Genomic DNA, 114357 nt, shown 5'->3' with positions numbered 1-114357 from the left:
CCCGTCGCACCGAGCCGAAGCCCGCCTCCTTCAGTACCTGCGTCAGCCGCCCTTCGCCCGCCTGGGCGCCCAGCGCCAGCCCCACTTCCTGCGCTTTCGACCCCGGCGTGCAGATCATCGTCGAGGCCGAGTAGTACATCCGGCCCACCGGGTTGAGATTCTCCGCCAGGCTGTCGTTGGCATAGGGCTCGACGATCATGAACGTGCCGTCGGGTTTCAGCATCTCGAGAACGCGCCGCGCCGCGCCGACGGGATCGCCCATGTCGTGCAATGCATCGAACACGCAGACGAGGTCATAATCGCTGCCCGGCGCATCCTTGGCGCTGGCAATCTCGAAGCTGATGTTTGACGGATCGCCTGCCTCCTTCGCGGCTTCGCGCGCGCGTGAAATCGACTTTTCGTGATAGTCGAAGCCGGTGAAGCGACTGTTCGGAAAGGCCTGGGCCATGATGATCGTCGAGGCGCCTGCGCCGCAGCCGATGTCGGCCACTTTCGCGCCTGCTTCCAGCTTGTCCGTCACCCCGTCGAGCGCCGGCAGCCAGTTGCTGACGAGATTGGCGCGATAGCCCGGACGGAAGAACCTTTCGGTCCCCCGGAACAGGCATTCATGGTGCTCGTGCCAGCCTACGCCCTTGCCGGTTCGGAACGCGTCGGTGATCTTTGGCTCGTCGATATAGGCAGAGGCGATCAGCTCGAACGCCGGCGCGACGTAAACGGGCGAATCCTCGTTCGCCAGCGCCATCTGCTGTTCGGCGTTGAGCGAGAACGTATCCTCGCCCGGATCGTAGTCGACGAAGCCGGAGGCAGCCTGTGCCGAGAGCCATTCACGCACGTAGCGCGTGTCGAGCCCGAGCCTTCCGGCAAGCTGCGCATCGGTGGCCGCGCCCATTTCGGCAAGCGCCTTGTAAAGGCCGAGTTTTGAGCCGGTGATCACGAGGCTGCCGCTCATGGCGGCGCCCATGTCGCCAACCATCTTGTGCATGAACTGTTCTAGCTTTTGCATGTCGGGGCCGCCGGCGGGGGCGGGTTGGGGCGGAGATGTCGTGGCCATGATTGCCGTCCTCCTGAGTCGCTGGCGCGGAATTTACCACGCCGGCTGCCCCGACGCCGACTTTTGCGGCCTTCCGGACGAAGTTTCGGTCAGTCCGATCACCCGACGCTCCGAACCGAAGCACGGGCGGCCATCACCCGAGAATTCCCGGCAGGTCCAGACCCTTCTCGCGCGCGCATGCGACGGCGACCTCATAGCCCGCGTCGGCGTGGCGCATGACGCCGCTCGCCGGATCGTTCCACAGCACGCGTTCAAGGCGCCTTGCCGCCGCATCGGTCCCGTCGGCGACGATCACCATGCCGGCGTGCTGCGAATAGCCCATGCCGACGCCGCCGCCGTGGTGCAGCGAGACCCACGTCGCGCCGCTCGCGGTATTGAGCAGCGCGTTGAGCAGCGGCCAGTCCGAGACCGCGTCGGAGCCATCGCGCATCGCCTCGGTCTCGCGGTTGGGGCTGGCGACCGAGCCGGAATCGAGGTGGTCGCGCCCGATCACGACCGGGGCCTTGAGTTCGCCTTTCGCCACCATCTCGTTGAAGGCGAGGCCGAGGTGGTGACGGTCGCCCAGCCCCACCCAGCAGATGCGCGCAGGCAGGCCCTGGAAGCGGATGCGCTGGCGCGCCATGTCGAGCCAGTTATGCAGGTGCGTATCGTCGGGCAGCAGTTCCTTCACCTTGGCGTCGGTCCGGTAGATGTCCTCCGGATCGCCCGAAAGCGCGGCCCAGCGGAACGGGCCTATGCCCCGGCAGAACAGCGGACGGATATAGGCCGGGACGAAGCCGGGAAAGGCGAATGCATTCCCTACGCCTTCGTCATGGGCCATCTGGCGGATGTTGTTGCCGTAATCGACGGTGGGCACGCCGGCCGCCTGGAAATCGAGCATGGCGCGCACGTGTACCGCCATCGAGGCGCGGGCGGCCCTCGCGACCGCGTCGGGCTCGCGTTCGCGGCGCTCGAACCATTCGGCAACGCTCCATCCGATTGGCAGGTAGCCGTTGACCGGATCGTGGGCCGAGGTCTGGTCGGTCAGCAGGTCGGGCCGGATGCCGCGTGAGAAGAGTTCGGGGAGCAGTTCGGCGGCATTGCCGAGCAGGCCGACCGAGACGGGTTCGCCCTTGGCCTTGGCGCGGTCGAGGATCGCCATGGCCTCTTCGATGGTTTCGGCGCCATGGTCGAGATAGCCGGTGCGCAGGCGCATTTCGATGCGGCTTTCCTGGCACTCGACGACAAGGCACGAGGCGCCGGCCATGACCGCCGCCAGCGGCTGCGCGCCGCCCATGCCGCCGAGCCCCGCCGTGAGTAACCAGCGACCCGTCAGGTCGCCGCCATAATGCTGACGCCCCATCTCGGCGAAAGTCTCGTAAGTCCCCTGAACGATGCCCTGGCTACCGATGTAGATCCACGATCCCGCCGTCATCTGGCCGTACATGGCAAGGCCCTTGCGATCGAGCTCGTTGAAGTGCTCCCAGGTTGCCCAGCGGGGCACGAGGTTCGAATTGGCGAGCAGCACGCGCGGCGCGTCGGCATGGGTGCGGAACACGCCCACCGGCTTGCCCGACTGGACCAGCAGCGTCTCGTCGTCCTTCAGGCGGCGCAGCGTTTCGACGATCCGGTCGAAGCTCTCCCAGTCGCGCGCGGCGCGGCCGATGCCGCCGTAGACGACCAGCTCTTCCGGTCGCTCGGCAACGTCGGGGTGGAGGTTGTTCATCAGCATCCGCAGCGGCGCTTCGGTGAGCCAGCTTTGCGCGGTGCGCTCAGGTCCGGTCGGGGGATAGATCCGGCGCGAGTTGTCGAGGCGGGTCATGGCGTGCCTTTCGCGAAGTCGAGACATGCGTCGATGACGCGGTGCAGGGCGGGCAGGACGGCGGGCTTGGGGGCGAGCGGGGCGGGCCAGTCTTCGGGGGAGGGTGAGGCCGGCTCTTCAAGGTAGCCGCGGATAGCCAGCTCCATCTGGATGGCGTGGATGCCGCTTGCCGGCGCGCCATGGTGCCGGGTCGTCCAGCCGCCCCGGAAACGGCCGTCGACGACATGGCTCATGCCGCTGTCGGCGCAAATTCCTGCCACGGCGTCGCGCAGCTCGGGAGTGCAGGTCGTGCCGCCATTGGTGCCGACGTTGAACTGCGGCAGCTCGCCTTCGAACAGGCGCGGGATGCGGCTGCGGATGGAGTGGGCGTCGTAGAGGACGATGCGTTCGTGCGCGGCGCGCAGGCGCGCGATCTCGGCGCGGATCGCGGCGTGGTATGGGTCGAACCAGAACTCGCGGCGGCGGGCGATCTCGGCCTCATCCGGCGGTTCGTCCGGGTACAGCGGTTCGCCGTCGAAAGTCTCTACCGGACACAGCCCAGTCGTCGCCTGTCCCGGATAGAGCGAGGCGCCGGAGGGATCGCGGTTGCAGTCGATCACCGAGCGCGAGACGGCGGTGCCGATCGTCGTCGCGCCCCGGTCGCGCACGAAGGCGTAAAGATCGGCGATGTGCCAGTCGGCGTCCTTGCGGGCGAGCCACGGGGAGGCGAGGAGTGCTTCGATGTCCTCGGGGATCGCCGTGCCGCCGTGCGGGAAGCAGACGATCAGCGGTGCATCGCCTCGCGTGATCTGGAGCCAGCCGGTCATGACACCCCCGGCAGGTAGAGCCCCGCCGCACGGACCACGGCGCCGGACCGGACGAGCGCATTGGCCGCTTCCAGGTCGGGATGGAAATGGCGGTCGGCGCCGAGCGGGGGCACTTTGTCGCGCACCAGCTTGCGGACCGCCTCCAGCGCGTCGCTCGAGGTGAGCGGGCCGTGGAAATCACACCCTTGTGCCGCCGCGAGCAGTTCGATGCCGATCACCGCCGTGGCATTGCGCGCCATGGCCACGAGCCGGCGGCTGCCGTGCGCGGCCATCGAGACGTGGTCTTCCTGGTTGGCGGAAGTGGGGATCGAATCGACCGAGGCGGGATAGGCCCGCTGCTTGTTCTCCGAGACGAGTGCGGCGGCGGTCACCTGCGGGATCATGAAGCCCGAGTTGAGCCCCGGCTCGGGGGTCAGGAAGGCCGGCAGCCCGGACAGCGCCGGATCGACCAGCATGGCAACGCGGCGCTCGGCGAGCGAGCCGATCTCGCAGATGGCGAGCGCAATCATGTCGGCGGCGAAGGCGACCGGCTCGGCGTGGAAATTGCCGCCGGAAAGCGCTTCGTCCGTCTCCGGGAAGATCAGCGGATTGTCCGAGACGCCGTTGGCCTCGATGGCAAGCGTGTTCGCCGCTTGCCGCAGCACGTCGAGCGCCGCGCCCATGACCTGCGGCTGGCAGCGCAGGCAATAGGGATCCTGCACGCGGATGTCATTCACGACATGCGAGGCGCGGATCGCGGAGCCGGCCATGAGTTCGCGCAGGACTTCGGCCGTGGCGATCTGCCCGGCGTGGCCGCGCAGCGCGTGGATGCGCGGATCGAACGGTGCGTCGGAACCCCTGGCCGCCTCGGTCGAGAGCGCGCCGGTGACGAGCGCGGCCTGCAGCAGCAGCTCCGCCTCGAACAGCCCCGCGAGCGCCCAGGCGCAAGAGAACTGCGTGCCGTTGAGCAGGGCCAGACCTTCCTTCGGGCCGAGTACGGCGGGCACGAGGCCGGCCTGTGCCAACCCCTCCGATGCCGGGACGCGCGCGTTCCCGACGAAGACCTCGCCCACGCCGATCATCGCGGCGGCCATATGCGCGAGCGGCGCGAGATCGCCGCTTGCGCCCACCGACCCCTGAACCGGGATCAGGGGGGTGACGCCTTTCGCCAGCATGGCTTCGATCAGCGCGGCGGTGGCGGGGGCGATGCCCGAGGCGCCTTGCGCGAGGCTGGCGAGCTTCAGCGCCATCATCAGGCGCACGACCTCCACGGGTGTCGCCTCGCCTGTCCCCGCCGCGTGGCTGAGGACGATGTTGCGTTGCAGCCGGGCAAGGTCGGCGTCCTCGATGCGGATGCTGGCGAGCTTACCGAAGCCGGTATTGATGCCGTAGACCGGCTCGCCATGGGCGAGGATCCGCGCCACGGCCTCGGCGCCGCGCCTGATGGCCGGGGCCGCGTCGGAATGGAGCCGAACCCCCGCCCCGCGATAGATCGCGCGCCAGTCGGCGAGCGGAACATCGCCGGGCCTGAGAGTGACAGTGTTCAATGGCCTCTCCGGACGCGCTGGTAAAGGGGGTTGAAGCCGATGCGGTAAACCAGCTCGGCGGGGGTCTCGATGTTCCAGATCGCCAGGTCGCAGGCCTTGCCAGCCTCCAGCGTGCCGATTTCGCCGGCCATGCCCAGCGCCCTGGCGGCATGGCGGGTGACGCCCAGCAGGCATTCTTCGACCGTCAGGCGAAACAGCGTCGCGCCCATGTTCATCGCCAGCAGCAGCGAGGTCATGGGGGAGGTGCCGGGGTTGCAATCCGTGGCAAGCGCGATCGGCACGTCGGCCGCGCGCAGAGCGGCGACGGGGGGAATGCGGGTCTCGCGCGTAAAGTAGAAGGCGCCGGGCAGCAGCGTCGCCACCGTCCCGACCCGCGCCATGGCGGCGACGCCGTCCGCGTCGAGCCATTCGAGATGATCGGCCGAGAGCGCGCCGAACCCGGCGGCAAGCGCGGCGCCGTGCTGATTGGAAAGCTGCTCGGCGTGGAGTTTGACCGGCAGGCCCGCTCCGGCCGCCGCTTCCAGCACGCGGCGAGTCTGGGCGGCGGTGAAGCCGATGGTCTCGCAATAGGCGTCGACGGCGTCGGCAAGCCCCTCCCTCGCGACGGCGGGGATCATCTCGCGCACCACGGCGTCGATGTAGCCGTCCGCGTCGCCGGCATGTTCTGGGGGCAGGGCGTGCGCGCCGAGGAATGTCGTCGTCACCGTGACCTCGCGCTGTTCCGCCAGCCTGCGCGCCGCGCGCAGCATCCGCCGTTCCGCGTCGAGCGAGAGGCCGTAGCCCGACTTGATCTCGATGGTGGTCACCCCTTCCGCGATCAGCGCGTCGAGGCGGGGGAGGGCGGTGGCGACCAGCTCGTCTTCCGATGCGGCGCGCGTGGCCGCGACGGTCGAGACGATGCCGCCCCCGGCGCGAGCGATCTGCTCATAGCTGGCGCCGGCCAGCCGCAGCTCGAACTCATGCGCGCGATCGCCGGCGTGGACGAGGTGGGTGTGGCAATCGATCAGTCCCGGCGTCATCCAGCGGCCTTCGCAGTCGTGTTCCCTGGCGCCCTCGAAACGGGGGGAACCGGCGGCCGGTCCAGCGTAAACGATGCGCCCCGCGCGCGCGGCGAGCACGCCGCGCTCCACCAAGCCGATCCCGCCGCCAGCCATGGTGGCGAGCCGAGCATTCGTCCAGATCGTGTCGCACCGCATCAGAATCGGAGGCTCCTCTGCAAACCGATCTTGGCATGCGCGGACAATAATGTATAGACATTATGGGTGAGAACGGAGAGCGTCGTGGACGCGACATTGCATTTCGAAAGCCTGCTCCTGCCGGAAGGTTGGGCCGACAATGCGCGCGTGACGATCCGCGACGGCCTCGTTTCGGCGATAGACCGCGATGTGCCGCGAGAGCCGCGCGACGAGGCCCACGCGATCGGCCTGCCGGGAATGCCGAACCTGCACAGCCACGCCTTCCAGCGCGGCATGGCCGGGCTGACCGAAATGCGCGGGCAGGGCGAGGAATCCTTCTGGAGCTGGCGCGCGGAGATGTACCGTTTCGTCGATGCGCTCGATCCCGAGGCCATGTACGCCATCGCGGCGCTCGCCTACATGGAGATGCTCGAGACCGGCTTCACCCGCGTCGGCGAGTTCCATTACCTCCACAACGACCTGCACGGGCGCCCCTATTCCCGGCCCGCGCAAATGGGCGAGGCGCTCGCCGGGGCGGCGGGGGAAACCGGGCTGGCGTTGACCCTGCTGCCGGTGCTTTACGCCCAGTCGGGCTTCGGAGGGCAGCCGCCCGTACCGGAACAGCGGCGCTTCGTTTCGGACATGGACGGCTACGCGCGCCTGCTCGATGCCTCGCGCGAATGCCTCGCCGCGCTTCCTGACGCGCGGCTCGGCATCGCCCCGCATTCGCTGCGCGCGGTCACGCCCGAAGTGCTGGCCGAAGTCGTGCGGCTCGTCCCGGGCGCCCCCGTGCATATCCACGTCGCCGAGCAGGAGCGCGAAGTTTCGGACTGCCTGGCGTGGAGCGGCGCGCGCCCGGTCGAATGGCTGTTGGCGAACGCCGAGGTCGACGAGCGCTGGTGTCTCGTCCACGCAACGCATGTCACCGGCGCGGAACTTGCCGCGATCGCGGCAAGCGGCGCCGTCGCCGGTCTCTGCCCGATCACCGAAGCAAACCTTGGTGACGGCCTGTTTCCCGCGGTCGAGGCATTGGAGAAGGGCGTCCGTTTCGGCATAGGCTCGGACTCGAACGTGAGGATCGACATGACCGAAGAACTGCGCCTTCTCGAATACGGCCAGCGCCTTGTCCACCGCCGGCGCAATTGCCAGACCCGTGGCGGCTCGACCGGGCGCTTCCTCTTCGACAGCGCCCTGAGCGGCGGCACGCAGGCGCTTGCCGCGCCGCCGCCGCTCGCGCCGGGATCGTCGGCCGATCTCGTGAGCCTCGCCGCCGATCACCCGGCGATCATCGGGCGGAGCGGCGACAGGGTGCTCGACAGCCTGATCTTCTCCGCCGGGCGCGGGGCCGTCGACTGCGTCTGGCGACGCGGCCGCAAGTGGGTCGAAGGCGGGCGGCACCGGGACAGGGACGCCATCATCGCCCGCTATGCCCGCGCGATCGGGCGGCCGGCCGGATGACCCTGACGCTGGGACAGCAGATCCGCTCGGAGATCGAGGCGCGCATCCTGTCGGGTGACCTCGCGCCCGGCGCACGTCTGCCGACCGAACTCGAACTGATGGAGCGGTTCGGCTGTTCGCGCATGACGGTGAGCAAGGCGCTTTCGGCGCTCGCGGCGGCAGGCCTGATCGAGCGCCGCAAGCGGGCCGGTTCCTTCGTTTCGCGCCCGCGCGTCCATTCGATGGTGCTCGACATCCCCGACCTTGCCGAGGAACTCGCCGCGCGCGGGCAGGTCCACCGCTACCGCCTTGTCCGGCGCGAGGTGCGTGAGGCACGGGCCGAGGTTTTCGGGCGAACCGGCAGACGGGTCCTTGCGCTGGACGGCGTGCACCTTGCGGACGGAAGCCCCTTTGCCGTCGAGCACCGCCAGGTCGACCTCGCGGCGGTGCCCGCCATGGAGACCGTAGAGTTCGACGACCTTGCGCCCGGCTCCTGGCTGCTGCGCCATGTTCCCTGGGACGAGGCCGAAACCCGCATCGCCGCCGAAGGCGCGGACGACGAAGTGGCCGGCCTGCTGGACGTTCCCGCCGGCAGCGCGACCCTGCTCGTCGAACGCCGCACCTGGCGCGGGGCGGACAGCATCACTTTCGTCCGCCAGCATTTCAGGGGCGATGTCTACGACCTCGTCGCCCGGTTCGGGCGTTCGGGCGCTGCTGCCGGGAGCGCCCCAGGGGGCTGACCTCTCGCGCGGAGGCGCAAGCGATCACTGCGTCCCGGCAGCCGCGATGCCGATGGAGTCGCCGATCGCGGCCAGCTTGTCCGGTTGCCCGCGCGCGGCCAACCGCGCGGCAAGAATGGCGTCGCGGGCGGTAAAGGCGCGCTGCAGCGACTGGTCGCGGCAATCGCGGATGTCGCTCATCAGGGATAGCAACCGGTTGTCGGCGCGGCCGCAGACCTCCCGAACCGCTCTGACGATCCGGGTATTCAGCCGGTCGATACCCTTCTGGTTATCGAGATTGAGGTCGTTGAAACGGACTTCGCGATAGGGCAGGTCCGCCAGGCTGGCGTCCTTCACCACGACATCACCGGACGAAGCCGTGCTCGTGGCAAGCACGGCCAGTGCGATTGCGGCGGCATGAATTCTGTTCACCGTCAGTCTCCCTTTTGCATGTGATGCGGAACCCTCTCCGTCAAGTCGTGTGACAAGCAGATTCAGGAAAATCCATGCGACCCAGTGAGATGTGGCAATACGAACCTGATGGTACAGGCGTTAGATACAGAACTATATATATAATACGATATTATGTCGTAGAAATAGAATAGCACTGCGATTCGTTGTGTTTGAAAGGTGTGAGTTGAGAAAATTTTTATATAACCGTGGTTTATCGAATGTGAATCATTAACCACGTTATATTTGTAATATTACGCCCCTTGCGTGGCGGTGGGAAGTGAATGGAAGCAAGATGGGACGGCCCGCGTCCTGCGCAAGGCAGGGCGCGCGCATGGATCATTCGCGGGAAGTGGGGGAGGTGGTGTGTACCGCCGTCAGCGGCGGCAATACTCGTAGTAACCGGCGCGGCAGGCGGCCACGTCGTCGCGCCATTCGGCCATGGCCTGCTCGTAGCGGCGGCGGTCCGCCTCATAGGCGCGAACCTGCTGCTGATGACGAGCCGAGTCCGAGCCGGACGAGTGCCGGGCACGATCATAGGCGCGCCATCCCTCGGCATATTGCGCGTCGCGCTGACGGACATATTCAAGCTGTTCGCGGTTCAGGCGGCGGATCGTCTCGCGATCACGGGCGAGTTCTTCCGGGGTGAGCTTCTCGTATGGGTCGTCCGCCCGCGCCGGAGCGCAGGTTACCGCGACGGCCAGCGCCGCAGCGCTCAAGAATGCCCCGTGCCTCATGACTGTTTCAACCCTTCCTGAACCTCGCGCCCGTGTTTGCCGCGTTCGCGCGCGTGATGCAAAGCCATTGCGACGAGCCGTTTTCATCCCATCTTTGGCGACAGGCGCGCTTGATTGGTGCGAACAAATCTGGAACATACCGCCCCCATGAGTCTCTCCCACATTACGGTGCGCGGTGCGCGCGAGCATAATCTCAAGGGCTTCGACATCGCGCTTCCGCGTGAGAAGCTGATCGTCATCACCGGCCTCTCGGGCTCGGGTAAGTCGAGCCTGGCGTTCGATACGATCTATGCCGAGGGGCAGCGGCGCTATGTCGAGAGCCTTTCCGCCTATGCGCGCCAGTTCCTCGAGATGATGCAGAAGCCCGATGTCGAGCATATCGACGGGCTCAGCCCCGCGATCTCGATCGAGCAGAAGACCACCAGCCGCAATCCGCGCTCCACGGTGGCGACGGTCACCGAGATCTGGGACTACATGCGCCTGCTCTGGGCGCGCGTGGGCGTGCCCTACTCGCCGGCGACCGGCCTGCCGATCGAGGCGCAGACGGTGTCCAACATGGTCGACCGGGTGATGGCGCTGCCCGAGGGTACGCGGCTCTACCTGCTCGCCCCGGTGGTGCGCGGACGCAAGGGGGAGTACCGCAAGGAACTCGCCGAGTGGCAGAAGGCGGGCTATACCCGCGTGCGTATCGACGGGGAGATGTACCAGATCGAGGACGCCCCCGCGCTCGACAAGAAGTACAAGCACGACATCGAGGTGGTGGTCGATCGCATCGCCGTGAAAGACGGCATCCAGACGCGCCTCGCCGACAGCTTCGAGCAGGCGCTGAAGCTGGCCGACGGGCTGGCCTATGTCGATCTTGCGGATGGCACTGTTGCCGAAGCCAGCGCCCAGCCCCCGTTCGTGTCGAGTGAAGTCGAGACACCTGCGCGCGGCGTCTCGACTTCGCTCGACGCGAACGGGAAGGGTGGGGCCATGAAAGGCACCGGCCTTCCGCCCAACCGCATCGTCTTCTCCGAAAAGTTCGCCTGCCCGGTCTCCGGCTTCACCATCGAGGAGATCGAGCCGCGGCTGTTCAGCTTCAACGCGCCGCAGGGTGCCTGCCCGGCCTGCGACGGGCTGGGCGAGAAGCTGCTGTTCGATCCGCAACTCGTCGTGCCGAACGAGAACCTGACGCTGAAGCAGGGCGCCGTGGTCCCCTGGGCCAAGTCCAACCCGCCGAGCCCCTACTACATGCAGGTGCTCTCCAGCCTCGCGGCGCATTTCGGGTTCGACCTGACCACCCCCTGGCACGACCTGCCGGGCGAGGTGAAGGTGGTGATCCTCTACGGCACCGCGGGCGCGCCGGTGCCGCTGACGTTCAGGGACGGGCGCAAGGAATATACGGTCACCAAGCCCTTCGAGGGCGTGATCGGCAATCTCAACCGCCGCATGGTGCAGACCGACAGCGCCTGGATGCGCGAGGAGCTGTCCAGGTTCCAGACCGCGCAGCCCTGCGAGAGCTGCGAGGGCAAGCGCCTCAAGCCCGAGGCGCTCAGCGTGAAGATCGCGGAGAGCGACATCGCCGATGCCGCGCGGCTGTCGGTGGCCGATGCGTACAAGTGGTTCGGCACGCTGGAAGGCAAGCTCACCAGCCAACAACGGCAGATCGCGCATGCCATCCTCAAGGAGATCAACGAGCGTCTGGGCTTCCTCAACAACGTGGGGCTGGACTACCTCAACCTCGACCGCACCTCCGGAACATTGTCGGGCGGGGAGAGCCAGCGCATCCGGCTCGCCAGCCAGATCGGCTCGGGGCTGTCGGGCGTGCTCTACGTGCTCGACGAGCCGAGCATCGGCCTGCACCAGCGCGACAACGACCGGCTGCTGGAGACGCTGAAACGCCTGCGCGACCTCGGCAACACCGTGATCGTGGTGGAACATGACGAGGACGCGATCCGTGCCGCCGATCATGTGGTGGACCTTGGCCCCGGCGCGGGCGTCCACGGGGGCGAGGTGGTGGCCGAAGGCACGCTGGCCGACGTGCTGGCGAACACGATGAGCCTCACCGCCCAGTACCTCACCGGCGCGCGCCGGATCGAGGTCCCGAAGCAGCGCCGCAAGGGCAACGGCCACTTCGTCACCGTGGAGAACGCGCGGGCGAACAACCTGCGCGGGGTGACGGCGCGCTTCCCGCTCGGCACTTTCACGTGCGTCACCGGGGTTTCCGGCTCGGGCAAGTCCAGCCTCACGCTCGACACGCTCCACGCCGCCGCCGCGCGCACATTGAACGGCGCGCGGATGATCGCCGGGCCGCATGACCGGGTGACGGGTCTGGAGATGTGCGACAAGGTGATCGAGATCGACCAGTCCCCCATCGGCCGCACCCCGCGCTCCAACCCGGCCACCTACACCGGCGCCTTCACCCAGATCCGCGACTGGTTCGCCGGCCTGCCGGAAAGCGCGGCGCGCGGCTACAAGCCGGGGCGCTTCAGCTTCAACGTCAAGGGCGGCCGGTGCGAGGCGTGCCACGGCGACGGCCTCATCAAGATCGAGATGCACTTCCTGCCCGACGTCTACGTGACGTGCGAGGAATGCCACGGCAAGCGCTACAACCGCGAGACGCTGGAAGTGAAGTTCAAGGGCCACTCCATCGCCGACGTGCTCGACATGACGATCGAGGACGCGGAGGAGTTCTTCAAGGCCGTCCCGCCGATCCGCGACAAGATGCACATGCTGAACGAAGTGGGCCTCGGCTACGTCAAGGTCGGCCAGCAGGCGACCACGCTGTCAGGCGGAGAGGCGCAGCGCGTGAAACTCGCCAAGGAACTCGCCCGCCGTTCCACCGGGCAGACGCTCTACATCCTCGACGAGCCGACCACCGGCCTCCACTTCGAGGACGTGCGCAAACTGCTCGAAGTGCTGCAGCGCCTTGTCGACCAGGGCAATTCGGTGGTGGTGATCGAACACAACCTCGACGTCATCAAGGTGGCGGACTGGATCATCGACCTTGGGCCGGAGGGCGGTGTTAGGGGCGGGGAGATTGTGGCCGAGGGGACGCCGGAGCAGGTGGTGGAGAACCCGAGGAGCTTCACGGGTCACTATCTCAAGCCATTGTTGGAGCGCTGAAAATTCCTCCCCGAGCTTGCTCGGGGAGGGGGACCATCCGAAGGATGGTGGAGGGGGAGCGGCCGAGTGATCAGGACCACGCGCTACTTTACCGAGCAGGTGCTGCGCAAGCGGCCTTACCTGACGCAGGAGATGTGCGAAGCCGTCGTTGCCGATCCTATCCGCACAATGGTGCAGGACGATGGGCGTATCCGCCACTGGGGCGCCGTGCGCTTGCCAAATCTGGAGGGCGAGCGCATCTTGCGGGTTGTGACACTGGCGGACGGCGAAACCATCCATAACGCCTTTCCCGATCGCGATTTCGTCAGGGATGAACCATGAAGCTGCATTACTACCCCGAAACCGACAGTCTCTACATCGAACTTTCCGCCGGCACCGGCGTGGAAGTGCGGGTGATCGCCGATGGCCTCAATGCCGACCTCGACGCAGAAGGCCGCGTCGTCGGCCTGGACATCGAACACGCTTCCACCCAGCTCGATCTCAGCAAGCTGGAAACGGTGTCATTGCCGCAGATGCGGCTGCGGGCGGCGTAGGTGCATAGCCACGATATCAGCTTGCGCCCGTCGGAGCGCGCGGACGCGGCGCTCGACGCCGTGCTCAAGGCCAGCGTTGACGAAGCGCTGGCCGATCCTGCACCTTCGCTTGCGCAGGAGGATGTCTTCGCACAGTTGGGTGCCCGGCGTGACTATTTAGGGATTAGTAAATTGCCTCGGTGATTCAATCTATTGAATTTTAGAATTCATTGAAAAATTTTCGTCTATGGCTAGCGAGTCGTCTGTGAACAAAGCGATGTTCGTATGGGGCCGGTTAGCCCGCGCCCTTCAGCCGTACGGATGGCATTGCCAGGTTCAGGCAGCGGCCATTTTCCGCTGTGCGGCAGGTAGCCAAGCTACGAGCAGGGCGCGCAAAAGCGCGCTCAGCCATGCGACGAGCAACCTGAGATTGTGGCCTGCGGCGACCAGGATGGCGTTGATGGCATCGCCAGTGGCGCCGGCGAGGTGGTTCCGCTCGAGCAGGCCATCGGACTTGGTGTGGCCGATGATCGGCTCGATGGCATTTCGTCGCCGCAGTTCCCGCTTTATCGTGGGCGACGTGATGCCCCGGGTGTGGGCGATATAGACCTTGGCCTTTCCGCCATGCTTGTGGCCCTTGTAGCCGCGATCGACATAGGCCCGCTCAACGGCGATGCCGGTCAGCCGCTCGACCTGTTCGATTTGCCCGGTGAGGGTGTGGCCATCGTAGGGATTGTCGGGCAGCGCCTGCATGCCGACGATGAACTGGCCGCCGGCGGTGCGGGCGTTGGTGACCGCAATCGACGTCTTCACGCCGAACTCGTAGCGCGACCTCGCCTTGCCCTTGGCGATGCATTCCACCTCGGGGGCATGCAGGGCATAGAGCTTGTCGGTGTCGCCAGCCTTCTGGGTGAGGATCTTCGCCACCCGCTCGCGGGCGACGGCGAATGCGGCCTCGAGATCTTCATTCCCGGCGATCTTGCGGCCGATATCGCGGTCGAGCCGGCCCAGCCAGGTGCGCAGTTTGCGCACCCAGCGCATGGCCTGCTTGTGACCGCGCCCGTGGATCAACCGCGCGACATCGCGGCGCGCCCGGCGGCCCACGCGCAGGAATGACTGGCGCAGCTTGATGCCGTGCTTTTTCGCCAACCGGTTGAGCCATTCGATACCGCGCATCAACAGGTGACTGTCGGTGGGATGGGCAACCGCCTTGGTCTGCACGGTCGTGTCCAGCGTCACCCGCTCGCAGGCCTGGGGCGTCACCGCATCGGTGCGCAGCGCCACGCTGAGCGTCTCGGCCAGCAAAAGCTCGAGCTTGTCAGGGCCGATCCGCCCCCGCCAGCGCGTCATCGACGAACGGTCGAGCGGCAGCTTGTGCCGGAAGTACTGCTCGCCGCAGAAATACTGGTAGTACGGGTTCTCCACCCAGCGCTTGCACACCGCCTCGTCCGATAGGCCCTCCATGTGCTTGAGCAAATGCAGCCCCGCCATCAGCCGCGTTGGAAGGCCGGGACGCCCCTACTGGTGATAGAAGCGCCGTACGCCTCATCGAACCGCGACCAGTCGATCAACCCTGCCAGCTTCACCAGCGCGTGTTCCATGTCGATCATGTTGTCGAGCTGGCTGCGGAACAGCTCATCGCTGCGCGGGGCGGGCTTCCTGGGCGGCATCGGCAAACCTCATCGTGTGTCGTCCAGCGCACTGAATCACAGCCCGATTTCCGAGGAAAGCCCTCGCGTGCATGGGCGCGGAAAAATCGCAAGCTTTTCGCCTGATTTCCCCAAAACCTTGCAAATCCGATTACTTCAATTCCTCAAAAGCCAACGCTTTCCTGCGGGCTTCAGCATTCTTCACGGGCGACTCGATACTCCCTGCGGTGGCGGCGTGCAGCGGGGCGTCCGGGCCGGACACGCCCAGATGTGCGGCAAAGCGCCATCCCGGAGCTAGCGCGCCGTCCACCGGGCCAGCGCCTCCTCCACGTCCCGCCCGAGCGCCGGGTTGAGATCCCCGAGCCGGCCCGGCGTCTCCGACAAGCGCGGGGCGGGCGCGGCAATGGCGAGATCGCCCAGCGCCGCGTCAACGACATGCGCCAGGCTCGCGCGATCCCGCACATGCGGATCGGCGAGCAGATGTTCTATACTGTTGACGGGGGCGACCGGGATGCGGCGCTCGACCAGCGTCGCAACCACCTCCGCTTGCGACCGGATCGCGATCCATGCCGCTACCCGCGCGTCGTCGCTGCCTTCATTGCCGCCGGCCAGCTCGACGAGATCGCGCTGATGTCGCGGTGTACTCGCGGAAATGGCCACATGGCGGCCGTCCGCGGTCGTATAGACGTTGCGGAGCACGCCGGGCAGGTCCGATCCGCAGCGTTCGGGAGCATGGCCGGGCGCCCAGCGCTGGGCAGCGTGGGCGACGATCTGGAGGACAGGCTCGAAAAGGCTGGCGTCAACCTGTTGCCCCCGCCCATTGCGGTCGCGCCAATAGAGCGCGGTCAGCGTGCCTATCACTGCGCTCATCGCGCCCACCGCATCGCCCAGCGCGACGGAGGGCAGCATCGGCGGACCGTCCGCCTCCCCCGTCAACCAGGTGAGGCCGCCAAACCCCTCGCCAATGGTGCCGGAGCCCGGACGGTCGCGATAGGGACCGGTCGCACCGAAACAGGAGACGCTCAGCATGACGAGGCGCGGATTGATCGCGGAAAGGCCGTCCCAGCCGATGCCGCGCTTCCGAAGAACTGCGGCCGGGTAATTTTCCACGAGGCGCAGCACACGATGCCGAACCCAGGAGTACTGGACGGGTCGGCGGGTGACATCGCCGACCGGGACATGCGGCTCCGCGCCGCCGATCTGCTAGGATGGCCGGACGACTTCCGGCTCTGGATGCGCTTCCTCCACTACATCGACGGACGGCTGGAGGCGACGCCGCACAGGCTGCTCCCTCATCTCCTGACTCTGTTCGAGGTCTGGCAGAACGCAATCGCCGACACGCCCAACCCGATCTCGACGATGATCGTGGGGCATGCGGGGCGCTGGCTGCAGGAGCTCGAGGTGCGTCACCAGCGCATGGGGCGCTTTCGGCGTCGCGATGAGGAGGAGGCGCCGAACCCCTGGGACGAGGGCGTCGGCGAGTTCGAGGGTGCCATCCGCCGTCTGCTGCTGCGGGCGGGCAGGACGGAACCCGGGCGCGTGTCGGCCTACCTCAGCCAGTTCGGGCCCGAACGTCCCGCCTCGTCGAAGGCGTTCGAGGACATCATGACGTTCTCGCCGCTGCTGTCGCAGACCCATCTCGCCGGCCTTGCCGACTTCGCGCTGAACCACTTCCGACGCGAGCTGCCGGAGGACCACCGGCGCCGGCGAATGGAGGAGGACCGACGGTCGGCGGCTTATCGCGAGGAGCTGCGCAATCGGCCGGAGGAGAGCCTCGACTGGTCCGAGCAGATGAGCCTCTCGAGCCCCAACCTTGGATACCGGGGTCCCGACCGGATGGACTGGGAGTCGCTATCGCTGGAACGCGATCCGACGACCTACTTCTCGGCGTCGCCGCTCCACCAGCCTTTCCAGNCCTCATCGAACCGCGACCAGTCGATCAACCCTGCCAGCTTCACCAGCGCGTGTTCCATGTCGATCATGTTGTCGAGCTGGCTGCGGAACAGCTCATCGCTGCGCGGAGCGGGCTTCCTGGGCGGCATCGGCAAACCTCATCGTGTGTCGTCCAGCACACTGAATCACAGCCCGATTTCCGAGGAAAGCCCTCGCGTGCATGGGCGCGCAAAATCGCAAGCTTTTCGCCTGATTTCCCCAAAACCTTGCAAATCCGATTACTTCAATTCCTCAAAAGCCAACGCTTTCCTGCGGGCTTCAGCATTCTTCACGGGCGACTAGCGATTTTAGTGTAGTCGAGGCAAAATGATGTAATTATAGGCTCGGGGAGGAACTGGTCGCTCGAACTCCCGGCGGATTTTCGTACTGGGCCGTGTAAACCTCAGCCGAGAGCGGCTTCCTTCTCGGCGTAGAGGCGTTCCAGCTCGGCGCGGCTCTTCCTTTCGGCGGCGGTCTTGAGCTGGCCGCAGGCGGCGTCGATGTCCCGGCCGCGGGGGGTGCGGACCGGGGCGGAAATGCCGGCTTCGAACACGATGTCGGAGAATGCCCGGATGCGCTCGGGCGTCGAGCATTCGTAGGGCGCGCCGGGCCAAGGGTTGAACGGAATGAGGTTGACCTTGGCCGGCAGCCGGTAGTGCTTGAGGAGGCGCACCAGCTCGCGCGCGTCATCGTCGCTGTCGTTCTTGTCCTTCAGCATCACGTATTCGAAGGTGATGCGCCGGGCATTGCTGGCGCCGGGATAGTCGGCGCAGGCCTGGAGCAGTTCCTCGATGCCGTACTTGCGGTTGATCGGTACGATCTCGTCGCGCACGTCCTTGGTCACCGCGTGGAGCGAGACCGCGAGGTTGACGCCGATCTCCTCGCCGCACTGGGCCATCTTCGGCACGACGCCGCTGGTGGACAGGGTGATGCGGCGCTTGGAGAGGGCCAGGCCGTCACCGTCCATGACGAGCTTGAGCGCGTCGCGCACGTTGTCGAAGTTATAGAGCGGCTCGCCCATGCCCATCATCACGATGTTGGTGAGCAGGCGCCCGTCGGCGGAGTAGGAGCCCCCATCCTCGTCCCAGTCGTCATCCCGGGCCTGACCCGGGACCGCTGGCGAACCTTCGGCGGGGTTTGTCGAAAGGGCGTTCGCAAGCACCTCCGCCGGTCCCGGCGTTTGCCGGGACGACACGTTCGCGTTCGGCCATTCGCCCAGCGCGTCGCGCGCGAGCATGACCTGGCCGACGATCTCGCCCACCGTCAGGTTGCGCACCAGCCGCATGGTGCCGGTGTGGCAGAAGCGGCAGTTGAGCGTGCAGCCGACCTGGCTCGATACGCACAGCGTGCCCCGGTCCGCGTCGGGGATGAAGACCATCTCGAAATCGTGCCCGTCCGCCGTGCGCAGCAGCCACTTGCGCGTGCCGTCGCTGGAATGCTGGGCCTCGACGATCTCCGGGCGGCCGATGACGAAGCGCTCCGCCAGCCAGGGGCGCATGGCCTTGGCGATGTCGGTCATGTCCGCGAAGTCCGTCACGCCGCGATGGTAGAGCCAGTGGAACACCTGCTTGGCGCGCAGCTTCGCGGCTTTGGCGTCCAGCCCGGCGGCCTCGAACAGTTCGGCGATGCGCTTTTTCGGCAGGCCGATCAGGTCGACGCGGCCATCCTCGCGCGGGGTCACCCCCTCGACGAGGTTCGCTCGCGGGACGGGCATGGGGTCGATGTGCCCCGGGATCGGCATGAGTGTCGTGTCTGGCATGATCGGCGCGCATATAATGCAAGTGGCGCGATTTCGGAAGAGCGCGGGTTTCGGGCGTGCTCGCGAACACCGAAAGGGGGCATCCGGTTCCCGCGAACCGGCGCCCGCCGCTTCCGCTCCATCGCATGAGTGTTGCCGAAAAACATCAAGGATTTCGTTGTTTCAGGTTAATGAAACCCGCTCCGATCCCCGCGCATTCCACCGGTCCCAGACGGGTGTTGCCCCGTTCATGGAATAAGATTGGAGTTACACATGAAGAAGATTCTTGTCAGCCTCGCCGCCGGCGGCACCCTCGTCGCGGTCCCGGCCATGGCGCAGAACGCAGAGCCCTTCACCGGTTTCCACGTCGAAGGCATTGCCGGCTACGACGTCACCAAGGCCGGCAGCAGCGTCGACGACGATGAAAACGTCGACAACGACCAGTCGATCGACGGTGCCGTCTTCGGCGTCGGTGCCGGTTATGACTTCAGGATGGGCAACGTGGTTGTCGGGCCTGAAGCGGAAGTGACCTGGTCGACCGCCAAGACCGAGTTCGACGATGGCGACTTCGAAGGTTTCGGCGTCGGCAACGTCAAGGCCAACCGCGATCTCTATCTCGGCGCCCGCGTGGGCTATGCCATGACGCCGAGCACGATGGTCTACGCCAAGGGCGGTTATACCAACGCCAAGTTCGACGTGCGCAACGGCGACGGCACGGTAGAACTGAACGAGGACATCGACGCGGACGGCTGGAGGGTCGGCGCCGGTGTGGAGCAGGCACTGAGCAGCAACATGTTCGCCAAGGTGGAGTATCGCTATTCGAACTATGAGAAGGGCGAACTCGACTACACCGGCGATATAGCGGATGGCCAGCGCTTTGACCTCGACCTCGATCGCCATCAGGTCGTGGCCGGCGTCGGCTTGCGGTTCTGACGTGAGGGCAGGGCGGGAGCGCGGCGCTTCCGCCCTTGCTCAGCGCAGGCGGGCGCAGCCGATCAGCGCCGCGTCCATCGCCGAGGCGGCTCCCGCCAGAGGCCAGGTGTTGACGAAGCGTCCCCCCTTCGCGCCTTGCGCGCGCACAGTCATGCGCGGGGCGGAGCGCATGGCGGCGATAATCGCGGCATTGTCCCGATCGTCCTGCGGCCAGGCATCGCCGCCGCCGCCGGTCAGGTCATAGCGCTTGCCGCCGACGCTGAGGGTTATGCGCGAGCCCTCGGCCATCTTGCGCGAAAGGCGGAGGTGAACCCGGTTGCGCGCCCCGCGCCGCGGCCAGGTTCCGACCGTGGCGAAAGGCTGATAGTCGCGCCACGCGGTACTCGGCTCGGCCATGGCGATGGCATAGCAGCGCGGCACCACCGGATCGCGGAACGCGCCCCAACGGCCGTAGAGGCCGAGGCTCTCGCGGCCCGAGGCCGGGACGGCGGCAAATGCCGCGAGAAAGGCGATCAGCGTAACAAGGCTTCGGATACGGGCGCGCGGCATTGTCCCTGCCTATAGGCCGCCGAACTGGCGGAAGGGAAGTCTTCAGGCGGCCGGTTCAGGGATATGCGATTCCCATCACTTCCCACTCTTTCTCACCCGAAGGCAGGCGCACCGTGCGCAAGTCGCCCATCGCGGCGCCGCGCAGCGCCCGGGCCAGCGGCGCGCTCCAGCCGATGCGCCCCGTCGTGGCGTCCTGCTCGTCGTCGCCGACCACGGTGACGGTCATGCGGTTGTCGTCCTCGTCGGCGAGTTCGACGGTGGCGCCGAAGAAGACCTTGTCGCGCTCCGCTTGAGCCGCCGGATCGACGACGCGCAGAGCCTTCATGCGCCGAGCGAGGTGCGCAAGTTCCCGGTCGATCTCGCGCATGCGCTTGCGGCCGTAAAGGTAGTCGCCGTTCTCCGAGCGGTCGCCGTTGCCGGCGGCCCAGGAGACGATCTCGACGATCTCCGGCCGCTCGGTGCCGAGCAGGTGGTCGTAGCGGGCGCGCAGCGCGGCCATTCCGGCAGGCGTGATGGGCGGTCCGGCGGGTTTCATCGCGATTAGCCCGGTGTGCGCTTGCCGATCAGGTGACTGAGCGGGGTCTTGCCCTTGTATGGCGACTTTTCCGGATACGTCATCTCGTAGACCACGGCGTTTTCCAGCACGCGCTGGATATAGTTCTTGGTCTCGTAGATCGGTATCCGCTCCAGCCAGTCGATCCAGTCGACCGCGCCGGTGCGCGGGTCGCCGTTGGCGCGCAGCCATTTGTTCACGTTGCCGGGTCCGGCATTGTAGGCGCCAACGGCGAGCGGCGTGGCGCCGCCGTAGTAGTCCATCATCCGCCCGAAATAGCCGTCGCCGAGACGGATGTTGTAGCTGGCGTCGGTCATGAGCGCTTCGGGCTGATAGCTCAGGCCCATCTTGCCCGCCTGCTCGCGCGCTGTGCCGGGCATGAGCTGCATGAGCCCGCGCGCGCCGGCGTGGCTGACGGCGTTCTGGGCAAACTGGCTCTCCTGCCGGGTGATGGCATGGACCATGGTCCAGTTGGTGCCCGGCGGATTGGGAACCAGCGGGAAGGCGATGGTGCCGAAGTCGCCATAGCCGTCCGCGTGGGCGCTCTGGCCAAGGATTACCGCAAGGTCGCGCCGGCCGATCTGCTGTGCGAGTTCCGCCACGAGGACATGGTCGGCCTCGGTCTTCGCGGCATCGGATATCTCGCGGAAGAACAGTACGGTGGTGCGCCAGTCGCCGTCGCGCGCGACGTCGCGCACCGCCTTGGTAATGGGCAGCGCCATGAAGGCTTCGCGTTCGGCCTTGGTCGGTACGACCTGCGGCATCGTGTCGACATTGGGCAGGGGGCGCCCCAGCCGCTCAAGCGAGAGCTGGCCGTAGAAGTAGTGCGGATAGGCGGCGGCCATCTCGAAGTAACGGTTCGCGCCTGCCGTATCGCCTGCCTTCGCGAGCGCCCGGCCCGCCCAGTAGAAACCCTTGGAGCGCGTGCCCGGCGTCTGCGCCGCGGCGCCGTAGCGGTAGAACAGCGGCGCGGCGCGGCGGGGGGCGCCGAGGTTCCAGAGTGCCTGCGTTCCGCCCAGCCAGACGAGCGAGGTATAGTCGTCGCGCAGGCGGAAGGAGAGCTGGCTGATGTCGGTGCCGGGCGCAAAGGCGTCGTCGATCGATTCGGCGATTTTCACCGCGCTTTCGGAACCCGCGCCGCGCGCGGCGGTGAGCAGTTCCTTCACCCACTTTTCCGGCTCGGGAACGGGGGCGGAAAGCGGCGGGCGGTTGGCCAGCAGGCTGATCGCCGAGGGCAGGTTGCCCGACGTGCGCGCTAGTACCGCGCGGTTGTAGACATAGCCGGGATCGCGCCCGATTCCTGAGGGCAGCGTGATCCCGAGGGTTCCCGGCGGCGAGCCCTGGAGCATGGTGAGCCGCTCCATGAAGGCGTTGCGGTTGGCGGCGGAGACGAACGAGATCTGCCGCTCGGCCTGCGTTCTGGCGCCCTGCCAGAGCAGTTCGTTCATACGCGCGTCGTGATCGGCCGGGGTCAGCTCGCCGCGGTAGAGCGTCAGCAGCGTGGTCTCGTCCATCGGATTGAGGCTGCCGCCGCGCCACGCGGCGATGGCCCGCGCTTTCGCCTCCGGCTGGCGCAGCGCCGCAAGCGAGACCGCATAGCGACCCGCGGCTTCGTTGGACAGCGGTGGGAAGCGTTCGAAGAAAGCGACCACGGACTTGGCATCGGGCGATTCGCGCAGCGCCGCCTGCTCGGCGAACCGGCGAATCTTTTCTTCCTGCGGATAGCCGGGATAGGTCAGCAGGAAACCGGCATAGGCCGAAAAGCCAAGGCGATCACTGGCGACGAGCTGTTTCCAGCGGTCGATCGATTGATGCACCGTCATATCATGACTCTGCATCAGCCGGGCCCGCGCCTGGTCCCACTCGCGGCCGTCATCGCCCCGACTCTGGCCCATGGCCGGCGTGCTCAGAAGCGCGACCGACGCCATCAGGATCAGGGGAGATATTCGCTGCATGCTGGACATTTTGGGAAAAGGCTCCTTATCAGGCGCTGAACGCTTTGGTCCGTGCGAGGTGTCCTGAAAGGAGGGACACCGTCACGGGCCGATCAATGAACGTCAGTCGGGGTAAAGTCCATGTTCTCGGGGTCCATTCCTGCTCTTGTCACACCGTTTCGCGACGGAGCGTTCGACGAGCAGGCCTTTCGTCGTCTGGTCGACTGGCAGATCGAATGCGGCTCCTCGGCGCTGGTTCCCTGCGGCACCACGGGTGAGAATTCCACGCTTTCGAACGCCGAACACCACCGTGTGATCGAGGTCTGTATCGAGCAGGCGGCGGGCCGTGTGCCGATCATCGCGGGTTGCGGCAGCAACGACACGATGAACGCGCTTCTCCACATGAATTTCTCCAAGAAGTGCGGCGCGGCCGCCGCGCTGGTCGTGGCGCCCTACTATAACCGGCCGAGCCAGGAAGGCCTGCTCGCGCATTTCAGCTACCTTGCTGAAAACGCGGAGCTTCCGATCGTGCTGTACAACGTGCCGGGTCGCACCGTCACCGACCTCAGGCCCGAGACGGTGTGCGAACTGGCGCGCCGCTATCCTGACACCTTCGTCGGCATCAAGGATGCCAGCGGTGACCTCAGCCGCGTGACCGATCACCGCCGGGGCATCGGTAAGGACTTCGCGCAGTTGTGCGGCGATGACGAACTGGCGCTGCCGTTCAACGCAGCGGGCGGCGTCGGCTGCATCTCGGTGACGGCGAACGTGGCGCCCCGGCTCTGCGCCGAGTTCCAGGCCGCCTGCGCCGCCAACGACCTCGAGGAATCGCGCAGGCTCAACGACCTGCTCTATCCGCTGCACTACGCGATGTTCGAGGACAGCTCGCCGGGGCCCTGCAAGTACGCGCTGGCCCAGGTCCACGACTGGATCGAGAACGAACTCCGCCTGCCGCTCGTTCCCTGCAACGACAAGGCACGCGCCGCCGTCGACAAGGCACTGGTTCACGCCGGGCTGCTCTGATCGGGCCGTTGACGCCCGGATGACGGCCTGCCTTTGTTCAGTCCGTCGGATTGTACTTTTGAACGAATCGCATTGCCGCGCGCAGCATCTGCTTGCGGGTTTCGCCGCGTGAAAGCCAGTGGTCCTCGCCCTCGAGTTCGATCAGTTCATAAGGTTTGCCGGCGTCCTTGAGGGCATCGGCCATGACGTGGCTTTGCTTGAAGGGCACGACTGTGTCGTCCTTGCCGTGGATCAGCATGACCGGGGCGTCGGCCTGCCTGGCGAATCGGCGCGGCGATATCTCGTCATAGCTCTTGGGATCGCCTAGCTCTTCGCGCAGCGCCCGCCCTGTCATCCGTGACTGGCCGCTTTCCAGGAGGTCGGTCTTGTACATCAGCTCGATGTCCGAAACGCCCGCGACGGATACGGCGCAGCGGTAGTAGCCCTGCTGCAGCGTCACGCCTGCAAGGGCTGCGTATCCACCATAGCTGGCGCCGACGATACAGGCGCGCTTTGGATCGACGATGCCGCGTTTGGCCAGTTCGGCGAGGCCGTCGGTGATGTCGGTCTGCATCTTGCGTCCCCATTGGCCGTAGCCGGCGCGACGGAAGGCATCGTCGCGATTGGTCGAGCCGCGGAAGTTGGGCTGAAAGACCGCGTATCCGTGCGAGGAGAAGGCTTGTGACCACCAGTAGAAGTCCGCTTCGTCATGCGACGAGGGGCCGCCGTGGGGAAGCAGGATTACCGGCAGATTTTTCGCCTCGCGTCCGGGCGGCAAGGTGAGGATGCCGTCCATTTCCAGTCCATCGCCGGCGACGTAGTCGACCGTCGATATAGGGCCGACGTCTTCGGGCAGAATATTCGAGCGTTCGTCACCGATCGGGTCTGCCCTGCGCGTGGCAAGGTTGACCATGTACCAAGTGCCGCTGTCGTTATTCCCGCTGGTACGCACGAGCACTTTCGAAAAGTCGGGAGTCCAATCCATCAGGCGGGGGCTACGGCCGTCGAATGCCTCGAAGATGCGCCCGACCGCCGAATCAACCTTGGGGTCGTACATTACGGTTTTCGGCGTACTGCCGCGTTCACGATAGCCGAAGATGCGGCCCGTGGCCCGGTCGACATAGGTGCGTTCGATTCGAACGTCGGCAAGAAACTCGTCCGGCGAACCGCCGGCCAGCGGAATTTCAAACCAGCGCCGGTTTCCGTCCTGATCCTCGATGGCGTAGACAATCGTCGATCCATCCTTACCGAAACACAGCAGGCTGACGTTGCCGGTCTTGTCCACGCCCCGCGCGATTTCGCGGCCCTTGACGTTCCTGATCCGCCAGAGCCCGTCTCCCTCGGCGACGTCCAGCGTGGCCGCGACGTTGCCTGCGGCATCGATCAGCCAGTCGCTGTAATGATTCTCTGCCGGTGGGCCGGCGGCGCGCTTCGCCCTGTTTCTGGCCAGGTCCACAGCGTATAGCGTCGCTCGCCCGTGGCGGAAGCGCGGGCCGCCCGAGCCGACGTCGAGCGCGATACCACCGAAATAACCCACAGTCGTGTCGTCGATCTTGCGAATGCCGTAGCTGCCGCGTGTGGTGTCAGCGATGCTCGAGGTTCTGGAGAACACGAGCTGCGCGTCGCGGTCCTTCGTCGAGACGATGATGGTCCCCGTCAATTCGTATTTGCTGGCGGTGAAGTAGGGGCCAAGCGATACGGTTGCACTGTTGGTGATGAGCAGGATGTCATCATCCGCCCAGACGAGGCCGCGTAGCTTGGCTTCCCCCGTCGGAGCGTTGATCAGCATGGCGCCGTCGTGGTCCATGGCAATGATCCGCCGCTCGCCCTGGAGCTCGACGATGGTGGCCAGTCTGCCGGTGGGCGAGATCGCCATGTCGGTGACTGCCGGAAGTTCACCATAGGCATCAAGCGGCGGCGGAGCTGCATTTGCGATCGCCGAGGTACCCATGATCGCCAACGCCGCACATCCCAGCAGCATCTTAATTTGCAACGCTTTTCCCCCTTAGGCCGAACGACTTTTCCGGTTATTTGCCGCTACGTGGCAATGGCAAGTGAAAATCTGTTGATCACCGCCAAACGGCGGTGCCGGCCCCGGGTCGGTAATCGCCGTGGCGCCTATTCGGGCCGGGATCTTGCCCGGGGTTCACGCCTGAGGAACACTGCGCTCAGACAAGAGCGACGGAGAGAGATCATGGCCACCACCGCAAGCCAGCAGGCGCCCGCCTCGGGCACATGGACCGACCGTGCGGCCGTTACGGGAGAATACGCGCTGAAGGTTCTGGCCTATACAGACTGCATCAAGCGCACCGTCGAGAAGGCGAAGGAGCCCGGCTTCAACGAATCGGGCTGGGACGAAGTGGCGGCGATGCTCGATACCGCCCGGTTCCGGCGCGTGGGCAACGACAAGGCGGACATGGGCTGGGAAGTCTATCGGGGGCTGCTCATGCAGTGGGGAACGACGACCGACTTCTGGGCCGAATTCCACCGTATCAGCCAGGTGGGAAGCCGCGTTTTCCTGGAGCTGACGGAGCATAACACGCCGCGCGGCGGGGCCGAATCGGTGGTCAACTCCTGCACCGTCTATCAGTTCGACGAGGGCGGAAAGCTGGTCCAGCTCGGCATCTACCTTCAGCACGACTGAAGCTGCCCGAAGCTGACCCACGGATCGTCCGTCAGGGGCGTTTCCTTTTCGTGCGCGAGTCCCTACATGGCGCTCTGACATGGCACGCCCGCAGCACAAGACTTTCGACAAGCAGAAGACCGTCGCGGAAAACCGCAAGGCGCGCTTCGACTATTATATCGAGGATACCTTCGAGGCCGGAATCGCGCTGACCGGCACGGAGGTGAAATCGTTGCGCTTCGGCGAAGGGTCGATCGGCGAGTCTTATGCCGAGATCAAGAACGGTGAGTGCTGGCTGGTGAACTCGAACGTGCCCGAGTTCAGCCACGGCAACCGCTTCAATCACCAGCCCAAACGACCGCGCAAGCTCTTGCTGCACGAGCGGGAGATCGACCGGCTGCAGGGCGCGGTGGAGCGTAAGGGCATGACCCTGGTGCCTCTCTCGGTCTATTTCAACAGCCGCGGCCGCGCCAAGGTGGAACTGGCGCTCGCCAAGGGCAAGAACGCGGCGGACAAGCGCCATACGATCAAGGAGCGCGACTGGAAGCGCGAACAGGGCAGGTTGCTGCGGGAACACGGATGAGCGCGTTGCTGTCCCGCCTGTCCGCCTGGTTACATCGCCAGATGCCGACGCATGCGCAGCTCGAGGCGAATCGCCTGACCGCGCCTTTCGCCCGGAGGCAGGAACTGTTCCGCTTCACCCGCCGCTCAGTGCCGCGCGGGGTCGCGGTGGGCATGTTCATCGGCATTTTTGCGCTGATCCCAGGCGTCCAGATCGTCGGTGCCGCGCTCATGTGCGTGCCGTTTCGCGGAAATATTCCGCTGGCGGCCGCCATGACCTTCATCAGCAATCCCTTCACGACGATCCTGATCATCCTGCCGCTGGCGGTTTCGATCGGCAACAGCTTCGGCTATCATGCGAATGTCGAGACCGTGGAACACCTGGTGAAATCCGGCGCGGGCATCCGGCAGTGGTCTGCCTGGCTGCTTACGGACACCGCACCGGCGATCGTTATAGGATTGTTCGTCCAATCGGTGGTAGCGGCCTTCGTCAGCTATTTCGCCGCCGTCTGGTTCTGGCGGTTCTGGATCGGCCGCAAGCACCGTGCGCGGGGCTTGCGATCGCAAGGGAGTAACGGTGCGTGACACATGCGGCGCACGATGATGGAGCAAAGCTTTGAGCGGAGAGTTCCGGCAAATCGCTGACGCTCTTGCGAGGCGCATGCCCAAGCGCGAGGACTTCGAGCGGAACCGCTGGATCGCGCCGATCGCCCATCGCGTTCTGAGCCCCGAGCTGTGGCGCTTCACGCGCCGCTCCGTGCCGCGCGGCGTGGCGCTGGGGCTGTTCGCGGGCTTCATCGTGCCCGTCGGCCAGATCTTCCTGGCCGCCTTCCTCGCAATGCCCGCGCGTGCCAACGTCTCGATCGCCGCGCTCGTGACTTTCGTGACCAACCCCTTCACCCTGCCGTTCTGGGTGGTTGTGGCGAATCGCGTGGGCCGGTTCATGCTTCACGTCGACCCCACCGGTGTCGCCTCGGCGGTAGGCGCCGGTTGGGGGGCGAGCGGATGGGAAACCTTCGTCTGGTTCGCCCGATCGGCGGCGCTCACGACCATCGGCTTCGTGGTTCTGTCGATCGTTACTTCGGCGCTGGGCTATGTCGTCTCCGGCGTTCTCTGGCGGAGCTGGATCGGGCGCAAACGCCGCGCGCGGCGTGAGCGCCATGCCGCGCGCACCCGGGCCATACGCGAATCGCAAGGCTGCGAGACCGCCGCATGAAGCTGTTGGACGAGGGGCTTCGCCAGTCCCGGCAGACGGACCTCCTGGTTGTCGGTCTTGCCCTGGCGTTCAGCGTCCTTCTCGTCGGACTGGTGGCGCGGGACGCGGTCGTGACTTCGGCTTTCGCCGGCGCGCTCGCCGCGTTTGCGGGACTCGCCTTCATGGTCTCGCGCAGCAGGCCGCAGAAGGCCGAGCCCGAGTTCGCCCTCCCCGACTGGTCCGTGACCGTCGCCGCCATTGACCGGCCCGACATGGCCATTGCCGTCACCGATCGCGCCGGCCGCCTCACGTGCGCCAATGCCAGCTACGAGGCGTGGTTCGGCGTCGGCCATGCCCCGCAGCGCCTGCCGCTCGACGATGCTTCGCTGGAGCGCCTCGCCGATGCGACGCGGGCTGCATGGCGCGACGGCGCCGCGACGGAGAAAGTCTCGGGCAACGACGGTTCCGAAAGCTGGAATATCGAAGTGCGCCGCTCCGGCCGGGGCGACGACTTCCTCGTCTGGTGCATCTCGCCGGTCCGCTCGGTGGACCTGGTTTCCGAACTCGTCGTCCAACTCGACGGCAAGCTCGGCAAGGGGCTTGCCCGCGCCGGGTTCGCCGCCGCGCTGGTCGATCCCGATGGTATGATCCGCGCCGCCAGCACCGGCCTTGCGCTGCACGCGGCCGGCGACGAACTGGCGGACATGACCGGACAGGACTTCGTCTCGCTGCTCAGCCAGGAGGAAGGCGAGCGCATCGGCTGGGCCAAGGATGGCGGCCGGGGCGCGCCGCTGGTGCTTTACCACATACCCGTCGCTGACCCTGATGCGCCGGGCGAACCTGATCCGCACACCACGCCCTCGCTGATGCTGGTGGTCGAGGCGGGGCAGGGCATCGGCGCCAGCGCCGCGGGGCGCGCGGCGGCCCCGCATCTGGAGGCGCTGCTCAGCCAGCTCCCGCTCGGCCTCGCCATGGCGGACCGCGACGGCCACCTGCTCTTCGCCAACCCCGCTTTCATGCGCGCCGCCGGACGCGAAGGGCAGGACCCGCCGACTTACCCGACCGATCTTGTCGTACGCGAGGACAAGCGCGCGCTTTCCGAGTCCATCCGCCGTTTCGCGCAAGGCCCCGCCGCCGCCGGCGACATCGCCGTCCGCCTTTCGACCCTGCCCGACGATCCGGTATCGCTCAGCCTCGCCGGCGTGCGCGGCCTCGGCGAAGCGGCGGTGCTGCTTGGCCTCACCGATACGTCCGAGGAAACCCGCCTCAAGCGCCAGGTCGCGCAGGCTACCAAGATGCAGGCCGTCGGCCAGCTCGCCGGCGGTGTCGCGCACGATTTCAACAATGTGCTGACCGCGATCCTGGGTACCTGCGACCTCATGCTGATGCGTCATACGCCGGGCGATTCGGACTATGACGACATCCAGCAGATCCGTGCCAATTCTAACCGCGCCGCCTCGCTGACCCGCCAGCTTCTCGCGTTCTCGCGCCAGCAGACGTTGCGCCCCGAAGTGCTGCAGCTCCCCGATATCGTCGCCGACGTTTCGCAGATGCTGCGCCGCCTGATCGGCGAGAAGATCCAGCTCGTGGTCACGCATGATCGCGACCTTGGCGCCGTGCGGGCGGACCCGACGCAGCTCGAGCAGGTCATCGTCAATCTCGCAGTGAACGCGCGCGATGCGATGCAGTCACGCGGCGATGGCTCGGGCAAGCTGACCCTCGCCACGCGCAAGGTCACGACCACCGATGTGCGCGCCATGCGCAGCGAGATCATCCCGGCGGGGGAATATACCGCGCTGATCGTCGAGGACACCGGCGGCGGCATCGCGCCCGAGCACCTCGGCAAGATCTTCGAACCTTTCTTCACTACCAAGGAGCAGGGCAAGGGCACCGGCCTGGGCCTCTCGACCGTCTACGGCATCGTCAAGCAGTCGGGCGGCTTCATCTTTGCCGAGAGCGAAGTGGGCAGGGGCACGCGCTTCGTCGTCTACCTGCCGGTTTACCATGTCGCGCCGGGCACGGCGCCAGCGCAGCCCCCGGCGCAGGAGGAAGCCCCGCTCAGCCAGTGGGCAGGCGGCGGACGCATCCTGCTCGTCGAGGACGAGGATCCTGTGCGTCTGGTCGCGGAACGCTCGCTGACCCGCCAGGGCTACGAAGTGACGGTCGCGCGCGACGGAGAGGAAGGACTGGCGATCGTCGAGGAGGGCGGTCAGTTCGACATCGTCGTCTCGGACGTGGTCATGCCTTCGCTCGACGGCCCGGCCATGGCCCGCGAAATCCGCAAGATCGCGCCGCACCTGCCGGTGCTGTTCATGTCGGGCTACGCCGAGGAGCAGTTGCGCAAGGAAATCGGCCTGCCCAACGCCTGGTTCATGCCCAAGCCCTTCTCGGTGCAGCAGCTTTCCGAGAAAGTGGGCGACGTGCTGGCTCGGACGGTAAAGCAGCCGCAGGATTAAATTTTGGGAAAACTCCCGTTGTTCCCCTCTTGTTCACTGGGAACAAACGAGATACACAGTCCCCTGCGACGTTGACCTTTCCGGTCAGGCCGGTAGCAAAGGGGAAGTGGTATGGCTGCTCAGCTCAAGCTGATCCAGGAAGGCAAGGATAAGGACTCCATGGACCGTCAGAAGGCGCTCGACGCAGCGCTCGCCCAGATAGACCGCGCGTTCGGCAAGGGTAGCGCGATGAAGCTCGGCTCGAAGGAGGCGATGCAGGTCGAGGCGATCTCGACAGGCTCGCTCGGGCTCGACATCGCGCTGGGCGTCGGCGGGTTGCCGCGCGGCCGCGTGATCGAGATCTACGGCCCGGAAAGCTCGGGCAAGACGACGCTGGCGCTCCACGTCATCGCCGAGGCGCAGAAGACCGGCGGCACCGCCGCGTTCATCGACGCCGAGCATGCGCTCGATCCGGTCTACGCGAAGAAGCTGGGCGTCGACATCGACGAACTGATCGTTTCGCAGCCCGATACCGGCGAACAGGCGCTGGAGATCGTCGACACGCTGGTCCGTTCCAACGCGATCGACGTGCTGGTGGTGGACTCGGTCGCCGCGCTGGTGCCCCGCGCCGAGATCGAGGGCGAAATGGGCGACAGCCATGTCGGACTTCAGGCCCGCCTGATGAGCCAGTCGCTGCGAAAGCTGACCGGCTCGATCAGCCGCTCGCGCTGCATGGTGATCTTCATCAACCAGCTGCGCATGAAGATCGGCGTGATGTACGGCAATCCGGAGACGACCACCGGCGGCAACGCGCTCAAGTTCTACGCCTCGGTGCGCCTCGACATCCGCCGCACCGGCCAGATCAAGGACCGTGACGAGATCGTCGGCAACGCCACCCGCGTGAAGGTCGTCAAGAACAAGGTCGCCCCGCCCTTCAAGCAGGTCGAGTTCGACATCATGTATGGCGAGGGCGTCTCCAAGATCGGCGAAATCCTCGATCTTGGCGTCAAGGCCGGGCTCGTCGAGAAGTCGGGCGCCTGGTTCAGCTACGATTCGATCCGCATCGGCCAGGGACGGGAGAACGCCAAGACCTACCTGAAGCAGAACCCCGAAGTCTGCGACCGGCTCGAAAAGGCGATCCGTGCGCAGACCGAAGGTTTGGCCGAGGAAATGATGGTCGGCCCTTCGGACGATGACGGCGGCGAATGAGCCGGGTATTTAAGTATTCATGCCTATTCTGATGTTTTGTCTCTATAATTGAAAGTAAACAGGAGGCCGGATAACCGGCCTCTTCGTTTAGCCAAGTCTGTAGTGCTTCCGGGAACGGATTCGCGGGTATTGCGAAACAGGTTCATTCGGGTGTTGGCGCAAGCCGAAATCAGGTGTTCGATGCACCTGTGACGTGCGCGACATGCAACGCCCCAGATGGAGGATGTTTCGCGATGACTGCTTCGATCTCGGGCAAAGCCCCAGTGGTGCAAACCGGCATCGGCGTCCGGTGCGGCACTCTTCCGGGCGCACGCGATCTGCCTCGTCGGTCGACGCGGAAACTTGAGATGGTCTTCGCCAGACGAAACGGCCGCTGGCCGCTGATCGGCCTTGCCTTGTCCCTGACGGTATCCGTTGGGCTTTGGATTGGACTGGCCGCGCTGGTTTTCTGATCCGGCGGACTTGTCGCAGCCGCCAGAGAAGGCGGTTGGGACGCCCTTGTGACGCCCCAACCCGTTCCTGTGTTGTCGATAAGGCGCCTGCGGCCCTATCAGACGACCAGGGTCGCGCCGCTGATGTCGCTGTCGCTCAGGAGCTCGTCGTAAAACGTCACGGTCGTGCTGCCGTACGTCATGATGGTATTGCTGCCCGAGTAGGCCAGCGTGTAGGTTCCACCGTCAGTCAATTCGACCGTATCGAGGCCGGCTTCGAAATCGAACACTTTATCGGTGCCGTCGTCGTTGTCGAAGACGAATACGTCCTGCCAGCCTTCGTTGTCGTTGTCATCGTTGGGATTGTCGCCGTAGAGCACGTCATTGCCGTCGCCGCCATAGACGCGGTCGTTCTGGGCGCCGCCATCGAGCGTGTCGTTGCCGGTGCCGCCCCAGATCTTGTCGTTGGAAGCATCACCTTCAATGTAGTCGTCGCCGTCATCGCCGTAGAGACGGTCGGCGTTGGCGCCGCCGTGGATTTCGTCGTCGCCCGCGCCGGCCTGCACGACATCGCGCGCGCCGCCCGAAAAGATCACGTCGGGATCGGAGGTGCCGGCAAGAATGTCGCCTCCGTCGGTGCCAGTTACAAGAGCCATGGGAACAGTCCTTTCCAATTGAACATTGCCACTCAATCATCTGCCTCGACCACGAGGCGCCGGCGTCCCTGTTCTGGTTTTCGGCGTATCGATCGCATTCAACTTGTCCTGTCGTCCGGCAGGGCGCGTTGTCGGGCACGACCAACCGTGCGAAATTATCGGCGTTTTGTCCGATCAAGCCGCTCGGGATCGGAGCTATTCGAAGTGCTCACGTCGTCACCTGGCGGCAATGCATTCGTTCGGCGCGCCGCATTCATGGGAAACGTACTGGTAATGAGATATTCGGCACTCGGTCCGATCTTGAGCAGGATCGGCGAATTGCCCTGATCGGGATCATAGGCAAAAAAAGAAGGCCCCGACGGTTCCGGGGCCTTCCTGCCGTGTCATTGATCCTGGGCGGTTACCGGGTCCGCAGCCCCCGTCCTGCCACGCCGATTACCGCCCAGTCCCCCCGCGTCAGGCCCAGATCAGCCCAAGTTCCGCCGAACTCATGGCGAGATCGTCGACACCAACACCCTTGATCCGGGCAATTTGCGTCACGCCGCCGTCGTCGTGCATTTCAAGGTACGTGTTCGATCCGGAGGTTACGAACTCGAAGCTCGCGTTGCTGTTGGCGCCGAGCCCCTTCACCAGGATGCGGTCGCCTTCGGCAGCGTTGAAGTCATAGATCGTGTCCAGGCCGTCGAGATCGGCGATGTCGAAGACGAAGGTGTCCGCGCCGGCATCGCCATAGAGCCTGTCGCTGCCGCTGCCGCCATCGATCCAGTCGTCGCCGTCGCCGCCCTTGAGCAGGTCATCTCCCGCATCGCCATAGAGCTTGTCGATGCCGAAATCGCCGTAGAGCTTGTCGGCGCCCTTGCTGCCGTCGAGGAAATCGCTGCCGGTGCCGCCGAGCAGCTTGTCGTCGCCGAGGCCTCCGTAGAGGGCATCGTCGCCGCCCCGGCCGACCAGGGTGTCGTTTCCGCCGTGGCCGTCGATCCTGTCGGCGGCATTGGTGCCGCGGATCTTCTCGCCGGCGGCGGTTCCGGCGAACGCCTTGTCATAGGCGCGTGCCGCTTCGTCGAAGCTCTCCATCGTGCTCGAGCCGTCGCTGTCCGGCCGATCCTTCGTGTCGTCCCCGGTGGAGCTGCCGGTCTCGTCCCCGACAGGTTCGTCGGGCGCGGGCACGTTCGATGCCATGGCGCATCCGCGTCAGGCGGCGATCAGGCTGGTCGTGGCAGGCGGGCCGGACGAAGTGAACTATCGCCGGGCAGGCTGGAGCCCGCCTCCGGGAACGGTCTTCACCGGTGTCGTATCCGACGCCGAACTGCGCGCGCTTTACGCGTCGGCCGCCGTGTTCGTGTTTCCGTCGCTGACGGAGGGTTTCGGCTTGCCGCCTGTCGAGGCCATGCACTGCGGCGCGCCGGTCGTCGCCGCAAGGGCAGGGGCCATGCCGGAAGTCTGCCGTGATGCCGCTCTCCTGGTCGATGCCGGCAATCCGCGTGCCTATCGCCAAGCCATAGAGGCCGTGTTGGGCGATTCCGGCCTGGCCGGGCGCTTGCGCTGCCGCGGCCTGGAACGCGCGGGCAGGCTGTCATGGAATGCGGCGGGTGAGCGCCTGTTCGAACTCGTCCGTCAGCTTGCCTGAGGGCCGGTGTCGGCCGGCGGTACCGGAGCTTCGCGATATGCGCCGAACCGTAGCGGCAAGACGCGGAACAGCGGAACCAAGGGACGATCACGACTGTTCTCCAGACAGTCCGGAAACTGGAGAACAGCAATGACAAAGGCACGTGATACCGACGCCACTCATATCCTTGCCCAGGATCACCGCAAGGTGGAGGATCTGTTCGAGAAATACAGCAAAACGAGCGGCAGGGATGCGAAGGCGAAGCTGGCTAAAGATATCTGCAAGGAACTGAATATCCACACGATGATCGAGGAGGAAATCTTCTACCCTGCGCTGCGCGGCAAGATCGAAGAGGACATGCTCAACGAAGCCTACGTCGAGCATGACGGTGCAAAGGTGCTGATAAACGAGATCGCCGGCGATGATCAGAACGAGGAGTTTTACGACGCCAAGGTCCATGTGCTGAAGGAGCAGATCGAGCACCACGTCGGCGAAGAAGAGAAGCAGCAGGGCAACATGTTCCAGCAGGCGCGGGCGGCCGACGTCGATCTGGACGCGCTGGGCGAACAGATGCTGGCGCGCAAGGAGGAACTCAAGCAGCAGGCCGAGACGCAGGGCCTGCCGGAAGCCAAAACGACCACGATGTAAACTCGATCGCTGGTCGGCGAGATACGGCGCCGAGTTCCGTCAGTCCTGCCGGATGCCCAGGACGGCCGCCTGCTGGCGCAGGTAGTCGGCCTTGCCGGGATTGGCGGCGACGGCATCCGCGAGGGCCTTGCTCGCCTTTTCGGGCTGGTCCAGCGTCTTGCGGCTGCGCATCAGCATGATCCAGCCATCGACGTTGGAGGGATCGCCTTCGAGCCGGGTCTCGAGCCGCGCTACCATGCCTTCGGCCATGGCGCGCTGCTCGCCCGGCGTAATGCCGGCGGCATTGGCAAGGTCATCCGCGCTGGGTCCGGGAATTGCCCGTGCCGCGAGCGGTGTCGACGAGGCCGAGGCGGGTGCGGCCGCCCCTGCTTCGGCCAGCCGGTCCGACACGTCCAGCTTGTGGATCTTCGCCACCTGCTCGATCGTGCGGATGAGATCGCCGCGCCACGGAGCGTCCGGGGGCGTGTCCTTGAGCAGTGCCAGCCAATCGTCGATCGCGCCCTGGTGATCGCCGCCGAGATCGCGTTTCACGGCCAGGAAGTAGCGCGCGCGCGGATCGGCCGGATCGATCGCCACCGCCTTTTCGAAGGCTGCAGCGGCCTCTGCGGGCATTGGATCGCGCTCGCTCGCCATGACGCGCGCTTCGCCCAGCGCGGACCAGAGCAGCGCAGAACCGGGAGCAAGCTGCGTGGCCTTGTCGTAGGCACGCACTGCATCGGCAAAGCGGCCGGCCTCGAAATAGGCCAGACCCAGCCGCTGCCATGTGCCGGAATCCTCGGGAGATTCCCTGGCTGCCTTTTCGAGGTCGCCAATCCCGGCACTCTCGGCCGTTATAGCTTCGCTGGGCGCGTCGTCCCCATCCTGCCGCAGTATCGCCGTACCGATCGCGCCGACCGCGACAAGGCCCGCGATCACCAGCGCGATCCTTTGCGGTCGAAATCTTGTCGCGTTCAGTTGTGTCATCGCGAATTCCCATTCATTACAGTACCGCCGGCTGAGGGGACAGGCCGCTGAATTTGACCGGGCAGATGCGGAATTTCGCACCTGTTTGCAATGATCGGTTGGCACGGCAAGGGGGAAGGTGTGAAGGATCGCGTCCGCATTGCCATTGTTGGCTCCGGCCCGGCGGGGCTGAGCGCCGCGGGCCGGGCGGCCAGGCTGGGCATGAGTCATGTCCTGCTGGAAAAGACCGATCACCTTTCCGACACCATCTTCAAGTACCAGAAGGGCAAGCACGTCATGGCGACGCCTTCCTCGCTGGTGCTGCGTTCGGACTTCGATTTCGATGCGGGCAAGCGCGAGCAGGTGCTGGGCACGTGGGAGGAACAGGCGGCCGCAGGCGCGATCACCGTGCGCTACAATGCCGAGGTCACCAGGATCGAGGGTGAGAAGGGCGCGTTCGTCCTGACGCTGAAGGACGGGGGCACTCTCGAGGCCGAGGCGGTGATCCTCGCCATCGGCACGCAGGGCAATCCGAACAAGCTGCGCTGCGAGGGCGCGGACCTGCCGCACATCCAGTACCAGCTCGACGATCCCACCGAATACATCGACGAGCATATCACCGTCGTCGGCACGGGCGACGCGGGGATCGAGAACGCGCTGGGTCTCGCCGCCGATCCGGCACAGGGCAATGTCGTCACCATCCTCAATCGCGGCGCCGAGTTTGCCCGCGCCAAGGAAGCCAACGTCAAGCTGCTGACGGAGGCGCAGGCAGCGGGACGCGTGATCGTGCGCAACGAGACGACGCCGGCCGAAGTGCGGCCCGGCCAGCTCGTGCTCGACACGCGCGACGGGCAGGAGACGATCCGCTGCGACCGCATCATCGCCCGAACCGGCTCGGCGCCGCCGCGCAAGTTCGTGGAAGACTGCGGGATCGCGTTCACCAGCCCCGAGCGTGAGGCTTTCCCGGTGCTTTCCCCGGTCTTCGAGACGACGCGGCCCGGCATCCACGTGATCGGCGCGCTGGCGGGCTATCCGCTCATCAAGCACTGCATGAACCAGGGCTACGACGTCGTCGAGTTCCTGAACGGCAATACCCGGCTCAAGCCCGCCGACGAACCGATCCTCGCCGAAAAGTTCGCGGCGCTCCCCGGTTCGCGCAGTGTCGACGAATGGCTCGAGCTGCTGGGTAGCCGCATCGAGATATTCCGCGACATCTCGCCGCTGCAGCTCCGCGAACTCATGCTCGATTCCGGTGTTGCTGCCTTTCGCAAGGGCGAGGCGGTGTTCGAGCGTAATGAGATCGGCTCCTCGCTCTTCGCCATTGCCGAGGGTTCGGTGGCGGTCGAGGTCAACAAGGACGATCCCTCGATCACCGTGCCGATCGCGCAGGGCTCGATCTTCGGCGAGGTCGGCCTGATCTCGGGCCGCCGCCGCGGCGCCACGATCCGGGCGGCGGAGGACCTGATCGTCGTCGAATTGTCGCGCTCGGCGGCGCTCAAGATGATGGCGACGGCGCCCGCTGCGGCCAAGGTCGTCAACCGCATCTCGATCGAGCGCCAGCTTCTCCAGATTTTCGGCTCGGGGCTGACGCGGGAGGACGTCGCCGAGCTGGTCGATGGCGCCGAAGTGCAGGAATTGCGCGCGAATGAAGTCCTGATGAAGGAAGGCGACGAAGGCGCCGACATCTTCATCATCCGCCGGGGCTCGATGATCGTCGAGCGCGAGATCGGCGGCAAGCCGGTGTTCCTCAGCTACCTTGCCGCCGGAGCCTATGTCGGCGAAATGGCCGTCATCGACGGTTCGCGCCGTTCGGCGACGGTGCGCGCGGCGATCAAGTCCGAAGTGATCCGCCTTCCCGGCGAGGCGTTCGTCCGCCTGCTCGAACGCAAGCCGCAGCTGAGGCGCAAGGCCTTCGAGGAGATGGAGCGCCGGCGCGAGATCAATGCCTTTGTCGAGGGGCGCAAGGAGAACTTCTCCAGTGTCGTCGACATGTACTCGCAGACCGCGCAGTTCCTCGTCGACAACGGTATCGGCGAAGCGACCGACGTGCTCCTGATCGACGAGACGCTCTGCGTCGGCTGCGACAACTGCGAAAAGGCCTGCGCCGACAGCCACGACGGGCTTTCGCGCCTCGACCGCGAGGCGGGGACGACTTACGCGCACCTCCATGTGCCGACCTCGTGCCGCCACTGCGAGCATCCGCACTGCATGGCCGACTGCCCGCCCAACGCGATCCAGCGCGGGCCGGACGGCGAGGTCTTCATCGACGAGACCTGCATCGGCTGCGGCAACTGTCAGCGCAATTGCCCCTATGGCGTGATCCGCATGGACTCGGTGCCGCCGAAGAAGCCCTCGATCCTCTCCTGGCTGTTCCTCGGCAAGGGGCCGGGGCCGGGCGAGCCGAGCAAGGACTGGCGCAAGAAGCACGCGGAAGGAGCGGAAAAGCCCAAGCAGGCGATCAAGTGCGACATGTGCGCCGGGATCGACGGCGGCCCCTCCTGCGTGCGCGCCTGCCCGACCGGCGCGGCGATCCGCGTTTCGCCCGAGGCATTCCTGTCGGTGGCCAAGCTGGCGGAGGGTGAGTGATGGCGACCCGCACCACAACCGGCCCGGTAGCAGGTCGCGAGTATCGCAGCGATCACGAAGGATTCCTGCGCCATCGCCATTTCCGCTGGCTCAAGATCGCGACCCTGCTCAGCGTGATCTGCATCGCCGCCTATTTCCTCACCGATCCCAGGCCGCGCCCCGGCGGGGGGACGTGGATCGGCTATACGCTGGGCACGATCGGGGCGCTGCTGATCGTCTGGCTTTCGCTGCTCGGCATCCGCAAGCGGGCGATCACCGAAGGGCGCTGGTCGCTGAAGGCGTGGACTTCGGCGCATGTCTATCTCGGTCTTTCCTTGATCGTCGTCGCGACGCTGCACACCGGTTTCCAGCTCGGCTGGAACGTGCACACGCTCGCTTATGCGCTGATGATGCTGGTTATCCTCTCCGGCATGTTCGGCATCTGGGCCTATGCGACGCTGCCTTCCGCGCTCAGTTCCAATCGCGAGCAGATGACGCAAGGGCAGATGATCGACGCCATCCGCGCGCTCGACCGCCAGCTGGACGAGGCGGCGCAGCCGCTGGCGCGGGGGCCTTCGGACCTTGTGCTGGAGGCGCTGGGGGAAGACCCCTTCGCGCCCGGTCTCTGGCGGCGCCTCTCCGGCAACTACCGGAACTGCGCGACGCAGAAGGCGATTGAGGGGCTGGCGCGGCTCGGCGATCAGGACGCGGCCGTGGAGCGCGTCGAGAAACTGCTGGTGCGGCGCAAGGCCCACCTCGAACGGCTCAGGCGGCACATGCGCCTCAAGTCGATGCTGGAAGTATGGCTTTACGTCCACGTTCCGGCGACGATGGCTTTGCTCGCGGCGCTGACGGCCCATATCGTTTCCGTGTTCTACTACTGGTGAGGGCGGCATGACTTTCCGTATCCGCCAGATCGAACGCACCGCGACGGGCCGCGAAATCGTCCGCGACCGCGATGTTGCCGGCGAGACGCTCACCATCGGCCGCTCCGCCGACAACGATGTTCACCTGCCCGACCTGGCGGTGGAACCGCACCATGCCGAGATCACCCAAGCGGCCGGGGGCCGTCTGCGCGTGGAGGCCGTGGGTACGCTCGGCTTCGTGGTTGACGGCGCGGAGACGCGCTCCGCCTCGATCGACAGCATCGGCGGCGCCGAGCTGGGTTTTGGCACCTACCGCCTGACCGTTTCGCGCGAGGATGACGGCGTTGTCCTGCTGACCATCCGCAAGGTAGGGACCGCCGCCACGCGCTCGGGCGATCTCGAGGGCAAGCGCGGCTTCTCGCTAGCGGGCGTTCTGCCGGGCAAGCGCAGGATGTCGTGGGCGCTGGCGGCGATGATCCTGCTCGCCTTCCTCGCCGTGCCGATCGTGAGCAACCTGACGCGTGCCACCGGGCCGGAGGTTGAGAAGAAGGATACGGTCTTCGGCGACAGGAGCTGGAATCCCGGTTCGCTGAGCGTCGCCCACCATTCGCTCACCGACAAGTGCGAGGCCTGCCACGTCAAGCCGTTCGAATCGGTGCGCGACGAGACCTGCCTGACTTGCCACAAGGACGTGCACGACCATGCCGCCCCGGTGCGCCTCGCCGCCGCGCGGGGCAATCTGCCGCTGGGGCAGGCCGCGCTCTGGAAGATCGCGCACGCTTTCGGCAAGGAAGGGCCGGGCGCCTGCCGGGACTGCCACTCCGAGCACAAGGGGCCGACACGGCTGACGGCGCCCGATCAGCAGTTCTGCGCGGACTGCCACGGCCGGCTGAAGAGCAACCTGCCCGATACCCGGCTTGGCGATGCGGCCGATTTCGGCAAGCTGCACCCGCAGTTCACCGCGCGCGTGATCGCCGACCCGGTGAAGAAGCAGGTGGCCTCGTTCCCGCTCGACGGCAAGCTGCGTGAGGACAACGGGTTGTCGTTCCCGCACAAGCTGCACCTCGATCCGCGCGGCGGCGTCGCGCGCATGGCGAAGAACATCGGCGCTGAGCGCGGCTATGGCGCCGGCGGCCTGCAATGCAAGGATTGCCACCGCCCCACCGAGGAAGGCGTGCGCTTTCAGCCAATCGAGATGGAGCGCGACTGCGAGGGCTGTCACAGCCTCGCCTATGAGCGCGTCGGCGGCATCGTCCGGCGCCTGCGTCACGGCGATGTCGAGCAGCTCACGGCCGATCTTCTGGCCGCTGATCGCGGGCGGCCTTTCGTCTCGAACCGCAAGCGGCCGGGCGAGTATGGCGAGGGCGGGCTCTACCGCTTCCGCTCTTCAGGCTCCGGCTGGCCGGGACTGAAGCTCAAGACGGCGCTATCCGACAAGGGGGTCTGCGGCGAATGCCACCGGCCCATGACGGTGAACGGCATGCCCGGCGTCGTCCCGGTTTCGCTGCCGGCGCGCTATTTCGATCACGGCTGGTTCGATCACGCCGCGCACAAGCAGGAGAAGTGCACCACGTGCCACGCGGCTGATACCTCGACCAGCGCATCGGACGTGCTACTGCCGGGGATCAAGACCTGCCGCACATGCCACCTCGGCGAGGATGCGCCGAAAACAAAGGTGCCATCGGGCTGCGCGATGTGCCATGGTTATCACATAATCGCGACGGGGTCGGCGGACCGTAAGCCGGACGTCAACCCGTCGTCTCCTATGAAGGCCGCGCTTCGAAGGGAGTAATCGAGAGCATGAGGGGGACTACCGGATTTTCGTCGGGAATTCCGACGTGCTGATCGCGCAGATCACGGATCTGCACATCGGCTTCAGCGGCACCGCCTCGGGAGGCTACAACACGCATCGGCTGCGGGCGGTCATCGAACGCCTGGTGGAGGGGCCGAACCGCCCGGACCTGCTCATCATGTCGGGCGACATGACCGAGTTCGGCGATGCGCCCAGCTACGCGCGGCTGGCCGAGATGGTGCGGGGCTGCCCGTTCCCGGTGGCGCCGATGGTCGGTAACCACGACGCGCGCGAGGCCATGCTGGCGGCTTTTCCGGATTGCCCGACCGGCGACGGCTTCGTGCAATATGCGCTCGATCTCGGGCCGCTACGGGTGCTGGTGCTCGATACGCTGGAGGAAGGGCGCCACGGCGGGGCCTTCTGCAAGCGGCGGGCTGCGTGGCTTGCCGGCGAACTGGCGGCGCACCCCGGGAAACCGACGCTCATCGCCATGCACCATCCTCCGTTCGAAAGCGGCATCGCCTGGCTCGACACCGACGAACGCGAGGACTGGATCGTGCGGCTGGCCGAGACGGTGCGCGGGCACGGCCAGATCAGGGGCATCGTCGCGGGGCACCTGCACCGCACGATCCACGCGCTGTGGGAGGGGATCCCGGTGGCCGTCACCGGCTCGACCGCCGCCACGGTCGCGCTCGATCTCAATCCCGTCGATCCCGACAAGCCGGACGGGCGGGCGATGATTACCACCGAACTGCCCGCCTATGCGCTGCACCGCTGGGATGGTCGGCGGTTGGTCTCGCACGTCGAGAGCGTCGGCGCGCTCGATGTGCTGGCGCGCTATGATAGGGGCTTTCAGGAGACCGTGCGCCTGATCGACGCGGAGCGGCGCGAGGGATGAATTTCGGCAAGTACCACGTCATCCCGGACTTGCTCCGGGACCGGTGGCTGTCGTTCGGCGCGTTCTCACGGCAAGCCGCGCGTAAACACCGCCACCGGTCCCGGAGCAAGTCCGGGATGACGGTTCGGTTTACCTCGGCCGCATCGGCACCCACACGCTCATGTCCACCTCGTCGGTCACCTTGAACGGCACGCCGCGCCGGTTGAGGAACAGGCGCTCCATCTCCGCCCGCGTGAAAGGCCGCGAACCGAGGCGGCCGAAGACCGCCATCTGGCCTCCGGTTTCATCGACCGCGCGGTCACGGTCGAGTCCCTTGGACAAGGCGCGGGCGGGGGAGGGCGTCCTGGCCCAGGCGACCAGTTCGGGCTTGGGCGCGGGAGAGAAGCCGTAGAAGTTCGGCTGGCTCGATGGTGAGGTGAGCTGCAGCACCTTGAGGCCGTTCCGGCCGTCCGCGACATAGGCGAAGAGCGAGGCATTGGTCGAGCCGACCACCACGTCCTCGGCATCGCTGAGCTGCCCGGCCAGCGTCACTTTCTGGTAGAGCCTCGGGCGCGGCGGGCTGCGCACGTCGACGATCACGAGACCGTCCTGCTTGGCCGCGACATAGGCATAGGTGCGCGCGACGTAGACGCGCCGCGCGTCGGCCAGCGGCACCGTGCCCGAAGGCACCGCGATGGGATCGCGCAGGTCGGTCACGTCGAAGAGCTTGAGCCCCTCGCGGTCCGTCACCCAGAGATAGCGGAACTGCACGGTGCTTGCCCGCGCGTCGTCGAGCGGACGCACGGCGGCTAGCCGCGGGCGGAGCGGGTCGGAAAGGTCGACCACGACGAGGCCGGCCCTGGCGGCGATATAGGCGATGTCGCCGGCAAGCACGATGTGGCGTGCTCCGGCCAGCACATTGTCCGGGTTCCACGTCACCGCGCGTCTGAGCTTGTTGTTGCGCAGTTCGCCGTCCGCCATCGTGTCGACATTGACGAGGATCAGGCCTTCCTCGCTGTCGGTGATCGCGGCGTAGCTGTAGATCGGCCGCATCGGCTGCTCTTCGTTCGCCTCCAGCAGGTTCAGCGTCGTGCCGTCGGCCTGCATCACCGCGTTGCCTTCGGTGTCCTTGAGCACCGTCGCTTCCATAGTGCGGTTGCGCGTGGGCGCGACGGGCTGGTTGGTCGCCAGCGCCATGCAGGTCGCGTTCTTCGTCTTCACCCGCGTCTTGTGGCCGAGCGGCGAGAACGGCGCCGAGACGACCGCGTCGGAGAAGCCCTTGTTGCCGACCGAGGCGACGTCATAGACCGCGAACCCGCCCTTGCCCTGCGCCGCGAACATGTACTCGCCGCGAAGTTGCAGGCATCCCACGGTGTCGCTCGTGCCCTGCACGACATTGCGGAACTGCTCCATTGAACGCGTCTCGCCCGACAGGTTCGCGTCGAACGTCTTGCCGCGCGTCCAGTTCTTCAGCTCGCGCCCGTTCTGCCCGACGTGGAGCTGGTAAAAGTCGGGATAGGCGTATGTGTGCAGGTAGGAGCCGAGCACGGCCTGCGGCTCGTCCCACTCGGTCACGCGCACCGCCTCGAAGCCATCCTCGAGGCCGACCCAGGCATTGAGGCCGATGAAGTTGACGAAATTGGTGCCCAGCAGCAGCGTCTGCGCCATGATCGCGTTGTTGTCGTCCGCTTGCGAGAGGTGGCAGTCGGTGCAGGTCTTGGTCTCGGTGAGGCGAACCGTATGCGGGAAATGCGGCGCGAAGGCCTGGCTGGAATAGCCCGCCGCGCTGACCGGCGGCTGCTGGATATAGATGCGCTCGCGGTTGGCGTTGGTGGAGGAAAGCACCAGCGCCGAAGTCGAGCGGATTGGCGCCACCTGCGCGCCCTTGGTGGTCATGTGCTTGCCGAGCTGGAACATCTCGTCGCGGGCCACTTGCGGGTTGTAGGTCGCGAAGTTGCGCGTCTCCTCGCCCTCGTAGTGGTGCGTGGAGGTCTTCCAGTTGGCCTCGATCGGCAAGTGGCAGCCGCCGCAGCTTGTCGTCCAGGAGAGGTGGCAGGTGAAACAGGCCATCTCTCCGTCCTTGTGCGCGCGATCCTCGAAATCGACGCCGGGACCGAATGAGAACGAACCGTCGTCCGCGCCCGACTTGCTCATCAGCTTGGCGCGCGCGGCCTTGGCGTTGAAGGTCGGGAAGGCCGGATCGACGCTGTTCTTCACCAGCGAGACATCCCACGAAAGCTGCGGATCGACGATCGAACGCTGGATGAGCCGTCTGCGACCGGATTCGTCGGTGCTCCATTCGAAGCGGCGCTGGCCGTCGGGGTTGCGCAGCAGCGCGAGGTTGTTGCCCTTGGGCGGCGCTGCAGGGCCGCTGGTGAGCAGCGTGGGATAGGCATCGGCGGTGCCGTGGCAGTCCTTGCAGCCGATCTCGACGGCATTGGCGACTTCGCCATAGATCAACCCGTTGCCGTGGGCGTCCTGCGAGAAGTGGCAATCCGCGCACTGCATTCCCTTTTCGGCGTGGATGTCCATCATGTGGACCGTCTTGCCGGGGTTGGTGCCGACTGGCACGAACTTGCCTTCGCCCGCCTTGCGCCACTTCTCCGGATCGTCGGGCGAGACGATGTGGTCCTTGTCGGTGCCCCAGGTCGCCTGATTGCCGCCCGCGTCGAGCAGGTTGCCCTCGCGGTCGCGCTTGAAGATGGCGCGGAAGTTCCAGCCGTGGCCGTGGTAGTCGGCGAACTGCGTGTCCTTCAGCTCGGGATTGAGGTCGTAGACGTTGCGCAGGAAGTCGAGGTCGGCCCACTTGCCCTTGGGCGCGGCACCCTCGGGATTGCGCTCCAGAACCTTGTGGACTTCGGCGGCGGTCGGGTATTTCTGCTTGTCCGGCCACATTTTCGGCGCGTCGGACTCGTAGTCCCACATGGTATAGCCGAGGTAGGAATTCAGGAAGATGTTGGGCTGGTGCATGTGGCAGTTCATGCACTGCGCGGTCGGGATCGCGCGGGTGAAGACGTGCTGGAGGGGGTGCCCCTTCTCGCGCGGGTCGGCGGGTTTGGCGATGCTGTGGCCGTCATCCTCGTGCCCGGTCTTGAGCTTGCCGTGGCCGTTCTCGTTGCGGTGCTTCAGCGCGGCGATAGTCGGGTCCGTGGTGATCGTCTGCCCGTCGCGCCCGAGCGGGGCATAGATCAGCGAGTGGCGCGGCTCGCGGTCGTTGGCGTAGATCACATGGCAGGAGGTGCAGCCCGAGGAGCGATAGTCGCCCGGCTGGTCGTTGGTACCCATGAACCAGGTAAACGGGTCGTTGAGGCGCGTCTTGTGGATGTTGAGTACGGGGATCGCGACGCGCAGGCCGGTGCCGGGCCCCCGGTTCGACTGCTTGAGGTCCGGGCGGCCCGGTTCGTCGAGGCGCTGGATCGAGCCGGTCGGGTTGGGCAGGCCGACTTCGGCGAAGACGGAGTTGTTCACGCGCCCGCCGCGCTCGAAGACGCGGAAGACGTCGCCGGGCGGGACCACGTTCCAGCGCGGCAAGGGATACAGCGCGGCCAGCGCACCGCGCGCCTTCTGATCGTCGGTCAGCGTGCCCGGCGGATCGCCGGGGGAGACGACCTTCGCCGGCTCACCTTCGCGGGTAAAGGCCTCGCCGAAGATGTAGTTCTTGTAGGGAATGATGCCGTTGTTATAGGCCGCGCCGCCCCAGAGCATCGCGCCGGAGGCCATCAGAGAGCGCTCCGCCGCTTCGATCACGGGCAAGTGGCAGGCACCGCAGCTTTCGCGGGCGACGCGGTAATCGCCGGGATTGACGAAGCGGATGTATTCGGGCGCTTCCTTGTTGAGCAGGGTGTAGCTGCGCTGAGGGTTGGCGGAACTCGGCCAGTGCCAGGATTCCGGATACTTCGGCAGCACATGGGCCCTGTCGCGCGCGGCGATGTATTGCGGATGGTCGAAGCCGAGGGCGGGGCGCCCTTCGATCCGGGCATTGCCGCCGTGGCAGTCGGTGCAGCCGAGTTGCACGGCCGGGCTGGCGTGCATCGACGGGGCATCGGAAGCGGTGTGGCAGGAGAGGCAGCCGGCGGACTTGAGTCTGACGTCTGCGACGCTCTGCCCGGCAGGCGCCGCCGGCGCGCGAACGAGCGAATAGTCGCGATCGACCGGCTTTTCCTCGTCAGCCGCGAGGAGATGGCCTGCGGGGATGACGAGGGCGAGGAGCGCGAAAGCGAGGAGTATTCGTCTTCCCGGGCTCGCCCCGGGACCGCTGGCGGTCTTCAGGCACTGCCTTGCCGGGCGCGCCGCCGAAAGGTCGCGCCTGAAGACCGCCAGCGGTCCCGGCGTTCGCCGGGATGACGAGATTGCCCAACGCATCAGTAACTCACGATCAGGTTGGCGAGGACCGAGTAATAGTTCCGGTTGCCTTGCGAATTGTCGAACAGGTCGCGAAAGCCCTTGCCGGGCACAAGCGCGGCGGCGCTCAGCCGCATGACGATGTTCTGCGTCGCCTTGGGGCGCCAGATCGCAGCGGTGGAAAGGTCCCAGCCGATGTCCTTCGGGATCGAGCCCTCATTGCGCAGGGTTTGCAGCGTCGCGGTATTCTCGAACCACAGGTGGTTGGCATTGGCCGAGACGCGCACTTCCGGGGAGAGGTCGAAATCGGCCCCGGCGCCCACCAGCATCGTGCCCGGATTGTTGAAGTTCGACTGCCCCTGTTCCTTCGACGAGCGCAGCGAATTGAGAATGCCGTTGCGGCCGTTGACGCTGACGGCGCGCCCGCCGCCGGCGAAGGGGATCGTCTGGCGGATCCAGTAGCTCGTGTCCGCGCCGGCGAAGATCGGGTTCTCGAATACCGCGTCGAAGCCGGTTTCCTTGCCATCGTAGGGATCGCCGTCGCCGCTGGCGTAGAGCGCGGAGAGGCGAAAGCGCATCCAGTCCTTGTCGTAGCTCAGTTCAGCCGCGCCGAAGAAGGCGCGGATATCGGCCTTCCGGTCGGTGAAGAAGCTGTTGCGGTCCTCGCCCAGCGCGGCGTAGGTCGAGGCGGTCAGGTTGATCCGGCCCACGCGCCCGTCGGCGTTGTAGCCGAGGTAGAACACGTCATAATCGCGGCCCCGCAGCGTGCCGAGCAGGGCCGGGCGGACCGGAAAACCGTTGTCGTCGATCTCGATCTCGTCGCCCTCGCGGTTGCGATTGTACGCTAGGGTGATCTGGCTGGTCAGGCTGGGGATCAGGAAGTCCTGACGGTAGATGTTGGCGACGAAGAGGAAATCGTCACGCGGGCGCTGGACGACCGAGTTCAGGCCGGAATTGGTATCCTTCTCCAGCCGCCAGAACGCGGCGAGGTTGTACTGCACGCGGTTGTTGTCGCGATTGCCGAAGAAGCGCAGGCCGAGCTGGTTGTCGTTGAACAGGAAACCGCGAAAGTCCGACTGGAAGGGCTGGATGCCGAGGCGCACGGAATCGAAATCGTAGCGGTCCGAGACGTTGCGGATGTGATAATCGACGAACAATTCCTGCACGCCGAGGAAGTGGTCGGCGCGGTGCGATGCCTTGCTCGGCTCGACATGCAGCACGCGCCGCTCGGGCACGTTGACGTAATTGTAGTTGAAGGCGAGCGCCACGCGGTACTCGACGTCCGGCGGCTTGAACGCGGTATTGCCCTTGGTCAGGCTGGCGCCAACGATGACGGTCTGTGAGAAGACGAGGCTGGCGTCCTTGCCGAAGACATCGAGCGAGCCGGGGCGCTCAGTGGTCTGCACGCCGACCGGGATCGGGAACGTGCGCGGCTCCAGCACGGTGTCCGAGATCACGTTGAGGCCGAAGAACCAATCGTCGCCGGTGATCGGCAGCCAGGGCACCTTGGCGCGGTCGATCGGGCGGTCGCCCTTGTGCGTGTTCTGGTGGTAGGGATCGAACCAGCGTTCCTTGACCACGCCCAGCGTCTCGATCAGGCGCCAACGGTCGGGAATCGGTACCTGATCGGTGGGAAAGGCCTCGGGCGGCGGCGCGCGCACGGCGCCGGGATTGTCCTGCGTCACGCGCTCGGGCAGCGGTGCGTTGTAGCCGGGACGGCGGCGGCCCTCGATCACGCCGGGGTCGACATCCTCGGGCGCGGTTTCCGTGCCGGGGGGATCGATCACGGGGGGCTCCGCCTCCTGTTCCTCCTGCCCGTACTCGGGCGCGGGCAACTCCTGCGGAGCCGCCTGCGCCGTGGCGAGGGGGATGAAGAGGACCGGGAATCCCACTAGAGACTGGCCCGTCCACAAGGAAACAGCCCCCAACTTCCGATCGTGTCGAGCGAAGTCGAGACACCCGGCGCCGTGCAGACGTGCCTCGACTTCGCTCGACACGAACGGGCAGGGGGATGATTCAAGTTCATCCTAGAGTCCCTCGCAGACGTTCTGCTGATTGGTGTCGAGGAACGGCGCGAAGGGGCACTGGACGTAGCGCAGCCGCACCGGCCGGCCGCTGACGTTGACCACGATCTGGTCGGCGCGGATCGCCGCCGGTGCATTGCCCAGCGATCCGAGGCGCACGCCGGCATTGTGTGTGCCGAGGAAGCTTATCATGTCGTCCTGATCGATGCCGTCGCCCGAGACGCCGATGCCGCCGACGAGCGTACTGCCGCGATAGACCGGGACCGAGCCGGGGAAGATCTGGATGCCGTTCTGCAACCGGTTCTGCCCCGCGGCGACTTCGGGCAGGAAGGTGCAGCGCTGCGGCGTGTCGGTCGCGCTGGCACCGGTCACATATTGCAGGTGCTGGGCGAGGTTGGTCAGCACCAGCGCGGATTGCAGGCCGGTGGAGAACGGGCTCCACTGCGCGATGGGGCGCGAGAGCGGGCCGTTCGCGGTGCCGACCTCGCCGTCCGGGAAATAGGGGCGCGAGAGGTTCCCGCCCGAACGGTCGGCGAAGGCGTGCGTGCCGGTCAGCGCGTTCGCGTCGCTGAGGAAGCTGCGGACCTTGCCGACGAAGCCCTGCACGTCGCTGCCGGGATCGGCGAGCAGTTCCGCGCCGGCGAACGCACCGGAGAAGAACGTCGCCGTACGCGCCTTCTGCAGCGAGACGTCGGTGCCGAAGATCGGCGCGTCGGCCGAGCGGACGATGCCGAGAACCTGTCCGCGCGTGTCGACCAGCGAGATCGTCACTTGCGCCCGGCTGTCGAGTGGCTGGCGGATCTGCGCGCGGGCGCGGGTCATCACCTTGAAGGCTTCCTCCAGCAGCGCGCGCGCTTCGTCGGCGGTGAGCGGCTGGGCAATATCCGCGCCGTCGGTCCCGGCGCGGATCGGGAAGCGGTTGGCGCCGCTGCCGTCGGTGAGGACGAAGGCGTCGCGGTCGGAGAACTCGGCGGCGGTGGAGGCGCGCAGCCCCGAGGCTTCGGAGCCGTAGGCGGTGCCGGCACGCAGGGCGGCGGTCTCGAAATAGCCCTTGACCGCGACGAGGCTGCCGAGGGCAGGGGCGGTCTGCGCATAAGTCGCGCCGGCGACGTCGAACAGGCTGCCGTAAGCGGTGTCGGAATAGCGAAGCTGCGTGCCGTCGACATGGATGCGATTGGCGCGGATCGCTTCGGGCGCTTCGAAGCCGATAGTGGCGGCAAGCGCGATCCGCTCATCGAAATCGGTATCGGTATCGAGCACGTTGCCGTCGAGGCCATAGACCCCGTCCGCACTCACACCCACGCCGCCGACGACCACGCCGTTCACGTAGAGCGGAAAACCGCCCGGATCGGCCGAAAGGCCGAGCGGCGAGCGCTTCGGCCCGATCAGCGCATCGGCGCCGGCCGCCTTGAAACGCGCGGCGAGGTCGGAGCAGGGAAGCTGGCTGAACTGCACGCCGAACAACGGTCCGCTTTCGAGGCCGACGGTGCTGGGGCCGGGCGGAAAGTGCTCCTGAACGATCATGCTGGCGGTGCGGCTGGAAAAGGCGTTGCCCGCGCTGGAGAGATAGGCCCCGGTCAAGGCCTTGGCGATCGCCGCTGCCTCGGCGGGGACGGAGAGGCCCTGGATGTCGATGTTGTCGCCATTGGGCGCGCCGGGGATCGTGGCACTGGCGGGAGAGCCGGTCATGCGGAAGACGGCGAGCACGTTGCCGACGCGGTCGACCACCGCGATCACCGCCGGATGCCCGGACTGGCTGGCCTGCGCGGCCGCCTGGGCGACGATCTTGCCCACTTGTGTGCTGTTCAGTGCCGTTTGTGCAGGGGCTGTGTAGTCTTCAAGCGGGGTGCCGCCACCCGAGGACCCGCCCCCCGAACCGCCGCCTCCCGACGAACTTCCACCGCCGCCTGACGAACCGCCATCATCGCCGCCGCAGGCCGCAACCAGCAGAGCCGCTGCGATCGTTGCAAGGTACCGCATCAACGCAGTGCCTCGATAGAACGCGCCGCGCCTCCCAGCGCGGAGCGGAACGTGGCGGGATCGAACGTCTCGGGAGCGGAGACGGCACCATAGGCGCGGTTGATCTGCGCGCGGATGCCCGCCGCCGCGCCGACCGTGACGCGGCCCTCGCGCACCAGCGCATTCAGCAGCGTGTCCACCGCCATGACCGCCTGCGCCGAGCCCGTGTAGTCGGTCAGGCGGGGGGTGATCGCCTTGCTCGAAATCGCGGCGATGACCTGAAAGGCCGTGTCGCTGGAATAGTGCCTGCTCGCCAGCGCGTCGGAGAGGATCCCCGCTGCGGATGACAGCGCCTTTGCGGCCTCCACGGCCTGCGGCCGGCCCTGCGCCATGGCGGCGTGGAAGGCCCTGGCGGCGGTGTCATATCGCGCCGCCTGTCCGGGAGCGAGCGCGCCGGCCACGGCGGAGAGCATGATCATGTTCTCGTCGTTGTAGGGCGGATTGCCGAAGGGGATCGGGCGGCCGGGATTGGCCTCGAACCTACGCTTCGCCGCCGGGTTGTCCGTGATCTGGCGGTGGCAGGAATGGCAGTCGTAGAAGTAGAACTGCGGGAAGATCCCCTCGGTCGCGAGCGAGGCGTTGGTGAAGAGCCGGGCCGAGCGCTTCACCGCCTCGGCCTGCCCCACGGCCCAGAGCTGGACGCTGTCGAGCCGGCCCTTGCGCTTCACGTAGTCGCCGTCGATGTCGTAGTGCGCCTGCAGCGAGGAGAACAGGTCCAGCTCGAACGAGACGCGCGGATGACCGGCCGCCATCATCGCGTGGGTGACGAACTGCCCCGGCTTGTCTGAGCCGAAGTGGCAGTCGAGGCAGACGGAGGCGCGGACCTGCGGCTTTTCAAGCGGGATCATGCCCGCCGCGACATTGGAAGCATGGGTCGCGGGCATGGCATAGTGGCTGGAGAGCCAACCGGAGGCCGCGCCATGGCAGGATTCGCAGCCAACACCGTCCGAGGCGAGATAGCGTCCGCCGCGCGAGGCACCGGGCGCATTGGTCGCATGGCAGCCGAGGCATGCCGAAGCCGAGGCGGCATTGCCGAGCCCCAGCGCCGAGGCGATCCGCCTCCCGCGCGGCGCGGAGAGCACGGCCGCTGCCCGGCTGTGCGCGCCGGTCTTGCTCGAAGGTTCCTGCCAGATGCGCAGTTCGTCCTGGCGCACGACCTTGCCGTCACCCTCGCTGCGGCCATGGCAGGTCGAGCCGGCGCAACTGGCGACGCCTTCGTAACTGCCGGCGATGGCGGTGTTCGACCATACGAAGAGGGCCGCGACAAGAATTGCCGCGAGCGCCGCGAAGACGATCGCGGCTCCGCGCCGCCTGGTCCCTGTACCCCCCGCATGGATCACTTGGTCTGCCCCTCCGCGCAGTCCTCCTCGCCCGGAGAACAGCCGCCATCCCAAAGATCTTCGTTACCTACGCCTGTAACCGGCTCGTCAACAAGCGGCAATGTCGGGTCGCGCTCCAGTTCAAGCAACTGCGTGTCGATCTGGATTACGGGGGCGGAGAGCAGGCCGCCGCCGATATTGCCGGGAGACACCGGGCTTTCGATATCCGCCTTCGTGCGAACGAGATCGTCGGGGCCGTGACCCGTCTGGGGCAAATCGCAGCGCAGGCCGATGATGCACCCGTTGACGGTGGAAAGCGCATCGAATGATCCGCCCCCGGCAGCGACCGCGCCGTTGATGAAGATCGTGGAAACCGTGTCGAGCCCGGTGACGGCATTGCCGCTCGCATCGACCGTCATGCCGTTGATGACGATGCGTGTGTCCGCCGCGCCGGTGGTGATCGCAAGCGAATCCGCCGTGAAGCCGCGCCGGTCGGCATATTCGGTCGAGGCACCGATGTTCTGGATATAGATCCCTTCGACCACATTGGCCTCGATCGACCCGGCGAGCAGGCTGCCCTGAGCCGGACCCGTTCCGGGCCCGTCCATCAGCGCGTTCACCTCGTCCATGCTCATCGCCGGGTCGAGCTGCGCGATGGCGTCGGAAGTCGCCGCGACGAAACGGTCCGCGTTTACGCGCAGCCGGCCAAGGCGGTTGCCGCTGGCATCGCTCATGGCGATCGACCCGGCATCGGTCACGACTTCGACGCTCGCCGCCGCGAGGTCGAGCGTGTCGAGCGGGTCAGACGTGGTGAGGGCCACATCGCCGTTCACGGAAATTCGCCCGCCGGTCGTCAGGGACAGGGTCCCGCCGCTGCCGATGGCCTGTCCCGTCCCGAAGGACAGGCTCAGGTTGCCCAGTTCCACCTCGCCCGCACCGGTGTTGGGCTGGACCGCGAAGGCAATTTCCTGATCGGCGAAGACCTGCTGGAGTTCACCGCCGTCGAGGCTGTAGCCGCCGGTGGTGGCGGTTCCGCCGACGTAGCTGACATTGCCGCCGTTGCTGTTGGTGAAGCCGATGGTGGCGGTTGTCCCGCGCTGGCCGATCTGGCCGGCCGAACCGATTGCGACATCCTGCGATGTGGCCGCGATCTGGCTGCCGCTGGCCAGCGCATCGACGGTGATCGTCTGCCCGGCAGTGATGTCGAGCAGCCCCGCCGCGATGGTGTCGCCGTTGACAGCCACGCTGCCTCCCGCGTCGAGCGTTGCCCCGCCGCTGGATGCAAGGCCGCCGTTCACCGCGATGTCCTGCCCGGCGGTAGCCGTGATGCCCGCGCCGCTGACGGCATCGTTCATGGTCACCGACCCGCTGGTGCTCGCCAGCGTCACCGCGCCGGTGGCATCGACGGTGGCGACTGTCAGGCCGTCGCTCACGTCGATCGTGAGGTCGCCGCTCGTCGCATCGGCGTCGGCGAAGGTCAGGCCGCCGCTGGAGCCGATCGAGACCGAGAGACCCGAGACCGTCACCGGCCCGGTAGAAAGCAGATCGGCTATCGCCACGGCGCCATTCGCGGCGAACAGGCCGGTGGTGCCGCCCGAGTCCAGACTGCCGAGATCGATACCCGTGGCGCCGCTGATGAGCATGTTGCCGCCACTGGAGAGCAACCCGGTCCCTGTCACTTGCCCGGCTGTGGAGGTGACCGCGAGCGCGCCGCCGGTGTCGAGGCTGCCGCTTCCCACGATGTCGAATACCGCATTGCCGGTGACGGCGATCGTCGTGTCGCCGTCGACCGAGAGTGCGGCATTCGCGGTGCGCAGGCTGAGGCCTTCGCCTCCGGTCGGCGCGGCGTCGCCCACCGCGCTGACATCGAGCGAGCCGGTGACAGTGAGCGTGCCGCTCGGGTCCGCCGTGTCGCTGCCGATCTTGAGGAATCCGGCGGTCGTCGGCGGCGCGGTGCCGACGGGGTTGGCGCCGCCGGTGGCGTCCGCGTCGAGCGTGACATCGCCGATGACCTGCAAGGTGCCGCCCGCCAGTTCGAGGCCGCCGCTGCCGCCGCTGGCAAGCCCCTGAACCAGCGAATCGACGCTGTTGTCACCGCCCGTCGCGGAGACGTCGAGCAGCAGGTTGCCGGTGATCGTCATGCCGCCCGTCCCGGACAGGCCTGCCGATGCACTTCCGCCGAAGCCATTGCCGCCGAGCGCCCCGCTGGCCGTGCCGGCTCCGCCAAGGCCGTCGGCAAGCACCGATACGGCGTCGTTCAGGGCTATGGTGCCACCGTTCTCCGAGATCAGCAGGGCAAGGCCGCCGGTGCCGTCTCCCGCCACGCCGCCGACCCCGGCAGCGCCGGCGAGTCCTCGCGCGCGGACCAGCGTGGTTCCCGCAACGGTCACATCGCCCCCGCCTCCCAAAAGACGCGCTTCGCCGCCCGTGGCGTTGCCGCTGCTGCCGCTTTCGGCCGGATCGACACCGGTGCTCTCGCCATTGGCCGAGATCGTCAGGCCGGCGCCGTTGACGAACAGCGCGCCGCCCGAGGCGTCGATCGCGGCAAGGCCGCCGACGCCATCGCCGCCTGTGGCGCCGCCCTTGATCGTGCCGCCGATGCCATCGGCCAGCACGTCGAGCGTGGCGCCAAGCGTCATGGTCCCGCCACTCACCGCGACCAGCGCGGTGCCGCCGGTGCCATTCCCGAGCGAGTCCGCGCCGCCGATGGTATCAGATGGCCCGCCGATGCCCTGAGCCTTGACGACCATGGCTTCGGCAACGTCGATGGTGCCGCTGTCTATCAGGAGACTGGCGGAGCCGCCCTGCGCGGGGCTGGCAAGACCGTCCACAACCGTGCGGAAGTCGGGACCGATCTGGGTCTCGTAGGCGCCCGTGGCGCTGGCAACGATGTTGAGGCCGGGTACCGATGGCACGCTCACGCCGAGCGCGCTGTCGACGATCAGGCTGCTGTTATTGCCGACCGCGACTTGCGCGGTGCCGCCGGTTGCCGACCCGGCATCGACCAGCGCGCCCATACTCACCGCAAAGGCCTCGACGGAAAGGCTCGGCACCGCGACCGAGCCGTTGTCCATCGCAAGCGCGGCGTTGCCGCCGAACATGTCGGGCGTGAAGTCGGGGTCGCTGCCCAGCCCTTCAATGTTGAAGCTGGCGTTGGCGGTTATGAACACGTCGCCGCCAGCGGTCAGCGAGCCGCCCGTGCCAACGTCCACGACGGCATTGCCGGCGCGGCCGAAGCTTCCGGCATCGCCGTTCACCGCAACCCAGGCGTCGGCGTGAAGTTCGAGGAAGTTGGCGATGCCCAGATCGACCCCTTCCACGTCCAGTCTGGCTCCGTTTGCCAGGTCCGCCGTGGCGGAACCGGAAGCGCCGCCGCCGAAGCTCTCGCCGCCAAAGGCGCTGGCGTCGACGTAGAGGCTGTCCCAGTTCTGCGCGTTGCCGCGAAGGAGGACATGGGCGGTGCCGCCAAAGCCGTCTCCCGCGTCGCCATCCGAGCTTGCGCCGCTGCCGATCGAACTGATGGAAACATTGGTAAAATCCAGAATGCCGCCGTCGTCGGTCAGCGTGTTGCCGCCACCGGTGCCGTCGCCGCCAAGCGCATCGGAGCTGCCGCCGAAACCGCCCGTCGAGGCGGAATAGCTGGTGCTGCTGCCGATCGTACCGCCCGTGCCCACGGCCGTGTCGATCTGGCCGCCGGTGCCGTTGCCGCCCTGATTGAGGCCGAAACCGCCGTTGCCTGACGCGTCGAGGTTGGCAAAGGGCATCACGATCGTGCCGTTGTTCGACGCTGTGAGCTGTATCGAGCCGCCGTTGCCATCTCCGCCGACGTCTCCGTCCCCGCCGGTACCCACTGCGGTTGCCGTAAGGCCCGCTATGGCGAGGTCGCCGGCGCTGGCGATGCTGATGCTGCCCCCGGTGCCGACGCCCCCGGTGCCGACGCTGTTGCTCCGGCCAAAGCCGCTGGCGTCGATCTGAAGCTCGTTGGCGTCTATCGAGCCGCCGAGCAGGTTGATCGCGATCGTACCGCCGATTCCATCGGGAGAGAGCGCCGCCGTGGCGCTTCCATCGCCGATCGCGCGCAGGCGCAAGTGACCGGCCAGGGAGAGCGCGCCGCCGTCGACGGTGATGGCGATGGTTCCGCCTTGCTCGGCATAGCCGGCGCTGACGTCCAGCGAGTAGCCGGTGCCGAAGGGCAGGTCCGCGGGCACACCGGCCGTATCGTTGGCCACGATCTGCGCGCCGCTCACGGCGTTGAGTTCGACGCGATTGATGGCATCGAGCGTGGCGAAGCGTTCGAACGAGGTGGTGCTAGTCGGCGCCACGGTGATCGTGTCGGTGGCCGTCGCCGTGGTCAGTGATGTGAACTGCGCATCGCCGATGGCGATGCTGGCTGTGGCGGTGAGGGGATCGCCTGCATCGAAGCCGATGCCGTGGCCGGCGGACAGCACGACGGCGCTGCCATCGTCGGTAGCCAGCGCGGCGGCGTCATAGCCGATGCCGCCATTCAGCAGCATGGTGAGGCCGTCGTTCTTGCCCATCGCGACCATGTAGATCGTCTTCACGTCGGCAGCGCCGGTCGAGGCTGAACCGCCGGTCGTGCCGGTATGGACCACGCCGTTGCCGTCCGTCGTCCCGGTGGTGACATTGATGTCGAACAGGCCGGCGTTGATCGTGATGTCGGCCACTTCGGCGGCGACATAGGCGATGGACCCGTCCGAGCGCACCGTACCCGCCTGCTCGATGCGCGGCGCCACGAGCGCGACATAGGCCGGATTGCCGGGCACCTGCGGGTTGAGCACCGCGTTGATCTGGGCGCCGCTCTGTATGGTCACGGGGGCAAGCGATCCCGCCGCACCGTTGAAGCGGATCTCGCCCGAAGAACCGTAGAGCCCGCCGGTCGTGTCGATCGGGTTGGTGGTCAGCACCAGCCCGCCGACGTTGAACCGTGCCGTCGATCCCAGGATCACGCCGTTGGGCGAATAGAACCAGATATTGCCGCCGGTCGCGCCGAACAGGGTGCTGTTGACCGTGCCGTCGAACTGGATCGTCGCGTTGGTCGCAGCGCCGTTGACGTCGACCGGAACGATGCGGTTCAGCACCGTGTAGTCGGTGCCGACGCTGCTCGATTCGGCGAACGTCGCCGTCGTGCCGGAGGGCTGGAACACGACGTTCCCGGTGCCGCTGGAATCGAGCGTCGTCCAGTCGATCACCACCTCGTTGGTGAGGACGAAGACATCGGTCGTACCGGCCCCGTCGATGATCGACGCGGAGCCCGTGGTGACATTCCCGGTCCCCTGGAACGACTGGGCGGCGGCCGGCTGGGTGGCGGCAACCGCGAGCATCAGCGCGGAGAGGCTGGCGCCGGAAAGAGCGGCCTTGCGCCCGCGTGCGGGAATGGGAGTCTTGGTCATGACGGATCCCGCGGCCAGAACCGCGCCCTTATTGTGAAGAGAACGCGGACATCGCCGCGCTGTTGCTGAAAGCCGACGCGTTTCAATGGAACGGCAAGCGAGAGGTTGGCATCCAGCCTCTTGTTCCAGCGCGCTCGCAGGCCGCCGCCGGCGGTATAGGCGCTTTGCGGATCGTCGGTCAGTCCGCCGTCGCGGCGCCAGGCCCATGCCGCGTCAAAGAAGGCGTAGGGCTGGACGGCCAGCGCCTTGTCGACGGCGCGTGAGAGGTTGCCGTAGCGCAGCTCGAACGACGAACCCACGCCGCTGTCGCCCAGCAGCACGCCGGGATCGAGGCCGCGTCCCACGGTGTAGTTGCCGACGCTGAACTGTTCGTAGGACAGCAGCGTGTCCGGCGACCACTGCACGCGCGGCGCGGCCGCCAGCGTCACTTTCGGCGTGGGCCGGAATTCCGCGCTCGCCTCGGCGCGAAGGACGAAGCCGCCGGGATCGGCGAGCAGGTTGCTGATCGGCACGTTGGGCGCGAGGCAATCGGTGACCGGTGAGCAGTCGTTGCTGGCACCGAGCCCGTCGAGTCCCTGCCTCGCCTCGACCTGCATCCCCAGCCGCCAGCGCGGTTCGCCGGTGGTGAAGCCGCCACGGCCGATCAGGCTGTCAGCGTCGATCGTGTCGACGGCGAGGCGGGCATAGAGGACGCGGAGGCGGTCGCGCGTGAAAGTCGCTCCCGCGAAATCAACGTCCTGATCGACAATCTCAAGGCCGCCGGCAGCGCGGAGCGAAAGATCGCGTTTGCGCACCAGCGGATAGCTGACGCCGATGTCGGCCGCGATCGTCTCGCTTTCGAAGGGGAGAGGACCGGAAGGTTCGCTGCGGCCCCACAGCAGGCTGCCGCCGAGGCGCAGCCCGCTCGCGCCCAGCGCGAAGTCGTGGCTGGCCTGAAGCACGGTCTGCTCCTCGACATCGAAGGTGTTGTAGAGGCTGAGCGTGGTGCGGTCGGCAAGGCCGGTCACGCCATTGAATGTCGCCTGGACGAATGCGCCCTCGCGCCCCGTGGCCTTCGCGCCGAGGTTCTGGATGCCGCCGACGAGTTCGAAGGGTTCGCGCCGCACGAGAACATCGCCCACGACTTCGCCGGGCGCGCCCTTGGCCGGCTTGAGCGTCAGCCGGACCTGATAGCCCGGCATGTCGCCGAGCAGGAGCAACTGCCGCTCGGCGACGCGGGTGTTGAACCAGGGCTGTTCGGTCAGGCGCGAGAGGTGTGCCGCGATGGCTTTCTCGTTGGCGCCGACATCGCCGCGCACCTGCACCTCGACGAGGCGGGCGACGAGCACGTCCATCTGCACGTCGCCGCCCTTTTCGATGCGCTGCGGCGGGATCTGCACTGCGGCGAGGTAGCCCATCTCGCGCAGGGCCGTCGCAGCGCGGTCGCGCACGTCGCACAGGGCCGCAACGGGCAGATCCTGCCCCGCCATGTCCCGCCACGTATCGTCGAGCACGGAAGGATCGACCGCTTCGAGGCGGGCGAACTCGACGCGCGAGAAATTGACGCGGGTCTGGGCGAAGGCGGGATCGGCGAGCGGGCAGGGGCCGCGCTCGATCTGGTCGTCGATCTCCACGCGGGGGCGCGGCGCGGGCAGACGGTCGAGCACGCGGCCGGGGCGGAGTTCCTCACGGGTCTGGGGCGGCGGCGTGGAAGGGGCGGATTGCGCCCGCGCGCCCAGCGGGAACGCGGCCGCCGCGATGGCGGGCGCGAGCAGGAGCGCGCGCGTCCGGGGTCTGCTTCGCAGGACCCTGTTCCCTATCCCATCCGCAGTCGAACTTACCCTCATTCTTATTCCCCCACGCCGGACTTCCCTTGTCCGGCACTGAACCTGTCTTGTGGCGCGCTGGCCGGCGCGATCAGCTTTCCGGCAGGACCAGCGACTGCGCCAGCAGCGCGACCTGTCCTTCGCAGCCCTTCGCCAGAAGCACCTCGGCAAGGTCTTCCGGCGCGTAGTCCTGTTCGGGGAGCAGCGCGAAGCTGACGGTCACTGCCGGTGCGGCGGAGCCCTGCGAAATCGTGAAGGATGACCCGTCCGTGACCGGCGTGCCGTCATGCCATGGCGCGACCATCGAACCGCTCTCGAAAGTGAGTGTGGTCGCGGGGCCGCCCGCCGCGGGCTTTACGCTGTAGGTCGCATCGCCTTCGACACCCGGACGCCAGGCGCGCACTTCGGCTGGTTCGATGACGCAAACCGGGCCGGGGCTCGTCACGTCGACGTACCAGAGGTTCGGCCGCAGCGGCTTGCCCTCGGGTCCGCCGGCGCGCACCGCTCCGGTGCGTACTCGGCTGGCGCTGCGCTGGGTGGTGAGCGCGGCGAAAGTCGAGACGCGGCTCGGTCCGCGCGGAGAGCCTACGGTGAAAGTTCCGGCGCCGCGCAGCACGCGGGTGCCGCGCTTGTCGAGGATGGTCACGCTGTCCGAGGCCTTGAGCGTGATCCTGGCATCGTCGGACAGCTTCTTGCCCGGCGGATAGTCCTTTGCCGAAGGGCCGCTGGAAGCGACGACGATGCCGGCCATGGCGCTGGCCGGCAGCGCCATCAGCGCGAGAGTGGCGAGGCCGCCGAAAGCGGCCCGAGCGAAGCGGTGGCTCTTACGCGAGGACATAAGCCCGGTTCCCTTCGAGTTTGCGGGTTCGTTCGAGAAGATTGCGCAGCGCCGCGTCGTCCGGATGGGCGGCGGCGATGGCTTCGATCTGGTTGGCGGCGGCAGCGGGGTCGGTGTCGATCAGCGCGACGGCGGCGCTCAGCGCCTCGCGGTCGGCGGCGGGGAAATCGGGCGCTGGCTCGAACACGTCGACCGGCTTGGCACGGCCCCTCAGAACCACCCGGCCCAGGGGGCGCCACCAGTCCAGCCCCGAACGCTCGGCGAATTCGCGGCTGGCGATTACCGATGTGCCCAGGGCCTTGTTGGCGGATTCGAGGCGGGCGGCCGTGTTCATCGCATCTCCCAGCGCAGTATACTGTATACGCCGCTCTCCGCCAAAGTTGCCGACCACCGCCTCGCCGAAATGCTGGCCGACGCGGGTGCGGCCGATCGGCGGCAGCGCGGGGTCGATGTTTCGGCGGAATTCCTCGCCGGCCTGCCACATGGCATAGGCGGCCCTGGCGGCCTTCTCGGCATCGTCGGGCCGCGCGATCGGCGCGCCCCAGAAGGCGACCACGGCATCCCCTACATACTTGTCGACGATCCCGCCATGTTCGAGGACGACCGAGCTGAGCTTGTCGAGGTATTCGTTGAGCAGCCTCGCGACGACTTCCGGTTCGAGCTGGTGCGAAAGCTGGGTGAAGCCTTCGAGATCGCTGAACAGGATATAGAGTTCGCGCTTGCTGCCCGAGAGCGTGAGGCGCTCCGGGTTGTCGATGATTTCCTGCGCGATGTCGCGCGGCAGGTATTTGCCGAGCGCGTCCTGCGCGAAGCGGCGCTCCACCGTGCCCGAGGCGCGCACCGCGCTGGAAACGGCGATGAAGGCGAGGATCCAGCCCGCGATCCAGCCGAAGGCGGGCGTGCCGTACGTCTCCACGCCCGCGTGTTCGAGATAGAACGGCAGGCCGACGATGACCGCGAGTTGTGCGACGAAAAGGGGGACGATCTTCCAGGTTCGCGCGTCGAGCAGGGCCGTCAGCGCGGCGGCGACGATGACGAGCAGCGCCACCGACCAGCGCTGCCAGGCCGCGACCGGCGTTTTCGGCGCGCCGTCGAGCATCTGCGCGATGGTCGCCGCGTGGACCTCGATCCCGGGGACAGTGGTGCCGATGTAGCTGGTCAGGCTGGTGGTGACCTGATCGGTGTCGACAATCTGTCCGCCGATGAGCACGTAGCGGCCGCGAACCTGCGCGGCGAATGCGGCGGCCATTCCCGGATCTTCGAGCGCGGCGAAAAGGTCGATCGGGATCGAGGAGAAGACCGGCGCATCGCTGTTCGAGAGGCGGTAGCGGATCGATCCGGTGTAGTCGGGGAAAGCCTCGTCCTCGCCGTTGCCCCCTGATGCTACCATAGCCTGCCCCAGGAGCGGCGGCAGGCCCGGCACTATCGAGGGCCAGACTCGGGTGGCACCCTGGTAGTTGCTGAGGCGGATGCTCGCTGGCCGGGCATTGCTTCCTTCGAGCCGGGCCAGGAAGCTCTTCAGATACTGCTGCTGCTCGTAGTTGATGTCGTTTTCGTTCGTTGCGTGGTCTGCATAGGCGACGAAAGTCGGCGTCTTCATCGCGCGCAGGGCTTCGATGAGATCGGCGTCCTCGTCCTGCGGCTGGTCGAACAGGATGTCGATGCCGATGGCCTTCGCGCCCATGCCGTCGAGTGTGCGCAGGGTGGACGCGAGCAGGCCCCGGTCGAGCGGGGAGCGCTTCTTCACGTTGATCAGCGTCTGGTCGGTATAGGCGATGATCTGGATGCGCGGATCCTGCTCGACCTGCGGCGCCATGACGAAGCTGCGCAGGTCGTAGAGCGAATCCTCGGCATCGCCGACGACCGGAATGTTCCAGCTGAAGCGGGCGAGGATGAGGGCGAGGATCAGGAGCAGGGCGGTCGCCGCCATCTGGCGCTTGCTGGCGGCGCGCACCTTGCGCCAGCCCTGGCGGATCAGGGCCGGCCGTGCCGTCATGTCCGAAGCGCTTGCCATGGCCGTGTCGCGATCACTGCGCGGGAACGGGCCGGGTAGCGTCACCGATCACGGCGAAGCCCGCCCAGTAATAGGGGTGCGAGGTCAGCGGATCGTCCATCAGCCGGCGCTGCGAAGTGCGCAGGGCCTCGCCGATCGAAACGCCTCTGGCCTTGTAGAAGCCATTGAACAGCCGCTCGGTCGCGTCGAAATCGTCGGGCGCGGGCCAGTGGCTTGCGATGACCTGCCGCCCGCCCGCCGCGATGAAGGCGCGCACCAGCCCGTCGAGCGCCTGCCCGCCGCCGGTGGCAAGCCCGGCCTCGCGGGTTGCTTCCAGACCGGCTCCCGCGGCCGTGTCGCAAGCCGAGAGGATCACGAGGTCCGCGTCGAGCTGCAGGTCGAATATCTCGCCGAAGGACAGCAGCCCGTCCGACCGGGCATCGCCGAACGAGGTCAGCAGCGCCGGGCGCACCGGGCAGCCGACGCGCGGCGCGGTGACGAGGCCGTGCGTGGCGAAGTGGACGATGCGGAAGGCGCCGAGGTCAGGCCGGGCCATGATCGCCTCGTCGGTGAAGGCGGCCCCGGTCATCAGGTCGGCCCCGCCGCCGGCCAGCAGGCTTGCCGCTTCGTTCAGTTCCCTGGGCGAGATCGGCTGGTTCCAGGTCGAGAGCGGCCAGACGCAGTCGGCGTCAATCGCGACCTCTTCGCCGGAACGGATGCCGGGCCGGGAACCGACTGGCCCGAGCGGCACGTTGTTGCCAAGCCCGAGGTAATCGCGCGGCGCTGCCGAAGCCGGGGCTGCCCGCGCGTCGCGGAAGCTGGCGGCGGAGAGTGCGGTGCTCACCGCGCGGTCGCGGCCTAGCCAGTCGATGCCGGTGAAGTCGTACTCGTCCCCTCCGGCCTCGACCCGCGCGTGATAGGCGGCAACGCCTTCGCGGTCGCCCGTCAGCAGGTTGAGGGGCAGTTTGAGCATCGCTCCCGCCGGCTCGAAGATCAGGTGCGAAAGCGAGGCCACATCGGTGCGAGCCGGGCCGAGCAGCGCTTCGTCCAGCGCGAGCGCGGTGTCGACGTCGAAGGGATAGGTGGACTGGACCCCGTTGATCGTAAGCGAGATGGAATCGCGAAGGGTATCGACCGCGTCGGCCGTCTCCTGCGCGCTCAGTGCCACCTTCCAACCCCGCGTTTCGGTGGGCGAAATGAACACGGCGTAGAGCGATCCGGCGACTTGCGCGAGCTTCAGGTATCCTTCGCCGGAGCGCAGGGAGGACCGCAACTCAGGAAGAGAGGCGGTGCGGTGGGCGACCGCGCGGTAGCTCGGATAAGCGGCCAGGGCGTCCATCGCGGCGACTTGCGCGTCGGCAAGCTGGTCGCGGCGCGCCCGCAGCGCATCGATGCGGGGATCGTTCTCTCCGGCTTCGCTGGCGGCGGTCAGCCGCGCGATCTCGATGCGGGTGCGTTCAAGCTCGCGAGAAATCCCGAGCGAACGGCGATACAGCGCGGCGGCCTCGCCCGATCCGCCTTCGAGCTGGCGCGAAAGCTGGGTGAGCGTCTCGGCGGCGCCAGTCTGCTGGAGGAGCTGGCTCACCCGGAACAGCTCGCCGACGGTGGCCTCGTCCCGCGATCCCTCTCCCGCGAGCATGTCGAAGTAGGGCCGCATGAGGTTTTCCATGCCGACCAGCGCGCCCCGGTTGCGCATGACATCGTCCACGACGGCGCGGTAGATCGCCATCGCCTCGGCGCCTTGGCCCCGGCGGGAGAGGAAACCGGCCAGACGCGCACTCACGACGTTGACCGATGCGCTGTCCGGATACGTGGTCCGGACGAGTTCGAGCGCGCCGCGAAGGTTGCTTTCCGCCTCTCCGTAACGGCCCTGTGCCTCGTAGCCGAGGGCGAGTTCGGTCATGATCTGCGCGCGCAGGCGGGCAATCGAAAGGATGCGGCCGTCCTGCACCTTCATGGCGTCGTCGTAGGCCCGGGCAAGGGCCTGCCGCGCCTCGTCGGGCTTGTCCTGCAGGCGCAGCGCCGTGCCCCGCAATTGCAGGGCCTGGGCGTCAATGATGGCGGCGCGGTCCTGCGGGGAGAGGCGGGTTGGCTGGCCGAGCAGGGCGGTCAGGCTGGTCCCCGCCGCGGCGTTGAGGCCGGCCGCGGTCTGCCGGTCGATGCTGACGCCCGCGTCGGTGCTGTCGGACGGTAAGAAGGGCGCAACGTCGCGGCCCAGGATGTCCAGCGCCTCTGCGAGTTCGCCCCGGTTGATCGCGTCGATCGCGGCATAATTGCGCGCGAGTCGTGACTGGACCGGATCGCGCAGTCCCATGTCCCTCGCTTCGGCGAAATTGCGCTCGGCCTGAGCGAAGGCGCCGAGATTGGAAAGCTGCAGTGCCCTGTTGACCAGCGCCTCGTGGATCTGGGTCTCGCGGGAAAAGCCGCCGTCCTGCGCCGTATCGGCGAGAATAGCGGGAGCGGCGGCGAAGAACTCCGCCGCTTCGGCAAAGGAGCCGGCGCTGTTGCCCCGGTATCCCTGACCCAGCAGCAGGCCCGGATCGCTGTTCGCGGCGCGCGCGCGAACCAGGCTGAGCGTATCGCCCGAGCCCAGATTGGCGATCGAAATCGGCCCGTCGACGACCCGGTCCGCTACCAGCGACCGAACCGTCAGGCGCAGGGCGTCGTCATAGGCGGCGAGCCCCTCCACCGCCACGTCGCCGCGATCGGTGCGGCGCATGTAGACGCGCCAGGGAAGACCTGACTTCACGCCGGTGCAGGCCATTCCCTCATCCGCGAAGGCGGCATTCGCCTCAGGGCAATCGAGCGCCTCTTCGCGCGCGGCGGCTATACGCTGGACCGCATCGGCAGGGTCGCGCAAGGCGTAGGCCGTTCCGACCGGGCGCGCGACGTCGGTGCAGAGAATGACCCACTTGCGGTCGAACATGGACCGCCGCTCATCGCCCATGGACGTGCCCTGCACTTCACAGGCGGGGCCGGAATTGCCAATCGGAAAGCTTTCCTCAACCGAGGGACGAAGCTCTGCAGGGGCTGCAGTGGCCAGACGGGATCCTGCCAGGACGGCGAGAGTGGCGACCGCCATCATCGACCGAAACTTGCGCATCGTTCATCCCCCCACTTTTTCAGCAATCGCGCGGCAGACATGTGCTGTCAACGTGCTCTGCTTGGCGACTTCCCCTTCGCGAGGATCTCCAGACACTAAGCGGAGGGCATTGTAAACCCCAATGCCGTCTTTGTTGAAGGCCTGTGTTTTGTGATATTTATCACTAATTCTTCGTCTCGTAAGGTTACAAGCCCAAGAAAACCGGGGCCGCGCGCGCGAAATATAAGTTAAGCATTATATTATAATGCCATTGCGTAGCCGGAGCCCGCTCGAGCGCTCCAAGGTGGGGTGTGTCGGTCGCCGACTCGTCTTGGATGATCTTGCAGTGGTCCGATCATCGTCTCATTCAGCTCGCTGATCCCTGGGCATCGACAGTCTGGACCGCCACGAAGCCTTCGAATCTGGGCGGCCCGATATAGCGCGGTCTGGCCGAGCCCGCCCCGGCATGCGCCTTGCGGAAGGCTTCCGACCGCGTCCAGGCCTCGAAGTCGCCTTGTGAATGCCACACGGTGTGCGTCGCGTAGAGCGTGTGATCCTCGGCCGCCGGTCCGCGAAGCAGATGGAATTCTACGAATCCCGGCACTTCGTGGAGGAAGCTCTCGCGGTTCTTCCACATCGCTTCAAAGCCTTCTTCCTCACCCTTGATGACCTGAAAGCGATTCATCGCGATGAACATGGCTGACGACTCCCTTGGGTCTGTTCCCGCGATTGTCGGGCATCGCGGCGCGCATCGCAAGACCATGGCGCGGCGGCGGCAAGGTGTATATGGGCGCGGCAATGCTTCGTCTGTCCGATCTTGCCCTTCCCCTCGACCACGGTCCCGCCGATCTCGAGCAGGCCGTCATCGCGCGCCTTGGCGTCGAGCCGGGGGATATCGAGCGCCTCGCGGTGGTCCGCCGGGGTAACGACGCGCGGCGCAAGACGGCGATCAAGCTGGTCTATTCGCTCGACGTCCAGCTCCGGAACGAAGCCGAGGTGCTGGCGCGTTTCGCTGAGGACCAGCATGTCCGGCCGACCCCGGATACCTCCTACAGGTTCGTCGCCCGCGCGCCCGAAGACTACGCGGGGCTGCGTCCCGTCGTCATCGGGGCCGGACCCTGCGGCCTGCTCGCCGCTCTGGTGCTGGCGCAGATGGGGTTCCGGCCGATCATCATCGAGCGCGGCAAGGCCGTTCGCGAACGGACCAAGGATACCTGGGGCCTGTGGCGCCGCTCGGTGCTGGACCCGGAAAGCAATGTGCAGTTCGGAGAGGGCGGGGCGGGCACATTCTCCGACGGCAAGCTCTACAGCCGCATCAAGGATCCGCGTCATCTGGGGCGCAAGGTGCTGACCGAATTCGTCAAGGCGGGGGCGCCGGAGGACATCCTGACCGAAGCGCATCCGCACATCGGCACGTTTCGGCTCGTCACAATGGTCATGTCCATCCGCGAGACGATCGAGAAGCTGGGCGGCGAATACCGTTTCCAGACTCGCGTCGAGGACTTCGAGATCGAGCAGGAGGCCGGCGGCGGGCGTCGCCTCACGGGCCTGCACCTCTCGACAGGCGAGTTCCTGCCCGCGAGCCACGTCATCATGGCCGTCGGCCATTCGGCGCGCGATACCTTTCAGGTTCTGTACGACCGGGGTGTCCACGTCGAGGCCAAGCCCTTCGCACTGGGCGTGCGCATCGAGCATCCGCAAAGCTGGATCGATAATGCGCGCTATGGCCCGAATGCCGGAAACAGCATCCTCGGCCCGGCGGCCTATTCGATCTCGCACAAGTGCGCGAACGGGCGCGTGGTTTATTCGTTCTGCATGTGTCCGGGCGGGCGCGTCGTGGCGGCGACCAGCGAGGAGGGGCGCGTCGTCACCAACGGCATGAGCCAGTATTCGCGCGCGGAGTTCAACGCCAATTCCGGACTTGTCGTCGATATCACGCCCGAACGCGACTATCCCGGCCATCCGCTAGCCGGCATCGCGTTCCAGAGAAAGTTCGAGGAACTGGCCTTCAAGGCGGGCGGCGCGAACTACAAGGCGCCGGGCCAGAAACTCGGCGATTTCCTCGCCGGGCGCGCTTCGAGCGAATTCGGCGCGGTGATCCCCAGCTATCAGCCGGGCGTGCACCTGACCGATTTGCGCGAGTGCCTGCCCGATTTCGTGATCGACGCCATCCGCGAGGCGCTGCCCGTTTTCGGCCGACAGGTTCCCGGCTACGACCATTCCGACGTGGTCATGACCGGCGTGGAGACGCGCACCTCCTCGCCGGTGCGCATCACGCGCGGGCGCGATTTCCAGAGTCTCAACACATGCGGCCTTTATCCCGCCGGCGAAGGCGCGGGCTATGCGGGCGGCATCCTCAGCGCCGCCGTCGATGGCATCCGCGTGGCCGAGGCGCTGGCGCTGGAACTGGTCAGTTGCGATAGAGTCCCGGATATTCCTTCCTGAATGCCGCCAGCTTGGGCATGTCCCACCGCACGATGTACGGATGATCCGGGTTCTTGCGCATGAAGTCCTGATGATAGGCCTCGGCGGGATAGAACCTTCCGCTTTCCAGCGTGGTGACAATCGGCCGGGTGAATGCGCCGGTCCTGGTCAGCTTGGCGATATAGGTCTGGGCCACAGCACGCTGCGCGGCATTTTGCGGGAAAATGGCCGAGCGATAGCTGGGGCCGACATCGGGCGTCTGGCGGTTGAGTTGCGTGGGATCGTGCGCGACAGAGAAATAGATCTGCAGAAGCCGGCCATAGCTGATCCGCGCCGGATCGTAGACGATGCGCACTGCCTCCGCATGCCTGGTGCGTCCGGAAGAAACGTCCGCATAGTTCGCGGTGGCCCTTGTGCCCCCGGCATAGCCGGACGTGACCGACTTCACGCCCCGGACATGTTCGAATAGCCTCTCAATTCCCCAGAAGCATCCGCCGGCGAGCACGGCAACCTGATCGCCTTCTGGCGCGACTTTTTCCGCAGGCGGCGGCGGGATGCTGCCGGCCGCGGAACTGGATCCGGCGGGAACCACCAGCGCCGAGGCGAGCGCGCCGGCACCGATGATGGCCAGCAATGTTATGGAATAGGGGCGAATGGCCATGGCGGCCTCCCGGGCTTCTTTCAGGCTGCGCGACCATTCTAAAGCATGATCCCGCAAGCGGGAAGCCGGGGAAAAACCCCATTTTTGTGTGACTTGTGGCTTTCCCCCTATTTTGCACACGCTTAGCGGCGTGTTAAGATTGTGTAGATATGGGTGCATTAGCATCCGAGGGGGCATGCTGACCGGCAGCTTGGGTGTGGGGTCCACGGGATGCGGAGTTGGATGCGATGAGGAAGAGCAGCGAAGTCGCGGAACTTCCCAATGTCAATGCGATAGAGAAAGTGGCCGGAGAGGCTGTGCATCTGGCAGGATCCGCGCTCCTGACGGCGGGCGTCGCGGCCGCGCTGGTCGTGGTTGCCATCCCGGCCTCGATTGGCGTGGGAATCGCGGCGGCACTGAAGTCTCGCAAAAAGCGCGGCTAGCGCGCCGGCGTTCCGCGCCGAGGCGCTCCACTGGCCGCATGTCAGGCCCGTCTCGTCAAAATTAACCATTATCTACCAAAAGGTTGGCTTGATTGCCGCGCGCACCGCCGGCAACTTCGAGCGGCATTGGAGGCGCCACCGGTGCAGTAATGTTGAAGGCCGGAAAACCTGTCGCAGTGCTTCCAGAAGCATCCCTCGCCTCGGAGCAACGCCATGCCACCGGATATCACCCGCAGAGTTTTCGTCGCCACGGGCCTGGCGGCGCTGCTGGCTCCCCGTGCCGCAGGTGGCCAGGCTGCTACGATCATCGACGGGAAGACCTTTCAGGGCACCCGTTCGAGCCTCGGCACCAAGGGCGAGGGCGGCGAAGGCCTGCGCGTCCGGTCGAACACGATCATCCGGAACTGCAGCTTCCTCGATCTTGGAAACGGGGCGGTGCGGGTGAATGTGCCCGTCGACGATCTGGTCATAGAGGACTGCGAGGCGCGCAATCTCTATCGCTTTCTGGAGGACACGAGCTCCAACAACACCGATCCGGCACGATTGACCAACTTCGCGGTCCGGCGCGTCACGGCGCACGAGGTCGACAAAAGCATGACGCGCATCCGCTATGATTCGCACAATGGTGTGATCGAGGACGTCACGGCCTACGGCAGTGCGCAGGGCGATCTCTATTGTGTCGGTTTCCAATTGGATGACCAGGCCTACGACATCACGTATTCGCGCGTGGCGGCGCACGGCTTTCGGGAATCGTCCAGGCCGGCGGACAGGTACTGGAACGGGGACGGGTTCTCCGACGAACGCGGCAATCGCAAAATCCGCTATCTTTCCTGCGTGGCGAGCGAGTGCAGCGACGGCGGTTTCGATCTCAAGTCGGAGAATGTCTATCTCGAGGACTGCGCGGCGCGGCTGAACAAGCGCAATTTCCGTCTCTGGAGCAGCGGCGAACTGCACCGGTGCATAAGCGAGAATCCCAGACACTATGGAGGGACGGGCGAGGCGGCGCACTTCTCCTTTCATGGGGCCGTCGACCGATATGTGCTCGACCGGCCCGTGGTTCGCGCGGAGGCGGGCAATTCGGCGCCCGTCTTCCTTATCGCTACGGACACGCCCCTGCATCTGGAAATCCGCGATGCCGCCATCGACACGCCCGACGCGGCGCTCTTCAAGGTCACGGGGGCGGAACCGGTCATCACCTGGGCTCCCGACCGCAGCCAGCAACCTGTCCGAGTCTTGCGCGAGCGAGCGTGAGGGAACGCGGATTGCCCCTTCGGGCGGATACCCGATACCACCAAGGGATGATCCGCGAAGGGCCCGGAACCGGGGAGCAAGACACGGCATACGATATGTTGAGCCGAAAACCCGACGAGGGGAATGTTGCGGCGCACAATCGGCGTTCAAGTCCCGTCTGCACCGCGCTATCATCCTGCCAACACGTGACGTCAGCTCAGTATCGGGCCATTCGATATTGAGGCACTATTGGTCTGAGCATGGAAGAATCTCCGGTGATAACCGGAATCTTTCAATCGCTGTGGTGTGCCGTAACGCCTGTCATCTTATTGATCCGCTCAAGGTTGAGCAGTGGCATCGTAATGTTAGAGGTATCGGCCGAGCATGAAGATATTTGTCACCGGTCTTCGAGGCATTCCTCGGGTGATGGGCGGGGTCGAGAGTCATTGCGAGGAAATCCTGCCCCGCATCAAGCGGGACAACCCGAACCTCCAGATTTCCGTGCTCTGCCGCGCGCCCTATGTCGAAAGCGGTGATCGCAGCTATCGCGGCATTTCCCTCATCTCCCTGCCGTCTCCGCGTTCGCAATCGCTCGAGGCCATCGTCGCGACTTTCATCGCCACGCTTTACGCCTGGATACGCGGCACCGACGTTCTGCACATCCATGGCATCGGGCCGGCGTTGCTGACACCCCTGGCGCGAGTGCTTGGCCTGAAGGTGGTCGTAACCCACCACGGGGCCGACTATGAACGTGCCAAATGGGGGCTGATGGCAAAGCTCATTCTCCGCATAGGCGAGAGGTCGGGACTGATCTGGGCGCATCGCGTGATTGCGATCTCGCCTTCGCTTGCCGCGCATCTGAAGCAGATATTCCCGTCTCAGGCACACAAGGTCACCTACATTCCGAACGGGGCGCCGCAACTGCCATCGAGCGGCGTGGACGCCGCCGAAACGCTTGCGCAACTGGGGCTGAGGCCGAAGGGCTACGTGCTGGCGGTCGCGCGGCTTGTGCCTGAAAAGGGGCTGCATGACCTCATTCGCGCCTTTCGGGCAAGCGCTCCGGCGGATGGCTCCGTGCTGGCCATCGCCGGCGATGCCGATCACGATTCCGATTATGTTCGCGAACTGCGGTCCCATGCCAGCGACCGGGTCCTGTTTCTCAGCTTCCAGCCGCGCCCGGTCCTGAAATGCCTTTACGAGAACTGCTCGGTATTCGTGATGCCCTCTTACCATGAAGGACTGCCCATCGCCGCGCTGGAGGCTGCCTCCTGCGCGGCGCCCATGCTGCTCAGCGACATTGCCGCCAACCGCGACGTCGGGCTGAGCGAGGACTGCTATTTTCCGGTTGGCGATACCGATCGCCTGGCCTGCCTACTGGCAGAGGGGCATCAGGCGCGCACAGCCGACGCGCATCTGGTGAAGCGGCGCTTTGACTGGGAAACGTCAGCCCGCAGCACCGCAACGCTCTATCATTCCCTGGCATCGTCGCCCGACACCGCGAGGCACCTTGGCCGCTCGACTTCACGTTCGCTCAAATAAAATGATGCCGGGTTCGCACCGAAGGAAACGAGCGGTCTTCATCATCAATTCGCTTGCCGGGGGCGGAGCGGAACGGATCATGACGACCCTGCTGCGGGCTTCCGGCCCGTGGCGTGACCGGTATGACATTTCGCTTGTCCTGCTCGACCGGGAACGCGGTGCCTATCCGGTGCCGGACTGGGTGGACGTCATCGAGTTCGACAGCCGCCACAGGCTTCTTCCCGGCGTCCTGGCGCTTCGCCGCCTGCTTGCCGAATTGCGTCCCGAAGTCACGCTCAGCTTCCTGACACGGGCCAATGTCAGCAATATCGCCGCGACCTGGGGAACACAGACCACCTGCATCATCAGCGAACGGGTCAACAGTTCGGCCCATTTCGGGGGACGCATGCGCGCGCTGGCAAGCAAGCTGCTGCTTCGCCTCAGCTATCCGCGAGCGGATCACGTTATCGCGGTTTCGGACGGCGTGGCGCAGGATCTGGTGCGGAATTTCGCCGTGCGAAGCAACCGGATATCGATCATACCCAATCCCGTGGATCACGCCCTGATCGAGACCCTTGGCGCCAAACCGATGGTCCCGCCCGTCGAGGGGGAATTCGTTGCCGCGACCGGCAGGCTCGTCCCCAACAAGAACTTCGCGATGCTGATCGAGGCCTTCGCCCAGTCCGGATTGCCCGGTTCGCTGGTCATTCTGGGCGAGGGGCCGGAACGGCGCAGGCTGGAAGCGCAGATCGCCCGGTTCGGACTGCAAGGGCGCGTCCGCCTTCCCGGGTTCGTGGATAATCCCTTTGCGATACTCAAGCGCGCGACGCTCTTCGCGCTCCCCTCGAACGCGGAAGGCTTTCCGAACGGGCTGGTGGAGGCGATGGCGTGCGGGCTGCCGGTCGTCGCTACGAATTGTGCCTCCGGCCCGTCCGAGATACTGCTCGACCGCGCGCGCGAGGCGGTGCAGGGGCTTGTCCCCTGCGCGGCCGGGGCCGTCGTGCCGACCAACGATCCGCACGCTTTCGCAGAGGCGCTGCGCCTTGTCCATGATCCGGCGATGCGCGCGCTCAGGGGCGCGGCGGCATCGGCGATCACCCGCAAGTTTGATATCGTGCCGACGACGGGCCGCTATTGGGAAACCATCGAAAAGATTGTCACCGCCTCGCGGCGACCGCCGTTCTCCGCGCATGGAAGCGGGATCGCAACATCGGGTCAGGTCTCGTGACGGACGGGGCGGGCGGCAATCCTAGGAAGAGAGGTGTGTAATGACCGGGCTATGGATCAAGCGTTTCATCGTCTTCCTGGCGCTGACGTTCGTCAGCGCGGTTTCGCCGGCGGCGGCTGACAAGCCGCTCGAGAGCAGAGAGATCGAACTCAAGCTGGCGCCGGGCGACATGGTGAAGATCACGACCTACGGCCAACCGACCTTGACCGGCGAGTTCGTCATTTCGTCAGAGGGAACGATCGCGTTTCCCCTGCTTGGAAATGTCCAGGCTGCCGGCGTCAGGCCATCCGACATACAGGCCGCGCTGATGGCGGGTCTTGCCAACGGGTATGTCAACGACCCTAGCGTCACGGTGGAAGTGGGCGCGTACCGCCCGATCTACATCCTGGGAGAAGTCGGCAAACCCGGCGAGTATCCCTTTTCGCTGGGGTTGACCGTCCGCGATGCCGTGGCCAAGGCCGGCGGCTTCAGCTACCGGGCCAACAAGAAGCGCGTCTACATCAAGTCCGCCGGGGAGGCGGACGAGCGCCTCTACAAGCTGACGGCGGGTATTCCGGTGGCTCCGGGTGACACGATCCGCATCGGAGAGCGCTTCTTTTGAACAAGATGGCTCCGATTACGCCCGATGCCCTCGGGAAACCGCATAGCCGCGGTTGCGCGCGCACGTTCCGCCAGTTGCGCCTTCTGCTTCAGGCGGATCTCTACCGCTATGCCGGACGTATCGATGCGCGGGCGTTCTGGCGGCATTTCCTCTTCACGCCGGGGTACAAGTACACGGTTATCATGCGCGGCTGCGGCTATCTGCGGACCTGGCGCTTCAAGGCCTTCGGGCTATACCTGATCGCCAAGTGGCTGCTGCTGCGTTGCCGCTACAAGTATGGAATTGCCATCCCCGAGTATACCGTCATCGGTCCCGGCCTTTTCATCAACCGTTTTGGCGGCATCTACATCAATGGCGACGCGGTTATCGGTGCCAATGCCAATCTGACCCATGGCACGATGCTCGGACAGGCGAACCGGGGGGCAAACGCCGGCTCTCCGGTACTGGGAAACCGCGTCTTCGTCGCGGCTGGCGCAAAGATCATCGGCCGCGTCTACATCGGTGATGACTGTGCCGTCGGCGCCAATGCCGTGGTGACGAAAGACGTTCCGGAAAAAGGCGTAGTGGGCGGTATCCCCGCGCGGCTGATCTCCGAATCCGGTTCGGACGGGTACTTGAACCGGCTTGTGCCGGATGAGCTGTTGCAGCGCTGCCGGGCCGCAGCCGGCCCGGCGAGCGGTTAAAGCCCCTTGAAGACGACGCCGATTGAAACCTGATTATCGTGGAATTCCCGCCCCGGCAGGGTGCCCGAGCTGTTCTGCCGCCGGTGGCTGAAGTCGGTCCTTACCGACCAGCGCGGGCTCAGGAGCCATGTGGAGCCGAAAGAGGCGGAGAAACGGTTGTCCTTTCTGTCGAGGCTCACGAAACTGCGATGTTCGTTGCCCGCTTCAAGATGCAGGAGCAGGTTGCGCTTCAGCTCGTAGTCCGCCCGTAGCGAGGCGTTGGTGCGGACATAGCCGGCGGCCTCGCGCACGCCGGTCTCCGCGGTACGCCGGTCGACTTTCGCTGTGAGAGTTACCAGCGGGGTCAGATAGTATGCCACTTCGCCCCGGACCAGCAAACTGCGTCTGTCGTTGAACAGCGGATCCTCGTAGTTCTGGCGCATGTAGCCCACGCGTATAGTGCCGTGCATCAGGCGGCTGATCTCGAAACTGGAACCGAGCGCCAGTTCGTACCCCTTCGAATCGCGGGCCGGGACGAGGTCTGTCCGCGTCCGATAGTCGCGCTTGTTGGCAGAACCGGCGGCGAAGAGCGCGAAGCTGGGGCTGACCGTATATTCCAGGATCAGATTGCCCGTGACGGTCGAGCGGTCCCTGAAATCCTGATCGATGATTTCACCCGCGCCGTTGAAGTTGTCGATGTAGTTCACGCGCTCGAAATCGACGGTGCCGCGGATGCTCACGCGATTGAACGTGTGGCTCAGGTCGCCGTAGGCTTCCGTGACATGGAAGCGGTTGGGCCGCACGATGCCGGCAACCGAGTCAGGGGAGCTTCGTTGCTCGGAATTGCGGGCCTGCAGCGCCCTGGCAATGAAGACCGTGTTGCTTCCGATCTGGTACTGGACGCCTCCCCGGAACGCGTAGTCGTCCCTGTTCTCCTCCGTGAGGTCGAAATAGCGCGCTCCCGCGTACTCGCCGGCTACCGACCAGCTGAATACCGGGGAAGGGCGCGAGACCGAAATCCGTGGCCGGAATGTCAGGATCGCGTCGCTGGTGCGGCCATCGTCGACGGCGTAGACGTTGCTGTCGGCTTCGAGACCGACCAGAACCTGCGGCATGATCTGAAGCGATCCGGCCTGGATGGGAACCGCCGCGTATTCGGGGCGCGGTCGACCGGTAACGCTGTCCGGTCGTTCATCGTCGAGCGGATTGTCGCTGGCCCTCAGGCTACCCAGCTGGTCGAACGGATCGTACCGCTGTGCCAGGGCGGGAGCCGAGAGCGCCCCGAACGCAACAACCGGAATGCAGGGACAGGCGATTGCGCGGACGATCTGCGCGCCCGTGAATACAGTTCTGATTTTCATTCCCTCACCTTGCCCCTGCGTGCCGCATGTGTAGATATTTCGCGACCTGGTAGGCGGACTTTCGCCAGGACGCGGGTGTCCATCGCGTCATCGCCAGCATGGCCAGCGTGCTGAACCCCTCCGGCAGGGCGACGTCGCGCAGCGGAATACGGATCTTGTTGTCGAGCTTCAGGGCATAGCGGGTGTAATGCGCTATTTCCTGATTGATCAGCCGCCGCAGCAGCCGCTGTTCCCCTGGACTGGCCTCGGCCATCATCGCGCGCGCCGTCGCGATCAGGCAGGGCGTGGAGAGCGTGTTGGTCGACTTGCTGACCTTGTTCGCGGAATCGCGGCTGAACTCCGCCGTGATGACGGGTTCGTAAGCCAGTTTCGAATGCCGCATGGCCCGCAGCCACAGATCCTTGTCTCCGCCGCGCCGGGCACGTTCCTCGGGAAACAGGCCGGCGTCGATCAGCAGATCCCGGCGAAGTGCAATGGCGCCGGTCCACATCGGGCACTCGCGAACGGTCAGCCAGCTTTCCAGGAATTGGGTGAAATCGAGCACGGCGCCCGTCTCCAGCCGGGGGGCGATGCGCTGGGGCTGACGGTGTGTGTCGAAGACATGTTCAAAGCGCGTTGCCGCTGCGCCGGCCTCGGGCGCCTTCGAGAGGCCATAGGCCAGCACGGCAAGATGGTCCTGATGCCAGAGATCGTCGGCATCGAGAAACGCGATCCAGTCGCCCCTGGCTTCGCGAATGCCCAGATTGCGCGCCGCATATCCGCCGGGACCTGGGGTGTCGCGATCGAGCAGCCGCAGTCGTTCGCCGGCAAAGTCCGCGGCGATCGCCCGGCTGCCGTCGGTCGAGCAATCGTCGATGACGATGATCTCCAATGGCGGAACGCTTTGCGCAAGCACGCTTTCGATGGCGGTCGCGACGTGGCCCGCCTTATTGTGGAGCGGCATGACGACAGAGAACCCGGGTGATGTCATGAAACCTCGCTCAAATCATTGTCTCGCGGATCGATGACCCTGGGAAAGCTTCCAGAACTCGCGGGTGGCGACGACGGAAAGGTCCATCGTCAGGCGTGAAAGCGCAACCTTGCGGCCAATCGGCATGTCGGCCGTCGCCCATACGCGGCGCAGGCGTCTGGCCGTGTCGTAAATCGTCATGCCCAGTACCCTGGCAAGACGTGCGGAAGGCTCCGTCCTGTCCCACCGCCCGCCGCTCAGGCGCTGGCGCTTGCGCACGAGGTCGTCGCGTGTGGCACGCACCGGATGCCAGACGATCTTGTCCGGAACGTAGACGAGGGGATGTCCCGCATCGCGAATGCGCAGCGCCATTTCACGGTCGCCGCCGGATTTCAGCCGTTCGTTGAAACCGCCGACCGCGTCGAACACTTCGCGGCGGCTCGTCCAGTTGGCCGTGGCGCAATTGCCCCGCGCGGCAAACGACTGGGGGAAGCTGAACAGCCGTTCGTAGTCGGCGCACAGCGGGTTTGTTTCGCGGCCTTCCTCGAACAGGCTGATCTTGCCGGCCAGGACGCCCGCGTCGGGATGACGCTCTGCCGCATCGAGCGCGCGTTCGAGCCAGCAGGGGGCCGGCCGGCAATCGGCATCCGTAAATGCGACATAGGTTCCGCGCGCAAGCCCTAGTCCCAGGTTGCGGGCGGCGTAGGAACCGGGGCGGGATTCGACGTGCACGGCCACACCCGCGAACGAGCGCGCCAGGTCCACCGTGCCGTCGCTCGATCCGTTGTCGACCACGATCACTTCGAACGTCTCCGGGGGGAGCGACTGCTCCTGAAGCGCGGCAAGGCACCGGCCGATCACCTCACGACCGTTCCACACCGGTATTATCACGCTGATCAATGGCCTGGACATCTATGCACCTGCGACGTTCGGGACATCGGATCTGAAGATCTGAACTGTTCGCGACGCTCGCGCAGTCCCTTCAGACGGTCAAGCATTCGCCGCAATTGCGAAGACGAGCCGGTCTGAAAGCTGGCCGAAATGTGCCCACGCCATCGCCCCGCCACGAATTGATCGTTATTATGGCTCGCTACGACGCTCCGTGACCGGCTGGCGGAGCCGCCCAGGTTGCGTTGCAGCAGAAAATTCGATTTGTTTCGCCTCGCCGGTGAACAGCAGCCGGTGTACGATCACGCGTGGCTGGCGAAAGAAACCGCTGATTTACCATGACTCAAAGCGCATTTCCCTGTCCGGTCGTCGTCATATCGATGACGAGTGCGGAAAAACGCCGCGCCGCATTCGCCGCGCGCGCGCGCGATGCCGCGCTTCCCTGGCGCTTTTTCGATGCCTGCACCCGGCCGGGTGAGGGATTGACTTATGACACCGAGGCCGTGGAGCGGAACAAGGGGCGGCCACTGACCCAGGGCGAACTTGGTTGCTATGCCAGCCATTTCTCGGTCTGGCAGGAGATGGACCGGCAGGGCATCGCTCAATGCATCGTCCTGGAGGACGACGTGATTGTGGATTGGGCCTTTCTGGCCGGGCTGGCGGCGACCAACCTCGAAGCGCTCAACGTACCTTATCTGCGGCTCTATTCGAAGGTGCCGACGTTCAGCCGGGTGGTTTCGCGTAATTTTCTGCAGCATTCCCGCTCGATCGTGGAGCTGGTGGGCCATCCCTACGGCACCCAGGCCTATGCGATCACACTGAAAGGCGCGCGCGCGTTCCTGGAGGCTTGCGCGACGATCAGGCGGCCGATCGATGATCAGATGGATCGCTCATGGGAGCACGGTGTGCGCAATCTCGCGCTCTTTCCTGCCCCGGTGATCGAGGAATTCGTGCCCTCCGGGATCGGCTCGGAGCGTTTCGCGACAGCGCGGGCCCGGGCGTATCTGGCTCCGCGTCAGCGGCTGGCCCGGTGGATCGACCGGCAGCGCATCCGCTTCAAGAAGCTGAGTGTCCTGCGTGGCCACTGATTCCGTCGCGACATCGCCCCATGGCTCGCACCGCGGCGCGCGGTTCGACCATCAGCTGCGGCGGCAAAGCAAGCATTCGGTCGGCTGGACCATAGTGAGGTTCGCCTCCGACCAGTTGTTCTCCTTCGTCGTCTTCGTCCTGCTCGCAAGACTGCTCACGCGGGCCGATATCGGGGCCTTCGCGCTCATGGCGATTTTTGCCGAGGTATTCCGCACCATGAGCACCGCCGGCCTCGTCCAGACTGTCGCGCGGGAAAGGGAACTGAGCGATGCCTTTGTCGACACGGTCTATCGCAGTCACATGGCCTTCAGTCTGGCGGCCTGCGCCATCATCCTGGTTTTCGCCCACCCCTTCGCGGCCTTCATGGACGCGCCGCAGATCGCGGTCCCGCTACAGGTTCTGAGCGTCGTCCTGCCGCTTTCCGCGCTGGGCCAGACGCACATGGCCCTGCGCCTGCGCGAGTTCGGGCACAAGACCACGGCGCTGCGTTCGGTGGTCAGCGGCATCGGTGGCGGCGGGACGGCTGTGGCGGCGGCGCTCATGGGCTTCGGCCTCTGGTCGCTGGTGATCCAGCGAATCCTCACCGAAATCATCAGCGTCGTCCTGTCACGCCACGCTTATCGGTGGAAGCCCGGCTGGAACTGGCGCTGGGCGGTCCTCAAGCGCAATCTGGGCATCAACGGCAGCCTGACGGCGATGCAGCTGGTCTATATTTTCATGAGCCGGATGCAGGAGCTGGTCATCGGCAATGTGATCGGCGTCGTGGCCGTCGGCATCTATCGCACCGCCTGGCGCACCGTGGACATCATTTCGGGCGGTGCCATCCGCCCTTTCACCACCGTCGCCACGCAGACGCTGGCCCGCGTGAAGGATGACAGGGCAGAGCTGGCACGTGCCTACCAGTGGATGATCTCCAAGGCATCGGCCATATCCTTCCCCGCTCTCGTGGGATTTGGGGTACTCGCTCCGGACGCCGTGCCTGTCGTGTTCGGCGAGAAGTGGGCGGATGCCGGAGATCTCGCCCAGATCTTTGCCTTCATGGCTCTTCCGTTCACGCTCAACCAGTTCGCCTCACCTTCGCTCGGCGCCCTCGGCGCGAGCCGGGGTCTGCTGTTCATCGCCCTCGCGCAACTGGGCCTGACCGCGGTCTTCACGCTGCTCGCCGCGCCTTATGGTGTAATGGCCGTCGCTGCGGCCTTCGTGGCCCGGGCCTACGTGATGCTGCCGGTCCAGATCTTCTTCCTGAAGCGGGTGTCGGGCATCGGGTTCCAGCAGACCTGGAGCGCGATCTGGCAGCCGTTCACGGCCTCCATCGCCATGGGCGCCGTTCTCTACGCGATACGGCCGGCCATGGCCGCCGTCGCGCAGGAAGCGGGTATTCCCCTCGGAACAGGTCCCTTGATCGCGCTTCTCGCGGGGGTGGCGATTGGAGTCATGGTTTACGGCCTTGCCCTGTTGTCACTATCGCCGTTCTGGCGTGCCCAGGCGGTGAAGACGTTCCGGAAGGTTCGGTAGCTCGGCCCATCGCCAGGACATCGCTGTCACCCGGCTTCGGGTTGATCGAGGCTGTAGCCCTGTGCCTCGATCACGTCGCGATAAGGCAAGAGACCGCGCGTGATGGCTCGCCGCTGCGCCGAAGAGAGCCTTTCGATCTGCGCGGCGTTCATGTTGGTAAGCTCCTGCGGCGCGTAGTCCTTGACGCGGACCTGCGCCTTCGCATTCATCGCATCGAGGCGGGGAATGGCGTTGGTTAGCCTGGCCGCCGCGCTTTGCGTGCTCTCGGTCAGCTCTTCATAGGAAATCACGATTTGTGCCATGTCGCGGCACGATTCCAGCGTGTTTGCACGTTCGCCGTAGAGTGCCCCGAGGGCTTCGAAAAGCGCCTCGCTGTCGGCCTTCATGTGCGTGAACCTTGGGTCCCATTCGCGGCCCAGCCGCGCGGGCGGATAGCGCTTGGCCCAACTGGCGCAGACCGCGTAGGGGTCGCGCGTGAGCACGATGACGTGGACGGGCATGTCGGAGAATGCCTCGGTTATCGCGCGCAGGCGGACGATGTTGGGCGGCGATTTCTCCACCACCAGCGCGTTCGCACCGATGCCACGGCGGCGTGCGGCGTCGATCCAGACCGCGCGGAGCATCGCATAGTCGATCCTGCGCGTCTTGTCCCAGCGCCCGATCCCGCGCGAGAGCTCCGGCATCAGCCACTGTGCCTCGCCATTGTCGGTAAGCGTCGTCGCGCCGCGCGCGGTCGACAGGAGCATGGCGAGCGCCGTCGAGCCGGAATTGGGCAGGTTGGCGACGAACAGCCACTCAAGACCGGGCATCGGCTTCTCGCCGGCGCCCCGCGCGTGGGTGATGCGATTGGCGATCCGGAGCCGCGCATCGCGAGGCAGGCACCGCTTGGCCGCGGCGGTGGCAATCTGACGGATCATTCCAAAGCCTCCACGAACCTGAGCGGGGAATAGTCGGACGTCAGGCGGCCCGTGGGGACGCGCTCATCGGCCCCCAGGAGGGCGCACGCGCATTGGCGCGTCGCTGCGCGCCTTCTCTGGCGCTGAACAGGGTGTACCCGCACAGAACCGCGTAGAGGGCGAGCCCCTCGATCTGCCAGAACGGCATGGTCCCCATGTTCAGGAAGAAGAAGCTGAGATGCGCCGCGGCCAGTACCGGGCGGTCCAGCCGCCTGGCCTGAAGGACAAGCGCCGCCATCGATATCCAGAGCAGGACTATCACGCCGACGCCGACGCCGCCCAGCTCATAGAGCGTGCCGATGAGCGTGTTGTGCGGATAGACGTTGAACGCCTTCTCCCACGATTCGGGACCGAAACCGAAGAGAAGCTGATGTGGCAGCCCTGCGCTGTAGGCATAGATGTACTCGCTCCAGATGAGCGGACGTGCCGAAAGAATGCCGCGCTCGATCTGGGTGAACTCGCGAGGCGGTTTGATGAGCTCGGCCGGGTTGGCAAGGAACGTGCCCATATCCACGAAGCGCTGATGGTCGATCACCGCAATCGTGCCGACGCCCACCACCGCGGCCATGAGCGCGACCGCAGCCATGATCCGGCGCTGGCTTGGGCTGATGTGGGTGATCGCCACCCAGAAGGCAATCAGCAGCAGGGGGACTGCCGCGATGAGGCTCGTGCGGTAGCCGGCAAGAAAAATGCCGATTGCCATCGCGCCCAGATAGGGGAGGCGAATGGCGGGATGGAGCCGGTGAGCGAGGCTGCCGACGATAAATCCCAGGAGCAGCGAAATGGAGAAGCTGCTCTCGTGATTGTACCCGCCGATCCACACCAGCCCGTCACCGCCCTCCGATCCTTTCGGCAGGTTGAGGACAATGGAAAGCGCCTGGAAAAGCAGCAGCGGCGCAAAAGCCCAGATGAGCAGAGGCATCAGCCTTTCCGCTTCGTCCCGTCTCAGGGCCTCGAACGCCGCGATTAGTAGCACCACGAAATAGCCGTACTTCACGGCAACGGTCATGATGCCGCCCATGTCCCTGTTGAGGACGCCGCTCAGAAGCACCAGCGCCATGAGGAAATAGACCGGCAGGAGCGCTTTCAGCATCAGGTGACGCGGCCGGATGACCAGCAGCCCGACGCCGGCGACGGCCACCGAGGCGAGCGCGTTGCCGGACATTCCGGCGGCAAGCGGCTTGAACATGTAGACGTGGTAGGCGCCCAGGATCATGCGCAGCCAGATCGCCGCGAATACGAAGCGGCCCTGCAGGCTCTTGATCCGGTGTCCCGCGATCAGCGCGCTCACCAGCAGCACCAGCGTCGCCGGTCCCAGGATGGCGAGACCGAAGTACGGCCCGGATGCTGCGGCGGCGTTCATTTCGAGTCGGGGAAGGGCCTAGGCATAGTAGGATTTGTAGGCGCCGTAATAGTAGCTCGCGTCCTCATAGCCGATGCGCGCCTGCGCCGTGACGTCGACCATCGACAGGGTGGCACCGATGACGTTGGCGCCGACGCTGTCGAGGTGACGCAGGGCAAGCTCGGCGGCGCGCGTCGGGGTCTTGCGCCAACGCACCATCAGGATGACCGAATCCGCCTTGGCCGCAATGACCCGGCTGTCGTCGATCGTCAGGACCGGCGGCGTGTCGAGGACGATGAAATCGAACTTCGCGCGCAGCGCGGCGATAAGCTCTGAAAAGGCCGCGCTGTCGGCGAAAGGCTGAATATGGTGTTCGTCGTTTCGCCGGGGAAGAACGAACAGGCCGGTCTCGGGATCGACGTAGATCGCGTCGTCCAGCTGCCCCTGGTTGTCCAGAAGCGCGCGCAGGCCGATGGTTTCCATTGGGCCCGGCTCCGTGCTCGAAACCCGCCGGCGAAGGTCGCAATCGACCAGGATGGTGCGCTTGCCGGCCATGGCCGCGGACCTTGCGAGCGAAAGGGCCGCCGTTGTCTTGCCCTCGTTGGGCAAGGCCGAGGTTATGGCCACGACCACCGGACCGCGATCGCGCTGGTTGAAATGGATCGAGGTTTGCAGCCAGCGGAACGCTTCCGCGAACGACGATTGCGGCCGGTCGACGATGAGCTGCGTTGGATGGACGGAGTCGCCGAGGCCTTCCAGCTCAGGCAAATGCTTCGTGTCCGGAATGGAGCCCAGCACCCGCATGCCCAGCTTCTTTTCGAGATTGCTGGTGGTTTCCACGCCCCGGTCGAGCAATTGCAGGATAGCGACCACGACGGTGGAGCCTGCGATCGCCCCGATCAGTCCGATCACCGCGAAAATCAGCACGTTGGGCGAGGACGGGAGTGCGGGAACTTGCGCCTCGGCGACGATGTAGGAATCGGCCCGTTCCAGGCCGCGCTGGGCGCGGGTCTGTTTGTAACGGTCGAGAAAGGTCTGATAGAGCGTGCGGGCGGATTCGGCCCTTCGTTCCAGTTCCGAAAGCCCCACCGACGCCTTGTTGTCGACGGCGAGCGTACCCTTGGCCCGTTGCAGCGAACCCATGATCGAGCCCGTCCGCTGGCCTGCCGCGTTTGCCTGAATGCTCAGATTGGCGACGATCCGCCGGACTTCCGAAGAAATCTGCTCGTCGATGTCCTGAAGCTCCTGCTGGGTTCTGGTGAGTTCAGGGTACCTGGGGCCGTATTGCTGACGGAGCGCCGCCACCCTGCCGCTGACCTTGGCGCGCTGTGAGCGAAGCGAGCTGACGACGGGCGAATCGAGCGATTCACCCAGTTCCTCGCCGGACCCGCCGCGCGCGAGCTGTGCGTTCGCGGTGCTGAGGCGCGCTCGTGCTTCGGCTTCCTCGGCGCGGGCCTGAGCCAGCTGGGCGTTGAGGGTGGTGATCTCCTCCTGGGTGACGCTGCTGTTTCCTCCGAGGTCGAACAGGCCATGACTGGCCCGGTAACTCGCGACCGCCGCTTCGGCCGACTCCACCTGGGCACGCAATTCGTCCAGCTGACCTTCCAGGAAATCGCTGGCGCGCGACGTGGCGCCGGACTTCGTGGCGACCTGCTCGCCGATGTAGGTTTCGGCAATCTTGTTGGCCACCTTGGCGGCCATTGCCGGCGACTCCGACGCGTATGAGATGTCGATCGCATAAGAGAAGCCGTTACGGCTGGCCGTCATGTTGCCAAGGACGGTCGTCACGGCGCGTTTGCGCTGGGCTTCCTCCGGAACGACCTCGCCGGTTTCCAGAGCCGGATTGAACTCGGGGTACCGCGTGAGCTGCAGATCGTCCACGACCTTGCCGATCAGCCCGGGAGACTTGAGAACAGCCACTTCGGTGTCGACCGCAGCGGAATCCGGGGCGACGTCAGGCACGACCTGATCGACCTGCACGACCTTTTCCCCGCCGCGCTCAAGGGCGACCGTCGTCGTCGAGGTATATACCGGGGGCGTTGTGAAATAGGCCGCTGTGGCCGCCGCGAAAACGACGAGGCTGACCAGGATAATGACAAGCCGACGCCTTCTCAGAACCTGCATGAAAGCCCGCAGGTCGATCAGCGCGCCCTCGTCGACCGGGGCGCTGTCGCCGCGTCCGTCCATGTGTCCATCAATATGCGTCAGTTGTTGAGGTCTGGCGTACATCACAGCATCCCTGAATCATGCGTTGTACAAGGACTAGACGGTTCACAGCGGTGCATGGGGCCGCCCTGCGCATTTGTCGTCCGGCTGATTGCCGGCACCGGACGACAAATTGCCGGAACATGGTGCACCAGTTTTGCACTGCAACAAGCCGCTTGGCGCCAGACCGTGCGAAAGCAGCGGTCTGGCGCCAGCGACGGGGGCGAACTGCCCAATTGTCGCGCAAAGGTCTGTCGGATCAGGCTTTGGGGTTCCCCCTTTGGGGTAATCCCAAGGTGCAGTGATCCCGGCGCTGTGAGGACCGGGAACCGCCAGCAGGCCGGCGAGCGAGACGCTTGACGCTGCGGCGACGCGCAGGCTGGAAGGTGTCAGGTGTCAGGTGTCAGGTGCCGGGCACGGGGTCGGGGCGCTCAGGGTAGAGCGCGGATCGGCGAAGCCCGTTCAGCGGCTTCCGTGTTCCCCTTCGGGTCGTACGGAGGCCGCCTAGAGGCGTTCGGCTTCGGCGACGGCTTCGCTGGCACGCAGCGAGCCGACGATACGCGTAAGGTGCGCAAGGTCGGAGACCTCGATGTCCACCTCGTAGGTGCCAAAAGGCTCGTCGCGCTGGATCATCTGCAGGTTGACCACGTTGGCGCGGTTACCGGCGAAGATCTGGGTCACTTCGGCCAGGGTGCCGGGACGATTGTAGAGCACGAGGTGCAGTCGGCCGACCGCGCCCGTGGTGCGCGAGCCCCATGAGATGTCCAGCCAGTCGGCATCGACGCCGTTCGCCAGGGTCAGGCAATCGATGGTGTGGACTTCGACCTTGTGGTCGGGTCGGCGCAGGCCGACGATGCGGTCGCCGGGAACGGGGTGGCAGCATTCGGCGAGTTCGAAGCCCATGCCCGGCGTCAGGCCCTTGATCGAGATGGCACGTTCGGTGCGCGTCCATTCCGGGTCGTCGGGCAGTTCGGCGGTGCTGCCTGGAACGAGCGCTTCCATGACCTCACGGTCGGACAGGCGCGCCGAACCGATCGCGAACATCAGGTCTTCCTCGTCGCGCAAGTCGAGCCGTCGCACCGCCCCCTCGACCGCCTTCTTGCCGATGCGAGTTGGCAGTCGGCCGGCGATGGCGTCGAACAGCTTGGCCCCGATCTCGGCGATTTCCGCGCGCTCCTTGGCGCGCACCGCGCGGCGGATGGCGGCCCGGGCCTTGCCGGTGACGACGAAGCCCAGCCACGAAAGCTGTGGTTCGGAACCGCTGCTCTTGATGACGTCGACGACATCGCCATTGGCCAGCTGCGTGCGCAGCGGCATGTGGCGGCCATTGATCTTGGCCCCTACGGCAGCGTTGCCGAGATCGGTATGGACGGCATAGGCGAAATCGACTGCCGTGGCGCCCTTGGGCAACTGGTGCAGCGCGCCCTTGGGCGTGAAGGCGAAGATGCGGTCCTGGTAGATCGCGAGCTTGGTATGCTCGAGCAGTTCCTCGGCATCGTGGCTGGCATCGACGATCTCGATCAGGTCGCGCAACCAGCCGACCTGCCCGTCCGGCCTCGCCCCGCCCTGCTTGTAGGCCCAGTGCGCGGCAAGGCCGAACTCGTTGAGCCGGTGCATCTCGCGGGAGCGGATCTGCACTTCCATGCGCATGGAGTTTTCATAGATCAGCGCGGTATGCAGCGAGCTGTAGCCATTCGACTTTGGCGTCGAGATGTAGTCCTTGAAGCGGCCGGGAATCATCTGCCAGGTCTGGTGCAGCACGCCCAGCGCGCGGTAGCAGTCCTCCGGCGTCTCGGTGAGCACGCGGAAGGCCATGATGTCGGTGATCTGCTCGAAGGTGACGTGGCGCTCGGCCATCTTCTTCCAGATCGAATAGGGGTGCTTCTCGCGCCCGGTTACTTCGACCTTGACGTCCGCCTCGGCCAGCGCCTGCTTGATGGCGAGCGCGATGGCATCGACCTGCCCGCCCTCCTGGCTGCGGATCTGCGCTAGACGGCCGGCGATCGTCGCATAGGCCTCGGGCTCGAGTTGCTCGAAGGCGAGCAGCTGCATTTCGCGCATATATTCGTACATGCCCACGCGCTCGGCGAGCGGCGCGTAGATATCCATGGTCTCGCGGGCGATGCGCTGGCGTTTCTCCGGGTTCTTGATGAAGTGCAGCGTGCGCATGTTGTGCAGCCGGTCCGCGAGCTTGACCAGCAGGACGCGCAAGTCCTCGCTCATCGCGAGGAAGAACTTGCGCAGGTTCTCCGCCGCCCGCTCGCTCTCGGTCATCGCCTCGATCTTGGACAGCTTGGTGACACCGTCCACGAGCCGCGCCACGTCCGGCCCGAACAGCTTTTCGATCTCGTCGATCGTTGCCAGCGTATCCTCGACGGTGTCGTGAAGCAGTGCGGTGACGATCGTCTGCAGATCGAGCTTCAGCTCGGTCATCAGGCCGGCGACTTCCACCGGATGACTGAAGTACGGGTCACCGCTCGCGCGCTTCTGCGTGCCGTGTTTCTGCACGGTATAGACATAGGCGCGGTTGAGCAGGGCCTCGTCGGCCTCGGGCGCGTATTCCTTAACGCGTTCTACAAGTTCGTACTGGCGCAGCATTGCTTGGTGTTCATGTCAGCATTTTTTGCGCTGCGGCAAGTGCTACGCGAACTGCGTGCGAATTTTGCAACGGGGGTTGGCAAGCTCTGGCTTGGCATACGGCGGCCCGCCGCCGCTCGGCCCTGCGGTATTTCCCTCCGCCTGCGGGGGCGGAGCTTTCTTGCGTTTCAGGGGTTGCGCTCGCCGTGTGAGCCAGGGGCACTGTCCTCATCCCGCAGCCGCTCGCCGAGCACTTCGCTGACGTAGAGGCTACGAACCAGAGTGAAAATGACGACGAGAAACGCGGCTGCGAAGAACAGGCCATAGAGGCCGGTGATGGCGCCGATCGCTAGAATGGCGAACAGCGTGATAGCCGGAGGAATGCGGATTACGCGCTGTTGTACATAGGGAGTGATGAGATTGGTCTGGATCAGCCGGACGACTGCGAAGGTGACCAGCGCGCCGATCAGCACGTCCGTGCCTCTGGTGGCCGCGAGGCCCAGCGCAGGCACCATCGCCACGGTCGGGCCAATGTAGGGGATGAACTCGCTCAGCCCCGCCAGCAGGCCGAGCGCGGCGGCCGAGGGTACACCCGCGAGCCACAGGCCGACACCCACCATGACGCCCATCGTGGTCATCTGGATCATCTGCGCGATCAGCCATGCCCTCAGCTTCTCGGCAGTCTCTTCCAGCGCGTCGGCAAAAGCCTCGCGCTGTGGCTCGGGCACGAGCAGAAGAAAACCGCGTTCATAGGCGGTCGGGTCCGCCGCCAGAAAGAACGAACCGACGATGACCAGCAGGATGTTGAGCACCAGCTCAGCCGAACCCGCGACGATCCCACCGATGTCCGTCGCCACTCTCGATCCTGCATAGGCCGCCTCGACCGCGTCGACGATCTTCGCGCCCACCGGGGAAGTCGACAGCATGGCTTCCAGCTGGCCGACGATTTCGGGGAGGGAAGTGACAAAGAGATTGATCTGCTGTCCGAACTGGACCGTGAACAGCCAGACGAGGGCAACGATGAACGCCAGTGCGGTCAGCATGCCCGCAAGCACGGCCCAGCGGTGCGGCAGGTGCAGTCTTGATTCGTAGGCGCTGCTCAGGCTGCGGATGATGATGGCGCCCAGGATCGATCCGAAGGCCAGAATGAAGATGTGGATCGCGCGATAGAGCGCCATCACTACCAGCAATATCGCGATGAGAATGACCACGCGGCGAATGAACCGCTTGTCGGCATCGTCGGGGATCAGCCTCTTCATCATCCGTCAACGCGTGACGCCGGGCGGATGTTTCCTGCCAGAGGGGGGCTTCGGGCGCCCCCCTGGGGGCGGGTCTGCCGGTATGTGTCCGCATCTAGCTCCAGGTCGCCTCGGGTGGCAGGCTCATCAGGATCGCGTCGATATTGCCCCCGGTCCTGAGGCCGAAGAGGGTGCCGCGATCGTAGACGAGGTTGAATTCGGCGTAGCGGCCGCGCCATTCCAGCTGGCGCGCCTTGTCCTCGGGCGTGAACGCCATGCCCATGCGCCGGCGCACGAGGCGCGGGAAGACGGCCAGGAAAGCCTCGCCAACGGCTTTCGTGAAAGCGAAGTTCGCTTCCCATTCGGCTTCGTCCGTACATTCGAGGTGGTCGTAGAATATCCCGCCGACGCCGCGATGAACCTTGCGGTGGGGGATGTAGAAATACTCATCCGCCCAGGCCTTGTAGCGCTCGTAATAGTCCGGCCCGTGCCTGTCGCAGGCGCCCTTGAGTTCGCCGTGGAATTCCCGCGTATCGTCCTCGTAGGGCAGCGGCGGGTTGAGATCGGCGCCGCCGCCGAACCAGGCCCTGGTCGTCGTCAGGAAACGCGTGTTCATGTGCACGGCGGGGACGTGCGGGTTCGCCATGTGGGCGACGAGGCTTATGCCGGTGGCGGAAAAGGCATTCTGCTCTGACGATGCGCCGTGGATGGTACCGGCGAAGTCTTTCGCGAGCCCGCCGGCCACGGTCGAGACGTTGACGCCGACTTTTTCGAAGACCTTGCCTTTCATCACGCCCCGGGTACCGCCCCCGGTCTCGCCGTCTTCACCGCCTTCGACGGCGGCGCGCTGCCATGGAGTGTATTCGAAGCTCGCCTCGGAGCCGGCCTCGCGCTCGATCGCCTCGAACTCGGCGCAGATCCTGTCGCGCAGCGATTCGAACCAGTCGCGGGCGCGGGCGGTGAAGGGAGTCCAGTCGGTCATGCGCGGCGCTTGCCAAATCGGGCGGGCTGCGGCAAGGGAAAGCCATGGTTCCCTTTTCGTTCCGATCGGAGGAGATGCATCTGGTCGCCGCTGCCGGATCGCGGGGCGGAGCGATATACTGGCCGCGCGAACAGGCGTTGCTGGTGGCCGACCTGCACCTCGAAAAGGCGAGCTTCTATGCGAAAGGCGGGCAGATGCTCCCACCCTATGATAGCCGCGAGACGCTCGAACGTCTCGCCCTTGCGGTGCGCCAGACGGGCGCGCGGCGGGTCTTCGCGTTGGGCGATAACTTCCACGACAGCCGGGGGACCGACCGACTCGAACCCTACGCGGCTGGAATGCTTGCCGCGCTCACCCGCGCGCTGGACTGGGTCTGGATCACCGGTAACCACGATCCCGAACTGGGGGCAGAGGCCGGGGGAATGCGGGTCGAGGAACTCGAAATCTCCGGGCTGGTGTTGCGGCACAAGGCCCGGGAAGGGGCCACCGGCCCCGAACTCTCCGGCCACTACCACCCCCGTCTGATCGTTTCGGCGCGCGGCCGGCGGATCGCCCGGCCTTGCGCGGTGCGCAGCGATAACCGCCTGATCCTGCCCGCTTTCGGCGCGCTGACGGGCGGAATGGACGCTTCTGATCCGGCGATCCTTTCGGCCATGCAGCCCGCCTCGGCGATCGACGCCCTGGTACCTGCGACGGGGAGGCTGATTGCATATCCCCTCTGGCGCGGATCGGTCTGAAACCCCATATGACGAAGTCAGGCCGTGCCATCGGCCGGGGGCTCTGTTACAGTTGTGCGATTTCCCGCTTTTCATGGCGGGGCAATTGGCATTATTGAGCGCCCGTTCGCACGCAAATCGTAAACGACTCAGGAGAACGCATATAGCACCCCCACCCCGGCGCATGATGACGCCACCGGTCAAGAGTGGACCGCGCTACAACAACATGATTCAGTCCGACAAGGTCCGCGTGATCGACGAAAACGGCGAGAACCTTGGCGTTATGTACACTCGCGAGGCGATTGAACAGGCAGCCAATGTCGGCCTGGACCTGGTGGAGGTTTCACCCAACGCCGATCCGCCGGTGTGCAAGTTCCTCGATGTCGGCAAGTATCGGTATGAGGCGCAGAAAAAAGCCAATGCCGCGCGCAAGTCGCAGAAGACGCAGGAGATCAAGGAGATCAAGATGCGTCCGAACATCGACGATCATGACTATGATACGAAGATGCGCAACGTCCACCGCTTCATCAGCGACGGCGACAAGGTGAAAGTCACCCTGCGCTTCCGCGGCCGCGAGCTTTCGCACCAGCAGCTCGGCATGGACCTGCTGCGCCGGGTTCAGGTCGACGTGGAGGAAATCGCCAAGGTCGAGGCTTATCCCCGTATGGAAGGCCGGCAGATGCTTATGGTGCTGTCGCCAAAGTAAACGCTGCAGCGCGATGATCGCGAGAACGAGGGGCGCGTCCGCCGGACGCGCCCCTTGCTCGTGACAAGGCCCCGGTTGCCCATGCGTCCTTGGGCGAGTTGGAATTTCCCCCGGCGTCGCCGGGCGGAATTTCCCGTTTTCCTTCACCCCCGCATTCGCGCTACCCTTCGGGATATGACCCGATCCATGATTTTTCAGCCCGCGTTTGGGCGCGGTTTTCCGATGTCGCCCGGGCGGGCGGCGCATTTCACGCGTTTGGCGTCATCCCTGGAGCGGAGGATTGGCGCATGACGAAGGCCGGCCCCATCCGCGTCGGCATCGGCGGCTGGACCTACGAGCCGTGGCGAGGGACATTCTACCCGGAGGGTCTGGCGAAGGCTCGCGAGTTGGAATACGCGGCCTCGCGCCTGACCGCGATCGAGGTCAACAGCACCTTCTATTCGCGGCAAAGCCCGGCCACCTTCGCGAAGTGGCGCAAAGCGGCTCCGGACGGCTTCGCCTATGCCCTCAAGGCCGGCCGCGCCTGCACGCAGCGCAGGGATCTGTCGCAATCGGGAGAGAGCGTCGCGCGATTCCTGGAGCAGGGGATCGTCGAGCTGGAGGACAGGCTGGGGCCGATCCTGTGGCAGCTTCCCCATACCAAGAAGTTCGAGGCCGAGCAGATCGGCGCGTTTCTCTCGCTACTTCCCTCGGCGCAGGACGGTGTGCCGCTGCGCCACGCGATCGAACCGCGGCACGAGAGCTTTGATGATCCCGCTTTCTTCGAGCTGGCGCGCAAGGCCGGCGTTGCGGTCGTCTTCGCCGACAGCCCCAGATACCCGTGCTTCGAGGAGCAGACCGGAGCTTTTACATACGCCCGCCTGCAGGACACGCGCGAGGACGCGGCGACAGGTTATGACGATGCCGCGCTCGATGCCTGGGCAGACAAGGCGCGCGGTTGGGCGGCAGACGGGCGTGAGGTCTTCGTTTTCCTCATCGCGGGAGCAAAAGCGAGGAACCCCGCTGCCGCTGAGGCCCTGATCCCGCGGTTGGAGTGAGCGGCGCGGCTTGCATGCCGCGTCCCATCGGGTACGCACCACGCACAAACCGCAAGGGGTCGCCATGAACCAGTCCGCCACCGAGCTCAGCATCAGAACGCGCCGCGCCGATTTCAACCGCGCGATTGCCGAAGGGGACATTGGCGCGATCTCGCCGATCCTGGGGCGCGACGTGGTGATGGTGACGGGCAGCGACAGCGCCGTCGTTTCCGGGCGCAACGCCCAGCTTCGCGCCTGGCGGCGCGAGTTCGCCAGCCCGGTGCGCGCGGTCTATGTCCGCACGCCCTCGCGCGTGGTGGTTTCGACGGTGGAGCCGGTCGCCATGGAGACCGGCCACTGGCAGGGATTCGAAGCGCTCTCGGGCAAGGCCCTCGCCTCGGGCGACTATTCGGCCAAGTGGCGGGAGGTTCTGGGCGAATGGGTGATTGTCGCCGAGATCTACGCCACGCTGGGTTGAGCGCGCGGCGTCGCTTGCGGAGCGGGGCTTAATTTTTGCGGTTAACGTCCGTTTTCGTGGACAAGGCGGCAATGCCCCTGCCGCCGCTCGGTCAACAGGCTCTCGCAAAGACAGGTGGAGTGATGCTCAGCAAGATCAACCCTTCGGCGGTCGTGGCCCAGTGCTGGTACCTGCGCCGTCATGTACCGACAGGAAAGCAGCGGCGCGAGGAGGATGGCGCCGTCCATTGCACGTGCCGCTATTGCGAGCGCCCGATCCGCTCGCGCGGCGGCGGGAAGTGGGATCTTGCCGAGGGCTTCGATCTCGATGCCCTGGCGGCGGGCGGCCGGAACAGCCATTTCTGTGTGATCGACGCGCTCGATGAGATGGTGATTGCCCGCTACCCGGTCGCCAATGACATCGATGAAGAAGCCATCGCCGCGCGTCTGGCGGAGATCTGCGAAAAGCACGGCGTCGAGGCATCGGGAGGCGTGCTGGAAGTCCGCCTGGTGCAAGGGCAGGGCGGGCTGCGAAGAGTGCACTGACCGGTTTCCGTTCGCCGCCGGCGAAAGGCCCCTTCGGCCGGCAAGGCGGTTGTCCGGGGGGCTTCGCGGCGGTAGTCGGTAGCCATGAGATATCTCCATCGGTTCATCGCTGGCCCCGTGTCCAGATCCGGACTTCTGTTCGGCATGCTTTCTCTCGCGGCATGTCATCAGGCGGCGTCGAACCTGCCGGGCGACAGCACAGACCATCAGCCGTGGCGCGGTATAGCCCGCGATGAAGTCGTGCATTTCCTCGGTACAGAACCCTTCTGGGGCGGCGAGGCCTCAGGGAATGAACTGACTTATACCACGCCGGAAAATCAGGACGGCGAGACGATAACCGTTTCGCGCTTTGCCGGGCGCGGTGGACTTTCGTTCAGCGGTAACTTGGCGGGCGGTGCGATGACGCTGGCGGTGACGCCGGGCGAATGCAGCGATGGCATGTCCGATCGCACCTATCCCTTCACGGTGACGCTGCAGATCGGCCCCGATGTGAGGCAAGGCTGCGCCTGGACGGACCACCAAGGCTACCGCGATGCCACCCAAAAGGAGTAATCCGAATGTCTCAACCGCGCGCTGGCGAATTTTTTGGGGACAAAGCGTGCCATCCGGCCACCGGGTTCTTCCGGTCACGGCAATCAAATGTTATGCCGCATGGCATAATTGAAGATGGGCTGGGTCGAAGAGGCGCCGGCCGGGATAGAGGATGATGTCTTGAAGCAATTTGGGCTGCTTTTCAGGCAGGTTTTGTCCTGTGCGTAATGGCCATGGCCGATCTGGTCAGGCCTGCGGCTCGCAGCTTGAATCCAGCATGATGACCGGCGAGCATCATGCGCGATACCCTGGTTCTCCGGCCGGGAGAATCGACACCTCAACACGACATCAAAGCGATCAAGCGCTGGCCGGGCTTCGAAGAAAGCTGGCTTGATCGAACAATCCGCCGAGCCGTTCGGGTCGCACCGCAGGTCGAGTGGAGGGGGAGGAGCACAAGGCGTGGCGGGTTATCCTGCCACGCCTTGTTGTTGCCCGCCACGACCCCGGGCGAACGGAAAAGGGGATTGCGATGGAGTTCGTGAAAGTGGCAAGCGCATCGGATATTGCCGATGGAGCGCTGGTTCCGGTCGAAGCCAAGGGCGTGAAGCTGCTGGTGACGAAAGTGGGCGGCACGTTCTATGCGGCGCAGCGCAAATGCCCGCATCTGGGCTTCAACTTGTGCCGGGGAAAGCTTGAGGGCCGCTCGGTGGTCTGCGCGCTGCACAAGGCGAAGTTCGACCTGACGACGGGGAAGATCGAGCGCGACCCGAAGTTCCTCTTCATCGACATGAAGGCGAGGAACGAGCTTGCCGTCTATCCGGCGAAGGAAGAGGACGGCGCGGTGTGGGTCGAAATATAGAGCGCGCCGTTCGCTCGCTTTCTGTCCACTTCAGAGGAGAGGATGCGGGGTGATCGCTGCTCGTTCCCGGATCGCTGTCCATCGCCCACCTCGTTTCAGTTCCTCGTGGCGGCGAGGACCATGGCCGCGCCCTTTTCCGCGATCATCATGGTCGGTGCATTGGTGTTGCCTGACGTGATCGTCGGCATGACCGAGGCATCGATCACGCGCAGCGAACCCACGCCGTTCACTCGCAGCTCGTGATCGACCACGGAGCCCATGGCCGCCGTGCCGACGGGGTGGAAAATGGTCGTCCCGATGTCCCCTGCCGCGCGCTGCAGCTCCTCTTCGCTCTGGAACGCGATGCCGGGGCGGACCTCCTGCGGACGGTACCGCGCGAGCGCTGCCTGCGAGACGATCCCGCGCGTGATGCGGATCGCCTCGGCCGCCACGCGGCGGTCCTCTTCGGTGGAGAGGTAGTTCGGGCGGATGCCAGGCGCGGCTGCGGGGTCGGCGCTGACGATCCGGCTGGTGCCCCGGCTCTCGGGGCGCAGGTTGCACACGCTCGCGGTGAAGGCGGGGAAGGGGTCGAGCGCGCCGCCGAAGGCTTCGAGGCTCAAGGGCTGCACGTGATATTCGAGGTTGGCGGTCGCGTAGCGTTCGTGGCTCTTTGTGAAGACGCCGAGCTGGCTGGGTGCCATGGCCATCGGACCGCTGCGGCGCAGCACGTATTCCAGGCCGATCAGCGCCTTGCCGAAAAGGTTCGCGGCCCGCTGGTTGAGCGTCGGGACGCCTTCGACGCGCCAGGCACAGCGCAGTTGCAGGTGATCCTGCAGGTTCGCGCCGACTTCGGGGCGGTCGACGAGGGGGATGATACCAAGCTCTGACAGGCGCCGCGCGTCGCCGATGCCGCTGCGTTCGAGAATCGCGGGCGATCCGATCGCGCCCGCCGCCAGCAGCACTTCGCCGCGAGCCCGTGCCACCCGCTGTTCGCCGCCAAGTGAGTAGGCGATGCCGGCGGCGCGGCCGTGCTCGACGATAACCCTGTCCACGAGGGCGCCCGTCTGGACCTTGACGTTGGCCCGCGATCTGACCGGGCGCAGGAAGGCATCCGCCGCGCTCCAGCGCCAGCCCTTGCGCTGGGTGACCTGAAAGAAGCTCGCGCCTTCATTGTCGCCGCGATTGAAGTCGTCGATGGGTTCGATGCCATATTCGGCGCAGGCATCGCGGAAGGCCTCCAGGACGGTCCAGCGCAGCCGCTGCTTCTCGACACGGATTTCGCCGCCGCTGCCGTGAAATTCGCCGGGGCCTTCGAAGTGGTCTTCGGCCTGCTTGAAGCAAGGCAGCACGTCGTCCCATCCCCAGCCGGGATTCCCGGCCTGGCGCCACCCGTCATAGTCCGCCGCCTGGCCGCGCATGTAGATCATGCCGTTGATCGAGGAGCAGCCGCCCAGCACCCGGCCGCGCGGGTATTTCAGCGCGCGGCCGCCCAGGCCGGCTTCGGCTTCGGTCGACATGCACCAGTCGGTGCGCGGATTGCCGATGCAGTAGAGATACCCCACCGGTACGCGAATCCAGAGGTAGTTGTCCTCACCGCCCGCCTCCAGCAGCAGCACCCGCGTCCTGGTATCCGCGCTCAGTCGGTTGGCGAGCACGCAGCCGGCGCTGCCGCCGCCGACGATGATGAAGTCGAACTCTTCCATGCGTTTCCGGCTAGGCTTGGCGAAATGCGCAATCAAGCCGCCATTTGCGCCGCATCCGCGCAATCGGCGAACCCGCGGTGGCGATCTATGGGGCATTTCCCGCAAAGCGCTTGAAGCGGTGCCGGCCGCGCATCAACATGGCGTCCCCTCAGTGCACACAAAGGGAAGAGTCATGACCACGCCCGCAATCGGGAAAATCGGGATATGGTCGCTGGAGCTGCGCTTCGGCGACAAGGCGGAAGGCAGCAGTGCCGCGGCGGAACTCGACGAACTGGGTTATGGCGCTCTGTGGATACCCGGCGGGATCGACGACGGGGCGCCCGCCGATGTCGAGAGGCTGCTTGGTGCCACGCGGCGGACCGTGATTGCCACCGGCATTCTCAACGTGTGGCGGCACGAGCCGTCGCAACTGGCGGCCTGGTTCTCGGCCCTTCCCGATGCGCACAAGATGCGCACTCTGCTGGGCCTGGGTGTCAGCCACGGCCCGATCATCGGCGAGAAATGGGGCAAGCCGCTGGCCGTGGCGCGGCAGTTTGTCGACGGCCTCGAAGCGGCGGGGATGGACAGGGACAACCTGTGCCTCGCCGCACTGGGGCCGAAGATGCTGGCCCTTGCCGGCGAGCGCACCGCCGGCGCGCATCCCTATCTGGTGACGCCCGAGCATACGGCTGAGGCGCGCGCGATTCTCGGACCGGGCAAGCTGCTCGCCCCGGAGCAGGGCGTGATCCTCGAGGAAGATCCGGTCCGCGCGCGCGAACTCGCGCTGGCCGCGCTCGAGAGCTATCGCAGGCTGCCCAACTACCGGAACAACTGGCTGCGGCTGGGATTCTCGGAGCAGGAAATCGACGAAGCGAACGACCGCCTCATCCATACGCTTTTCGCCGTCGGCGGTGTTGACCGCGTGGCGGAGCGGGTCAAAGCCCATCTCGATGCCGGGGCCGACCACGTCTGCCTGCAGGTGATCGCCGGCGCGCGCGGCGGCGACTTCGCTACTTTGCTGCCGCACTGGAGGCGCCTGGCCGACGCGCTCTTGTGATCGCCGCGCTTTTTCGGGTGATGTCGGAAAATTTTACGACAACGAATTTGCGTGGTTTTTCAAGCCGCCAATCCTGCAACAGTGAGCTTTTCCGGGCTCGTTAACTTTTTGGAAAGTGATTGCCCATAACCCTACGTAATGCAGGGGATGGCGGCCATGTCGCCATTTTTGACAGAAGCCGCTGGCGCTCGGGGGCACAAGTTTCGTCGGGGGGTGAAACTTTGATCCAGGGGGGATCGCAATCGTACCGGTTGCGCTCGGCAATCCGCCTTCGTCAGCGGCTTCTTCCTTGCCTCTCGCCATTCAACCGGAACTTGCGCCGCAGCCGGCAAGATAGCACGCGAATGTCGCGCCCGGCCGCGTTGCCGATGCGTTCCACCTCTTGCCGGACGGACGGAACGATCCCTCCGTCCGTGGCTCGGCTATCCGCCGAGGGCGTGCTGCTCGGCCGTGACCGGCCAGCCATTCGCAGGCCTTTCGGACAAGGCGCGCGTGATCCACACGGCTGACATGGCGATTATTGCCAGGGCAAGACTTACGAGCAGTACATAGCGCACGATATGAGGCGTGCTGCCGGCGCGTGCCTCGTCCGTGTCGACATGCACTTCTTCACCGATGCGTTGCATAGTCGCTCTCCCGATGGCTCGGCGACTTTGGCGCCGCTTTCAACTTCGGGCCATCAGGCGTACGATAGCAGGAAAGCCGGCGGTAGGCGAGGGTCAGCTTTCGAGGGCGGATGCGTCCGGCGTGCCGCCGATCCGCTCGAGAGTTCGCGCGTCACGATGGTTGCCGCAGAAGGCCTCGATCCCGCGAGCAAAGCGTTCGCTGCCGCCGGCGGCCTCGAACAGCGTCATGGAACTGCGGAACTTGAGCGCATCGACTTCGCCCAGGATGGCTGGCGCGCTTCGTTTGCCGGCCCATTCGAGCATGGCCCCGGTACATTCCTCCAGCCGGGGGCCGAGTACCGGATGGGCGAGGTATTCGCGTGCTTCGGCCAGATCGGCAATCGCATAGAAGCGCGCGGTCTCGCTGCGTCCCAGCCCGGCGATCTGCGGAAATATGAACCACATCCAGTGACTGCGCTTGTCGCCGGCCCGAAGCTCGGCAAGCGCCTGCGGGTAGATTCGGCGCTGTGCGTCGAGGAAGCGTTCAAGCCGTGCCATATGCCATGATCCCGGGGACTACGGCGCTTCACCCTGTATGGTCCGGGCGCTTTCGCTACCGGTGCGCTCAGGGTTCTCGTCGGTGAGCGCCCCGGTAATCCAGATTGCCGAAAGCGCGATGATCGCCAGCGCCAGGCTGATGAGCAGGACGTAGCGCACGATATGCGGCGTATTGCCTGCGCGTGCTTCTTCGACGTCGACGTGAACTTCGTCGCCACGGGTTTCCATGGTGCGTCTCCCTTATCGATTGACGGCCTTTCGGCCCCACTTTCCAAGGGAAACACACCAAGGCGGGCAGCGTTCCGACCGCTTTCGGCCGGCAGTGCGCCGGATCAGTCGCGCAGAAGCTCGTTGATACCGGTCTTGGAGCGGGTCTGCGCGTCGACGGTCTTGACGATCACCGCGCAGTAGAGCGAGGGGCCGGGCGTGCCGTCGGGCAGGGGCTTGCCGGGCAGCGCGCCGGGCACGACGACCGAATAAGGCGGCACCTTGCCCATGTGGACCTGGCCTGTCGCACGGTCGACAATCTTGGTCGAGGCGCCGAGGAACACGCCCATCGAGATCACCGCGCCTTCGCCAACGACCACGCCTTCGGCCACTTCCGAACGGGCGCCGATGAAGCAGTTATCCTCGATGACCACCGGGCCGGCCTGCAGTGGCTCCAGCACGCCGCCGATGCCGACGCCGCCCGAAATGTGCACGTTCCGGCCGATCTGGGCACAGGAACCGACGGTCGCCCAGGTGTCGACCATGGTGCCTTCGCCGACGAACGCGCCGATGTTGACGAAGCTCGGCATCAATACGACGCCCTTGGAGATATAGGTGCCGCGCCGGGCGACGGCACCGGGAACGACACGGAAGCCGGCCTTGCGGAAGTCTTCCTCACCCCATCCGTCGAACTTGACCGGAACCTTGTCGAACGCGGACGAGCCGCCGGCGGCGCCCGGAACCGGAGCATTGTCGTTGAGGCGGAAGCTGAGCAGCACGGCTTTCTTGAGCCACTGGTTCACTTTCCAGCCGCCCTGTCCGTCCGGCTCGGCGACGCGCGCGGCGCCCGATTCGATCAGGCCGAGCGCTTCGTCGACAATCTTACGGACATCGCCGCTCTTGGGGGTGACGGTGTCGCGCGCTTCCCAGGCGGCTTCGATCGCGGATTCGAGTTCGGACATGGTCTGCAATCTCCGGCAAAATTCGTTCCGGGCGCGCCTAGAGCCTGCGCGCGCGCAGGACAAGTCTCGTCAGGGTGCCATCAGCTCGCGGACGAAGCCGATCAGGCCCGTCTGGCGCGCGCGGCGCATGCGTTCGGCGGCAAGAATCTGCTCTACCTTGGCGAAACAGGCGTCGACGTCGTCATTGACCACGACGTAGTCATAGCCGTCCCAGTGGCTGATTTCCGAGCGGGCGCGCTCCATGCGGGCGGCGATCACTTCGGGGCTGTCGGTGCCCCGGCCGGTGAGGCGGCGGTGCAGTTCGTCGATGCTCGGCGGCAGCAGGAAGACGCGCACGACGTCGCGTTCCAGCTTCTGGTAGAGCTGCTGCGTGCCTTGCCAGTCGATGTCGAAGATATAGTCCTGACCTTCCTTGAGGCCGGCCTTCACCTGCGCCTTGGGCGTGCCGTAGCTGTGGCCGAAAACGGTCGCCCATTCGAGGAATTCCTCGGCTTCGACCATTTTGTCGAACTGGGTCTGGCTGATGAAATGATAGTCGCTGCCGTCCACTTCGCCTGCGCGCGGCGGGCGCGTGGTGCAGGAAACGGACATGCGGATGTGCGCGTCGCGCTCCAGCAGCATGCGTGAGATCGTGGTCTTGCCCGCGCCGGAGGGCGAGGACAGGATGAACATCAGGCCGCGACGGGCGAGCGTATCGCCGGCGGCATGGGAAGTCTGGGAAGCAGAAACCATGTCTCCCGATGGCGGGCAGTGCGGTTCAAATCAAGAGGGTTGGGCGATTATGGCAACGTGTCCGGCCGGTATGGCGCTCAGGAGCGTTCGGCTTCTTCCGCGCCTGCTTCCGCCATGTCGTCCAATGCCGCCTCGCCTTCGGCCTTTGCCTGTCGCGCCTTGCCGCGGTCGTACAGGGTCTTGGCGATCAGTCCGCCGCCGACGAGAATCGCCCCCGGGATCGACTGCATGGCAATCCGCGAAAGCGCGGTGTGGAAAATCGTTTCCTTGAAGCTGCGCCCCTTGAGGATCGCCTTGGCCTTGCCCGGCGTATACTTCCTGCCCAGCAGCGTCTTTTCGACCGCGCGGCGCGCCAGGAACGAGCCGCCGCGCAGGGCAATGTCCGCGATGGCGAGATTGGTATGCACATTGGGGCTGGGCGCGGCGAGATCGCTGGCGGACGGATCTGTCTTGCCCTCGGCCTTGCCGGTTGCGCTCTCCTGGGATTTCTTCGTGGCCATCGAGCCTTCTTTCCCGGGCCCCGGCTCGCCCGTTCTACTTCTTCTTGCCGAAGTCGACCGAGACGACGTTCGAACCATCGTCGCTGGGAGTAATGCGCGAGGCGACGTCGCGTTCCTGGCCGTCGTTGCCGGCCATGCCCGACATGTCCTCGTGCTCGTCCTCGGCCATGGCCTGGAACTGGAGGCCGAAATCGACCGCCGGGTCGACGAACGCGGTGATCGCCGAAAAGGGAACGTCCAGCTTTGCGGGACGCTGGTTGAAACTCAGGCTGACCGAAAAGCCGTCTTCACCCACCGAAAGGTCCCAGAACTTGTTCTGCAGGACGATGGTCATCTCGTCCGGGAAACGCGTCCTCAGGTCGGCCGGAATGCTGACGCCCGGCGCTCCCGTCTTGAAGGTGATGTAGAAGTGATGGGTGCCGGGAAGCACACCGTTCGAGGCTTCGACCTGACCGAGAACGCGGCCCACAACGGCGCGCAGGGCTTCCTGTACGATCTCGTCGTAGGGGATCAGGCTGTCTGGTGGCGTGTCGTTCATTGCGCCCTAGGTGCGCATCGTTCATGGTCTGGTCAAGCTTATTGACGCGTCTTTTTTAGACCTCTCCCATGGTTATTCCAAGGTAATCGGCCTAAATGCCGGGGAATAACGAGCCGGTGCGCCGCTTGTTCGCGCGCGATTGATTCCGCCGGATACAGGTCTATAGGCCCAAGCCATGCGTACAGCTTCGATCACCCGCACGACCCATGAGACCGACATCGCCGTCGAAGTGAACCTCGATGGCACCGGCGCTTACGACGTTTCGACCGGAATCGGTTTCCTCGATCACATGATCGAGCAGTTCTCCCGCCATTCGCTGATCGACATCACCTGCCGCATCAAGGGTGATCTGCACGTCGACCAGCACCACACGGCCGAGGATAGCGCCATCGCCATCGGCCAGGCCATTGCGCAGGCGCTGGGCGACAAGGCGGGGATCGGTCGCTATGGCCAGGCCTATTCGCCGATGGACGAGACGCTCGCGCGGGTTGCGCTCGATATTTCCGGGCGGCCCTATTTTGTCTGGAAGGCCGCCTTCACGCAGGAGAAGCTGGGCGAACTCGATACCGAACTGGTCGAGCACTGGTTCCACTCGATTTCGCAGGCGGTGGGCATCACCCTGCACATCGAGCTGCTCTACGGCGCCAACAACCACCACATCTGCGAGGCGATCTACAAGGGCTTTGCCCGCGCCATGCGCAGCGCCGTGGAACTTGACCCGCGCAAGGGCGGCGCGATTCCTTCCACCAAGGGCCAACTCGGGGGCTGAACGGCGGATGGCGCAAGTCCTTGCCCTGATCGACTATGGCGCAGGCAATCTCCATTCGGTCGCCAATGCGCTGAAGGCGGCGGGCGCGTCCCGCGTGGCGGTCACGGCCGATCCCGACGTTGTGCGGGCGGCGGATCGCATCGTCCTGCCCGGTGTCGGCTCGTTCAGGGCTTGCGCAGAGGGGCTCTGGGGCATCGCCGGCATGGTCGAGGCGATGACCGAGCGGGTCCACGTCGGCGGGGCGCCGTTTCTTGGCATCTGCGTGGGAATGCAGCTTCTGGCGACGCGCGGGCTGGAGCATGGCGTCACCGAGGGGCTCGACTGGATCGGCGGCGAAGTCCGCCTGATCGAGCGGACCGACCCGGCGATCAAGGTTCCGCACATGGGCTGGAACGATGTTTCGGTGGGCCGCAAGGACCCCGCGCACGGGCTGGTGGAGCGCGGCGAAGCCTATTTCCTCCACTCCTATCACTTCGCGCCCGACGACGGCCACACCGTCGCCGCCATGACCGACCACGGCGGCGGCCTTGTGGCGGCCGTCGCGAAGGACAATGTCGTGGGCGTGCAGTTCCACCCGGAGAAGAGCCAGGCATACGGGCTTTCCCTCCTGTCCCGTTTTCTCGATTGGAAGCCCTGAGATGATCGTCTTTCCCGCCATTGACCTCAAGCAGGGCCAGGTCGTGCGCCTCGCCGAGGGCGACATGGCGCGCGCTACTGTCTATGGCGACAATCCGGCCGCGCAGGCGATGCTTTTCGCCGATGCCGGTTCGCAGTTCCTGCACGTCGTCGATCTCGACGGCTCATTCGCCGGCAGGGCGGAAAACCGCGAGGCCGTAGAGGCGATTCTCGAGGTTTTTCCCGGCCACGTCCAACTGGGCGGCGGCATCCGTACGCCAGAGGCGGTCGCGGGCTGGTTCGAGCTGGGTGTCAGCCGCGTCGTCATGGGCACCGCCGCGCTCAAGGACCCGCAGTTCGTCAAGGACATGGCCCGCGAGTATCCCGGCGGCATCGTCGTCGCCGTTGACGCGCGCGACGGCATGGTCGCGACCGAAGGCTGGGCGGAAGTGTCCGACGTGTCGATCGTGGACATGGCCCGGCGTTTCGAGGACGCGGGCGTCGCCTCGTTGCTCTTCACCGATATCGGCCGCGACGGGTTGCTCAAGGGCTGCAATGTCCAGGCAACCGTCGATCTCGCGCGCCAGACCGACCTTCCGGTCATCGCCTCGGGCGGCGTCAAGGGCCTCGACGATATCCGCATGCTGGTCCTGCACGAACGGGACGGCATCGAGGGCGTGATTACCGGGCGCGCGCTCTATGACGGCCGCCTCGACCTCGCGACCGCCATCCGGATGGCGCAGGGGGACGACTGAGCCGTGACCGTCCGCATCCGCATCATTCCCTGCCTCGACGTTGCCAATGGCCGCGTGGTCAAGGGCGTGAACTTCGTCGATCTCAAGGACGCGGGCGATCCTGTCGAGCAGGCGCGCGCCTATGACGCTGCCGGAGCGGACGAACTGTGCTTCCTCGACATTTCCGCCAGCCACGAAGGGCGCGGCACGCTGCTCGATATCGTCCAGCGCACGGCCGAAGTTTGTTTCATGCCGCTCACCGTGGGCGGCGGCGTGCGCACGGTAGAAGATGCGCGCGCACTGCTGCTTGCGGGCGCGGACAAGGTCGCGGTCAACTCCGCCGCGGTCACGCGGCCGGAAGTGGTGGCGGACATCGCCGGGAAATTCGGTTCGCAATGCATCGTCGCCTCGGTCGATGCGCGCCGGGTGGGCGAAGGGCGCTGGGAAATCTTCACGCACGGCGGACGGCGGCCGACGGGAATCGACGCTCTCGAACATGCGCGGACACTTGCCGGCCTTGGCGCCGGTGAGCTTCTGGTAACCTCGATGGATGGCGACGGGACGCAAAACGGCTACGACCTCGAACTGACCCGCGCGATTGCCGATGCGGTTTCGGTGCCGGTCATCGCCAGCGGCGGCGTGGGCACGCTCGATCATCTCGTCGAAGGCGTGACCAAAGGACACGCCAGCGCCGTTCTCGCCGCCTCGATCTTCCACTTTGGCAAGTATTCGATAGCCGAAGCTCATGCCGCGCTGCGTACAGCGGGACTTCCGGCCCGCGCCTGACTTAAACGCCTCGGTGGTAAGGACTTAGCGGTGCAGATGATCCATACCGGGACAGGCCGCCCGTGTTACTTGCTGCGCTGCCGCAATTGGTGAATTGCCCTAAGGACTGGCCGAATCATCGAGGTCTTCCCCGTGCGATCGCTAAGGTATCTTCCTTCCGCCGTCTGCGCCTGGCTGGCGCCTGTTCCCGCGTTTGCGGCCGGGGCCGCGGTGCTGCCCGAGCCGAGCAGCCTCGCGCTGCTGGGCATAGGCATCGCCGGCGTCATTCTCGGCCGCCATCTTTCCTCGCGCAAGCCGCGCGATTGATCGCGGCGGCTTGACCGCGCCCGCGCCGCGCCGCATGGCTTGGCGCGTGATGAATAGCCCGCAAGACACCCTGAGCCGCCTCGAGGTCACGATCGCGGCGCGGCGCGATGCCGATCCCGAAACCAGCTATGTCGCAAAACTCAACGCCAGGGGCGTGGGCAAGATCGCCCAGAAGCTCGGCGAGGAAGCGACCGAGACGGTTATCGCTGCCCTCACGCAGGATCGCGAGGAATTGATCGGTGAGGCCGCCGACCTCATGTTCCATCTGCTGGTCCTGCTGGGTGCGAAGGGCGTGCCGCTGGCCGACGTGCTGGCGGAACTCGACCGCCGCGAGGGTCTTTCCGGGATTGCCGAGAAAGCCTCGCGCCCCAGGGGCTGAAAGACAACCATTCGCGGGAGCACCGAATGCCCATCGATCCCAAGCTGCCTTACGACGAGAACAACATCTTCGCGAAGATCCTGCGCGGCGAGCTGCCTTGCGCCAAGGTCTACGAGGACGAACACGCGCTCGCGTTCAACGACATCCGCCCGCAGGCGCCGGTCCACGTGCTGGTCGTGCCGAAGGGGGCCTACGTTTCGTGGGACGATTTTACCGCCAACGCGGATGACGCAGAGATCGCGGGCTTCATGCGCGCGGTCGGCAATGTCACGCGCCAGCTCGAGCTTGACGGTCCGGGCTACCGCCTGATGGTCAACATGGGCACCGCCGGCCACCAGGAAGTTCCGCACCTGCACGTACACATTTTCGGCGGGCGCCAGTTCTTCCACATGATCTGCGACTGAGCTGCGCGGGCGAGATATCCACATGTGGGCGGCCGTAGCGTTAACCGTGAGCGGCGAAACGCTGACAATGGCTTTGCAGTGCGGTGCGGCCCCGCTAAACATCCGCGCGGCATGACGGCTATTCCAGAACCCAGCAGCGGCGTGATCGACGGCGGCGTCCACCGCTATGCCCTGCGCGTCTACTATGAGGACACAGACGCCGGCGGCGTGGTCTATCACGCCAATTACCTGCGCTGGTTCGAGCGTGCCCGCTCGGACTTGCTCGAACGGCTGGATATAGACCAGCGTGCCGCCCTTGATGCAGGCGAGGGGCTCTATACGGTGGCCGAAGCCGCATTGCGCTATCGCGCGCCGGCCCGGCTGGGCGATGTCGTGGTTATAGAGACCTTCGCGGAAAGGGTCGGCCGCGTCAGCTGCACGCTGCGCCAGGTCGCCTGGCGGGGCGAGGTCCGGCTTTGCGACGCGACCATAAAGGTGGGGTTCATCCGCCCTGATGGACGACCGCGCGGACAACCTGCCGCCTGGCAACAAGCCTTCGATTCGCTCGTTGCCGGGCGAATGCTCATACAAACCTCGGCCTCAGGCCCCGATTCCTGCCCGGAAGGACAAGAATGACACTCGACCTGCTCGCGCTTGCCGCCACGTTCGACGTCGCGCCCGATCGGCTCAATCCGGTCAAGCTGTTTCTCGATGCCGACATCGTCGTGCAGACGGTCATGATCGGCCTGTTGCTCGCCAGTATCTGGGTATGGATGATCATCGTCACCTTCACGATGCGCATGGGCAGCATTGCGAAGCGTTGCAACAACTATGAAGAGGGGTTCTGGGAGGCCGAGAATTTCGAAGCCTACCAGAAGAACCTCGGCCGTCGGAATGTCCCGCTGGGCCGGGTTGCCGGCGCCGGCCTGGCAGAGTGGCGGCGCAGCGCGGCGATGCGCTCGCTCGACCATGAAGGTGCGCGCCAGCGCATCGCCTTGGCCATGAGCACGTCAGTGGGCGAGGAGGCGGACAACCTCTCCGATCGCCTGAACTTCCTGGCGACTACCGGTGCGGTCGCGCCCTTTGTGGGCCTTTTCGGTACCGTCTGGGGCATCATGAACAGCTTCTTTCAGATCGGCCAGCAGCAGAATTCCTCGCTCGCGGTCGTCGCCCCCGGAATCTCCGAGGCCCTGTTCGCGACCGCTATCGGCCTCTTCGCGGCGATCCCGGCCGTCATTGCCTACAACCGCTTCTCGCACCGGGTGAATTCGCTCGAGGCGCGCATGCAGCGCTTTGCCGACAAGCTTCACGCCGCGCTCACCCGCCAGCTGGAACAGCGCTGATGGCGATGGGCGTGTCAGGAGGCGGCGGTGCCCGCCGCAGGGGGCGCGGCACCCGCGCGCCGATGGCTGACATCAACGTCACCCCGCTGGTCGACGTCATGCTGGTGCTGCTGATTATCTTCATGGTCACCGCGCCGCTCCTCAAGGCTGCGGTGCCGATCGAACTGCCCGACAGCCGAGCCAAGGCGATGTCCGAGGAAGCGCAGCAGATCACCCTGACCATCCGCCGCGACGGCGCGGTGTTCTACGAGGATTTGCCGCTGGCGCCGGGCGAGCTGCCCGACAGGCTCGCTTCGATCACTCCCGGCCCCGACGGGAAGAAGCCGCTGGTCACGCTGCACGCGGACAAGGCGCTCGATTATGGCACGGTCATGGGCGTGATGGGCGAACTCAACCGCGCCGGTTTCACGTCGATCTCGCTGGTGACCGGCGTCAGCAGCCGTTCAGGCGCCTGAGGTAGGGTGGCGCCATGGCGACGCTCGGCCTGCGCAGGGATGAGAGGATCGGTCTCGCGGTTGCGCTTGCGCTTCACGCGGCGGTTCTTGGTGCCTTGTTTCTGGATCCGCACAGCGACCAGCTGGTAGAGCCGCCCGAGCGTATCGAAGTGACGATCAGCGACGAATATGGCCTGACCTCGACTTCGCTCGACCCCTTCAGCCAGGCCGCGCCCGACATGGCGCCGACGATCGGCGAGGCGCCGCCCGCATCGGCGGCGCTTCCCGACCCCCGGCCGTCGCCTCTGCCGCCCGAGCCGGCCGCGCGCGCGGTCGAGCCCGCCCGTCCCGCCCCCCAGCCCAAGAAGGCCCCGAGCAGGGAGACGACCGCGAGCCGCCAGAAGAGCGCGATCGACGATATCGTCTCGAGCCCCAGCCGTCCTTCGCCGAAGTCCGCGCCCCGCCCGGCCGAGAAGACCGGCGGCAGCCGCGTGGGATCGGACTTTCTGGAGGGCGTGGCCGGCGCGCAATCGGCGCAAGGCAAGGGCGCGCCGGCGGCCGAGATCGGGCCACAGGTGCGCTCGGCGCTCTCGGCGGCGATCACGCGCCAGCTCAAACCGCACTGGCAGGCGCCGCAAGGCCCCGAGGCGGAAGAGCTGGTCACCTACCTTGCGTTCAATCTCAACAAGGACGGCAGCCTTGACGGCCGACCGACCGTCCTGCGCCAGACCGGCATCACCGACGTCAATCGCAACCAGGCCTCGCGTCATGCCGAGCAGGCGGTGCGGGCGGTGCAACTGGCGGCGCCTTTCAATCTTCCCCCGGAATACTACGATGCGTGGAAACGCGTTTCGTCGTTCAAGTTCGACAAGAGGCTATCGCAATGACCCCCCGCATTCTTTCGCTTGTCACCGTGTTCGCCCTGTCGGCGGCCTATCCCGCAGCGGCGCAGCCGGCCGCGCCGGTTCCCGCGCCCGCTGCCCCGGGCGGGCTGGAGGTGGATCAGGGGGGGCTGACTGGCTCCGTTTCCGATGAGAGCGACTGGCAGGACCTCGGCATCGCCATCACTACTTTCGCGACCGACGCGAACGTGCCGACACAGACCAACGCGGGTTCCACCGCGGCGCTGGGCCGTGCGCTTTCGCAGGTCGTGGCCGACGACCTCAGGAACAACGGCCTGTTCAAGCCCTCTGGGCCGGCGGGTCTTCCGCAGCCAGCGTTCGGGGAAGTGCAGGCCCCCAACTATCCGGTGTGGTCGGTCCGCAGCACCGACATGCTGGTGCAGGGCTATGTGCGGGCCAGCGGCAACGGTCAGCTCACGGTCGGCTGCTATCTCTATGACGTGGCGCTCAAGCAGCAGCTTGCCAAGGGCGGCTGGCAGGTCGGCCCTTCCGACTGGCGCCGCGCCGCGCACAAGTGCGCCGACATGGTCTATTCGCGCCTCTCGGGCGAAAGCCCGTTCTTCGATTCCAAGATCGCCTACATCGCCGAGACCGGACCCAAGGACCGCCGGATGAAGCGCCTGGCGATCATGGATTCGGACGGCGCCAATCACCGCTATCTGACAAGCGGGCAGGCCACCGCGCTCACGCCGCGCTATTCGCCTGACTATTCGAAGATCCTCTACCTGTCCTACCTCAACGGCCAGCCGAGCATCTATGCCTATGACCTCGCCACCAATACCCAGAAGCTGATCGCCCGCACCGGCAATCCGACCATCGCCCCGCGCTGGTCGCCCGATGGCAGGTGGGTGCTCTATTCGATGGCGACTGGCGGCAGGACCGACATCTACCGCGTTTCTTCCGCGGGCGGCGGCACCCCGCAGCGGCTCACCAACGGGCCCGGCATCAACATCGGCGGCAGCTATTCGCCCGACGGCAGCCAGATCGTGTTCGAAAGCGACCGTTCAGGCAGCCAGCAGATCTACCTGATGAATGCCGATGGTTCCAACCAGCGCCGCATCAGCTTCTTCGGCGGCCGTTCGGCAACGCCCGAATGGAGCCCGCGCGGGGACCAGATCGCCTTTACCCACATCGCCGGAAACCTGCGTATCGCGGTGATGAGTCCGAACGGAAGCGGGATGCGCTACCTGACCAATTCCTGGCAGGACGAGGCGCCCACCTGGTCTCCCAACGGCCGCATCGTACAGTTCTTCCGGACCGAGAAGAACTCCGGAATTGCCTCTATCTGGCAGGTCGACCTGACCGGCCGGAACGAGCGGAAACTGCCCACGCCCGTCGGGGCCTCCGACCCCGCGTGGGGTCCGGTACGTCCCTGATCGTCAACGGGTTTTCGTTGGCGTGCATTCAGCTTTGTTTTATCTATCTTGAATGAAACCACAGCCAGTGCGAATCATTGCGCCCGGCTGTGCAGAACAGGAGATTGCCCGATGTCTAACCTTCTTCCGACGTTGCATTTTTCGAAGACCGGATCGACGATGCTCCTGTTCGCAGGGGCGCTGGCTGTTTCCGCTTGCGCGTCCAAGGCGCCCAAGGAACTGCCGCCCGAGCCCGGCCCGGCGACCACCACTCAGACCCAGCCCAGCGACCTTGGCCCGGTGGCCGGCAGCCAGGCTGACTTCGCCGCCCGGATGACGGGGGCGGACACGATTTACTTCGACACCGACAAGTACGATATCGACGCGACGGACCAGGCTGCGCTCGCCAAGCAGGCGCAGTGGCTGATGCAGTATTCCAACAAGCGCGCCACCATCGAGGGCCACTGCGACGAGCGCGGCACCCGCGAATACAACCTCGCGCTGGGGGAGCGCCGCGCCAATGCGGCCAAGAACTATCTCGTCAGTCTCGGCATCGACGCTTCGCGCGTCACGACGATCAGCTATGGCAAGGAACGGCCGGTCGCGCTGGGTTCGGACGAGCAGGCCTGGGCGCAGAATCGCCGCGCCGTCACCGTGACGATCGACTGACCGGTCAGTCGAACAGTTGGAGGAATTCGCCCGGGCTCTTCGGCAGCTCGGGCGTTCCCACGCTGACCGTCAGCCCGGTTCCGGACAGGAACTGGGAGGGGCCGAGCGGCATTCGCTCGACGTTTTCGCCGAACAGCACGTAGATCGCCATCATCAGGACGGAAAAGCTCGCGGAAATGGCCAGGCGGTCGCTCATCGGGGCCTCGATCGCTGAGAGTCCTAAATCTAACCTTGCTGAGTAAGTATTGCAATGCAGCAATATCTTTCCGTCATAGCCGGCTTCCGCACACTTTCAAGGCTTGCATCAGGCGCGAGTCGGAGCCTATCGCCAGCAGGATGAGCCGCGCACGCCGATCGATGGACTGGGGTTTCCCGCGCTGGCGCGGTTACGAATCCGCACGCGAGGCGGCTCAGGTGCGCCTGTGCGACCGCTATGGCTGCACCGAACCGGGCGATTGCCCGGCGCCCAAGAGCCCCAGCAGCCCCGAACGCTGGTACTTCTGCCAGAAGCACGCGGCTGAATACAACGCGGGATGGGATTACTTTGCCGGCCTCACCGCCGAGGAAGCCGCCGCGCGCGAACACAAGGAACGCCAGACCCACGAGGGCTACCACGAATCGGCGCACTATGGCTGGGCCGGCTCTGGCGACGGCAGCCGCAGCCGCGACGAGTTGCGCGCGCTTGAGGCGCTCGGGCTCGATCCCGATGCCGATTTCGACGCGGTACGCAAGGCGTGGAGGACCAAGGCCAAGGAAGTGCACCCGGACGTGCGGCCCGGCGATGCCGAAGCGGCCAAGGCGTTCCAGACCTATCAACTCGCCTACGAGGTCCTGCGCGCGGCGGAAGAACGGCGCGAGTGGCGAGGATGACGGCTCCGTAGACTGATCGCGGTCGTACCGAGACGCCAAGTGCTATGGCGGTGAAAGGTGGCTCGCGTCGCAGCCTGCAGCGTCGAGGGTTTGTTAATTTCGTCGTCTGACGCGCTACGTCCCTTCCTTACCAATAGGGGCAATTGCCCTGGCCGTGTGATGTAATGATACAAAACGGTTTCTGTCACATAATCATCTGGCCAGAGATCTCATCTGGGACACGCGAGGGCCGAACAGATGCCGCAAGTGACCGTCAGGAGGTCACTTGCGACCGTATCGATCCGCTACTGACAGCGGGAACAGACTCCAAACGAGAGGGCGAGATGATCAAGATACTCTGCTTCCTGCGCCGCAAGGACGGCATGACCCTGGCCGAGTTCAAGGCCTACTACGAGAATAATCACGCCCCGCTGATCAAGCGGCTGCTGCCGTTCTACGACAGCTACAAGCGCAACTTCGCCGCCGAGGTGCAGAATTATGCGACGGGCCACATCGACAACAAGGCCGCCGGCGCACGCGACTTCGACGTGGTCACCGAGCTGACGTTCTCCAGCCAGGAGAACTATCAGAAGATGATCGATGCGCTGAGCGATCCGGTAATCGGCGGCGAGATCGCACGGGACGAAGAGAATATCTTCGATCGTGACGACATACGCGTCTTTCTGGTCGAGGAATGCGAATAGGCGCTGCGACACCCGTTCAAAGTGGATGAGGTCTGGCGTCAGCCTTGCGGCAATCGATCTCGTGGCATCTCGACCGGCGGCAATTCTTCTACCGGGAGCGGACGGGTGTAGAACCGCCCGCTGGGTCCCGATGGGAAAGGCGGGTCTATCCAATGCCGTGCGCGATCGGCCGGCACCACCGGCAGTTCGATCGCGGAAGGCCGCGCCGCGTGATGGTAGATCGTTTGCCGCGCCACTTGGTAATCATCTGGAGTGGCGGCGGAAAGATCGATGAAGCACTGCGGATTGATCTCGCTGTTCGGATAATCGCTGCTGGAGATAATGACCCGGACGCGATGGCCTTTCCTGAACAGGTTGCTGGTTGCCGGTAGTTCGATTTCATATTGCTCGATGGTCCCCGGAGTCAGGGCTTCGGGCGCCGTGCGCGATTTGCGATAGCGACCCCGGGCCATGCCGGTCGCCAGATTGTAGGACCGGCCATCGGGAAAAACATCGACGAGCTTGACGAACCAGTCGGCATCCGCCGAAGACGATGCCGCATGGAGAATGGCGCGGATTGGACCCGTCACTTCCATATCGGCCTCCAGCGCCGCCGTCGTGTAGACAAGAATATCCGCTCGGTGATCGTTCGGCCGCTGATCCGCCGGTCCACCATGAAGGGAATGGCCGCCAAGCGAGGGAACCGGATCGCGCGGATCGCTGACATAAGTGTCCGCCGGTTCATCGTCTTTGGGAGGCGCCAGGGACAACAGGCCGTCCCCCGAGGCGCCGTTCGCGCTGCCGCCGCTGTCCAGATAGAAGAGCGTTGGCCGCGCATCAGGCAGCGGCCAATCCTGCTCGGCACGCCACCGATTTTCACCCATCACATAAAGCGTGACGCGGTGATCGTCCGCCTTATCGGCGACGCCGAGGAGGTGCCGGTCCATCCAGGCGCCCGTCATCGCGACATCATCGACCAGCGCATCGGGGAAATGGCACAGCATACCGCTTGTGACATGACCCCATGGCCCCACGACCAGCCGCTGCCCCTCGCGTGCCGCCTGCGTGGCTCCATGCCGGGAAATATTGACGAACGCGTCGAGCGAGTTGCGGCTGAACAGATCGTACCAGCCGGTGAAATGCAGGACGGGCGTCCTTATCTTGTCGTAGCGCCCGGCGGTATCGTTGTTCGCGAAGAAACCGGGATCGTCCCGATTGTCGAGCCATAAGTTCCAGAATGGCATGTGCCGGTTTATGGGCACGTCCCGCAGGCTGTGACCCCGCGCGATTTCAAAGGCAAGCTCAGGCATTGCCATCAGCATCTGAGGCGCCGCGTAACCAGTCGGCAGCCCCAGCGCCCGCGCATCGGCCTCGATCGCGGCGACCACATCCGCGCCAAGATGCGGTGCGGCGGTGAACGCCATCGCCATCGTCCAGCATAAGGCCGTGCCGTCCATCACGCCTGACGAGTAAACCCAGCCATTGGTGAACTGATTGACCCCCGGCACCTGGACGAATGCCGCGTCGATTTCACTGCCATCGGTCTGGAGGTGCAGCAGCTGCACGCCCCCCATATAGGATGGCCCGGTGGTTCCGATCTTGCCGTTGCACCAGGGCTGCTGCTTGATCCAGCGGACAGTGTCGATCCCGTCCTGCCGCTCACCCCAACCTTCGTTCATCATCGGCTCGAACACTCCGTCCGATCCACTAGTGCCGCGCACGTCCTGGACGAAAACGGCATAGCCGCGGCGGGTCAGATAGGTCGGCGTGCCGAACGAACCTTGCACGGCACGCTTGTCGTAGGGCGTGCGAACGATGACGACCGGATATCGCGCATCCGGCGCGATCTGTCCCGCATTCATTGGCAGATAGAGATCCGCGGCGAGGTCGACGCCATCGCGCATCGATACCTTGAGATCGCGGCAAACCGCTATTTGCGTGTTCATATGGTCGCCTTGCACGATGTTTCCCAACTATTGAGGGCGTCATCGAGCACGCGGCCGACATGCTCGATGACGCAATCGCGCGCTCGCCGGTTGCGATCTCGCGTCAACGATCAAACCGTATGCTACGGGTGACGCCCACTCGCAAACATCGTATCTCAATTTTCATCCGGATGCAGCATAATTTTATATATTGACAGCATGATGAAATTGTTTGCACTATACAGCACAACGAGCCGCTCGCTGAGGGTGGCAGATGGGGAGGGTAATATGAACTTGAAGGCGCGCTATCTCGTGGGTGTCGCTCTCGTGCAGGCTCTCGCGCCTCATGCTTATGCTCAGGTTGCAGAGGGGCAGGCGCAGACTTCCCTGCCTGGCTCGGAATCAGTTCCTGATGCGTTGTCCCCAAGGGCGACACGATCAAACGAATCCACGGCCTTCGAAGAGATTGTGGTCACTGCGCGGCGATCTGAAGAGAACCTTCAGGATGTTCCACTGAGCGTTACCGCCTTCTCCATGCGTTCGCTTGCCGAGAAAGGCGTGCGGGACATCTATGATCTCCAGCAGGCAACGCCCGGGCTGAGTGTGGGTGCCACGCAATCCGAGGGACGCTCCGCGGGATCTTATAACGTCCGCGGTCAGAAGGCCGCCGCTGACGATGCGCCTCCAGGTGTGGTTACCTATCTTAACGATGTGCCAGTGATTGGCGGTGAGATATCTCGTGCGCTATTCGACCTTGATAGCGTCCAGGTTCTCAAGGGCCCGCAGGGAACTCTGTTTGGACGCAATACAAACGGGGGCGCAATACTATTCAATACTGTCGCGCCTCGCGACGAATTCGGCGGCTATGTTACCGCGCGCTATGGCAATTATAACAATCGATATTTCGAGGGCGCTATCAATGTACCAGTAACTGAAAGTCTGGCCATTCGTGCTGCCGGAAACCTTGAGCGGCGCAACGGATTTACGAAGAACGATGCCGGCCCTGACATCGACAATGTTCATTACCAGAACGGTCGTCTCTCGATCCGTTTCAAGCCCGATGACATCGTCGAAAACACTCTGGTCTTCAACTACACACGTATTCAGGAACGTGGGGCTGGTGAGATCATGGTCAGCCTGGCTCCTTGTACCGCGACGTCTGCTCCAACGACCGCCTCGTGCCTTCTGGTACCCGCCCTCGGCTTTGATCCCAGTGTTACGGAGCAATTTGCCGACCAGCAGGCACGCGGCATTCGTCGCGTCAGTCAGAGTAAGCCCAGCACGACCAATGTCGAGGCGTACGGCGTATCGAACACAACGACGGTGTCAATTGACAACATCACAGTCAAAAACATCTTCGGCTATCATCACTACAAGTTCTGGGGCTATCAAGACAAGGACGGCCTCGAGGGCGAAATCTTGGCTGTGAATTACAACCGTCGCACCCATACGATTACAAACGAGCTTCAAGTTCAAGGCTCGTTTTACGATGACAGGTTGAATGTCATTGCCGGTGGATTTTACCTCAGCAGGCAAGAGGACCCGTTCTGCGGAGTCAGTGGCGGTTTCTGTGCGACGAACGAGGGCCAACTCTTTCTGCCATTGTTCTTCAACAACAACCAATATGAGCATCGTGACGACACCAGCAAAGCCCTCTTCGCGCAAGTGGGCTTTGAGATCACGCCCACTCTGACAGCGACGGTGGGTTACCGCTACACGTGGGACACAACCAAGTTAACTGATCGGCATGATCGGGTCTTTCTAGCGGGCAATTGTCGCGCGGCGATCTGGATGAGAGAGCGCGACGATCAAGATGAGAATCCGGTGTCTCGGGATTGGCGGAGGGCGTAGCCCGTAGCCGGTCCCGAGACACCGGA

At 65.6% G+C, this 114357-nt stretch carries 99 protein-coding genes and 1 pseudogene (1 of these 100 only partly in view); 53 read left to right on the top strand and 47 right to left on the bottom strand.

Annotation, left to right across the window (positions count from 1 at the left end; translation table 11 throughout):
* From IEX32_RS06380 to hutI, 5 genes are all read right to left on the bottom strand, one after another.
* Positions 1–1051, bottom strand: partial view of a class I SAM-dependent methyltransferase gene (locus IEX32_RS06380; protein WP_229736172.1) — the 5' portion only. 44 nt of this gene lie to the left of the window's left edge; only the first 1051 of its 1095 coding nucleotides appear in the window; it begins with the start codon at positions 1049–1051; the stop codon falls past the left edge of the window.
* A 133-nt stretch (positions 1052–1184) separates the two neighbouring features.
* Entirely contained in the window at positions 1185–2852 is a 1668-nt protein-coding gene (hutU, locus tag IEX32_RS06375) for a urocanate hydratase (RefSeq protein WP_188769631.1), read from the bottom strand.
* Entirely contained in the window at positions 2849–3658 is an 810-nt protein-coding gene (hutG, locus tag IEX32_RS06370) for an N-formylglutamate deformylase (protein ID WP_188769630.1), read from the bottom strand. Before hutG ends, hutU begins: the two co-directional genes overlap by 4 nt.
* Positions 3655–5184: a histidine ammonia-lyase gene (gene hutH, locus IEX32_RS06365; protein WP_188769629.1), complete on the bottom strand. Its 1530-nt coding sequence runs from the start codon at positions 5182–5184 to the stop codon at positions 3655–3657. Before hutH ends, hutG begins: the two co-directional genes overlap by 4 nt.
* Entirely contained in the window at positions 5181–6380 is a 1200-nt protein-coding gene (hutI, locus tag IEX32_RS06360) for an imidazolonepropionase (RefSeq protein WP_188769628.1), read from the bottom strand. The genes hutH and hutI overlap by 4 nt, the downstream gene beginning before the upstream one ends.
* An 84-nt stretch (positions 6381–6464) precedes the next feature.
* On the opposite strand from hutI, the gene IEX32_RS06355 reads away from it, so the two are divergent.
* Together IEX32_RS06355 and hutC are read left to right on the top strand one after the other, a co-directional pair.
* Complete coding sequence (locus tag IEX32_RS06355; RefSeq protein ID WP_229736163.1) at positions 6465–7817, top strand: formimidoylglutamate deiminase; 1353 nt, start codon at positions 6465–6467, stop codon at positions 7815–7817.
* Complete coding sequence (hutC, locus tag IEX32_RS06350) at positions 7814–8536, top strand: histidine utilization transcriptional repressor HutC (RefSeq protein ID WP_188769626.1); 723 nt, start codon at positions 7814–7816, stop codon at positions 8534–8536. Before IEX32_RS06355 ends, hutC begins: the two co-directional genes overlap by 4 nt.
* 24 nt (positions 8537–8560) lie before the next feature.
* Here the strand turns inward: hutC and IEX32_RS06345 are convergent, their stop codons facing one another.
* On the bottom strand, positions 8561–8947 hold the full coding sequence (locus IEX32_RS06345) for a UrcA family protein (RefSeq protein ID WP_188769625.1): 387 nt from the start codon (positions 8945–8947) through the stop codon (positions 8561–8563).
* Positions 8948–9342: 395 nt separating this feature from the next.
* Entirely contained in the window at positions 9343–9684 is a 342-nt protein-coding gene (locus IEX32_RS06340; protein ID WP_229736161.1) for a hypothetical protein, read from the bottom strand.
* A 165-nt stretch (positions 9685–9849) separates the two neighbouring features.
* Here IEX32_RS06340 and uvrA point away from each other — a divergent pair, with 165 nt between their 5' ends.
* The 4 genes from uvrA (at position 9850) to IEX32_RS06320 (ending at position 13526) form a co-directional block, all read left to right on the top strand.
* Entirely contained in the window at positions 9850–12810 is a 2961-nt protein-coding gene (uvrA, locus tag IEX32_RS06335) for an excinuclease ABC subunit UvrA (RefSeq protein ID WP_188769623.1), read from the top strand.
* A 66-nt stretch (positions 12811–12876) separates the two neighbouring features.
* The gene (locus IEX32_RS06330; RefSeq protein ID WP_229736152.1) at positions 12877–13131 is read left to right on the top strand and encodes a hypothetical protein; all 255 of its coding nucleotides are present in this window, start codon (positions 12877–12879) and stop codon (positions 13129–13131) included.
* Entirely contained in the window at positions 13128–13343 is a 216-nt protein-coding gene (locus tag IEX32_RS06325) for a DUF2283 domain-containing protein (RefSeq protein WP_188769622.1), read from the top strand. Before IEX32_RS06330 ends, IEX32_RS06325 begins: the two co-directional genes overlap by 4 nt.
* Positions 13344–13526 (top strand): hypothetical protein, encoded by a 183-nt coding sequence (locus IEX32_RS06320; protein WP_188769621.1) that lies wholly within the window; start codon positions 13344–13346, stop codon positions 13524–13526.
* 132 nt (positions 13527–13658) lie between these two features.
* Here IEX32_RS06320 and IEX32_RS06315 read toward each other — a convergent pair.
* The 3 genes and pseudogenes from IEX32_RS06315 to rlmN form a co-directional block, all read right to left on the bottom strand.
* Positions 13659–14992: pseudogene (locus IEX32_RS06315) on the bottom strand (IS5 family transposase).
* A gap of 273 nt (positions 14993–15265) precedes the next feature.
* Positions 15266–16093, bottom strand: coding sequence for a CaiB/BaiF CoA transferase family protein (locus IEX32_RS06310; protein ID WP_229736150.1), 828 nt, complete (start codon positions 16091–16093; stop codon positions 15266–15268).
* Between the two features lie 1213 nt (positions 16094–17306).
* The gene (gene rlmN / locus IEX32_RS06300) at positions 17307–18662 is read right to left on the bottom strand and encodes a 23S rRNA (adenine(2503)-C(2))-methyltransferase RlmN (RefSeq protein ID WP_188769614.1); all 1356 of its coding nucleotides are present in this window, start codon (positions 18660–18662) and stop codon (positions 17307–17309) included.
* Positions 18663–18914: 252 nt separating this feature from the next.
* Between rlmN and IEX32_RS06295 the strand changes: the two genes are divergently transcribed.
* Complete coding sequence (locus IEX32_RS06295; RefSeq protein WP_188769612.1) at positions 18915–19574, top strand: outer membrane protein; 660 nt, start codon at positions 18915–18917, stop codon at positions 19572–19574.
* A gap of 39 nt (positions 19575–19613) precedes the next feature.
* Here IEX32_RS06295 and IEX32_RS06290 read toward each other — a convergent pair whose 3' ends face one another.
* From IEX32_RS06290 to IEX32_RS06280, 3 genes are read right to left on the bottom strand one after another with little or no spacing between them, the layout of a single operon-like run.
* Positions 19614–20123 (bottom strand): hypothetical protein, encoded by a 510-nt coding sequence (locus IEX32_RS06290; RefSeq protein ID WP_188769610.1) that lies wholly within the window; start codon positions 20121–20123, stop codon positions 19614–19616.
* A 55-nt stretch (positions 20124–20178) separates the two neighbouring features.
* Positions 20179–20658: a transcription elongation factor GreB gene (gene greB / locus IEX32_RS06285; RefSeq protein ID WP_188769608.1), complete on the bottom strand. Its 480-nt coding sequence runs from the start codon at positions 20656–20658 to the stop codon at positions 20179–20181.
* 5 nt (positions 20659–20663) lie between these two features.
* Positions 20664–22640 (bottom strand): lytic transglycosylase domain-containing protein, encoded by a 1977-nt coding sequence (locus IEX32_RS06280; RefSeq protein WP_188769606.1) that lies wholly within the window; start codon positions 22638–22640, stop codon positions 20664–20666.
* A 111-nt stretch (positions 22641–22751) separates the two neighbouring features.
* Between IEX32_RS06280 and dapA the strand changes: the two genes are divergently transcribed.
* On the top strand, positions 22752–23633 hold the full coding sequence (gene dapA / locus IEX32_RS06275; protein WP_188769604.1) for a 4-hydroxy-tetrahydrodipicolinate synthase: 882 nt from the start codon (positions 22752–22754) through the stop codon (positions 23631–23633).
* Between the two features lie 37 nt (positions 23634–23670).
* Here the strand turns inward: dapA and IEX32_RS06270 are convergent, their stop codons facing one another.
* Positions 23671–25605: an alpha/beta hydrolase family protein gene (locus IEX32_RS06270; protein WP_308421024.1), complete on the bottom strand. Its 1935-nt coding sequence runs from the start codon at positions 25603–25605 to the stop codon at positions 23671–23673.
* Positions 25606–25806: 201 nt separating this feature from the next.
* Here IEX32_RS06270 and IEX32_RS06265 point away from each other — a divergent pair, with 201 nt between their 5' ends.
* The 6 genes from IEX32_RS06265 (at position 25807) to recA (ending at position 31635) form a co-directional block, all read left to right on the top strand.
* Positions 25807–26256 carry a hypothetical protein gene (locus IEX32_RS06265; RefSeq protein WP_188769600.1) on the top strand — a complete coding sequence of 150 codons (450 nt, stop codon included), beginning with the start codon at positions 25807–25809 and terminating at the stop codon, positions 26254–26256.
* Between the two features lie 79 nt (positions 26257–26335).
* Positions 26336–26818 carry an SsrA-binding protein SmpB gene (gene smpB, locus IEX32_RS06260; protein WP_188769598.1) on the top strand — a complete coding sequence of 161 codons (483 nt, stop codon included), beginning with the start codon at positions 26336–26338 and terminating at the stop codon, positions 26816–26818.
* Complete coding sequence (locus IEX32_RS06255) at positions 26815–27381, top strand: DUF2062 domain-containing protein (protein ID WP_188769596.1); 567 nt, start codon at positions 26815–26817, stop codon at positions 27379–27381. Before smpB ends, IEX32_RS06255 begins: the two co-directional genes overlap by 4 nt.
* Before the next feature lie 76 nt (positions 27382–27457).
* On the top strand, positions 27458–28012 hold the full coding sequence (locus IEX32_RS06250; protein ID WP_188769594.1) for a DUF2062 domain-containing protein: 555 nt from the start codon (positions 27458–27460) through the stop codon (positions 28010–28012).
* The gene (locus IEX32_RS06245; protein ID WP_188769593.1) at positions 28009–30447 is read left to right on the top strand and encodes a PAS domain-containing hybrid sensor histidine kinase/response regulator family protein; all 2439 of its coding nucleotides are present in this window, start codon (positions 28009–28011) and stop codon (positions 30445–30447) included. The genes IEX32_RS06250 and IEX32_RS06245 overlap by 4 nt, the downstream gene beginning before the upstream one ends.
* 111 nt (positions 30448–30558) lie before the next feature.
* Positions 30559–31635 (top strand): recombinase RecA, encoded by a 1077-nt coding sequence (gene recA, locus IEX32_RS06240; protein ID WP_188769591.1) that lies wholly within the window; start codon positions 30559–30561, stop codon positions 31633–31635.
* 550 nt (positions 31636–32185) lie between these two features.
* Here the strand turns inward: recA and IEX32_RS20915 are convergent.
* Both IEX32_RS20915 and IEX32_RS06230 read right to left on the bottom strand, forming a co-directional pair.
* Positions 32186–32722 (bottom strand): calcium-binding protein, encoded by a 537-nt coding sequence (locus tag IEX32_RS20915; protein ID WP_188769588.1) that lies wholly within the window; start codon positions 32720–32722, stop codon positions 32186–32188.
* A gap of 456 nt (positions 32723–33178) precedes the next feature.
* On the bottom strand, positions 33179–33901 hold the full coding sequence (locus IEX32_RS06230; protein WP_188769586.1) for a calcium-binding protein: 723 nt from the start codon (positions 33899–33901) through the stop codon (positions 33179–33181).
* On the opposite strand from IEX32_RS06230, the gene IEX32_RS06225 reads away from it, so the two are divergent.
* Positions 33900–34349 carry a glycosyltransferase gene (locus tag IEX32_RS06225; protein WP_188769584.1) on the top strand — a complete coding sequence of 150 codons (450 nt, stop codon included), beginning with the start codon at positions 33900–33902 and terminating at the stop codon, positions 34347–34349. The two genes, IEX32_RS06230 and IEX32_RS06225, sit on opposite strands and share 2 nt — an antisense overlap.
* Before the next feature lie 129 nt (positions 34350–34478).
* The gene (locus IEX32_RS06220) at positions 34479–34976 is read left to right on the top strand and encodes a hemerythrin domain-containing protein (RefSeq protein ID WP_188769582.1); all 498 of its coding nucleotides are present in this window, start codon (positions 34479–34481) and stop codon (positions 34974–34976) included.
* 39 nt (positions 34977–35015) lie between these two features.
* Here the strand turns inward: IEX32_RS06220 and IEX32_RS06215 are convergent, their stop codons facing one another.
* Entirely contained in the window at positions 35016–35939 is a 924-nt protein-coding gene (locus IEX32_RS06215) for a tetratricopeptide repeat protein (protein WP_188769580.1), read from the bottom strand.
* A 90-nt stretch (positions 35940–36029) separates the two neighbouring features.
* Here IEX32_RS06215 and IEX32_RS06210 point away from each other — a divergent pair, with 90 nt between their 5' ends.
* From IEX32_RS06210 to IEX32_RS06195, 4 genes are read left to right on the top strand one after another with little or no spacing between them, the layout of a single operon-like run.
* Complete coding sequence (locus tag IEX32_RS06210; RefSeq protein ID WP_188769578.1) at positions 36030–38504, top strand: cyclic nucleotide-binding domain-containing protein; 2475 nt, start codon at positions 36030–36032, stop codon at positions 38502–38504.
* Complete coding sequence (locus IEX32_RS06205) at positions 38504–39370, top strand: hypothetical protein (protein WP_188769576.1); 867 nt, start codon at positions 38504–38506, stop codon at positions 39368–39370. Before IEX32_RS06210 ends, IEX32_RS06205 begins: the two co-directional genes overlap by 1 nt.
* A 7-nt stretch (positions 39371–39377) precedes the next feature.
* Complete coding sequence (locus IEX32_RS06200; protein ID WP_188769575.1) at positions 39378–41141, top strand: cytochrome c3 family protein; 1764 nt, start codon at positions 39378–39380, stop codon at positions 41139–41141.
* A 46-nt stretch (positions 41142–41187) separates the two neighbouring features.
* On the top strand, positions 41188–42039 hold the full coding sequence (locus tag IEX32_RS06195) for a phosphodiesterase (protein ID WP_188769572.1): 852 nt from the start codon (positions 41188–41190) through the stop codon (positions 42037–42039).
* A gap of 129 nt (positions 42040–42168) precedes the next feature.
* Here the strand turns inward: IEX32_RS06195 and IEX32_RS06190 are convergent, their stop codons facing one another.
* The 10 genes from IEX32_RS06190 to hmuQ form a co-directional block, all read right to left on the bottom strand.
* Entirely contained in the window at positions 42169–46380 is a 4212-nt protein-coding gene (locus tag IEX32_RS06190; protein ID WP_188769571.1) for an LVIVD repeat-containing protein, read from the bottom strand.
* Positions 46380–48251, bottom strand: a complete 1872-nt coding sequence (locus IEX32_RS06185; RefSeq protein ID WP_188769569.1) for a hypothetical protein — start codon at positions 48249–48251, stop codon at positions 46380–46382. The genes IEX32_RS06190 and IEX32_RS06185 overlap by 1 nt, the downstream gene beginning before the upstream one ends.
* 135 nt (positions 48252–48386) lie before the next feature.
* Complete coding sequence (locus IEX32_RS06180) at positions 48387–50363, bottom strand: heme-binding protein (protein ID WP_188769567.1); 1977 nt, start codon at positions 50361–50363, stop codon at positions 48387–48389.
* A complete protein-coding gene (locus tag IEX32_RS06175; protein WP_373285421.1) occupies positions 50363–51742 on the bottom strand; it encodes a multiheme c-type cytochrome in 1380 nt (459 codons plus the stop codon). Before IEX32_RS06175 ends, IEX32_RS06180 begins: the two co-directional genes overlap by 1 nt.
* Positions 51739–57132 (bottom strand): beta strand repeat-containing protein, encoded by a 5394-nt coding sequence (locus IEX32_RS06170; RefSeq protein WP_188769565.1) that lies wholly within the window; start codon positions 57130–57132, stop codon positions 51739–51741. Before IEX32_RS06170 ends, IEX32_RS06175 begins: the two co-directional genes overlap by 4 nt.
* Positions 57129–58958 (bottom strand): ShlB/FhaC/HecB family hemolysin secretion/activation protein, encoded by a 1830-nt coding sequence (locus IEX32_RS06165; protein WP_229736148.1) that lies wholly within the window; start codon positions 58956–58958, stop codon positions 57129–57131. Before IEX32_RS06165 ends, IEX32_RS06170 begins: the two co-directional genes overlap by 4 nt.
* A gap of 70 nt (positions 58959–59028) precedes the next feature.
* Positions 59029–59775 (bottom strand): hypothetical protein, encoded by a 747-nt coding sequence (locus tag IEX32_RS06160; protein ID WP_188769562.1) that lies wholly within the window; start codon positions 59773–59775, stop codon positions 59029–59031.
* Positions 59762–61789 carry an adenylate/guanylate cyclase domain-containing protein gene (locus tag IEX32_RS06155; protein ID WP_188769560.1) on the bottom strand — a complete coding sequence of 676 codons (2028 nt, stop codon included), beginning with the start codon at positions 61787–61789 and terminating at the stop codon, positions 59762–59764. Before IEX32_RS06155 ends, IEX32_RS06160 begins: the two co-directional genes overlap by 14 nt.
* 13 nt (positions 61790–61802) lie before the next feature.
* Positions 61803–64871, bottom strand: a complete 3069-nt coding sequence (locus IEX32_RS06150) for a CHAT domain-containing protein (protein WP_188769558.1) — start codon at positions 64869–64871, stop codon at positions 61803–61805.
* 346 nt (positions 64872–65217) lie between these two features.
* Positions 65218–65547: a heme-degrading protein HmuQ gene (gene hmuQ / locus IEX32_RS06145; protein WP_188769556.1), complete on the bottom strand. Its 330-nt coding sequence runs from the start codon at positions 65545–65547 to the stop codon at positions 65218–65220.
* 101 nt (positions 65548–65648) lie between these two features.
* Between hmuQ and IEX32_RS06140 the strand changes: the two genes are divergently transcribed.
* Complete coding sequence (locus tag IEX32_RS06140; protein ID WP_188769779.1) at positions 65649–67295, top strand: NAD(P)/FAD-dependent oxidoreductase; 1647 nt, start codon at positions 65649–65651, stop codon at positions 67293–67295.
* Here IEX32_RS06140 and msrA read toward each other — a convergent pair.
* Positions 67261–67935 carry a peptide-methionine (S)-S-oxide reductase MsrA gene (gene msrA, locus IEX32_RS06135; RefSeq protein ID WP_188769554.1) on the bottom strand — a complete coding sequence of 225 codons (675 nt, stop codon included), beginning with the start codon at positions 67933–67935 and terminating at the stop codon, positions 67261–67263. The genes IEX32_RS06140 and msrA overlap by 35 nt on opposite strands.
* A gap of 227 nt (positions 67936–68162) precedes the next feature.
* Between msrA and IEX32_RS06130 the strand changes: the two genes are divergently transcribed.
* From IEX32_RS06130 to IEX32_RS06105, 6 genes are all read left to right on the top strand, one after another.
* Positions 68163–68357 (top strand): hypothetical protein, encoded by a 195-nt coding sequence (locus tag IEX32_RS06130; protein WP_188769552.1) that lies wholly within the window; start codon positions 68163–68165, stop codon positions 68355–68357.
* Positions 68358–68570: 213 nt separating this feature from the next.
* The gene (locus IEX32_RS06125) at positions 68571–69608 is read left to right on the top strand and encodes a hypothetical protein (RefSeq protein WP_188769550.1); all 1038 of its coding nucleotides are present in this window, start codon (positions 68571–68573) and stop codon (positions 69606–69608) included.
* Positions 69609–69971: 363 nt separating this feature from the next.
* Positions 69972–71126 (top strand): glycosyltransferase family 4 protein, encoded by a 1155-nt coding sequence (locus tag IEX32_RS06120; protein ID WP_188769548.1) that lies wholly within the window; start codon positions 69972–69974, stop codon positions 71124–71126.
* A gap of 1 nt (position 71127) precedes the next feature.
* Positions 71128–72333 carry a glycosyltransferase gene (locus IEX32_RS06115; RefSeq protein WP_373285420.1) on the top strand — a complete coding sequence of 402 codons (1206 nt, stop codon included), beginning with the start codon at positions 71128–71130 and terminating at the stop codon, positions 72331–72333.
* A gap of 40 nt (positions 72334–72373) precedes the next feature.
* The gene (locus IEX32_RS06110; protein WP_188769544.1) at positions 72374–72934 is read left to right on the top strand and encodes a polysaccharide biosynthesis/export family protein; all 561 of its coding nucleotides are present in this window, start codon (positions 72374–72376) and stop codon (positions 72932–72934) included.
* 5 nt (positions 72935–72939) lie between these two features.
* Positions 72940–73617: a serine O-acetyltransferase gene (locus IEX32_RS06105; RefSeq protein WP_188769777.1), complete on the top strand. Its 678-nt coding sequence runs from the start codon at positions 72940–72942 to the stop codon at positions 73615–73617.
* On the opposite strand, the gene IEX32_RS06100 is transcribed toward IEX32_RS06105, so the two are convergent.
* Genes IEX32_RS06100 through IEX32_RS06090 form a run of 3 tightly spaced genes read right to left on the bottom strand, consistent with a single transcriptional unit; the run spans position 73614 to position 76818 of the window.
* Complete coding sequence (locus IEX32_RS06100) at positions 73614–74957, bottom strand: outer membrane beta-barrel protein (protein ID WP_188769542.1); 1344 nt, start codon at positions 74955–74957, stop codon at positions 73614–73616. The two genes, IEX32_RS06105 and IEX32_RS06100, sit on opposite strands and share 4 nt — an antisense overlap.
* Before the next feature lie 4 nt (positions 74958–74961).
* Complete coding sequence (locus IEX32_RS06095; protein ID WP_188769540.1) at positions 74962–75927, bottom strand: glycosyltransferase family A protein; 966 nt, start codon at positions 75925–75927, stop codon at positions 74962–74964.
* 15 nt (positions 75928–75942) lie between these two features.
* Positions 75943–76818, bottom strand: coding sequence for a glycosyltransferase family 2 protein (locus IEX32_RS06090; protein WP_188769538.1), 876 nt, complete (start codon positions 76816–76818; stop codon positions 75943–75945).
* A gap of 314 nt (positions 76819–77132) precedes the next feature.
* Here IEX32_RS06090 and IEX32_RS06085 point away from each other — a divergent pair, with 314 nt between their 5' ends.
* Together IEX32_RS06085 and IEX32_RS06080 are read left to right on the top strand one after the other, a co-directional pair.
* Positions 77133–77882 carry a glycosyltransferase family 25 protein gene (locus IEX32_RS06085; protein ID WP_229736144.1) on the top strand — a complete coding sequence of 250 codons (750 nt, stop codon included), beginning with the start codon at positions 77133–77135 and terminating at the stop codon, positions 77880–77882.
* Complete coding sequence (locus IEX32_RS06080; RefSeq protein ID WP_188769536.1) at positions 77872–79398, top strand: lipopolysaccharide biosynthesis protein; 1527 nt, start codon at positions 77872–77874, stop codon at positions 79396–79398. The genes IEX32_RS06085 and IEX32_RS06080 overlap by 11 nt, the downstream gene beginning before the upstream one ends.
* 26 nt (positions 79399–79424) lie before the next feature.
* Here the strand turns inward: IEX32_RS06080 and IEX32_RS06075 are convergent, their stop codons facing one another.
* From IEX32_RS06075 to hemF, 6 genes are all read right to left on the bottom strand, one after another.
* Positions 79425–80315, bottom strand: a complete 891-nt coding sequence (locus IEX32_RS06075; RefSeq protein WP_188769534.1) for a sulfotransferase — start codon at positions 80313–80315, stop codon at positions 79425–79427.
* A gap of 40 nt (positions 80316–80355) precedes the next feature.
* The gene (locus IEX32_RS06070; protein WP_188769532.1) at positions 80356–81717 is read right to left on the bottom strand and encodes an O-antigen ligase family protein; all 1362 of its coding nucleotides are present in this window, start codon (positions 81715–81717) and stop codon (positions 80356–80358) included.
* Positions 81718–81735: 18 nt separating this feature from the next.
* A complete protein-coding gene (locus tag IEX32_RS06065) occupies positions 81736–83925 on the bottom strand; it encodes a GumC family protein (protein WP_229736142.1) in 2190 nt (729 codons plus the stop codon).
* Between the two features lie 480 nt (positions 83926–84405).
* The gene (locus IEX32_RS06060) at positions 84406–86499 is read right to left on the bottom strand and encodes a RelA/SpoT family protein (RefSeq protein WP_188769530.1); all 2094 of its coding nucleotides are present in this window, start codon (positions 86497–86499) and stop codon (positions 84406–84408) included.
* Between the two features lie 167 nt (positions 86500–86666).
* On the bottom strand, positions 86667–87737 hold the full coding sequence (locus tag IEX32_RS06055) for an AI-2E family transporter (RefSeq protein ID WP_188769528.1): 1071 nt from the start codon (positions 87735–87737) through the stop codon (positions 86667–86669).
* Between the two features lie 94 nt (positions 87738–87831).
* Complete coding sequence (gene hemF / locus IEX32_RS06050) at positions 87832–88698, bottom strand: oxygen-dependent coproporphyrinogen oxidase (RefSeq protein WP_188769526.1); 867 nt, start codon at positions 88696–88698, stop codon at positions 87832–87834.
* A gap of 44 nt (positions 88699–88742) precedes the next feature.
* Between hemF and pdeM the strand changes: the two genes are divergently transcribed.
* The 7 genes from pdeM (at position 88743) to IEX32_RS06015 (ending at position 93528) form a co-directional block, all read left to right on the top strand.
* Positions 88743–89435: a ligase-associated DNA damage response endonuclease PdeM gene (pdeM, locus tag IEX32_RS06045; protein WP_188769525.1), complete on the top strand. Its 693-nt coding sequence runs from the start codon at positions 88743–88745 to the stop codon at positions 89433–89435.
* A gap of 163 nt (positions 89436–89598) precedes the next feature.
* Positions 89599–90120: a translation initiation factor IF-3 gene (gene infC / locus IEX32_RS06040; protein WP_188769523.1), complete on the top strand. Its 522-nt coding sequence runs from the start codon at positions 89599–89601 to the stop codon at positions 90118–90120.
* Between the two features lie 287 nt (positions 90121–90407).
* Complete coding sequence (locus IEX32_RS06035) at positions 90408–91157, top strand: DUF72 domain-containing protein (RefSeq protein WP_188769521.1); 750 nt, start codon at positions 90408–90410, stop codon at positions 91155–91157.
* Between the two features lie 64 nt (positions 91158–91221).
* A complete protein-coding gene (locus IEX32_RS06030; RefSeq protein WP_188769519.1) occupies positions 91222–91614 on the top strand; it encodes a DUF4440 domain-containing protein in 393 nt (130 codons plus the stop codon).
* A gap of 122 nt (positions 91615–91736) precedes the next feature.
* Positions 91737–92138: a hypothetical protein gene (locus tag IEX32_RS06025; RefSeq protein WP_188769517.1), complete on the top strand. Its 402-nt coding sequence runs from the start codon at positions 91737–91739 to the stop codon at positions 92136–92138.
* 144 nt (positions 92139–92282) lie between these two features.
* Entirely contained in the window at positions 92283–92690 is a 408-nt protein-coding gene (locus IEX32_RS06020; protein ID WP_188769515.1) for a COG3650 family protein, read from the top strand.
* Positions 92691–93198: 508 nt separating this feature from the next.
* Positions 93199–93528 (top strand): Rieske (2Fe-2S) protein, encoded by a 330-nt coding sequence (locus IEX32_RS06015; protein WP_188769513.1) that lies wholly within the window; start codon positions 93199–93201, stop codon positions 93526–93528.
* Positions 93529–93623: 95 nt separating this feature from the next.
* Here IEX32_RS06015 and IEX32_RS06010 read toward each other — a convergent pair whose 3' ends face one another.
* Entirely contained in the window at positions 93624–95210 is a 1587-nt protein-coding gene (locus tag IEX32_RS06010; protein ID WP_188769510.1) for a GMC family oxidoreductase, read from the bottom strand.
* 172 nt (positions 95211–95382) lie between these two features.
* On the opposite strand from IEX32_RS06010, the gene IEX32_RS06005 reads away from it, so the two are divergent.
* Positions 95383–96246 carry a TIGR03620 family F420-dependent LLM class oxidoreductase gene (locus IEX32_RS06005; RefSeq protein WP_188769508.1) on the top strand — a complete coding sequence of 288 codons (864 nt, stop codon included), beginning with the start codon at positions 95383–95385 and terminating at the stop codon, positions 96244–96246.
* Positions 96247–96668: 422 nt separating this feature from the next.
* Here the strand turns inward: IEX32_RS06005 and IEX32_RS06000 are convergent, their stop codons facing one another.
* The 7 genes from IEX32_RS06000 to IEX32_RS05970 all read right to left on the bottom strand — a co-directional run bounded on the left by IEX32_RS06000 (position 96669) and on the right by IEX32_RS05970 (position 100348).
* Positions 96669–96872, bottom strand: coding sequence for a hypothetical protein (locus IEX32_RS06000; RefSeq protein WP_188769506.1), 204 nt, complete (start codon positions 96870–96872; stop codon positions 96669–96671).
* 93 nt (positions 96873–96965) lie between these two features.
* A complete protein-coding gene (locus IEX32_RS05995; RefSeq protein ID WP_188769504.1) occupies positions 96966–97409 on the bottom strand; it encodes a DUF1810 domain-containing protein in 444 nt (147 codons plus the stop codon).
* A gap of 18 nt (positions 97410–97427) precedes the next feature.
* Positions 97428–97637, bottom strand: a complete 210-nt coding sequence (locus tag IEX32_RS05990; RefSeq protein ID WP_188769502.1) for a hypothetical protein — start codon at positions 97635–97637, stop codon at positions 97428–97430.
* A 104-nt stretch (positions 97638–97741) separates the two neighbouring features.
* Positions 97742–98578 (bottom strand): 2,3,4,5-tetrahydropyridine-2,6-dicarboxylate N-succinyltransferase, encoded by an 837-nt coding sequence (gene dapD / locus IEX32_RS05985; RefSeq protein ID WP_188769500.1) that lies wholly within the window; start codon positions 98576–98578, stop codon positions 97742–97744.
* 69 nt (positions 98579–98647) lie between these two features.
* A complete protein-coding gene (gmk, locus tag IEX32_RS05980; RefSeq protein WP_229736139.1) occupies positions 98648–99310 on the bottom strand; it encodes a guanylate kinase in 663 nt (220 codons plus the stop codon).
* Positions 99311–99387: 77 nt separating this feature from the next.
* Complete coding sequence (locus tag IEX32_RS05975) at positions 99388–99810, bottom strand: hypothetical protein (protein ID WP_188769498.1); 423 nt, start codon at positions 99808–99810, stop codon at positions 99388–99390.
* A gap of 34 nt (positions 99811–99844) precedes the next feature.
* Positions 99845–100348: an SspB family protein gene (locus IEX32_RS05970; RefSeq protein WP_188769496.1), complete on the bottom strand. Its 504-nt coding sequence runs from the start codon at positions 100346–100348 to the stop codon at positions 99845–99847.
* A 175-nt stretch (positions 100349–100523) separates the two neighbouring features.
* On the opposite strand from IEX32_RS05970, the gene hisB reads away from it, so the two are divergent.
* The 13 genes from hisB (at position 100524) to pal (ending at position 109023) form a co-directional block, all read left to right on the top strand.
* A complete protein-coding gene (gene hisB, locus IEX32_RS05965) occupies positions 100524–101117 on the top strand; it encodes an imidazoleglycerol-phosphate dehydratase HisB (protein ID WP_188769494.1) in 594 nt (197 codons plus the stop codon).
* A gap of 7 nt (positions 101118–101124) precedes the next feature.
* On the top strand, positions 101125–101754 hold the full coding sequence (hisH, locus tag IEX32_RS05960; protein ID WP_188769492.1) for an imidazole glycerol phosphate synthase subunit HisH: 630 nt from the start codon (positions 101125–101127) through the stop codon (positions 101752–101754).
* A gap of 1 nt (position 101755) precedes the next feature.
* Positions 101756–102487, top strand: a complete 732-nt coding sequence (gene hisA, locus IEX32_RS05955) for a 1-(5-phosphoribosyl)-5-[(5-phosphoribosylamino)methylideneamino]imidazole-4-carboxamide isomerase (RefSeq protein ID WP_188769490.1) — start codon at positions 101756–101758, stop codon at positions 102485–102487.
* 3 nt (positions 102488–102490) lie between these two features.
* Complete coding sequence (gene hisF / locus IEX32_RS05950) at positions 102491–103252, top strand: imidazole glycerol phosphate synthase subunit HisF (protein ID WP_188769488.1); 762 nt, start codon at positions 102491–102493, stop codon at positions 103250–103252.
* Positions 103253–103384: 132 nt separating this feature from the next.
* Positions 103385–103558: a PEP-CTERM sorting domain-containing protein gene (locus tag IEX32_RS05945; RefSeq protein ID WP_188769486.1), complete on the top strand. Its 174-nt coding sequence runs from the start codon at positions 103385–103387 to the stop codon at positions 103556–103558.
* 49 nt (positions 103559–103607) lie between these two features.
* Positions 103608–103937 (top strand): phosphoribosyl-ATP diphosphatase, encoded by a 330-nt coding sequence (locus tag IEX32_RS05940; RefSeq protein WP_188769484.1) that lies wholly within the window; start codon positions 103608–103610, stop codon positions 103935–103937.
* 26 nt (positions 103938–103963) lie between these two features.
* Complete coding sequence (locus IEX32_RS05935) at positions 103964–104341, top strand: histidine triad nucleotide-binding protein (RefSeq protein WP_188769481.1); 378 nt, start codon at positions 103964–103966, stop codon at positions 104339–104341.
* A gap of 111 nt (positions 104342–104452) precedes the next feature.
* Positions 104453–104956, top strand: coding sequence for a YbgC/FadM family acyl-CoA thioesterase (locus IEX32_RS05930; protein WP_188769479.1), 504 nt, complete (start codon positions 104453–104455; stop codon positions 104954–104956).
* Positions 104953–105663, top strand: coding sequence for a protein TolQ (gene tolQ, locus IEX32_RS05925; protein WP_188769477.1), 711 nt, complete (start codon positions 104953–104955; stop codon positions 105661–105663). The genes IEX32_RS05930 and tolQ overlap by 4 nt, the downstream gene beginning before the upstream one ends.
* Positions 105663–106118, top strand: coding sequence for an ExbD/TolR family protein (locus IEX32_RS05920; RefSeq protein WP_188769475.1), 456 nt, complete (start codon positions 105663–105665; stop codon positions 106116–106118). Before tolQ ends, IEX32_RS05920 begins: the two co-directional genes overlap by 1 nt.
* Before the next feature lie 14 nt (positions 106119–106132).
* Positions 106133–106984: a cell envelope integrity protein TolA gene (gene tolA / locus IEX32_RS05915; RefSeq protein ID WP_188769473.1), complete on the top strand. Its 852-nt coding sequence runs from the start codon at positions 106133–106135 to the stop codon at positions 106982–106984.
* Positions 106981–108375: a Tol-Pal system beta propeller repeat protein TolB gene (tolB, locus tag IEX32_RS05910; protein ID WP_188769471.1), complete on the top strand. Its 1395-nt coding sequence runs from the start codon at positions 106981–106983 to the stop codon at positions 108373–108375. Before tolA ends, tolB begins: the two co-directional genes overlap by 4 nt.
* Before the next feature lie 159 nt (positions 108376–108534).
* Positions 108535–109023: a peptidoglycan-associated lipoprotein Pal gene (gene pal / locus IEX32_RS05905; protein ID WP_188769767.1), complete on the top strand. Its 489-nt coding sequence runs from the start codon at positions 108535–108537 to the stop codon at positions 109021–109023.
* A 4-nt stretch (positions 109024–109027) separates the two neighbouring features.
* On the opposite strand, the gene IEX32_RS05900 is transcribed toward pal, so the two are convergent.
* Complete coding sequence (locus tag IEX32_RS05900) at positions 109028–109219, bottom strand: hypothetical protein (protein WP_188769469.1); 192 nt, start codon at positions 109217–109219, stop codon at positions 109028–109030.
* Between the two features lie 140 nt (positions 109220–109359).
* On the opposite strand from IEX32_RS05900, the gene IEX32_RS05895 reads away from it, so the two are divergent.
* Both IEX32_RS05895 and IEX32_RS05890 read left to right on the top strand, forming a co-directional pair.
* Positions 109360–109893: a J domain-containing protein gene (locus IEX32_RS05895; RefSeq protein WP_188769467.1), complete on the top strand. Its 534-nt coding sequence runs from the start codon at positions 109360–109362 to the stop codon at positions 109891–109893.
* A 323-nt stretch (positions 109894–110216) separates the two neighbouring features.
* Positions 110217–110576, top strand: a complete 360-nt coding sequence (locus tag IEX32_RS05890) for an EthD domain-containing protein (protein ID WP_188769465.1) — start codon at positions 110217–110219, stop codon at positions 110574–110576.
* 38 nt (positions 110577–110614) lie between these two features.
* Here IEX32_RS05890 and IEX32_RS05885 read toward each other — a convergent pair whose 3' ends face one another.
* Entirely contained in the window at positions 110615–112501 is a 1887-nt protein-coding gene (locus IEX32_RS05885; RefSeq protein WP_188769462.1) for a CocE/NonD family hydrolase, read from the bottom strand.
* A 267-nt stretch (positions 112502–112768) separates the two neighbouring features.
* Between IEX32_RS05885 and IEX32_RS05880 the strand changes: the two genes are divergently transcribed.
* Positions 112769–114331, top strand: a complete 1563-nt coding sequence (locus IEX32_RS05880) for a TonB-dependent receptor (RefSeq protein ID WP_188769460.1) — start codon at positions 112769–112771, stop codon at positions 114329–114331.
* The last annotated feature ends 26 nt before the right edge of the window (positions 114332–114357 follow it).

It is taken from the genome of Novosphingobium endophyticum, assembly GCF_014640675.1.
Classification (GTDB): domain Bacteria; phylum Pseudomonadota; class Alphaproteobacteria; order Sphingomonadales; family Sphingomonadaceae; genus Novosphingobium; species Novosphingobium endophyticum.
The sequence above is the reverse complement of the archived record's forward strand: the minus strand, read 5'-3'. Positions and strand labels throughout refer to the sequence as shown.

Excerpts from the sequence above, each read along its gene's own strand:
- IEX32_RS05990 (WP_188769502.1), bottom strand. The coding sequence starts at position 97,637 with ATGGAAACCCGTGGCGACGAAGTTCACGTCGACGTCGAAGAAGCACGC.
- IEX32_RS06245 (WP_188769593.1), top strand. The coding sequence starts at position 28,009 with ATGAAGCTGTTGGACGAGGGGCTTCGCCAGTCCCGGCAGACGGACCTC.
- IEX32_RS06095 (WP_188769540.1), bottom strand. The coding sequence starts at position 75,927 with ATGACATCACCCGGGTTCTCTGTCGTCATGCCGCTCCACAATAAGGCG.
- IEX32_RS05885 (WP_188769462.1), bottom strand. The coding sequence starts at position 112,501 with ATGAACACGCAAATAGCGGTTTGCCGCGATCTCAAGGTATCGATGCGC.
- IEX32_RS05895 (WP_188769467.1), top strand. The coding sequence starts at position 109,360 with ATGAGCCGCGCACGCCGATCGATGGACTGGGGTTTCCCGCGCTGGCGC.
- IEX32_RS06215 (WP_188769580.1), bottom strand. The coding sequence starts at position 35,939 with ATGACACAACTGAACGCGACAAGATTTCGACCGCAAAGGATCGCGCTG.
- IEX32_RS06115 (WP_373285420.1), top strand. The coding sequence starts at position 71,128 with ATGATGCCGGGTTCGCACCGAAGGAAACGAGCGGTCTTCATCATCAAT.
- IEX32_RS05920 (WP_188769475.1), top strand. The coding sequence starts at position 105,663 with ATGGCGATGGGCGTGTCAGGAGGCGGCGGTGCCCGCCGCAGGGGGCGC.
- hisB (WP_188769494.1), top strand. The coding sequence starts at position 100,524 with ATGCGTACAGCTTCGATCACCCGCACGACCCATGAGACCGACATCGCC.
- IEX32_RS06290 (WP_188769610.1), bottom strand. The coding sequence starts at position 20,123 with ATGCCGCGCGCCCGTATCCGAAGCCTTGTTACGCTGATCGCCTTTCTC.
- dapD (WP_188769500.1), bottom strand. The coding sequence starts at position 98,578 with ATGTCCGAACTCGAATCCGCGATCGAAGCCGCCTGGGAAGCGCGCGAC.
- IEX32_RS06015 (WP_188769513.1), top strand. The coding sequence starts at position 93,199 with ATGGAGTTCGTGAAAGTGGCAAGCGCATCGGATATTGCCGATGGAGCG.
- IEX32_RS06165 (WP_229736148.1), bottom strand. The coding sequence starts at position 58,958 with ATGAGGGTAAGTTCGACTGCGGATGGGATAGGGAACAGGGTCCTGCGA.
- dapA (WP_188769604.1), top strand. The coding sequence starts at position 22,752 with ATGTTCTCGGGGTCCATTCCTGCTCTTGTCACACCGTTTCGCGACGGA.
- IEX32_RS06255 (WP_188769596.1), top strand. The coding sequence starts at position 26,815 with ATGAGCGCGTTGCTGTCCCGCCTGTCCGCCTGGTTACATCGCCAGATG.
- tolB (WP_188769471.1), top strand. The coding sequence starts at position 106,981 with ATGACCCCCCGCATTCTTTCGCTTGTCACCGTGTTCGCCCTGTCGGCG.
- IEX32_RS05930 (WP_188769479.1), top strand. The coding sequence starts at position 104,453 with ATGACGGCTATTCCAGAACCCAGCAGCGGCGTGATCGACGGCGGCGTC.
- IEX32_RS06280 (WP_188769606.1), bottom strand. The coding sequence starts at position 22,640 with ATGTCCAGCATGCAGCGAATATCTCCCCTGATCCTGATGGCGTCGGTC.
- hemF (WP_188769526.1), bottom strand. The coding sequence starts at position 88,698 with ATGACCGACTGGACTCCCTTCACCGCCCGCGCCCGCGACTGGTTCGAA.
- hmuQ (WP_188769556.1), bottom strand. The coding sequence starts at position 65,547 with ATGTTCATCGCGATGAATCGCTTTCAGGTCATCAAGGGTGAGGAAGAA.
- IEX32_RS06325 (WP_188769622.1), top strand. The coding sequence starts at position 13,128 with ATGAAGCTGCATTACTACCCCGAAACCGACAGTCTCTACATCGAACTT.
- IEX32_RS20915 (WP_188769588.1), bottom strand. The coding sequence starts at position 32,722 with ATGGCTCTTGTAACTGGCACCGACGGAGGCGACATTCTTGCCGGCACC.
- IEX32_RS06085 (WP_229736144.1), top strand. The coding sequence starts at position 77,133 with ATGACTCAAAGCGCATTTCCCTGTCCGGTCGTCGTCATATCGATGACG.
- IEX32_RS06130 (WP_188769552.1), top strand. The coding sequence starts at position 68,163 with ATGAGGAAGAGCAGCGAAGTCGCGGAACTTCCCAATGTCAATGCGATA.
- IEX32_RS05935 (WP_188769481.1), top strand. The coding sequence starts at position 103,964 with ATGCCCATCGATCCCAAGCTGCCTTACGACGAGAACAACATCTTCGCG.
- IEX32_RS06250 (WP_188769594.1), top strand. The coding sequence starts at position 27,458 with ATGCCCAAGCGCGAGGACTTCGAGCGGAACCGCTGGATCGCGCCGATC.
- recA (WP_188769591.1), top strand. The coding sequence starts at position 30,559 with ATGGCTGCTCAGCTCAAGCTGATCCAGGAAGGCAAGGATAAGGACTCC.
- IEX32_RS06205 (WP_188769576.1), top strand. The coding sequence starts at position 38,504 with ATGGCGACCCGCACCACAACCGGCCCGGTAGCAGGTCGCGAGTATCGC.
- IEX32_RS06120 (WP_188769548.1), top strand. The coding sequence starts at position 69,972 with ATGAAGATATTTGTCACCGGTCTTCGAGGCATTCCTCGGGTGATGGGC.
- IEX32_RS05970 (WP_188769496.1), bottom strand. The coding sequence starts at position 100,348 with ATGAACGACACGCCACCAGACAGCCTGATCCCCTACGACGAGATCGTA.
- IEX32_RS06150 (WP_188769558.1), bottom strand. The coding sequence starts at position 64,871 with ATGCGCAAGTTTCGGTCGATGATGGCGGTCGCCACTCTCGCCGTCCTG.
- IEX32_RS06265 (WP_188769600.1), top strand. The coding sequence starts at position 25,807 with ATGGCCACCACCGCAAGCCAGCAGGCGCCCGCCTCGGGCACATGGACC.
- rlmN (WP_188769614.1), bottom strand. The coding sequence starts at position 18,662 with ATGCCAGACACGACACTCATGCCGATCCCGGGGCACATCGACCCCATG.
- IEX32_RS05975 (WP_188769498.1), bottom strand. The coding sequence starts at position 99,810 with ATGGCCACGAAGAAATCCCAGGAGAGCGCAACCGGCAAGGCCGAGGGC.
- IEX32_RS06125 (WP_188769550.1), top strand. The coding sequence starts at position 68,571 with ATGCCACCGGATATCACCCGCAGAGTTTTCGTCGCCACGGGCCTGGCG.
- infC (WP_188769523.1), top strand. The coding sequence starts at position 89,599 with ATGATGACGCCACCGGTCAAGAGTGGACCGCGCTACAACAACATGATT.
- IEX32_RS05995 (WP_188769504.1), bottom strand. The coding sequence starts at position 97,409 with ATGGCACGGCTTGAACGCTTCCTCGACGCACAGCGCCGAATCTACCCG.
- msrA (WP_188769554.1), bottom strand. The coding sequence starts at position 67,935 with ATGGCCATTCGCCCCTATTCCATAACATTGCTGGCCATCATCGGTGCC.
- IEX32_RS06005 (WP_188769508.1), top strand. The coding sequence starts at position 95,383 with ATGACCACGCCCGCAATCGGGAAAATCGGGATATGGTCGCTGGAGCTG.
- IEX32_RS06225 (WP_188769584.1), top strand. The coding sequence starts at position 33,900 with ATGGCGCATCCGCGTCAGGCGGCGATCAGGCTGGTCGTGGCAGGCGGG.
- IEX32_RS06065 (WP_229736142.1), bottom strand. The coding sequence starts at position 83,925 with ATGTACGCCAGACCTCAACAACTGACGCATATTGATGGACACATGGAC.
- IEX32_RS06075 (WP_188769534.1), bottom strand. The coding sequence starts at position 80,315 with ATGATCCGTCAGATTGCCACCGCCGCGGCCAAGCGGTGCCTGCCTCGC.
- IEX32_RS06140 (WP_188769779.1), top strand. The coding sequence starts at position 65,649 with ATGCTTCGTCTGTCCGATCTTGCCCTTCCCCTCGACCACGGTCCCGCC.
- uvrA (WP_188769623.1), top strand. The coding sequence starts at position 9,850 with ATGAGTCTCTCCCACATTACGGTGCGCGGTGCGCGCGAGCATAATCTC.
- IEX32_RS06090 (WP_188769538.1), bottom strand. The coding sequence starts at position 76,818 with ATGTCCAGGCCATTGATCAGCGTGATAATACCGGTGTGGAACGGTCGT.
- IEX32_RS06055 (WP_188769528.1), bottom strand. The coding sequence starts at position 87,737 with ATGAAGAGGCTGATCCCCGACGATGCCGACAAGCGGTTCATTCGCCGC.
- IEX32_RS06030 (WP_188769519.1), top strand. The coding sequence starts at position 91,222 with ATGAACCAGTCCGCCACCGAGCTCAGCATCAGAACGCGCCGCGCCGAT.
- IEX32_RS06035 (WP_188769521.1), top strand. The coding sequence starts at position 90,408 with ATGACGAAGGCCGGCCCCATCCGCGTCGGCATCGGCGGCTGGACCTAC.
- IEX32_RS06155 (WP_188769560.1), bottom strand. The coding sequence starts at position 61,789 with ATGGCAAGCGCTTCGGACATGACGGCACGGCCGGCCCTGATCCGCCAG.
- IEX32_RS06110 (WP_188769544.1), top strand. The coding sequence starts at position 72,374 with ATGACCGGGCTATGGATCAAGCGTTTCATCGTCTTCCTGGCGCTGACG.
- IEX32_RS06000 (WP_188769506.1), bottom strand. The coding sequence starts at position 96,872 with ATGCAACGCATCGGTGAAGAAGTGCATGTCGACACGGACGAGGCACGC.
- IEX32_RS05880 (WP_188769460.1), top strand. The coding sequence starts at position 112,769 with ATGAACTTGAAGGCGCGCTATCTCGTGGGTGTCGCTCTCGTGCAGGCT.
- pal (WP_188769767.1), top strand. The coding sequence starts at position 108,535 with ATGCTCCTGTTCGCAGGGGCGCTGGCTGTTTCCGCTTGCGCGTCCAAG.
- hisA (WP_188769490.1), top strand. The coding sequence starts at position 101,756 with ATGATCGTCTTTCCCGCCATTGACCTCAAGCAGGGCCAGGTCGTGCGC.
- tolA (WP_188769473.1), top strand. The coding sequence starts at position 106,133 with ATGGCGACGCTCGGCCTGCGCAGGGATGAGAGGATCGGTCTCGCGGTT.
- IEX32_RS06200 (WP_188769575.1), top strand. The coding sequence starts at position 39,378 with ATGACTTTCCGTATCCGCCAGATCGAACGCACCGCGACGGGCCGCGAA.
- IEX32_RS06190 (WP_188769571.1), bottom strand. The coding sequence starts at position 46,380 with ATGCGTTGGGCAATCTCGTCATCCCGGCGAACGCCGGGACCGCTGGCG.
- hisH (WP_188769492.1), top strand. The coding sequence starts at position 101,125 with ATGGCGCAAGTCCTTGCCCTGATCGACTATGGCGCAGGCAATCTCCAT.
- greB (WP_188769608.1), bottom strand. The coding sequence starts at position 20,658 with ATGAAACCCGCCGGACCGCCCATCACGCCTGCCGGAATGGCCGCGCTG.
- IEX32_RS05940 (WP_188769484.1), top strand. The coding sequence starts at position 103,608 with ATGAATAGCCCGCAAGACACCCTGAGCCGCCTCGAGGTCACGATCGCG.
- IEX32_RS06025 (WP_188769517.1), top strand. The coding sequence starts at position 91,737 with ATGCTCAGCAAGATCAACCCTTCGGCGGTCGTGGCCCAGTGCTGGTAC.
- tolQ (WP_188769477.1), top strand. The coding sequence starts at position 104,953 with ATGACACTCGACCTGCTCGCGCTTGCCGCCACGTTCGACGTCGCGCCC.
- gmk (WP_229736139.1), bottom strand. The coding sequence starts at position 99,310 with ATGGTTTCTGCTTCCCAGACTTCCCATGCCGCCGGCGATACGCTCGCC.
- IEX32_RS06220 (WP_188769582.1), top strand. The coding sequence starts at position 34,479 with ATGACAAAGGCACGTGATACCGACGCCACTCATATCCTTGCCCAGGAT.
- IEX32_RS06170 (WP_188769565.1), bottom strand. The coding sequence starts at position 57,132 with ATGACCAAGACTCCCATTCCCGCACGCGGGCGCAAGGCCGCTCTTTCC.
- pdeM (WP_188769525.1), top strand. The coding sequence starts at position 88,743 with ATGGTTCCCTTTTCGTTCCGATCGGAGGAGATGCATCTGGTCGCCGCT.
- hutU (WP_188769631.1), bottom strand. The coding sequence starts at position 2,852 with ATGACCCGCCTCGACAACTCGCGCCGGATCTATCCCCCGACCGGACCT.
- IEX32_RS06100 (WP_188769542.1), bottom strand. The coding sequence starts at position 74,957 with ATGAAAATCAGAACTGTATTCACGGGCGCGCAGATCGTCCGCGCAATC.
- IEX32_RS06295 (WP_188769612.1), top strand. The coding sequence starts at position 18,915 with ATGAAGAAGATTCTTGTCAGCCTCGCCGCCGGCGGCACCCTCGTCGCG.
- IEX32_RS06060 (WP_188769530.1), bottom strand. The coding sequence starts at position 86,499 with ATGCTGCGCCAGTACGAACTTGTAGAACGCGTTAAGGAATACGCGCCC.
- IEX32_RS06105 (WP_188769777.1), top strand. The coding sequence starts at position 72,940 with ATGGCTCCGATTACGCCCGATGCCCTCGGGAAACCGCATAGCCGCGGT.
- IEX32_RS06160 (WP_188769562.1), bottom strand. The coding sequence starts at position 59,775 with ATGTCCTCGCGTAAGAGCCACCGCTTCGCTCGGGCCGCTTTCGGCGGC.
- IEX32_RS06010 (WP_188769510.1), bottom strand. The coding sequence starts at position 95,210 with ATGGAAGAGTTCGACTTCATCATCGTCGGCGGCGGCAGCGCCGGCTGC.
- hutI (WP_188769628.1), bottom strand. The coding sequence starts at position 6,380 with ATGCGGTGCGACACGATCTGGACGAATGCTCGGCTCGCCACCATGGCT.
- IEX32_RS06210 (WP_188769578.1), top strand. The coding sequence starts at position 36,030 with ATGATCGGTTGGCACGGCAAGGGGGAAGGTGTGAAGGATCGCGTCCGC.
- IEX32_RS05900 (WP_188769469.1), bottom strand. The coding sequence starts at position 109,219 with ATGAGCGACCGCCTGGCCATTTCCGCGAGCTTTTCCGTCCTGATGATG.
- IEX32_RS06230 (WP_188769586.1), bottom strand. The coding sequence starts at position 33,901 with ATGGCATCGAACGTGCCCGCGCCCGACGAACCTGTCGGGGACGAGACC.
- hutG (WP_188769630.1), bottom strand. The coding sequence starts at position 3,658 with ATGACCGGCTGGCTCCAGATCACGCGAGGCGATGCACCGCTGATCGTC.
- hutC (WP_188769626.1), top strand. The coding sequence starts at position 7,814 with ATGACCCTGACGCTGGGACAGCAGATCCGCTCGGAGATCGAGGCGCGC.
- smpB (WP_188769598.1), top strand. The coding sequence starts at position 26,336 with ATGGCACGCCCGCAGCACAAGACTTTCGACAAGCAGAAGACCGTCGCG.
- IEX32_RS05890 (WP_188769465.1), top strand. The coding sequence starts at position 110,217 with ATGATCAAGATACTCTGCTTCCTGCGCCGCAAGGACGGCATGACCCTG.
- IEX32_RS06020 (WP_188769515.1), top strand. The coding sequence starts at position 92,283 with ATGCTTTCTCTCGCGGCATGTCATCAGGCGGCGTCGAACCTGCCGGGC.
- IEX32_RS06070 (WP_188769532.1), bottom strand. The coding sequence starts at position 81,717 with ATGAACGCCGCCGCAGCATCCGGGCCGTACTTCGGTCTCGCCATCCTG.
- IEX32_RS06180 (WP_188769567.1), bottom strand. The coding sequence starts at position 50,363 with ATGCGGTACCTTGCAACGATCGCAGCGGCTCTGCTGGTTGCGGCCTGC.